The sequence below is a fragment of the Mesorhizobium sp. ZC-5 genome, from assembly GCF_025753855.1.
In the GTDB taxonomy this organism is placed as follows: domain Bacteria; phylum Pseudomonadota; class Alphaproteobacteria; order Rhizobiales; family Rhizobiaceae; genus Neomesorhizobium.
In genome coordinates this window covers 1-105,297 of record NZ_JAOWPT010000017.1, presented here as the reverse complement: position 1 = coordinate 105,297, position 105,297 = coordinate 1, and the positions used below count along the sequence as shown (strand labels likewise).

At 60.1% G+C, this 105,297-nt stretch carries 79 protein-coding genes, 1 tRNA gene and 4 pseudogenes; 59 read left to right on the top strand and 25 right to left on the bottom strand.

Annotation, left to right across the window (positions count from 1 at the left end; all coding sequences use genetic code 11):
- From OHD58_RS27955 to OHD58_RS27905, 11 genes are all read left to right on the top strand, one after another.
- A partial coding sequence (locus OHD58_RS27955; protein ID WP_263806890.1) for a formylglycine-generating enzyme family protein occupies positions 1 to 159 on the top strand: 159 nt, incomplete at its 5' end.
- Positions 156 to 653 carry a hypothetical protein gene (locus tag OHD58_RS27950; protein WP_263806885.1) on the top strand — a complete coding sequence of 166 codons (498 nt, stop codon included), beginning with the start codon at positions 156 to 158 and terminating at the stop codon, positions 651 to 653. The genes OHD58_RS27955 and OHD58_RS27950, both read left to right, overlap by 4 nt.
- A 12-nt stretch (positions 654 to 665) precedes the next feature.
- Entirely contained in the window at positions 666 to 1,322 is a 657-nt protein-coding gene (locus OHD58_RS27945; protein ID WP_263806884.1) for a YidH family protein, read from the top strand.
- Between the two features lie 115 nt (positions 1,323 to 1,437).
- On the top strand, positions 1,438 to 2,631 hold the full coding sequence (locus OHD58_RS27940; RefSeq protein WP_263806883.1) for a hypothetical protein: 1,194 nt from the start codon (positions 1,438 to 1,440) through the stop codon (positions 2,629 to 2,631).
- 118 nt (positions 2,632 to 2,749) lie between these two features.
- A complete protein-coding gene (locus OHD58_RS27935; protein WP_263806882.1) occupies positions 2,750 to 4,027 on the top strand; it encodes a class I SAM-dependent methyltransferase in 1,278 nt (425 codons plus the stop codon).
- 80 nt (positions 4,028 to 4,107) lie between these two features.
- Positions 4,108 to 5,661: an arylsulfatase gene (locus tag OHD58_RS27930; protein ID WP_263806881.1), complete on the top strand. Its 1,554-nt coding sequence runs from the start codon at positions 4,108 to 4,110 to the stop codon at positions 5,659 to 5,661.
- A gap of 86 nt (positions 5,662 to 5,747) precedes the next feature.
- Entirely contained in the window at positions 5,748 to 7,142 is a 1,395-nt protein-coding gene (locus OHD58_RS27925; protein WP_263806889.1) for a DUF1254 domain-containing protein, read from the top strand.
- A gap of 49 nt (positions 7,143 to 7,191) precedes the next feature.
- Positions 7,192 to 8,184: a DUF1254 domain-containing protein gene (locus OHD58_RS27920; protein WP_263806888.1), complete on the top strand. Its 993-nt coding sequence runs from the start codon at positions 7,192 to 7,194 to the stop codon at positions 8,182 to 8,184.
- On the top strand, positions 8,184 to 9,116 hold the full coding sequence (locus OHD58_RS27915; protein ID WP_263806880.1) for an HAD family hydrolase: 933 nt from the start codon (positions 8,184 to 8,186) through the stop codon (positions 9,114 to 9,116). The genes OHD58_RS27920 and OHD58_RS27915 overlap by 1 nt, the downstream gene beginning before the upstream one ends.
- On the top strand, positions 9,113 to 9,475 hold the full coding sequence (locus OHD58_RS27910; RefSeq protein WP_263806879.1) for a DUF1622 domain-containing protein: 363 nt from the start codon (positions 9,113 to 9,115) through the stop codon (positions 9,473 to 9,475). Before OHD58_RS27915 ends, OHD58_RS27910 begins: the two co-directional genes overlap by 4 nt.
- A gap of 1 nt (position 9,476) precedes the next feature.
- Positions 9,477 to 10,472, top strand: a complete 996-nt coding sequence (locus tag OHD58_RS27905) for an HAD family hydrolase (RefSeq protein WP_263806878.1) — start codon at positions 9,477 to 9,479, stop codon at positions 10,470 to 10,472.
- Positions 10,473 to 10,617: 145 nt separating this feature from the next.
- Here the strand turns inward: OHD58_RS27905 and OHD58_RS27900 are convergent, their stop codons facing one another.
- The 5 genes and pseudogenes from OHD58_RS27900 to OHD58_RS27880 form a co-directional block, all read right to left on the bottom strand.
- Positions 10,618 to 12,603 (bottom strand): adenylate/guanylate cyclase domain-containing protein, encoded by a 1,986-nt coding sequence (locus OHD58_RS27900; RefSeq protein WP_263806877.1) that lies wholly within the window; start codon positions 12,601 to 12,603, stop codon positions 10,618 to 10,620.
- 687 nt (positions 12,604 to 13,290) lie between these two features.
- Positions 13,291 to 14,839 (bottom strand): annotated as a pseudogene (gene tnpC, locus OHD58_RS27895) (IS66 family transposase); the annotation flags it as partial.
- A gap of 93 nt (positions 14,840 to 14,932) precedes the next feature.
- On the bottom strand, positions 14,933 to 15,280 hold the full coding sequence (gene tnpB / locus OHD58_RS27890) for an IS66 family insertion sequence element accessory protein TnpB (protein ID WP_263806876.1): 348 nt from the start codon (positions 15,278 to 15,280) through the stop codon (positions 14,933 to 14,935).
- A 143-nt stretch (positions 15,281 to 15,423) separates the two neighbouring features.
- Positions 15,424 to 15,600, bottom strand: a complete 177-nt coding sequence (locus OHD58_RS30840) for a transposase (RefSeq protein ID WP_412177305.1) — start codon at positions 15,598 to 15,600, stop codon at positions 15,424 to 15,426.
- 1,712 nt (positions 15,601 to 17,312) lie between these two features.
- Positions 17,313 to 17,519 (bottom strand): helix-turn-helix domain-containing protein, encoded by a 207-nt coding sequence (locus OHD58_RS27880; protein ID WP_263806875.1) that lies wholly within the window; start codon positions 17,517 to 17,519, stop codon positions 17,313 to 17,315.
- A gap of 351 nt (positions 17,520 to 17,870) precedes the next feature.
- On the opposite strand from OHD58_RS27880, the gene OHD58_RS27875 reads away from it, so the two are divergent.
- Both OHD58_RS27875 and OHD58_RS27870 read left to right on the top strand, forming a co-directional pair.
- On the top strand, positions 17,871 to 18,077 hold the full coding sequence (locus OHD58_RS27875) for a hypothetical protein (protein ID WP_263806874.1): 207 nt from the start codon (positions 17,871 to 17,873) through the stop codon (positions 18,075 to 18,077).
- A gap of 198 nt (positions 18,078 to 18,275) precedes the next feature.
- A complete protein-coding gene (locus tag OHD58_RS27870; protein WP_263806873.1) occupies positions 18,276 to 18,476 on the top strand; it encodes a hypothetical protein in 201 nt (66 codons plus the stop codon).
- A 510-nt stretch (positions 18,477 to 18,986) separates the two neighbouring features.
- On the opposite strand, the gene OHD58_RS27865 is transcribed toward OHD58_RS27870, so the two are convergent.
- Positions 18,987 to 19,061 (bottom strand) — tRNA-Gln (locus OHD58_RS27865).
- Positions 19,062 to 19,238: 177 nt separating this feature from the next.
- Positions 19,239 to 21,902, bottom strand: a complete 2,664-nt coding sequence (gene ppdK, locus OHD58_RS27860) for a pyruvate, phosphate dikinase (protein WP_263806872.1) — start codon at positions 21,900 to 21,902, stop codon at positions 19,239 to 19,241.
- 201 nt (positions 21,903 to 22,103) lie between these two features.
- Between ppdK and OHD58_RS27855 the strand changes: the two genes are divergently transcribed.
- A complete protein-coding gene (locus OHD58_RS27855) occupies positions 22,104 to 22,448 on the top strand; it encodes a VOC family protein (RefSeq protein ID WP_263806871.1) in 345 nt (114 codons plus the stop codon).
- Between the two features lie 5 nt (positions 22,449 to 22,453).
- Here OHD58_RS27855 and OHD58_RS27850 read toward each other — a convergent pair whose 3' ends face one another.
- A complete protein-coding gene (locus OHD58_RS27850; RefSeq protein WP_263806870.1) occupies positions 22,454 to 22,948 on the bottom strand; it encodes a hypothetical protein in 495 nt (164 codons plus the stop codon).
- A 117-nt stretch (positions 22,949 to 23,065) separates the two neighbouring features.
- A complete protein-coding gene (locus OHD58_RS27845) occupies positions 23,066 to 23,767 on the bottom strand; it encodes a cation transporter (protein ID WP_263806869.1) in 702 nt (233 codons plus the stop codon).
- Positions 23,768 to 23,838: 71 nt separating this feature from the next.
- Here OHD58_RS27845 and OHD58_RS27840 point away from each other — a divergent pair, with 71 nt between their 5' ends.
- The gene (locus OHD58_RS27840; protein WP_263806868.1) at positions 23,839 to 24,264 is read left to right on the top strand and encodes a MerR family transcriptional regulator; all 426 of its coding nucleotides are present in this window, start codon (positions 23,839 to 23,841) and stop codon (positions 24,262 to 24,264) included.
- Here OHD58_RS27840 and OHD58_RS27835 read toward each other — a convergent pair.
- The 3 genes from OHD58_RS27835 to OHD58_RS27825 form a co-directional block, all read right to left on the bottom strand.
- Positions 24,261 to 24,674: a DUF427 domain-containing protein gene (locus OHD58_RS27835; RefSeq protein ID WP_263806867.1), complete on the bottom strand. Its 414-nt coding sequence runs from the start codon at positions 24,672 to 24,674 to the stop codon at positions 24,261 to 24,263. The genes OHD58_RS27840 and OHD58_RS27835 overlap by 4 nt on opposite strands.
- Before the next feature lie 52 nt (positions 24,675 to 24,726).
- Positions 24,727 to 26,124, bottom strand: coding sequence for an aminotransferase (locus OHD58_RS27830; RefSeq protein WP_263806866.1), 1,398 nt, complete (start codon positions 26,122 to 26,124; stop codon positions 24,727 to 24,729).
- Between the two features lie 114 nt (positions 26,125 to 26,238).
- Positions 26,239 to 26,598: a hypothetical protein gene (locus OHD58_RS27825; protein WP_263806865.1), complete on the bottom strand. Its 360-nt coding sequence runs from the start codon at positions 26,596 to 26,598 to the stop codon at positions 26,239 to 26,241.
- Positions 26,599 to 26,779: 181 nt separating this feature from the next.
- Between OHD58_RS27825 and OHD58_RS27820 the strand changes: the two genes are divergently transcribed.
- Positions 26,780 to 28,408, top strand: coding sequence for a fatty-acid--CoA ligase (locus tag OHD58_RS27820; protein ID WP_263806864.1), 1,629 nt, complete (start codon positions 26,780 to 26,782; stop codon positions 28,406 to 28,408).
- A gap of 51 nt (positions 28,409 to 28,459) precedes the next feature.
- On the opposite strand, the gene OHD58_RS27815 is transcribed toward OHD58_RS27820, so the two are convergent.
- Positions 28,460 to 30,241: a hypothetical protein gene (locus OHD58_RS27815; protein ID WP_263806863.1), complete on the bottom strand. Its 1,782-nt coding sequence runs from the start codon at positions 30,239 to 30,241 to the stop codon at positions 28,460 to 28,462.
- Between the two features lie 320 nt (positions 30,242 to 30,561).
- Between OHD58_RS27815 and rfbF the strand changes: the two genes are divergently transcribed.
- The 6 genes from rfbF to OHD58_RS27785 all read left to right on the top strand — a co-directional run bounded on the left by rfbF (position 30,562) and on the right by OHD58_RS27785 (position 36,043).
- Positions 30,562 to 31,332 (top strand): glucose-1-phosphate cytidylyltransferase, encoded by a 771-nt coding sequence (rfbF, locus tag OHD58_RS27810; RefSeq protein ID WP_263806862.1) that lies wholly within the window; start codon positions 30,562 to 30,564, stop codon positions 31,330 to 31,332.
- On the top strand, positions 31,301 to 31,807 hold the full coding sequence (locus OHD58_RS27805; protein ID WP_263806861.1) for a GtrA family protein: 507 nt from the start codon (positions 31,301 to 31,303) through the stop codon (positions 31,805 to 31,807). The genes rfbF and OHD58_RS27805 overlap by 32 nt, the downstream gene beginning before the upstream one ends.
- 9 nt (positions 31,808 to 31,816) lie before the next feature.
- Entirely contained in the window at positions 31,817 to 32,557 is a 741-nt protein-coding gene (locus OHD58_RS27800; protein WP_263806860.1) for a class I SAM-dependent methyltransferase, read from the top strand.
- A gap of 19 nt (positions 32,558 to 32,576) precedes the next feature.
- A complete protein-coding gene (locus OHD58_RS27795) occupies positions 32,577 to 33,578 on the top strand; it encodes a Gfo/Idh/MocA family protein (protein ID WP_263806859.1) in 1,002 nt (333 codons plus the stop codon).
- Between the two features lie 154 nt (positions 33,579 to 33,732).
- Positions 33,733 to 34,974, top strand: a complete 1,242-nt coding sequence (locus tag OHD58_RS27790; protein ID WP_263806858.1) for a class I SAM-dependent methyltransferase — start codon at positions 33,733 to 33,735, stop codon at positions 34,972 to 34,974.
- A gap of 94 nt (positions 34,975 to 35,068) precedes the next feature.
- A complete protein-coding gene (locus tag OHD58_RS27785) occupies positions 35,069 to 36,043 on the top strand; it encodes a glycosyltransferase family 2 protein (protein ID WP_263806857.1) in 975 nt (324 codons plus the stop codon).
- 13 nt (positions 36,044 to 36,056) lie between these two features.
- Here OHD58_RS27785 and OHD58_RS27780 read toward each other — a convergent pair whose 3' ends face one another.
- From OHD58_RS27780 to OHD58_RS27765, 4 genes and pseudogenes are all read right to left on the bottom strand, one after another.
- Positions 36,057 to 37,982 (bottom strand): acyltransferase family protein, encoded by a 1,926-nt coding sequence (locus tag OHD58_RS27780; RefSeq protein WP_263806856.1) that lies wholly within the window; start codon positions 37,980 to 37,982, stop codon positions 36,057 to 36,059.
- Positions 37,983 to 38,025: 43 nt separating this feature from the next.
- Positions 38,026 to 39,078, bottom strand: coding sequence for a CDP-glucose 4,6-dehydratase (gene rfbG / locus OHD58_RS27775; RefSeq protein ID WP_263806855.1), 1,053 nt, complete (start codon positions 39,076 to 39,078; stop codon positions 38,026 to 38,028).
- Between the two features lie 894 nt (positions 39,079 to 39,972).
- Positions 39,973 to 40,846, bottom strand: a pseudogene (locus OHD58_RS27770) (IS110 family transposase).
- 130 nt (positions 40,847 to 40,976) lie between these two features.
- Positions 40,977 to 42,875, bottom strand: coding sequence for a hypothetical protein (locus OHD58_RS27765; protein ID WP_263806854.1), 1,899 nt, complete (start codon positions 42,873 to 42,875; stop codon positions 40,977 to 40,979).
- 388 nt (positions 42,876 to 43,263) lie between these two features.
- On the opposite strand from OHD58_RS27765, the gene OHD58_RS27760 reads away from it, so the two are divergent.
- On the top strand, positions 43,264 to 44,055 hold the full coding sequence (locus tag OHD58_RS27760) for a DUF1499 domain-containing protein (RefSeq protein ID WP_263806853.1): 792 nt from the start codon (positions 43,264 to 43,266) through the stop codon (positions 44,053 to 44,055).
- Here the strand turns inward: OHD58_RS27760 and OHD58_RS27755 are convergent, their stop codons facing one another.
- Entirely contained in the window at positions 44,056 to 44,961 is a 906-nt protein-coding gene (locus tag OHD58_RS27755; RefSeq protein WP_263806852.1) for an MBL fold metallo-hydrolase, read from the bottom strand. It abuts the gene before it with no gap.
- A gap of 115 nt (positions 44,962 to 45,076) precedes the next feature.
- Here OHD58_RS27755 and OHD58_RS27750 point away from each other — a divergent pair, with 115 nt between their 5' ends.
- The gene (locus tag OHD58_RS27750; protein WP_263806851.1) at positions 45,077 to 45,658 is read left to right on the top strand and encodes a biotin transporter BioY; all 582 of its coding nucleotides are present in this window, start codon (positions 45,077 to 45,079) and stop codon (positions 45,656 to 45,658) included.
- A gap of 66 nt (positions 45,659 to 45,724) precedes the next feature.
- On the opposite strand, the gene OHD58_RS27745 is transcribed toward OHD58_RS27750, so the two are convergent.
- The gene (locus OHD58_RS27745) at positions 45,725 to 47,629 is read right to left on the bottom strand and encodes a polysaccharide biosynthesis protein (RefSeq protein WP_263806850.1); all 1,905 of its coding nucleotides are present in this window, start codon (positions 47,627 to 47,629) and stop codon (positions 45,725 to 45,727) included.
- 279 nt (positions 47,630 to 47,908) lie between these two features.
- On the opposite strand from OHD58_RS27745, the pseudogene OHD58_RS27740 reads away from it, so the two are divergent.
- The 18 genes and pseudogenes from OHD58_RS27740 to OHD58_RS27655 form a co-directional block, all read left to right on the top strand.
- Positions 47,909 to 48,110 (top strand): annotated as a pseudogene (locus tag OHD58_RS27740) (transposase); the annotation flags it as partial.
- A gap of 430 nt (positions 48,111 to 48,540) precedes the next feature.
- Positions 48,541 to 49,482, top strand: a complete 942-nt coding sequence (locus tag OHD58_RS27735; RefSeq protein WP_263806849.1) for an NAD-dependent epimerase/dehydratase family protein — start codon at positions 48,541 to 48,543, stop codon at positions 49,480 to 49,482.
- Between the two features lie 45 nt (positions 49,483 to 49,527).
- Positions 49,528 to 50,085, top strand: a complete 558-nt coding sequence (locus OHD58_RS27730; RefSeq protein ID WP_263806848.1) for a sugar transferase — start codon at positions 49,528 to 49,530, stop codon at positions 50,083 to 50,085.
- Between the two features lie 223 nt (positions 50,086 to 50,308).
- Entirely contained in the window at positions 50,309 to 51,430 is a 1,122-nt protein-coding gene (gene wecB / locus OHD58_RS27725; RefSeq protein ID WP_263806847.1) for a non-hydrolyzing UDP-N-acetylglucosamine 2-epimerase, read from the top strand.
- The gene (gene wecC, locus OHD58_RS27720; RefSeq protein WP_263806846.1) at positions 51,427 to 52,689 is read left to right on the top strand and encodes a UDP-N-acetyl-D-mannosamine dehydrogenase; all 1,263 of its coding nucleotides are present in this window, start codon (positions 51,427 to 51,429) and stop codon (positions 52,687 to 52,689) included. The genes wecB and wecC overlap by 4 nt, the downstream gene beginning before the upstream one ends.
- Positions 52,686 to 54,812 (top strand): bi-domain-containing oxidoreductase, encoded by a 2,127-nt coding sequence (locus OHD58_RS27715; protein ID WP_263806845.1) that lies wholly within the window; start codon positions 52,686 to 52,688, stop codon positions 54,810 to 54,812. Before wecC ends, OHD58_RS27715 begins: the two co-directional genes overlap by 4 nt.
- Positions 54,813 to 54,875: 63 nt before the next feature.
- Positions 54,876 to 56,903, top strand: coding sequence for an asparagine synthase (glutamine-hydrolyzing) (asnB, locus tag OHD58_RS27710; RefSeq protein WP_263806844.1), 2,028 nt, complete (start codon positions 54,876 to 54,878; stop codon positions 56,901 to 56,903).
- 3 nt (positions 56,904 to 56,906) lie between these two features.
- Entirely contained in the window at positions 56,907 to 58,928 is a 2,022-nt protein-coding gene (locus tag OHD58_RS27705) for an alginate lyase family protein (RefSeq protein ID WP_263806843.1), read from the top strand.
- A gap of 2 nt (positions 58,929 to 58,930) precedes the next feature.
- Complete coding sequence (locus tag OHD58_RS27700; protein ID WP_263806842.1) at positions 58,931 to 60,199, top strand: oligosaccharide flippase family protein; 1,269 nt, start codon at positions 58,931 to 58,933, stop codon at positions 60,197 to 60,199.
- A 3-nt stretch (positions 60,200 to 60,202) separates the two neighbouring features.
- Positions 60,203 to 61,870 carry a glycosyltransferase gene (locus OHD58_RS27695; RefSeq protein WP_263806841.1) on the top strand — a complete coding sequence of 556 codons (1,668 nt, stop codon included), beginning with the start codon at positions 60,203 to 60,205 and terminating at the stop codon, positions 61,868 to 61,870.
- Positions 61,871 to 61,926: 56 nt separating this feature from the next.
- Positions 61,927 to 62,778: a class I SAM-dependent methyltransferase gene (locus OHD58_RS27690; RefSeq protein ID WP_263806840.1), complete on the top strand. Its 852-nt coding sequence runs from the start codon at positions 61,927 to 61,929 to the stop codon at positions 62,776 to 62,778.
- A gap of 123 nt (positions 62,779 to 62,901) precedes the next feature.
- Positions 62,902 to 63,702, top strand: coding sequence for a hypothetical protein (locus OHD58_RS27685; protein WP_263806839.1), 801 nt, complete (start codon positions 62,902 to 62,904; stop codon positions 63,700 to 63,702).
- Entirely contained in the window at positions 63,668 to 65,263 is a 1,596-nt protein-coding gene (locus tag OHD58_RS27680; RefSeq protein ID WP_263806838.1) for an O-antigen ligase family protein, read from the top strand. The genes OHD58_RS27685 and OHD58_RS27680 overlap by 35 nt, the downstream gene beginning before the upstream one ends.
- A 174-nt stretch (positions 65,264 to 65,437) precedes the next feature.
- Entirely contained in the window at positions 65,438 to 66,172 is a 735-nt protein-coding gene (locus OHD58_RS27675; protein WP_263806837.1) for a class I SAM-dependent methyltransferase, read from the top strand.
- Positions 66,173 to 66,890: 718 nt separating this feature from the next.
- The gene (locus tag OHD58_RS27670; protein ID WP_263806836.1) at positions 66,891 to 68,648 is read left to right on the top strand and encodes a heparinase II/III family protein; all 1,758 of its coding nucleotides are present in this window, start codon (positions 66,891 to 66,893) and stop codon (positions 68,646 to 68,648) included.
- Positions 68,648 to 69,883, top strand: coding sequence for a glycosyltransferase family 4 protein (locus OHD58_RS27665; RefSeq protein ID WP_263806835.1), 1,236 nt, complete (start codon positions 68,648 to 68,650; stop codon positions 69,881 to 69,883). The genes OHD58_RS27670 and OHD58_RS27665 overlap by 1 nt, the downstream gene beginning before the upstream one ends.
- A 189-nt stretch (positions 69,884 to 70,072) precedes the next feature.
- On the top strand, positions 70,073 to 71,329 hold the full coding sequence (locus OHD58_RS27660; RefSeq protein ID WP_263806834.1) for an O-antigen ligase family protein: 1,257 nt from the start codon (positions 70,073 to 70,075) through the stop codon (positions 71,327 to 71,329).
- A 71-nt stretch (positions 71,330 to 71,400) separates the two neighbouring features.
- Positions 71,401 to 72,798: an O-antigen ligase family protein gene (locus OHD58_RS27655; protein WP_263806887.1), complete on the top strand. Its 1,398-nt coding sequence runs from the start codon at positions 71,401 to 71,403 to the stop codon at positions 72,796 to 72,798.
- Here OHD58_RS27655 and OHD58_RS27650 read toward each other — a convergent pair.
- Positions 72,788 to 74,131: a nucleotide sugar dehydrogenase gene (locus tag OHD58_RS27650; RefSeq protein ID WP_263806833.1), complete on the bottom strand. Its 1,344-nt coding sequence runs from the start codon at positions 74,129 to 74,131 to the stop codon at positions 72,788 to 72,790. The two genes, OHD58_RS27655 and OHD58_RS27650, sit on opposite strands and share 11 nt — an antisense overlap.
- A 386-nt stretch (positions 74,132 to 74,517) precedes the next feature.
- Here OHD58_RS27650 and cysD point away from each other — a divergent pair, with 386 nt between their 5' ends.
- Genes cysD through cysQ form a run of 3 tightly spaced genes read left to right on the top strand, consistent with a single transcriptional unit; the run spans position 74,518 to position 78,171 of the window.
- Entirely contained in the window at positions 74,518 to 75,423 is a 906-nt protein-coding gene (cysD, locus tag OHD58_RS27645; protein WP_263806832.1) for a sulfate adenylyltransferase subunit CysD, read from the top strand.
- 2 nt (positions 75,424 to 75,425) lie between these two features.
- Entirely contained in the window at positions 75,426 to 77,363 is a 1,938-nt protein-coding gene (gene cysN, locus OHD58_RS27640) for a sulfate adenylyltransferase subunit CysN (RefSeq protein ID WP_263806831.1), read from the top strand.
- Entirely contained in the window at positions 77,326 to 78,171 is an 846-nt protein-coding gene (gene cysQ / locus OHD58_RS27635) for a 3'(2'),5'-bisphosphate nucleotidase CysQ (RefSeq protein ID WP_263806830.1), read from the top strand. Before cysN ends, cysQ begins: the two co-directional genes overlap by 38 nt.
- 4 nt (positions 78,172 to 78,175) lie before the next feature.
- Here the strand turns inward: cysQ and OHD58_RS27630 are convergent, their stop codons facing one another.
- The 4 genes from OHD58_RS27630 to OHD58_RS27615 form a co-directional block, all read right to left on the bottom strand.
- Entirely contained in the window at positions 78,176 to 79,318 is a 1,143-nt protein-coding gene (locus OHD58_RS27630) for a DegT/DnrJ/EryC1/StrS family aminotransferase (protein ID WP_263806829.1), read from the bottom strand.
- A gap of 226 nt (positions 79,319 to 79,544) precedes the next feature.
- The gene (locus OHD58_RS27625) at positions 79,545 to 79,898 is read right to left on the bottom strand and encodes a nuclear transport factor 2 family protein (protein WP_263806828.1); all 354 of its coding nucleotides are present in this window, start codon (positions 79,896 to 79,898) and stop codon (positions 79,545 to 79,547) included.
- Positions 79,899 to 80,022: 124 nt separating this feature from the next.
- Positions 80,023 to 80,946, bottom strand: a complete 924-nt coding sequence (locus OHD58_RS27620; protein ID WP_263806827.1) for a carbohydrate kinase family protein — start codon at positions 80,944 to 80,946, stop codon at positions 80,023 to 80,025.
- Between the two features lie 73 nt (positions 80,947 to 81,019).
- Positions 81,020 to 82,168 (bottom strand): ROK family transcriptional regulator, encoded by a 1,149-nt coding sequence (locus tag OHD58_RS27615; protein ID WP_263806886.1) that lies wholly within the window; start codon positions 82,166 to 82,168, stop codon positions 81,020 to 81,022.
- Positions 82,169 to 82,450: 282 nt separating this feature from the next.
- Here OHD58_RS27615 and OHD58_RS27610 point away from each other — a divergent pair, with 282 nt between their 5' ends.
- From OHD58_RS27610 to OHD58_RS27545, 14 genes are all read left to right on the top strand, one after another.
- Positions 82,451 to 83,485 carry a sugar ABC transporter substrate-binding protein gene (locus OHD58_RS27610; protein WP_263806826.1) on the top strand — a complete coding sequence of 345 codons (1,035 nt, stop codon included), beginning with the start codon at positions 82,451 to 82,453 and terminating at the stop codon, positions 83,483 to 83,485.
- 159 nt (positions 83,486 to 83,644) lie between these two features.
- Positions 83,645 to 84,709 carry an ABC transporter permease gene (locus OHD58_RS27605; RefSeq protein WP_263806825.1) on the top strand — a complete coding sequence of 355 codons (1,065 nt, stop codon included), beginning with the start codon at positions 83,645 to 83,647 and terminating at the stop codon, positions 84,707 to 84,709.
- Positions 84,706 to 85,488: an ATP-binding cassette domain-containing protein gene (locus OHD58_RS27600; RefSeq protein WP_263806824.1), complete on the top strand. Its 783-nt coding sequence runs from the start codon at positions 84,706 to 84,708 to the stop codon at positions 85,486 to 85,488. The genes OHD58_RS27605 and OHD58_RS27600 overlap by 4 nt, the downstream gene beginning before the upstream one ends.
- Before the next feature lie 118 nt (positions 85,489 to 85,606).
- Positions 85,607 to 88,075, top strand: a complete 2,469-nt coding sequence (locus tag OHD58_RS27595) for a glycogen/starch/alpha-glucan phosphorylase (protein ID WP_263806823.1) — start codon at positions 85,607 to 85,609, stop codon at positions 88,073 to 88,075.
- 63 nt (positions 88,076 to 88,138) lie between these two features.
- Positions 88,139 to 90,358, top strand: a complete 2,220-nt coding sequence (gene glgB / locus OHD58_RS27590; RefSeq protein WP_263806822.1) for a 1,4-alpha-glucan branching protein GlgB — start codon at positions 88,139 to 88,141, stop codon at positions 90,356 to 90,358.
- An 18-nt stretch (positions 90,359 to 90,376) separates the two neighbouring features.
- Entirely contained in the window at positions 90,377 to 91,639 is a 1,263-nt protein-coding gene (gene glgC / locus OHD58_RS27585; protein WP_263806821.1) for a glucose-1-phosphate adenylyltransferase, read from the top strand.
- Between the two features lie 2 nt (positions 91,640 to 91,641).
- A complete protein-coding gene (gene glgA, locus OHD58_RS27580) occupies positions 91,642 to 93,093 on the top strand; it encodes a glycogen synthase GlgA (protein WP_263806820.1) in 1,452 nt (483 codons plus the stop codon).
- Entirely contained in the window at positions 93,090 to 94,718 is a 1,629-nt protein-coding gene (locus OHD58_RS27575; RefSeq protein WP_263806819.1) for an alpha-D-glucose phosphate-specific phosphoglucomutase, read from the top strand. The genes glgA and OHD58_RS27575 overlap by 4 nt, the downstream gene beginning before the upstream one ends.
- Before the next feature lie 220 nt (positions 94,719 to 94,938).
- Positions 94,939 to 96,954 carry a glycogen debranching protein GlgX gene (gene glgX / locus OHD58_RS27570; protein ID WP_412177306.1) on the top strand — a complete coding sequence of 672 codons (2,016 nt, stop codon included), beginning with the start codon at positions 94,939 to 94,941 and terminating at the stop codon, positions 96,952 to 96,954.
- 11 nt (positions 96,955 to 96,965) lie between these two features.
- Complete coding sequence (locus tag OHD58_RS27565; protein ID WP_263806817.1) at positions 96,966 to 98,600, top strand: alpha-glucosidase family protein; 1,635 nt, start codon at positions 96,966 to 96,968, stop codon at positions 98,598 to 98,600.
- Between the two features lie 598 nt (positions 98,601 to 99,198).
- Entirely contained in the window at positions 99,199 to 100,788 is a 1,590-nt protein-coding gene (locus OHD58_RS27560; RefSeq protein WP_263806816.1) for a peptide ABC transporter substrate-binding protein, read from the top strand.
- Positions 100,789 to 101,074: 286 nt separating this feature from the next.
- Positions 101,075 to 101,998: an ABC transporter permease subunit gene (locus OHD58_RS27555; RefSeq protein WP_263806815.1), complete on the top strand. Its 924-nt coding sequence runs from the start codon at positions 101,075 to 101,077 to the stop codon at positions 101,996 to 101,998.
- Positions 101,991 to 103,127 (top strand): ABC transporter permease, encoded by a 1,137-nt coding sequence (locus OHD58_RS27550; protein WP_263806814.1) that lies wholly within the window; start codon positions 101,991 to 101,993, stop codon positions 103,125 to 103,127. The genes OHD58_RS27555 and OHD58_RS27550 overlap by 8 nt, the downstream gene beginning before the upstream one ends.
- A 2-nt stretch (positions 103,128 to 103,129) precedes the next feature.
- On the top strand, positions 103,130 to 104,749 hold the full coding sequence (locus tag OHD58_RS27545; protein WP_263806813.1) for an ABC transporter ATP-binding protein: 1,620 nt from the start codon (positions 103,130 to 103,132) through the stop codon (positions 104,747 to 104,749).
- A 251-nt stretch (positions 104,750 to 105,000) separates the two neighbouring features.
- On the opposite strand, the pseudogene OHD58_RS27540 reads toward OHD58_RS27545, so the two are convergent.
- Positions 105,001 to 105,297, bottom strand: a pseudogene (locus OHD58_RS27540) (calcium-binding protein); the annotation flags it as partial.

Genomic DNA, 105,297 nt, shown 5'->3' with positions numbered 1-105,297 from the left:
CTCATCCCCAGGCGGGTGGTCAAGGGCGGCTCGCACCTATGCGCGCCCAACTACTGCCGCCGCTACCGCCCCGCCGCACGCCACGCGCAACCCGTCGACACCTCAATGAGCCATGTCGGCTTCCGATGCGTGGTCAGGGACAGGGGGGTGCACCGATGACCGAGGCCGCGCCCCGTTCGCAAGTTCTGACGGCGCGTGTCGCCATCGTAGCGGTCGCGATACTGCTCGCGCTGGCTTTGTTGATCTATGGGTTTTCGGCCGAGGTCCATCGGCGACTCTGGCACGACATCGTCGAGCGGCCCGGCGGACCCATGTCGTTCCGTTTCGTGCTGCAGCCGGTCATGGCCGCGATTGCCGCTTTCCACGACGGGGTCAAGGATGCCAGCCAGGGCCGTGCACCCTACCTGAAGCGCCTGCTGTCGGGAAGCGGCGACCGCTCCGACTTGCTCAACGAGGCGGTGCTGTCGACCGGCCGCATCATCCTGCTCGGCCTCGCGATGGACGGCATCTATCAGTACACGGTGCTGAAAACCTTCTACCCCGGCGAGATGGTGGTCATCACGCTCGCCCTCGCATTTGTCCCCTATCTGCTGCTGCGCGGCCCGTTTTCGCGCCTCGCGAGCTGGTGGCGGGGCCGCAAAGAGCATGGTTGAGGAGAAGGCTGCATGGCAACTGGACTAGCAAAGGAGCGGCCCGATCTGAAGCGGCCCGCGCACCTGCCGGAATCTCCGGTTCCACCGATTCCCAAGGTCGATGAATCGAAGTCGGACATCGCATCGGTTCAATATTCCGCCTACCGTACTGGCCTTTCCAATCACAGAACGGGTCTCTCCGAGCACCGGACGTCGCTTTCGGAGTTTCGTACCGACCTGTCGATGTTCCGCACCGATCTCTCGACCGAGCGGACGGAGATGTCGAAGCGGCGCACGGGAATGTCGTTCCAGCGCACGCGCATGAGCGCCGACCGCACGCTGATGTCGGTGATCCGCACCTCGCTGTCGCTGATCAGCTTCGGATTTACGATCTTTCAGTTCTTCGAGAAGATGCGTGATGCGGGCACGATCACGCATGCTGCCTCGCCGCGTAACTTCGGCATTACGTTGGTCCTGCTCGGCATCGTCATGCTGGTCGTCGGCATCGCCTATCACCTGCAATTTATGATCGGGCTGCGTCACGAGCGCGATGCGATGCGGGTTGAAGGGTTGATCCACGCGGAGAGCCGCTTCCCGCCCTCGATGACGCTGATCGCGGCCGTGCTGCTGCTGCTGCTCGGCATATTCGCGGTCATCAGCATGATGTTCCAGGTGGGACCCTTCGGATGAGCGGACTTTCCCGCCAACTCTGCAGCGGCATCGGTCCGCGCCGACACAAGGCGGAGCCAGGATGAGCCATGCGGCCGTCATCAGATCGCTGCCATCAGGGCCAAGCAGGCCGGCGATGACGCGGAATGTGTCACACCGCCCGGCGGATTACGTGGCGGTCGACGCCGCGGCCGAAGACCTCGCTCCTTTGTTCGAACGCGCGCCTCCCATCACAATGCAGGCAGGACTCGCGATCGACGTGTGGTGGCGGGCGATTGCGCTTGGAGTGCTCGCCTGGTTGCCGCTCGTCTTGCTGGCTGCATTGCAGGAACTCTGGAATCCCGCTGGCCGTCTGGGTTCCGTACTGGCGGAAGTTGGGCTGCATGCGCGCTACCTGGTCGCGGTGCCGCTGTTTGTGTTGGCCGAGAGGTTCTGTGCACCACAACTGGGCACCATCCTTGCGAACTTCGTCCACGGCGGCCTTGTCGCGGACGCGGATCGCGCTGCCTTCGACCAGGCGATAGCGTCGGCGCAGGCGCGCCTGCGGAGCACCGTCGCCGAGGTCGTCGTTGTCATCCTCGCCTATTGCGTCAGCATGGCGACAGTCCTCACGTACACCTACGAACAACTGCCGGCATGGGCTCTATCCGCCGATCGGACGATGCTGTCGCTGGCGGGCTGGTGGCATGCGTTGGTCAGCCTGCCGCTGCTTCTTGCGCTCTGTCTGGGCTGGCTGTGGCGGGTGGTGCTTTGGGCGCAACTGCTGCGATCGGTTGCCAGGCTGAAACTCCGGCTGATCGCGTCCCATCCCGACCGGTGCGCCGGTCTCGCCTTTCTCGGGCAATCGGTGCGCGCTTTTTCAATCGTGGGTATGGCCGTGATGATGGTGGCGGCGGGCCGTTCGGCGCAACTCGTTCTTGGCGGAGACGCGACCCCGACACAGAATTTCTACTTCAACATCGGACTGGCGGCGGTGCTGCTCGTCGTTTTCGTTGCGCCGCTGCTGGCCTTCACGTCCTCGCTGATGGGGGCCTGGCGTCACGGCATGCTCGAATACGGAGCACTCGCCGCCCGGGCCGGACATGCATTCGAGGCCAAATGGCTGAAGGCTGATCATGCCGACGGGGAAATACTGGAACAGCCGGACTCGTCCGCGCTGACCGATCTCTACCAGGTCGTAGCCAATGTCGGGTCGCTGCACTTCGTGCCGGTGAGCCTGAAGGACCTCGCGATGCTGGTGGTCGCGATGCTCATTCCATTCGTGCCGGTGGTGCTGCTCGCCATTCCCGTGAGCGTGATCATGGCCAACCTGCGGGGCCTTCTGTTCTGAACCAAGTGAAGGAAGGGAACGTAACATGGCGAAGTCATTCGCGGTTATCAGCATGATGCTCCCGGAGGGGGGCGGTTCCCACGGCACGATTTGAGGTCAGGGAGATGGGTGACCGATCATGAAACCCGAGGACGTCCAGTCTTTCTACGAACGAATGCCTTATCCAGCACCGCTCACCAGCCTGGATAAACATCGTGAGGTTTTAGGGAGCCCAGAAGGGCAGCGAGCACGCTCCCTGCTTATGTTTCCTGGCGGAAAGCTGGGTGGGCATCAGAGGATTCTTGTCGCGGGATGCGGAACATCCCAGGCGGCGAAGGTCGCCATGCGCGAGCCCAACGCAAGAGTGACCGCGATCGACATCAGCCGTACAAGTCTCGGGCACCTGCGTGGGCTTCAGCAGAAGTATGCACTGGAGAACCTCGAACTCAGGCAACTGTCGATTCTCGATGTCTCGTCGCTTGAGCAGACTTTCGATCAGATCATCTGCACTGGCGTGCTGCACCACCTTCCAGACCCTGACCAGGGGCTCCGATCGTTGCGCGACGTACTTAGCCCCGATGGCGCGATGCACATCATGGTTTATGCAAGCTATGGGCGCGCTGGCATCTACATGATGCAGGAGTATTGCCGTCTGCTCGAAATCAAGCCGACGGATCGGGAATTAAGCTCACTGAGCAGCGCGATAGAGTATCTGCCCGACGATCATCCGATGGCTCCGCTTCTGCACAGGGTCAAGGATTTCTCACAGCCCGACGCGCTAGCCGATGCGCTGCTCCATCCTCAGGATCGTGCCTATACGGTTGCGCAGATCCATGAGTGGCTTGACCGCTGCGGCATGTCATTCGGCCGGTGGTTCGAACAGGCCCCCTATCTTCCGCAATGTGGCGTCGTTGCCTGCACGCCGCATGCCACGCGGATCGCCGAGTTGCCTGAGCCCGAACAACATTCAGCCGTTGAGCTTTTCCGCGGCACCATCACACAACACAGCTTCGTCGCCTATCGCAACGATCGTGCAGAGGCGGCGCAACCTATTCGTTTCTCGGGCGAGCGGTGGCGGAACTATGTGCCGGTCCGCTTGCCGTGGACCAGGACCGTTCGGGAACGGTTACCCGCCGACGCCGCTGCCGTACTTTTGAATCCGGGTCACAAGCACTCCGACCTGTATCTACCCATCACTTCCAGCGAGGCGTTGCTGCTCGCTCAGATCGACGGAAAGCGGACGCTCGGTGAGATCGAACGGAATGCCTCCGAGGAAAACATCGCTGATCTGACGCCGGTGTTCTTCAGGAAGCTGTGGGAGCACGACCTTATTGTCATCGATGCGTCGATGGCCTCTCGCCTCGATTCGTCCGGAAACGAAAGCTCGACAATGCCCATCGAGGGAGAACTCGTATGAGCCTTCCGAATGGGCGGCAACAGTAGACCACGGAAAGCGGTCCGGACTGGATCGGTCCGCTACAACAAGGAGGCAGTGGAATGGCTAAATCACCGAAGACAAAGCAACCCAATATCCTCGTCATATGGGGCGACGATATCGGACAATCGAACCTGAGTTGCTACACCCACGGTTTGATGGGCTATCGCACGCCCAATATCGACCGACTTGCCAAGGAAGGCATGCTGTTCACCGACAGCTATGGCGAGCAGTCCTGCACCGCGGGCCGCTCGTCCTTCATCACCGGGCAGAGCGTTTTTCGGACCGGCCTGTCGAAGGTCGGCATTCCGGCCGCGCCCATCGGGATGACCGACAAGGCCATCACAATCGCTGCCGCGCTCAAGAATCAGGGCTATGCGACGGCACAGTTCGGCAAGAACCATCTCGGCGACCTGAACCACATGCTGCCGACCAATCACGGCTTCGATGAATTCTACGGCAACCTCTACCACCTGAACGCCGAGGAAGAGCCGGAGATGTATGACTACCCGCCGGAAAAGGACTTCCCGAACTTCAAGAAAAACTTCGGTCCGCGCGGCGTCATGAAGTCATGGGCGACCGACAAGGACGACCCGACGGTGGAGGAGCGCTGGGGCAAGGTCGGCAAGCAGAAGATCGAGGACACCGGTCCGCTGACCAAGAAGCGCATGGAAACCTGCGACGACGATTTCGCCGCGGCCGCCAAGGACTATATCAAGCGCCAGAATGATGCGGGCAAGCCGTTCTTCGTCTGGCTCAACTTCACCCACATGCACCTGTTCACGCATACCAAGCCCGGGAGCAAGGGGCAGGCCGGACGGTGGCAGTCGCAGTATCACGACACGATGATCGACCACGACAAGAACGTTGGCGATGTTCTCGATTATCTCGACAAGCTTGGGATCGCCGATGACACCTTCGTCATGTACTCGACCGACAACGGCCCGCATCGGAACACTTGGCCGGACGGCGGCATGACGCCGTTCCGCTCGGAAAAGAATACAAACTGGGAAGGCGCGTTCCGCATTCCGCTGCTGGTGCGCTGGCCGGGCCATATCAAGCCGGGTTCTGTCGCGAACGGCATCGTTCAGCACCACGATTGGTTCCCGACCTTCCTTGCGTTGGCCGGCGATCCGGACGTGTCGGACAAGCTGAAGAAGGGCTACAAGGCGATCGGCCGTACCTACAAGAACCACATCGACGGCTACAATCTCCTTCCCTACCTGACCGGCGAGGAAAAAGAGTGCCCGCGCCAGCTGTTCGTCTATGTCAGCGACGACGGTGATGTGCTGGCGATCCGGTATGACAACTGGAAGATCGTCTTTATGGAGCAGCGTTGTAAGGGCACGCTGCAAGTGTGGGCGGAGCCATTCACAAAGCTTCGCGTGCCAAAACTCTACAATCTGAGGACCGATCCTTACGAATTCGCGGATATTACCTCGAACTCGTATTACGACTGGTTCCTCTATCACGACTACCTCATCTTTGCCGCCCAGACGATCGCGGCGAGATGGGCGGACACGTTCAAAGAATTCCCGCCCATCCAGAAACCCAACACTTTCACGATCGACGACGCGCTGCAGACCATGCGCGATTCGGTTGGCAGCGGTCGTTGACAATTCGCGGGGCGGCGGGAGCGATCCCGCCGCCCAGCCAAGTGTCGTAACCGTGAGATCGGGAGCGTGCCGTGAACCGCAGAGAGATGATGCTGCTTCTGTCGTCGGCGCCGCTGGCGACGATGGCTCTTCAATCGACCGCGCGGGCGGCCGACATTACGCCGGATGAGGCGCGGGCCATCGCAAAAGAGGCCTACATCTACGGCTTCCCGATGGTGGACAGCTACCGCGTTCAGCACTCGTATTTCGTCGATAAGGGCAGCCCTGAATACAAGGCCCCCTGGAACGAGATTTTCAACAACGCCCGCGTCTACACACCCGACGACAAGGCGATCCAGACTCCCAATTCCGATACGCCCTATTCCTATGTGGGCGCCGACCTCAGGGCCGAGCCGCTCGTCTTCACGGTGCCGGAAGTCGACCAGGGAAGATATTACTCGCTGCAGTTCATCGACATGTACACCTTCAACTTCGCTTATGTCGGCAGCCGGGCGACCGGCAACGGCGCGGGCAGCTTCTTGCTCGCAGGGCCGAACTGGCAAGGGGAGAAGCCGGAGGGCATCAAGGACATCATTCGTTCGGAAACCGAGTTGGTTTTCGTGCTCTATCGCACGCAGCTCTTCGGTCCCGACGACATCGAGAATGTGAAGTCGATACAGGCCGGCTACAAGGTCGAGCCGCTTTCGGCATTTCTCGGAAAGCCCGCGCCCGCGGCCGCACCCGCCATCGACTTCAGGAAGCCGCTGACCCCCGACGAGCAGAAAACCTCGCCGGAATTTTTCAACGTCCTGAACTTCCTGCTGCAGTTCACCCCGGTCAATCCGGTCGAGACCGACATTAGGGCGCGCTTCGCCAAACTCGGCATCGAGGGCGGCAAGACATTCGACCCGAATGCGCTGTCGCCTGAGACACGCGCCGCGGTTGAAGGCGGCATGGCTGACGCCTGGGCGGCGTTCAAGACCTTCAAGGAAACCGAACTCGATACGGGCAAGAAGACAAGCGGCGACGGTTTTGGAACACGCGAACATCTGAACGGCGACTATCTCAGCCGCATGTCGAGCGCGGTGCTCGGTATCTATGGCAACTCCAAACAAGAGGCGATGTATCCCGCCTACTTCACCGACGCCGGGCACCAGCCGACGTCGGGCGCGAACCGCTACACCATGCGTTTCGCGCCGGACGGGCTGCCGCCGGTCAACGCTTTCTGGTCGCTGACGATGTACAAGATGCCGGAGAGCCTGCTGTCGGCCAACAAGCTGAACCGCTATCTCATCAATTCGGACATGCTGCCCGACCTAAAGAAGGACGCTGACGGCGGGCTGACGCTCTACATCCAAAATGAGAGCCCGGGAGCGGACAAGGAAGCCAACTGGCTACCGGCGCCGGAAGGCCCGTTCTTCATGGCTATGCGGCTCTACTGGCCGAAAGAGGAAGCGCTGGATGGCAAATGGAAAGCCCCGTCGCTTGAGCGTGTTAACTGAGCGGGAGGATATCGATATGCGAACGAGCTTTGCTGCGCTCTCCCTAGGAATGCTGGTCGCTGCGACCGGATGCCCTGCGATCTTGCTTGCTGCCGAACCGGTCACCGTCGACAACTTCCAGGTCGCGGAATCCGACCTCTATTTCGGCAACGCGATCAAGGACGCCGGCGGGCCGGGCAAATTCCATCACCGCCGCGAGCCGATGCAGATCGATCATCAGGCTGTAATCCGCGCAAATCGCGATACGCTTTATTCCGCCGCAGTTTTTGACCTCGATGCCGGTCCTGTGACGATCACGCTGCCCGACGCAGGCGACCGCTTCATGTCGATGCAGGTGATCAGCGAAAACCACTACGTGCCAGAGGTGGTTTACGGCGCCGGCAGCTACATGCTCGACAAGGACAAGGTTGGCACACGCTATGCGATGGCCGGAGTTCGCACATTGGTCGATCCGGCCGATCCCGAAGATGCAAAGAGGGTTCACGCATTGCAGGATGCGATAAAGGTTGAGCAGGCGAGTGCGGGCAGCTTCGATGTGCCCGACTGGGATCCGGCCAGCCAGAAGAAAGTGCGCGACGCGCTGCTGGTGCTCGGCTCGACAATGCCGGACTTCAAGAATGCGTTCGGCAAGAAGGACGAGGTCGATCCGATCCGCCATTTAATCGGGACAGCGCTTGGCTGGGGCGGCAATCCCGACAAGGATGCCTTCTATCTCAACATCACGCCACCCAACAATGACGGCACGACCGTCTATAAGCTCAATGTCAGGGACGTTCCCGTCGACGGCTTCTGGTCGGTCAGCCTCTACAATGCCGAGGGCTACTACGAGAAGAACGAGCACAACGCCTATTCGCTCAACGACATAACAGCCAAGAAGAACGAGGATGGCTCGATCGACATCCAGTTCGGCGGCTGCGACGGCAAGGTGGCGAACTGCCTGCCGATCATGCAGGGGTGGAACTATACCGTCAGGCTTTACCGGCCGCAGGCTGCGATCCTCGATGGCAGCTGGACGTTCCCGGAACCGAAAGCGGCCAATTGATGTCAAATCAGGCTCTCCCCTCATGGAACAACGGAGCGGCAAAGTCCGCAATCCTCGATTTCGTTGCGCGCGTCACGAAGGAGGGCGGGCCGGATTTCGTGCCGCCCGCCGAGCGCATAGCTACCTTCGACAATGACGGCACGCTGTGGTGCGAACAGCCGATGCAGCCGCAGGTCTTCTTCCTGATCGACAGGGTGAAGCAGCTTGCCGCGAAGGACCCGTCGCTGAAGGACCGCCAGCCTTACAAGGCGCTGCTCGAGCACAGCCTCAAGGCGCTGCATGAACAGGGCAAGCAGGGGCTGATGGAACTTGCCTTCGCCACCCATTCCGGCATGAGCGAGGAGGCGTTCGACGAGATCGCGAAAGCATGGTTCGCGTCGGCGAAGCATCCGAAATTCGGGCGGCCGTTCCAGAATCTCACCTACCGGCCGCAGGTCGAACTGCTCGAATATCTGCGCGCCAACGGCTTCAAGACCTATATCGTCTCGGGCGGCGGCATCGACCTTATCCGGGCTTTCGCGGAAGACGCCTACGGCATCCCACGCGAGCAGGTGATCGGTTCGTCCGCCAGGCTGCGCTACGAGCTTCAGGATGGTCGCGCCGTGGTGATGAAGGTTTCCGAACTCAACAGCTTCGACGACCGTGAAGTGAAGCCGGCCAATATCGGCTTGCATATCGGCCGGCGTCCCATTCTGGCCTTCGGCAATTCCGACGGCGATCTCGCCATGCTGCGCTATGTAAAAACCGGTGTCGGCGCGCGGCTTGCGCTGCTCATCCACCACGATGATGACGTGCGGGAGGTAGCCTACGACCGCGACTTCCGGCTGAGCCCCTTGGCCGAGGCGCTCGACAATGCCGGGGAGTACGGCATCACCGTCGTCAGCATGAAGAACGACTGGAAGACGGTGTTTGCGCCGGGGAGAGCACCGTGAAGGAATGGCTGGTCATCATCACCGAAAACGCGATCGTCCTGATCGATATACTGGCGCTGATCATAGTGCTTGTCGGCACGATCGAGGCCTTCTTCGGCGGAATGCGGGCAATGCTGTCATCGCCGACCGGTCACGAGCGGCGCGATATCTGGCTGCGCTATGCCCGCTGGCTGGTGGCGGGACTGACGTTCCAACTCGCCGCCGACATCATCGAGACCTCCATCACGACGGAATGGGAGGCGGTTGGCCGCATAGCTGTGATCGCGGTGATCCGCACCTTCCTCAATTACTTCCTCGACCGCGATCTGGAGGAGGTCCGCAAGCGCCAGCACGAGCCGGCGGAGCCCAAAGGAGCCTGACATGAGCCGCAAGTTCCTTCCACTCTTCCTGTTGCTGGCGCTGCTCGCCGCACCCGGCCTGGTGTTCGCGCAGGTCGATCCGTTGCCCTCCTGGAACGACGGCGCGGCGAAGGCCGCCATCACCGATTTCGTCAACCGCACCACCATGGAAGGTGGTGCCGACTATGTGGCGCCGGCCGAGCGCATCGCCGTCTTCGACAATGACGGCACGCTCTGGTCCGAGCAACCGATGTACTTCCAACTGGCTTTTGCCATCGACCGTGTAAAAGCCATGGCGCCCGGGCACCCCGAGTGGAAGGACACCGAACCGTTCAAGTCGCTCCTCGCTGGCGACATCAAAGGAGTCCTCACGTCTGGAGAAAAGGGCCTTGGCGAGATCATTGCGGTGACCCATGCCGGCATGACAACGCAGGAGTTCGCCGACACGGTCAGGGAATGGATGGCGACGGCACGTCATCCGAAGTTCGGGCGCCCCTACAACGAACTGATCTACCGGCCAATGGTGGAACTGCTCTCCTATATGCGCGCCAATGGCTTCAAGACCTTCATCGTCTCCGGCGGCGGCGTCGAGTTCATGCGGCCGTGGGTGGAGGCAGCCTACGGCATTCCGCCAGAACAGGTCGTCGGTTCGTCGGGTGTCGTCACCTACAAACTGGAAGGTGATAAGCCCTCGCTCACGAAGGAAGCGAAGATCGAGTTCGTCGACGACGGTCCGGGCAAGCCGGTCGGCATCAACCGCTTCATCGGCCGGCGCCCGCTGTTTGCCGCCGGGAATTCGGACGGTGATCTTCAGATGCTGCAGTGGACGACGCTGAATGAAGGCTTGCGTTTTGGACTGATCGTCCACCATACCGATGCCGAACGCGAATGGGCCTACGACCGCCAATCCCATGTCGGCAAGCTCGACAAGGCGCTGGACGAGGCCGGGAGCCGTGGCTGGATCGTGGTGGATATGAAATCGGACTGGAACACGATCTATCCGCCGGAGAAAAAATGAGATGGCGATCTCGTTACACCGGAACAGTGCGGGAGCAACGTTTACGGCCAGCGCCAGCGCAGCCGCGCTTTCCAGTTCCGATCTTCACCGTTCGATGTGAATCGGGTTGGTGAACGCAGGTGCCAGCCGTTTTGACGCAAGTTGGCTATGTCGGAACGGCCAGTTTTTCGTGGCTGGCCGTCCTTGCGTCAGAGCGGGCGCCCACGACCTCATAGACCTCCAGCGTTTCGGCACGGCCTTTCGCCTGAGCGACCCCCAGCGGCCTGAACTCGATAACATGCCGGCATGCCTGCTCCACGGCAGCGCTGGAGAGGATGGTCGTGCCATAGACCTTGTTGATGCCTTCCAGCCGTGACGCGACGTTGATGGTGTCGCCCATCGCCGTGTACTGCAGCCGTTCCTGCGCGCCGACGCTGCCGACGACCGCCTGACCCGTGTGGATGCCGAAACGGGTGCGAAATTCCGGCAGGCCTTTGGCTACCTGTGCATCGTTGAAAAGCCGGAGACTTTGCGCGGCGGCGAGCGCTGCCTTGCAGGCGTGTTTGGCGTGGTTCGAATCCGGGATCGGTGCGTTCCACATCGCGAAGATCGAATCGCCGAGAAATTGGATGATGGACCCTTCGTGCGTCTTCACGGCCTCGTCGAGGATGTCGAAATATTCCGACAGCATGGCGACCACCTCTTCCGGAGAATGGCCTTCGCTGATCGTGGTGAAGTCGTAGATATCCGTGAAAAGCGCCGTGACTTCCTGCCGTTTGGCCGACCTGCCGGTAAAATATCCGGCCTGCACGCTTTTGCGGACGAATTCCTTGGGGACATAGAGAGCGAAGGTGAAAATCGCGTCGCGCGCCCTGTTCATCGCTCCGCCGAGGGTCGATATCTCCTGTACATGCGAGGCGACTTCGATCGGCGTGGCAAAATCGAGGTTCTGCAGGCGGTTGGCGCTTTCGGTGAGGCGCTCGAGCGATTTTGTGATCACATGCGAAAGCAGCAGGGCAAGCGCGATTGCCGCCGCCACGACGCCGGCCGAGATGACCAGCCCCTGTAGAAGCGCGCGGTTGGCCGGGGCCGTCAACTCGTCGAGCGGCGCAGCCACCGCCATCCTATGCCGTTCCAGGAGCACTCCGGATTTTATCGGAGTAAGCAGGACCATGAAGGTTCGACCGTTCACATCGATGAAGCGGGGTTCGCTCGTCCAAGAATCGTCGGACCGGATGCTGTCGATCAGCGGATCCGGCTCGGCCGGAGGCAGGGATTTGGCTTCTCCGGGAGTGAGCATCAATCGGCTCATGACCTTCCGGTCGGAGTGAATGACCGGATTGCCCGATGTGTCGACGATGAAGGCGATCGTGTCGGCGGACATGCGTTCGGCCGCAAGAAAGTCCGTTATCGTGTCGAGGATGATATCGGCGCCGACTACGATCTGCCGGTTTCCCCGATGCGATTGGGCGAGCGTCATTCCGAGGTTGCCGGTGGTCGCCATCTGGTAAGGGCCGATGGAGACGGCGCTGTCGATGTTTGCGGCCGCCTTGTACCAGGGGCGCGTGCGGGGATCGAAGTCGGTAGGCGTCGCCGGGGATTCCCTGATCGTCGCTCCGGCGGCATTAAGAAAGAGCCAGCGCTGGGTTCTCTTATCGCCTTCCACCGCGACAACCCGGACAGCCAGCGCCGCATCGTCGGGCGCGCGGAGTGCCTTGCGCCAGCCTTCTTCCTTCAGGTTCACGACCTGGAAAAAGGAACCGTCGGGATAGCCGGCATACGCTCCGTCGACCTGTGCGGACCGGCCGATGAATTCCCGTAGCAATGCGATCTTGTCGTCGAGGCGCTCCGGCGGCGGCACGAGGAACGCGTTGGCGATGGAGGAGATCACGCCGACGAACGTGACGGTCTGGCCTGAAAGAACGCCGAAACGGTCAGCAAGCCGATCGGAGAAGATCCGCATTTCGGCCTTGGCATCCTCGATGGCCGAATTCCGCGCTCGGTAGTAGTCGAAGCCGACCAGGGCCGCCGAAACCAGGACGATCAGCGAGACCATCGTCGCGCCGAGCAGGAACTGCAGCGAGCGGCTCCAGGTGGAGCCATCCCCCTTTATCGGGATTTCTTTCTTTCCAGCACGGCCCGGCAACTTCAACGTACGGTCTCGGCTCCCCCAGATCCTTTCTCTACATTACACGCGCAGGCGTTGGCTGGCGATCATGTGAACCCGCATATCCACGCTGGAAAGGCCGGATACGCAGCGTTTCAAAATCTTTCTTAATGTGATGGACTGGTTCGCCGTCCCCCCTGCGCGAGGATCGCTTCTGCGCTCAAAGATAGGCGATGGACAGCGCGGGAACGAAACCGATGGCACAAAATGGCATGCTCGCGCAGGGGTCTATTTCGATGCTGCCGTCGTTGGGGAACAAGCTAAACTCAAAAGCCAGGACAATTCAGGGAGCATGTCAATTGCAACACGTTGCAATTTCCCTAGGTACGCCGTCCCCCTGCGGGAGGATCGCTTCTGCGCTCAAAGAATGGCATGCTCGCGCAGGGGTCTATTTCGATGCTGCCGTCGGTGGGGAACAAGCTAAACTCAAAAGCCAGAACAATTCAGGGAGCATGTCAGTTGCAACGCGTTGCAATTTCCCTAGGTACGCCGTCCGTGAATTCGCCCGTTGCAACCCGTTGCAATTTTGGTCACCCGCTCGCCGCATGGCGGGTCGGGCTATGCAAACCACAAGCCACTCACGCCGCTCCTGGGCGCTAGATCCACGTGCGCCACGTCAGGTGCAACGTAGGCGTCCGGTGAGGGCCGCGGCCAGGCTGCTCTCGCCGTGACGGTGGATCGGCGCCCGTTCCACGGCAGGAGATCGCTCAGCCGGCTTTGCGGCGTATCGGCGATGTGGGCGAGCACGTCGGCGAGCCAGGCCTGCGGGTCGACGTCGTTGAGGCGGGCGGTTGCGATCAGCGTATACATGACGGCGGCGCGATTGGCGCCGCGCTGGGAGCCGGCAAAGAGCCAGGACTTCTGCCGAAAGCCAGGCCACGCAGCGCCCGTTCGGCCGCGTTGTTCGTGATGCAGACGCGCCCTCTGCGAGGAAGCGTGTGAAGCCATTCCAGCGCTTGAGCATGTAGTCGATCGCCTGTGCGGCGGGCGCATGGCGCGAGAGTTGGGCCCCTTCGCCGCCAGTTCGGCGACGAGCGACGCGCTCCGCTCCTGACGCACGGCAAGGCGTTCGGCTGCGCCAATACCATTGATGTCGCGCTCCATGTCGAACAGGAGATCAATGCGTTTGACGGCTTCGAAGGCGATTGGCGAGATCGCCGGCGCGGTCTTTCCCCGGCGGGTATTGGCGGCGATGTCGGCCAGCACGAAGAACTTGCGCCTGGCATGACTCCAGCAGAGCGCTTCCGTCACTGGTGCGGGCTTCCGGGCGGAGAGGTAGAGCCGGTTGTAACCGGCATAGGCATCGGCCTGCAGAATGCCGATGAACTGCTTCAGGTGCCGCTCGGGATGCTCGCCCGACCGGTCGCGTGAGGCGTAGAACAGAGCTGCCGGTGGTGATGCCCCACCGAAAGGGCGATCATCGCGGACATAAACTCAGGCTCGGCCGGTATCGGTCTTGCCCTTCGCCAGGATCGGCACCGTGGTGTCGTCGCCGTGAAGGCGCTCTGCCTTCAGCACATGCTCCTCGATCAGAGAATGCAGCGGACGCAGCGCCGCCGCGCAGTCGCCGACCTTATCGGCTAGCGTCGACAGGCTGAGATCGACGCCCTCCCGGGCATAACGTTCGCTCTGCCGGTTCAGCGGCTGATGCTGGCCGAACTTCTCGAACAGCATCATGGTAAGCAGGTTCGTCCCGGCAAAGCCGCGCGGCGTGACGTGGAACGGCGCCGGTGGCTGGCTGATCGCCTCGCACTGCCGGCACGAACTTCTCGCGCACCGTCTGGATCACCTTCCATTGGCGCGGGATCACCTCCAGCGTCTCGGTAACGTCCTCGCCTAGCTTCGACAGCTTGGTCGACCCGCAGCAGGGGCAGCTCTCGGGCGCGGCGATGATGACGCGTTCACGCGGCAGATGCTCCGGGAACGGTTTGCGCGAGGGGCGCCGGCGCTCAAACGTGCGAACAGTCTGTGACTGGAGGGCTGCCTGCTCCGCCGCCAACTCGTCCTCGGTTGCATCCGCCTCCAGAACTTCGAGCTGTAGTTCCATCTGCTCGAGCAGCCTGGCCTTGCGTTCCGAGCAGCTGCCGTAGAGCTCGCGCCTGAGCTTCTCGATCTCCAGCTTCAGTTGTGCAATCAGCGCCTCCGTCCCGGAACTGACCGCCGCCGCGCGGGCGGCAAGCGCTTCGGCCTCGACGCGTGCGGCGCGCTCCGCGAGGATCATCGCGTGCGCGGCGGCGAGGTCGGAAGGGAGCGATTCAGCAGCGGACACAGGGCGATAGATTCACCTCCACCACCATGTGCAAGGCCAAAATCGTCAGCCGGTCGCCGTCGGCCGCCAGGTCTTCTGCGGCATGCGCCAGTCGATGCCTTCGAGCTGATAGCTGAGCTGCGCCGGCGTGATCGTGACCCCGCCGTCGGCCGGCGACGGCCAGATGAAGCGGCCGCGCTCAAGCTTCTTCGAGAACAGGCAGGCGCCCTGGCCGTCGTGCCACAGAACCTTGATCAGATCACCGCGGCAACCGCGGAAGACAAACAGGTGACCATTGTGCGGATCATGCTTCAGCGTCTCCTGCACCACCAGCGCCAAGCCCGGAAAGCCCTTCCTCATGTCGGTGTGGCCTGTCGCAAGCCACACCCGCACACCGCTCGGAACCTGGATCATCGCGAGCCGATTGCGTCCAGAACGCGCCGCAGCGCCTCGGCATCCACGTCTCGATCGACGCGGACGCAGCGCCCGCCGCCAAGTTCGATCTGATGCCGCTCTTGCGGCGACGTCGGCCGGGAGAGGCCGATGGCACCGGCGCATCAACGCGGGTGACACGGTAGCAGCCGGAACGATCTCCACGGCACCAATTGCGATGAACTGGCATCGACCCGATCGCACAGGTCCTTACGCCATCGAAAGAGCTGGCTGACGTGAATGCCCGCTGATCGCGCAACTTCCGACACCGACACGCCGGGCTCGAACGACAACGCTACCAAGCCTTCCTTCTCTCAACCGACGTGATCACCTCCACTCGCGGTATCGTCATAGGGCTACTCCTAGGATTACCTCTGGGACTTCCAACGTTCGCCCTCAGCTACAGGGCGGCTCTCACCGGAGGCATACGTTGCAAAGCGTTGCAGTTTCCCTAGGTAGGCGTCCGTGAATTCGCCCGTTGCAACCCGTTGCATTTTTGGGTCACCGGCTTCTCCGCCATGCGGGCAGGAGCTATGCAAACCACAGGTCATTCAGGCCGCATTGGGGGATAAGCCAGTACATCACGTCAATTGCAATGCGTTGCAATTTTCCCAGGTACGCTGTCCGCGAATTCGCCCGTTGCAACGCGTTGCAATTTTTGGTCGCCGGCTCTCCGCCTGGCGGGCAGCCACAAGCCGCTCACGCAGCACCTGGGGAATGATCCAGTGCGTCGCGTCAGCTGTAACGCGTTACAAATTCCCCCAGGAAGTTGTCCGCGAATTCGTTGCAACGCGTTGCAATTTTTGGTCGCCGGCTCTCCGCCTGGCGGGCAGCCACAAGTCGCTCACGCAGCACCTGGGGAATGATCCAGTGCGTCGCGTCAGCTGTAACGCGTTACAAATTCCCCCAGGAAGTTGTCCGCGAATTCGTTGCAACCCGTTGCAATTTTTGGTCACCGCTCTCCGCCTGGCAGGCCGGAATTATGCAAACCACAAGCCACTCACGTCGCACCTGAGAATGATCCAGTGGGTCAAGGAGTACGCCAAGATGTTCACTGCCCGCCACCGGCGCCCAATCGTCCTGATGCCCGATGTCTTGCCAGATGCCGGAAGAGCTCCAGGACCACATCGTCATCCCTGACTGCGTCCGCACTTCCACGCAGAACTGCGCCACGTCTGCGACCGGCTGATCGGCGACGTGCTGGAACCGCCTCGGCCCAAATGCAATCTGGTCGCCGACGCGCGCATGAGGCTACTTATGGTTGATTTATGGCGCTTTATTTAAATCTATGATTGATTGAATTGAGAAGGGGGCGACCGAAATTGTAGGCGCTGAGATGGGCTGTTTCGGTTACGTCGTAGGGCGGGTGAGCAACCCGCGGGGACGTGAAGCCGTCCTTGAGCAGAACGTTGAACCGGTTGCGATGAGGACTCTCGGCAAATCAGACCGCACGGCTAAGCGAGCATTCGTTGCCGGACGCCGACGCGAACCGCCGTCGAACTGGTCGGTGTCAACAAGAACTCCGTTGCCCTGTTCTATCATCGGTTGGGGAGATCGTCGCCAAGCAGATCGAGAATGAGTCGTCGATCGTGGGCGACACCGAAGGGAGAGCTACTTCGGTCACCGAAAGGGCAATCGCGGCCGCGGCGCAGCGGGAAAGGTAGCTGTTTTTGACATCCTCAAGCACGGCGGGCCGGGTCTATACAACGATGGCTCGGATTGCCGGCGCACCACACTCATTCCCATCATCAAGGCCAAAATCGAGCCCCATCCCATCGTCTTTTTAGACTCTTTCCCCATCTATGACGTGCTCGACATCGCCGTCTTCCGCCGCCATCGGATCCACCAGGAGACCTTTGTCATCGCACCCGGAAATAAAACTCAGGAAGGCGGCAGAGCTACCAGCTTCACCGTCGCCTTCTTCAACACAATCGGAAAGCTGCCATCGGGCATCGTATTCTACACTCGACACTGCATAGGATAGGAGCATATCGGGCGGCGTGACGTTGTGTATCTACTCGTCCAACAACGTCCCGGGCGTTACATCTAGGAACCGTGCCAGTTTATCGATGATGGTTACGGTCGGATTCCGGGCGCCACGTTCAAGGTCGGATATGTACGTGCGATGGATCCCTACGTCGTGTGCGAAAGCCTCCTGCGACAGGTTTTTCTGCTGCCGCAGCCTGCGCAAATTTCGGGCTAGGCGTTCACGAATGTCCACATCGACAGCGTTGAGCGTAGCCGACGATCAGTCTACAGACGATAAGTGACATTATCGCTTGACTTCATGGATGGCTAAGTGGATATGTCACTTATTGTCTACAGGAATATCAAGAAACGTGAGATGATTGTTTCTCGGCGCCCCGCGCCTTGCACACAGAATTCTCAGCAAGCCATCTAGAATGCTGTCTGCATCCCAATATGTCATCGACATTTAGCGAAGAAACTCATGCCTGCCCATCATGACTACGCGTATGATGACCAAGGCAACTTGGTCCTCATACAATATGCCCAACCGCCGAAGCAGAGTCACCGGCACAGCAGCTCGATATCTACGGTTTCGAGTACGGAAATGCCGCTGATCAGGCAACAGCACGCAGAAGAAGCCGAACTGGAGCGGCAGAAAGTACGAGCGAGGGCGGAAGAGAATCAGAAGCAAGAAAAGGAACGTGCCGCGTCCCTTAAATCTAGTTTGCCTACTAGACCGCAAAAGCGAGCTATGCAGTTGGATATTCAATCAGAGGATAAAGGAAATGCACATGAAGCCGACTATGACTGACTTCGCAATCCTTGCACTTATGATGCGCTTGTTTCCGAACCTGCGCTTGAAGCGCAAGGTGCTTACAGATCAGGAGCGGGATAGAGCGCGGATGCAAGTTCACTTGCTCTCGAATTTGTATCGCAAAATTGCCATGCTACAGTAGGCTTATGCCGTTTACGCGGCCTGTTCGACGCAAATTTCGCCAGGAGGACGACAATGGCCGTGGTCTACGGAGAGCTCTACAGTGTCTTGCGCTCGCTCGATGTCTCCCATGAGTTGGCGCAGGAGGCTGCACGCGTTGACAATTTCTCTCCGAAAAACACCACCTGTGCCGGATCCAGTTTACACCTCCGCTGCTTCCAAGTTTCACTGGCGCTGAACATAGCTCTTCTATTGATTTTGCTCGTCGTCAGGTGACGGCGGGTGGCAGCCTCGAAGAATTCGACGCCTCGGTAGTCGAATTCGGCACTACAGCCCTCTCGTGCATTTTGATCTCTCGGCTTGCAGGTGTAATCGCTCTAGTCTTCAGCAGCACTCTGAACCGCGTCAGGTTGGTCGGAGGCTCCATGTGGATACCCCGTTTTTCATGCAAGTACCATTCGCGTCTTTGAGCATATGATCGGATGCGGTGATGTGTCAGGCCTATGACGCGACGTCGAAGGTGCCGCTGGCAGTCATGGGGATACGCGGATCTGGCGCAAATCAACTCGACGAGCTTTTCGCTCTTGGAGCCTCGGTGCATTTCCTGATCCCGATTGGAAAAGTCTCGGGACGTTCCGCAATTCTTTGTGGATGCGGTTCTACATCGCGCCAAAGCACGAAAAGCCGGCTCCCTCCAGGAGCGAAGCAAATAGGGTCGACAGCCGAAGTCCCCTAAAAAAATCCCTAGAATGCCATGCACCGGAGAATGGAACAGAAAAATTGGAATGGCTGGGGCGCCAGGATTCGAACCTGGGAATGTCGGTACCAAAAACCGATGCCTTACCACTTGGCGACGCCCCAATGGCCGACGGGTCGAGTCGACGGCCCGTCTTATATTGAGAGTGAGGGAAAAGCACAATCGCTCCCGGGCGCACTTGGCCGGCGAAGTTGCCGCAGCCGAAAAGGCGCCTGCGGCACAGATCCGATTCCCGCTGGACATGAGTAGGCGTGACGCCACTAGCACTTCGAACGACGTTGCTATCCTTTCTTCACCGCTGCCTGCGCGGCGGCCAACCGGGCGATCGGCACGCGGAAGGGCGAGCACGATACATAGTCCAGGCCCACCTCCTCGCAGAAGTGGATAGAGGCGGGATCGCCGCCATGCTCGCCGCAGATGCCGAGCTTGATGTCGGGCCTCGCTATCCTGCCTCGTTCGCACCCCATACGGACCAGTTCGCCGACACCGTCGATATCAAGTGTCACGAACGGATCCTGCTCGATGATACCCTTCTGGCGGTAGCTCTCCAGAAACGAAGAAGCATCGTCACGTGAGATGCCGAAAGCCGTCTGGGTGAGGTCGTTGGTGCCAAAGGAGAAAAACTCGGCGGTTTTTGCGATACCCTCGGCACGGATGGCGGCGCGCGGCAGTTCGATCATCGTGCCGACGAGATAGTCGATCTTGGCGCCCGTTTCCTGCATCACGCTTTTCGCCACCTGGTCGATGCGCGCCTTGACGAAATCCAGTTCCTCGACGAGCCCGACCAGCGGCACCATCACCTCAGGCATCACTGCGGCACCGGTCTTGTTCGCTGCCTCTACCGCCGCCTCGAAAATGGCGCGCGCCTGCATCTCCGCGATTTCCGGATAGGAGATCGCCAGCCGGCAGCCGCGATGGCCGAGCATCGGGTTGGATTCGTGCAACGCCTCGGTGCGCTGGCGCAGCTTTTCGGCCGAGACATTCATCGCGGCCGCGACTTCGGCGATCTCGGCTTCCGTCTTCGGCAGGAATTCGTGCAGCGGCGGGTCGAGCAGGCGGATGGTGACCGGAAGTCCGGCCATGATTTCGAAGAGTTCGGAAAAATCCGAGCGCTGCATCGGCAAAAGCTTGTCGAGAGCGGTACGGCGTTCCTTTTCGTTGTCGGCGAGGATCATCTCGCGCACAGCGACGATACGATCTTCATCGAAAAACATGTGTTCGGTGCGGCAAAGCCCGATGCCCTCGGCGCCAAATGAGCGCGCCATGCGTGCGTCGGCCGGCGTTTCGGCATTGGTGCGCACCTTCATGCGGCGCGCCTTGTCGGCCCACTCCATGATCGCGGCGAAATCACCGGAAAGTTCGGGCTGAAGCATTGCCACGGCGCCCTTGAGCACCTGTCCGTTGGAGCCGTCGATGGTGATGATGTCACCCTTCTTGAGCGTCGTTCCCATCGCCATCAATGTGCCGGTTTTGTAGTCGACGCGCAGCGAACCGGCGCCGGAAACACAAGGCTTGCCCATGCCGCGGGCGACCACGGCCGCATGGCTGGTCATGCCGCCGCGCGTCGTCAGGATGCCTTCCGAGGCATGCATGCCGTGGATGTCTTCCGGGCTTGTCTCGATGCGGACGAGGATCGCCTTGCGGCCTTGCGCCTTCAAATCCTCGGCGTCGTCGGACGAAAACACGATCTCGCCGGTGGCCGCACCGGGCGAGGCCGGCAGGCCCACGCCGATGATGTTGCGCTCGGCCTTCGGGTCGATGGTCGGATGCAGGAGCTGGTCAAGCGATGCCGGATCGATGCGGGTGATCGCTTCTTCGCTGGTGATCAGCTTTTCGGCGGCCATTTCGACGGCGATCTTGAGTGCCGCCTTCGCCGTCCGCTTGCCGGATCGCGTCTGCAGCATCCACAGCTTGCCGCGCTCGATGGTGAACTCGAGATCCTGCATGTCGCGGTAGTGCTTTTCCAGCCGCTCGGAGATGTCGACGAACGAGGCGAATGCCTCCGGCATCAGCTTCTGCAGCGACGGCTTGTCGGAACCAGCGGCGATGCGCGCCGCTTCCGTGATGTTCTGCGGCGTGCGGATACCCGCGACGACGTCTTCGCCTTGCGCGTTGACCAGGAATTCGCCGTAAAGTTTCTTTTCGCCGGTGGAGGGGTTGCGCGTGAAGGCTACCCCGGTGGCCGAGGTGTCTCCCATGTTGCCGAAAACCATGGCCTGCACATTGACGGCGGTGCCCCAGCTTTCGGGAATGTCGTGCAGCTTGCGGTAGGTGATCGCGCGATGGTTCATCCAGCTAGAGAAGACAGCGCCGATGGCGCCCCACAACTGCTCCTGGGGATCCTGCGGAAAGGGCTTGCCGAGTTCTTCCTCGACCTTCGCCTTGTATAGCGCGATCACCTCCTGCCATTCGGCGGCGGAGAGTTCGGTATCGAGTTCGTGCCCGAGCCTGGCCTTTTCCTCCTCGAGGATTTCCTCGAACACCTCGTGGTCGAGGTTCATGACGACATCGGAATACATCTGGATGAAGCGCCGGTAGCTGTCATAGGCGAAGCGCTCGTCGCCGGAATCGCGTGCCAGCGCCTCGACGGTCACGTCATTGAGGCCGAGGTTGAGCACCGTGTCCATCATACCGGGCATCGATGCCCGCGCTCCGGAGCGCACCGAGACGAGAAGCAGTTTTTCCGGATCGCCAAATCGCCGACCGGTCAGCTTGCCGACCTGCTCGAGCGCGACGCCGACATCGGCTTTCAGCGTCCCCGGATACGTCTTGCCGTTGGCATAATACCAGTTGCAGGCTTCGGTGGGGATGGTGAAACCGGGCGGCACCGGCAGCCCCAGGCTGCACATCTCGGCGAGGTTGGCGCCCTTGCCACCAAGCAGGTTCCTGTCGCCCGCGCGGCCCTCCGCGGCACCGTCTCCGAAGGTATAGACCCACTTCGTCATGCATGCTCCTCACGACCGCAAGCTGGATTTCATGTCACGGACGAAGCCCGGACGGGCGAGCGATAGGATGCTGCGCTGCGAAAGGCAACCCGGCGAAAAGATCAAAGCGGGTTCGAATCGATTAGCAAGGCTGGCGCCATGCACAACTTGCGTTTCGATTCGAAATTTCGTAGAACATAAAGAGAACAAATGGGTGTATCGATGAAACAGACTGGAAAGCTCGATTATCTGGAAATGCCTGCCGCCCACGGTACGCTGGATCGCGTCAAAGCCTTCTACAGTGCTGCCTTTTCATGGTCGTTCACCGATTATGGCCCGACCTATTCGGCCTTCGATGAAGGGTTGGAGGGGGGGTTCCAGGCGGATAGTGGCGAGGTATCGGCAAAACCCCTGCCGGTGCTTTTTTCGGAAGACCTCGAGGACACGCTGGCGGCTGTCGAGGCGGCAGGCGGCACAATAGCCAAGCCGATCTTCGAATTCCCAGGTGGCCGCCGCTTCCATTTCATCGATCCCGCTGGCAACGAACTTGCCGTCTGGGGCGAATAGGTTGGCTAGTTGCTGGGGTGCTGTCTGCCCGCCCGCCAGTCGGAGAAAAGCAATTTGGCCAGCACGGCGACCAGCCCCCAGAAAATCGTGAACGCAAGGACGGCGGCAGCGGTAACGGCGGTTTTTTCTGGATCGGCGAGAGAAATGACGCCGAACGTTCTGAGATATCCAAACCCCGCCGGAAGCATGGCGACCAGCCAAATTGCCAAGCAGAGGCCAGCAATCAGCGGAAAAATCCGGTCGAATGTGATCGTGAGGCCGCATTGCTTTCTGGCTGCCAGCCAATCCGAAATCAGAAGTTTCACCAATACGGCCATCAGGCACCAGAAAATGGCAAATCCGGCTATCGTGACAAGCGTGACTGCCGTCTTCTGGGGAGCGTCGAAGGAAAAGCTGCCAAACAGCGTCGCATAGCTGAGGGAAACCGGCACGACGGCGATCAGCCAAGCCGCAAGGCAAATGCCTGCTATCGCTGAAAAGATCCGGTCGAATGCGCTCATGACGATGCTTCTAGGCCGAAATCCACCAGCCGGGTAGCCTGAAATCGCGCCTCGACTGGAACTGCTGTTGCTCGATCCAGATTTCCTGCCGATGGATTTCGGGGTTCGTCGGCGCAGTCAGTGGGCGTGGCGGCGTTCATGGGCGTGATCATGCCCGCAACAGCCCGCGTCGAAGCCATGCTGCTGTTCATGTATGTGCGCATGCACGGGTTTCGCGCGATATTCGTTCAATCCCTGCCGTAGGATCTGGAAGGACGACGACAGGAATAGCGCAGCCATCAGGCTTGCCACGATAATGTCCGGCCAACCGGTGGTCGTTCCCCACACCCCGAGGGCAGCAAGCATCACGGCGACGTTGCCGATGGCATCATTGCGCGAACAGAGCCAGACGGAGCGCACATTGGCGTCGCCATCCTTGTAGCTCATGAGGATAAGCACGCTGGCGACGTTGGCGGCAAGCGCCATGAAGCCGATCGCGCCCATCACGCCAGCCTCTGGCACGCCGAGATAGAAGACACGGTAGGCCGTCGATCCGAAAACCCACAGTCCCATCAGGAAAAGGCTGGCGCCTTTGGCGAGTGCCGCGCTGGCGCGGGTTCTCAGCGACGCACCGATGACGGCCAGTGAAATGCCGTAGGTCATGGCGTCGGCGAAGAAATCCAGGGCGTCGGCCTGCAAGGCCTGCGACCGGGCGAGTTGGCCGGCGGTCATCTCGACTACGAACATGGCTGCGTTGATGGCGATGACCAGCCAAAGCCGGCGTTTGTAATCCGCGGAAATACCGTCGAAAACAGCGCCGTGGCCGCAACTTGCACTCATGATCCGCTCCTTGATCTTGATTTTCAAAAAGCCTACAATCTCTAGCGACTAGAGGTTCAAGAGGTTTTTTCATGTTTTCGATCGGAGACATGTCGCGCCGTTCGAGGGTCAAGGTGCCGACCATCCGCTACTATGAACAGATGGGCCTGATCGGCGCGCCGGAACGCTCCGAGGGCAACCAGCGGCGTTATGAACAAGCCGATCTGGAGCGGCTGATGTTCATCAGGCACGGCCGCGACCTCGGCCTGACAATCGACGCCATCCGCGAGTTGCTGGATTTGAGCGGGCATCCCGACCGGCCTTGCGAAAATGCCGACCGGATAGCCGCCGCGCATCTGTCATCAGTGCGCGAAAAGATTGCCAGCCTGCGCAAACTGGAAGCCGAACTGGAGCGTATCGCGACGCACTGCCAAGGCTCGACGGTCAGCGACTGTTACGTGATCCGCGCGCTCGCCCGTCACGAACTCTGCGCCGACGAACACGAGCGGATCGATTAAAGATCGGCGCCGGCCGCGCCCGAGTTCGGATTGGCCTCGATCCTGACCTTGTTCGGATAAAAAGCCCCGTGGTCCTTGATGCGGATCATTTCGTCATATGGGTTTTCATAAGCCCACATGACGTCCTTTTCGGCTTCACCCGAGGCCGTCGCATTCCAGTAGGAGGCGTCACCCTTGTAGGGACAATGCGTGCTGGTATCGGTGGGCTGCAGGAAGTCGAAATAGATGTCGTCGAACGGGATGTAGAAGACCGGCGGGTAGTCTTGTTCGCGCAGAACCAGCGCCTTGTCCGACGAGGCGACGATGGCGTCCGCGAAAGTGACGGTAACCACGCCGTCGAACGGATCAACCGTGATGCGGCGTCCGGGATTGCGCTGAAAGCCGGGGGAGGGGTTCGATGCCGTATCCATGCGTGATCTCCTTTGCTGCCGGTACAAACGCGGCAGCTAGCGACCTGTTCCGTCAGGCCGCGGCCCGCAGCCCCTCCTTGGATACCAGGGCCTCGGTATCGGCGAGCGCCTTTTCGAAACGGTCGAAGAGTTCGTTCAATTCGGCTTCGGTAATGACCATCGGCGGACAGAAGGCGATGGTATCGCCGAGTGCACGCAATATCGCCCCATGGCCCTCGAGAAATTTGACCAGCTGCGCGCCGACGGCCTGTTTGGGATCGAACGGCCGCCTTGTTTTCTTGTCGGCGACGAGTTCCACACCGCCGACAAGGCCGCAATAGCGGGTCTCGCCAACCAGCGGATGGTCGTTCAGTTTTTTCATGCGCGCCTCGAAATGCGGTGAAAGCGTCCGTACGTGGCCGACGATGTCGCGCTTCTGGTAGATTTCGATCGCCTTGACGCCGAGCGCGCAGCCGAGCGGATGGCCCCCGTAGGTAAAGCCGTGGCCGAAAGTGCCGATCTCAGCCGAATGGTCGACATAGGCCTGGTAGACGTCCTCCGGTACCATCACGGCGCCGAGCGGGGCGTAAGCGGCGGTGAGCTGTTTCGCCGCGGAAATGGTCTTCGGCGTCATGCCGAGCGTCTGGCTGCCCCACCAGTTGCCGGTGCGGCCGAACCCGTTGATGACCTCGTCGTCGATCATCATGATGTCGTGCTCGTCGAGAACTTCCTGAATTGCCTTGTAGTAGCCTCGCGGCGGCACGATCACGCCGCCGGCGCCCATCACCGGCTCGGCGATCATCGCGGCGATCGTGTCGGGACCTTCGCGTTCGATCAGGTCGCGCAACGACTGTGCCATGCGACGCACGAAATCTGCCTCGCTCTCGCCATCCTGGCCGAAGCGGTAATAATGCGGGCAATCGGTGTGGAGCACGCGGTCGACCGGCAGATCCCAGCCGATGTGGTTGTAGGGCAGGCCGGTCAGCGACGCCGACATGATCGTCACGCCATGGTATGCCTTCATGCGTGAAATGATCTTTTTCTTGTTCGGCCGGCCAAGCGCATTGTTCATGTACCAGGCAAGCTTTACCTGGGTGTCGTTCGCCTCTGAGCCCGACGAGGTGAAGAACACCTTGGAGATGGGCACCGGCGCGATCTCCTTCAGCTTTTCAGCCAGTTCGATGGCCGACTCGGTGCCCTTGGCGCCGAACAGATGGTAATAGGGCAGGGAGCGAAGCTGCTCGGTCGCCGCGTCGATCAACTCCTCGTCGCCGAAGCCGAGGCCGGCACACCAGAGGCCCGACATGCCCTCGATATAACCGCGCCCCTGCGTGTCGTAGACATGCACGCCCTTGCCGTGGCTGATCACTAGCGTTCCGGTGGTATTCAGCTTGTGGAGCGGCGTGTAGGGATGCAGCACCGACTCGATGTCGCGTGTCTGCAGGTTGGAAAGCGGCGGGGTGTTCAGCATTGTTGCCTCCGAAGATCGCAACGACCCTAGCCGTTTGCACTCTCCGGCGCAAAACCCTTCGTGCGCTGGTTCAAGAGCGCTCGTAAAGTGGCTCTATCTGGCTATCCCTGCGGATCAGGCAGCGATGTCGAATACGTCGACCAGCCCGGCATAAGCCGGCGTGATCTTGGCCAGCGGGTTGTCGCTGCTTTCGACCGGTTCGAGCTTGAGCTTGCCGCCATCGGCCGGCAGGACAACCAGGAAAAGCCGCCTTTCCCCGGCGTCGCCGATACTGATTGCCGCGACGTGTTCGTGGCCTTCATCCTTGTCGATCTGCATCTGGAAGAGCAGCGTTCCGCCGGTCGTGGCAAGAGCAGTCTGCAACGAACGCTCGAAATCCTGCCCAACGATATCCTGATCCTGAAGGGCTGCCTCGATCTCCGCCGTGTCGGAAGAACTGGTTTTTCCGGTACTCTGGGTGGTTTGCGCGGTCATGCGAAACCTCATCTTACTGCACACACCCACCAGCCCTGAGGGGATTTATAACGACAACAGCCGCTTTGTGGCAACGTTATTTCGTTAATCGGTTCTCTTCTGCGGCATCACCTACCAACCGCCTACTGGACAAGCCCGCTGTTCCCCACAATAAAACACAACGAATAACGGGAGGAACCGAATGCTGGGACTGATGCAGGAGTGGCCGCTCCTTTGCCACAAGATCCTCGACAACGCGGCGCGACAGCACGGCCACAGGGAAATAGTCTCGCGCTCGATCGAAGGGCCGATCGTCAGGACGAACTATGCCGAGGTTCGGACGCGCGCGCTGAAGGTCGCGCAGAGCCTTGAACGCGACGGTTACCGCCTTGGCGACAGGATCGCCACGCTGGCCTGGAACACGGCGCGCCATATCGAGGCCTGGTACGGCATCATGGGCATTGGCGCAGTTTATCACACGCTCAACCCGCGCCTGTTTCCGGAGCAGATTGCCTGGATCATGAACCATGCGGAGGACAAGCTTCTCTTCACCGACCTGACGTTTCTGCCTCTGGTCGAGAAGATCGCTGCGAGCGTCAAGTCGCTGGGGAAAGTGGTGGTGTTCACCGATGCTGCCCGTATGCCGGCGACGTCGCTGCCGAATGCCGTCGCCTACGAGGAGTGGCTTGCCGAGGCGGACGGCGATTTCCAGTGGAAGAGTTTCGACGAAAATACCGCCGCCGGCATGTGCTACACGTCCGGCACGACCGGTGAGCCCAAAGGGGTACTCTACAGCCATCGCTCCAACGTGCTGCATGCGATGATAGCCGCGATGCCGGATGCAATGGGGATCTCGTCGCGGGACACCATCCTGCCCGTCGTGCCGATGTTCCATGCCAATGCCTGGGGGCTTGGGCAAAGCGGGCCGATGATCGGTGCCAAACTGGTGATGCCAGGCGGCAAGATGGATGGTCCGTCCATCTACGAATTGCTCGATACCGAGAAGGTGACCTTCACGGCTGCCGTGCCGACAGTCTGGCTGATGCTGCTGCAGTTTCTGGAGGAATCCGGCAAGAAACTGCCTTACCTTAAGAAGGTGGTGATCGGCGGTTCGGCTTGTCCCCGTGCGATGACCAAGAAATTCCAGGAAAACTACGATGTCGAAGTCATCCACGCATGGGGCATGACCGAGATGTCTCCGCTTGGCACCCTGGGCACGATGAAGCCGGAATATGCCGGGCTGGTGGGTGATGATCGTCTCACGGTTCAGGAAAAGCAGGGCTACTCGCCGTTCGGCGTCGAGATGAAGGTCACCGACGACGCCAATGTGGAGCATTCCTGGGACGGCAAGACCTTCGGCCGGCTGAAGGTGCGAGGACCCGCGGTCGCCAGAGCCTATTACGGCGGGGCCGGCGCCGAGCAGTTCGATGAAGAAGGTTGGTTCGATACCGGCGACGTCGCTCATATCGACCCGAGCGGCTACATGCAGATCACCGATCGCGCCAAGGATGTCATCAAATCGGGTGGCGAGTGGATTTCGACCATCGATCTTGAAAACCTTGCTGTCGGTCACCCGGATATCGCCGAGGCGGCCGTCATCGGAGTTCGCCACAGCAAATGGGATGAGCGTCCGCTGCTGGTGGTGGTCAGGAAACCCGGCAAGGAACCGAGCAAGTCGGAGATCCTCGGCTATATGGACGGCAAGGTCGCGAAGTGGTGGATGCCGGATGACGTCGCCTTCGTCGACGAGATTCCGCACACGGCGACCGGAAAGATCCAGAAGACCAAGTTGCGCGAGCAGTTCAGCGGATACAGGCTGCCAACCGAATAGAAGGCCGACCAAGCGGAGGACGGGGCGCCGGTGCCGCCATGGCCGGATGTTTTAGGTTCCTCGTTTCTGCAGATGGATGCTAACCGTCTCTCCGTCGATCATGACGCGCGAAACGGGGGCTGGATCGAAAATTTCTTCATTCAGCCGCGTGGCCGTCGTTCCGGTGGCGACGAAGGCATAGCGACGGCCTTCAAATCTTTCGGACGGCTGCGCTCTATATCGTTCATAAGAAGCGATTACCTCGGGAAGCAGTGCGGTTATCTCCTCTGTCCGTACTGCGCGATTGTCCGTGCAGGGGTACCAGTAGTCGCAAATATTGAAAAAGAACGCCGAATAATAGCCGCCCCGTGCGGCTACCTCGGTCTGGAGAATCTTGGCGGCCTCAGCTTTGGAGAGTCCCAGCAACCGCCAATATTCGAACAACGCTTCTCCGTGGCGTGTCAGCCCGAATTCGGCATGCTCCGACGAGGGGATCCAGTCGATCACGACGTCGGTGTAGTCGATCAGAGCATCGCGCTTGCCACCCCGCCTTACGGCCAGAGCAGGGGCAAGGCCCGGTTCCTCGAGCACAAGTGTCCAGCCCTCGAGTTCGTTTGGCGCCACTTCGATGGCCTTAGCCATGGCGAATGCCCGCGCATTCGGTGAATGCCAGAGCGATGTCGACCGATTCAGGCTTAAGATGGCGAACAGTGAAAGAGCAATGACGGCCACCGGGACCCATCGACGAAAGTGTTTGAACACCCCATCGTCCCAGTCAAGCCTCGAAAACACGATACCAAGAGCGATCATCAGAGCGGGATGATTGATGTAGCGCTCCCAGTCGCGTGTGCTGATCATCACCCCGGTCAGTAGTTGCTGGTTGAGCAGGGCTATCGGAAGACCTGCTAAAGCCAGCGCCAGCCAAAGCATGCGATCGGCAAAGCGCCGTCTCCACAGAAGCACCATAGTCACACAAAGGAGAGCGCAGGCGCCCAGCACGGCAACCGATATCGATGGGAGCCGGCTGCCGAAGAAACGTGAACCTTCCGCTTCGACGCCGGCGTAGGCGGAGGCCACAGCCGCGATCGAGGCAGCGCATAGCACCGCCAGCCATGCCGCCGCACGAAAGGATCCGCAGGCCGCCAGGATAAAGACCGCGAAGGCCTCCACCGCAAGCAGAGGCAAGCTCACGAACGAATAGGAAAGCGTCAGCAGGAGTTGTGCACCGGTGAACATCAGCCAAAAAGCCGGCCCGATCCCGCGGCCGCCGCGGCGCACGATTTCGATGAGCAGCCCGGCGAAAAGAAATCCCACCACATAAACCACCTGCGGTTCCGGAGATCGCACGATGGCCAGATAGGAGGTTTCGATCGGCGGTACGAGATTCTGCCCGAACAGACCGATCAGCGCATTGAAATGCTGCAGCGAAACGACACTGCTCAGCACCGATGCGCTGTTGCCCAGGGAGAACAGATCCGTTCCGAACATCAACAGCAGCGAGAGAAGGAGACGGGGACCGAAGCCTTTGAAAAGTCGCGACGCAAGGAAATATGCGGCCAGGAAAATAAGCGGCGGAAAGACAACATCGAAGGTTACGAGGGTTGCGGCCGGCGTGTCGCCCAGGACCGACTGAAACAAACGGGCGACAGCGTCCGACATCATGCGGTCGAGGCGTGGAGCACTCAATCCGCCCGACAGCAGGATGTAAGTGTCTTCGTCGTAAGCATTCTTGAACCATGCCGGTTCGCCGACGCGGAATGAAAACTGGATATGTTGCCATGCCCCGAACAAGAGCATCGCAAAGGCAACGGCGGCGACGGAAATGGAATGTCGGCTCTTGAGCGCCTTGTTCATTTCTCGGCTTTCCGGTTCCGCATAATCCGCCTCCCAAGGAATGTCACTGTCACAAGTCGACGCGCATGCTGATACCGGACAGCACCAGCCGGCGAAACCGGCGGGCGCAATAGCGTCCGGCAGCGACCGCATTGGGCCATATGACCTTCCATGCCGGCCGACACAAGTATGTTGTTCTACGACTACCTGGGACCGGGCTCGTCGTGCAGATCGAGCGAGCGTCGGGGGCGGGGGAGGCTACGAGCCTATGGTAACGCTCGGTTGCCTCGGATCGGCCCATGCGATACTAGGGCCGCGAGCGACAACAAGGAAAAATTGCCGTGAAGGCTGTGATATTGGCGGGAGGGCTGGGGACCCGGCTTTCGGAGGAAACTGGAACAAAACCCAAGCCTCTTGTCGAAATCGGAGGTCGGCCGATCCTTTGGCATGTAATGAAAGTCTATGCTGCGGCGGGGTTTTCTGACTTTGTGATCTGTTGCGGCTACAAAGGCCACCTGATCAAATCCTATTTCGTCAATTACTTCACCGAAAACTATGACATCACCGTTCACCTCGGTGAGAACAAGATCGATTTTCACGGCAATGCGAGCGAGCGCTGGAGCGTGACGCTCGTCGACACGGGCCTCCACACGATGACCGGCGGGCGCATCAGGCGCATTGCGCCGTTCGTGAAGGACGAGGCTTTCTGTCTCACCTACGGCGATGGCGTCACAGACCTGGACATCGCCAAGGTCGTGGAACATCATCGAAAGCATGGCCGCAAGGCGACCGTGACGGCTGTCCCTTCGCCCGGCCGTTTCGGTATCCTCGACCTTGACGATCGCGGCTCTGTCAGCCGCTTCCATGAGAAGCCGGACAACGAGATGGGCTGGATCAACGGCGGCTTTTTCGTGCTTGAGCCCTCCGTTCTCGATTATATCGAGGGCGACGAAACCGTGTGGGAGCGGAGCCCATTGGAGCGATTGGCGGCAGATGGGGAACTTACGGCCTTCCGCCATACCGGGTTCTGGCGGCCGATGGATACGTTGCGCGACCAAAGGGAACTCGAAACGATGTGGAATGGCGGAAACGCGCCTTGGAAAATTTGGTAACGGCGTGAGACGGATCTGGGAGAGTCTCGACAAGCAGCGATCCGGGTCGGCTCTGCTGACAAGTCGGTTCAGCCGCATTCTCCGCTTCGGGTTTGCCGGTATTCTGGCGACGATCCTCTATTTTATACTCGTCAGCGCGATCGTCAGTGGCCTCGGTATTGACCCTGTCGTGGCGTCCGTCTACGCCTATCTGATCGCGCTCGTATTCTCCTATGTCATGCAGAGCCGTTTCACTTTCAGGGTGCGGGAGGACACGTTTGGTCAGGGCCTGCGTTTCGTCATTACCTCGCTCTGTGGGTTAGCCATTTCCTTCTGGGCTATGTCGTTCTCCGTCAATGTGCTGGAACTCCCCTATGCGGCCGGGGCCGCGGCGGTTTGTGTCCTCATACCGCTCACCAATTATTTCGTCTTCCAGCACTGGGTTTTCGTCCGCAGGCATCCAGCCGGAAAATCGGCTGAGTCAGACCGAAGATAGAAGGGGCCGATGAATCCGAAAACTCGAATGGTGGATGGTGGCTCGGTCACACAGGAACAGGTGGCCGACGATTTCGATCGGCTGACAGCAAGCTACGAGAGCGAGATCAACGAGGCGATCGCCTTCGCGGGCATGGAGCACACCTTCTTCATCGACGTGAAGCGCGACCATCTGGTGCGGCTCGCGAGCGCACGGTTTGGCGATGTGAAGCGCCTCGACGTACTCGACCTCGGGTGTGGGCTCGGTGCATATCATGCCGGCCTGGAGAACGTCTTTCACGAACTGCATGGTTTGGACGTTTCCGCCAGAAGCGTGGAGTTGGCCGCCGAGAAACACCCGTTCGTGCATTATGCAAGCTTCGACGGTGTCCGGATGCCATATCCGGACAACCGGTTCGATCTGGTCTTCACGATCTGCGTGATGCATCACGTTCCGCCGGTGCAGTGGGAAAGCTTCGTCTCCGAGATGAAACGCGTGCTCAAGCCTTCCGGTCTTGCTCTCGTCTTTGAACATAATCCCTATAACCCTGCGACGCAGTACATTGTTCGATCCTGCGCCATCGACAAAGACGCGGTCCTGTTGACGCCGGGAAAACTGCGCCGGCTTTTCAGTGGCGCAGGATTCCGGGATGTCGGCACGCGCAGCATTCTGACCGTGCCGCCGAAGGGCGTGTTCCTCGCCAAGCTTGATTCCTTCCTCGGCAACCTGCCGTTTGGCGCGCAATATCATCTCAGCGCGACCAAAACCTGAGAGCTGCGCCGGGCGAACGATGCGGCTCAGTCCGAGCGATTTCGAAGTCTTTTGGCGGGAGGCGGCCCGACCGGTTCCGGTTGTGATCGTGGGCGGCGGGCGCTGGGGGCGTGTGTGGGCCTCCGTCATCTCGGGCGCCAGAAAAACAGGCTCAGGCATCACGATCGTTGCCCGCCAGAATCATTCCGAAACCCGCGAATGGGCTATTACGGCCGGCATTCGGGGATTGGCGATAAGCGGAAGCATCGCTTCGGCCCTTGATTTAGAACCTCGACCGGAAATCGCGATCATTGCGAGCCGGCCACGCGATCATGTGCGCGATGCCCTCGATATGCTCTCCGCAGGTCTTCATGTTCTTGTCGAAAAACCGATTGCAAGCACTGCGTTGGACGCCCTCACGCTGCTGAAGGCGCCCGCACGTACCGGCCGAATCCTCGGCGTCGGCACGGAGTTCGCCTTGCTGCCGGCGTTTCATCAGGCGGCATCAACGATGAAGACTGAGGCATTGAGCGACCTCTCCGTTTTGCTCGAATGGGAAGATCCGAGGGGCGAGATCCGGCACGGGGTCAAAAAGACAACCCACGAAGAAGTCGACGTTCTGGGCGACCTCCTGCCGCATGCGCTGTCCATCTTCCGCGTCCTGAAACCGTACGCGCATTTCACCTTGGTGGAAAAATGGCTTGCGGCGGACCAGCGTGCCTGCCTCGTGTTGCGGGATCAAGATGGATGCTCTTTTCGCCTTTCCTGCAACGCCGGAAGCGATTTGCGTCGCCGACTCCTCCATATCGAAACGGGTAACTTCCGCGGCAGCGTCGATTTCTCCAGCCATCCCGCCGAGCTCGTCGTCGCGGGGAAAGCGGCTGAACTACCGCCTGGAATTCTCGCAATGGACAGCACGCTGAGGCTCGAATTCGGAGCTTTCCTGGCGGAGGCCGCCGGATCGCTTCCCTCAAGTCCGCTTACGTCCGGACTCGATGAAATGGTCGCCTTGCACGCCGCGTTAGAGAGTTTTTCTGGGTAATGGCAGTAGCGGCATCGAGACATATCCCATCAATCTCTCCGGTCGTAAAATAGTCCCGCAATTCTAAAGTGCGTGATTGCAACACATCTCAAGCGTCGTGTAAGGGGAGCACCGGACGCCTCGGCGATCATTGCGAAACGGGATGGAAGCACGAATGCAACGCACCGATACTATTTCCATTACCCGATGCGAAGTATGCGGCAGCTCCGAGCTCAGGGACGTTCTGGATCTGGGAAATCATCCCCTTTGCGACGACCTTGTCCCTGTCGGTGACGAGCGGGTTCCAGTTGAGTACCCGATTTCCATAGCCTATTGCCCAACTTGCAAAACGGCGCACCAGAATTATCAGGTTCCCAAGCGCACACTATTCCCGGAAAGCTACCACTATCGCGCGCGTCATACGGCGGACGTGCTGAATGGGATGCGCCAACTTGTCGAGGCGTGCCAAAATCAACTGGGCGATTTGAAGGGACTAAAAGTTCTCGACGTGGGTTGCAACGACGGAAGCCTGCTGTCGATCTTCGCCGAAAAAGGCGCCGTCACCTTCGGCATCGAGCCTACAGGCGCGGCTGCGGATGCAAAGGGCGCGGCGCATACAGTCTATAACGACTATCTGACCCCATCATTGGCCGCTCGCTTCGTCGAAGAACATGGTCAGCCGGATATTGTCACCTTCACCAACGTCTTCGCGCATATTGAGGACCTTTCCAGCGTGCTTGCCTCGGTCAAGACGCTGATGTCCGATAAGACGCTGCTGGTGATCGAAAACCACTATCTTGGCGCGGTGCTGGAGCGGCACCAGTTTGACACGTTCTATCATGAGCACCCGCGGACCTACAGCCTGACCTCTTTCAAGTTCATCGCCGATACGCTCGGCGCCAAGATCGACTTGTGCGAGTTTCCGGCGCGCTACGGCGGCAACATCCGTATCATGATGCAGGCAGGTTCAGGTTCCGCGACATGTGACTTGACGCAGCATCTGGCGCGCGAAGAAACCTTCGAGCAGGAACTGGTGGAATTGGCGCGTCGCATCCCGCTATGGAAGAAAGCGAAGCGGAACGAACTCGACAAGATGATCGCCGAACATGGACCCTTGCCGGGCAAGGCATTTCCGGGTCGCGCCGCGATCCTGGTCAAGTTGCTCGACCTGGATGAGAAGGCGGTGTCCGCGGTCTACGAGAAGCCGACCTCAATGAAGGTCGGCCATTATCTTCCCGGCACGCGCATCCCGATCCTTTCGGACGACGAGTTTGCCGATCGTTCCGCCAAGGATGCCCCTCTCCTCAATCTGGCCTGGCACATCTCGACTGAGATCCACGGCTATATGCGAAAGCAGGGATTCGATGGGACCATCGTCGATATTCTGACGCAGGAAGAGATGGACCGGTTGGAATGATCCCGCAAAGCTCGCTCGGGTCGAAAAGGCATCTTGCTCTCGACGTCATTGCGGAGAGTCAAACTCGTCGGCGATCGCCTCGGGTGAGCCTGCGATGAAACCGCTCATCTCGATCGTTGTCCCGGTCTTCAACGAAGAAGACAATGTCGGGCGAACCTATCGGGAATTGAAGCGGGTCACCGCGGAACTCGACGAGTACGAATTCGAGTTCGTGTTCACCGACAACCACTCGACCGATTCCACCTTCCAAAAACTTTATGAGATCGCCATGACGGACACCACGGTCCGTCTGGTTCGTTTTGCCCGCAATTTCGGCTTCCAGAAATCCGTCCTGACCGGTTATCGCCTGGCAAGGGGCGCCGCGGCGATCCAAATCGACGCCGATCTCCAAGATCCGCCCGCGCTTTTCGGCACTTTCCTGCAGAAGTGGCGGGAAGGCCATGACGTCGTCGTTGGCGTGCGCCGGCAGCGACGTGAAGGCCGGATGCTGCATCAGGGGCGCAAATCCTATTACCGGCTGATGGCGCGGCTGGACGGGCCGCACCTCATCCCCGACGCAGGTGACTTCCGGCTGATCGATCGATCGGTGATCGAAAAACTGCGCCGTATTCATGAGCCACATCTGTACCTGCGTGGGCTGATCTCCTCCCTGGCAAGGCGCCAGATCGGTGTTCCGTTCGATCGCGCCGAACGCCTGCACAACCAGAGCAAGTTCCGCTTCGGCGCCTTGCTGAAACTGGCGGCGCAAGGCGTGCTGGCGCATTCAAGCCTTCCCTTGCGGATCGCCTTCTATGTCGGATTGGCGACGGCTGGCGCTGCCGCAGTTCTCGCGGCATTTTACCTTTTGCTCGCGATACTCAACCCCGGATCCATTCCACGCGGCTTCACCACCACGCAGATCCTCATCCTGTTCGGCATCGGTCTCAACAGCCTCTTCCTTGGCGTGATCGGAGTTTATGTGGGACGCATCTACGATCAGGTCCGGCTGCGGCCGGCGACCGTCATTTCCGATGCCGTGAACTTCGACGATCCCATCGACGAGATCGAACAGGAACTAATAAGGATGTAGGATTCCGGACAGGCTATTGTCGATTACCTTCCATTTCAGAATGCTCACGGGAAGCGAGAACCTCCATCAATCGATCAGAAATACGCGCGACATATTCTGTGGATCCCTCGGTAGTGAGATGTCCCCTGTCCCAGTGATACGGATTTTTGGCTTCGGACACAAATTCGCAACGTCGGCTGATGCAGACCCTATCGATGACTGAAACGTAAGTTAGGTCAGCGTTCTCAAACAATGACATCATGTTTTTGTCGATGCGAAAGACGTTGCTGGATACTTCTTCCGCAGATGAGAATTTGGAGCGGTTGCCACTCATCCAATGTTCGGCAATTAATGTTGGTACGACATCACGATAAATTGGGCTCTGGCCTAAAACGACCACTTTCGATCCTGCTTTTGCTATAGAAGCAACATTTGCGTATAGCTGATTTGGCAAGGCATCATCGACTACCCAAGCTGCCGCTAGTATTACGACATCAGGCTTGTGCTCGGTAATCCAGGATAGGACATAGTCATTAAAGGGCTTGCAGTTAGGCCTGCTAGGTACTGAGCGACCGACAACCGGTGGACAAGCAGATGCCGTCAATTGTCCAAATCCATATCCTTCTTTCTCAAAAAGCAACTGTAGTCCGGGAACATAGTGGGCAGCATAGCTGTCCCCCCACAATAGTACGACCGGACCCTTCTTGGTCGGTACGCAAGCGTCCATGTCAATTTCTTGGTAGGTTTGTTCAGGCCTTAGGAAGCAGGAACCTTCTCGATAGGCTCGCGAGTAGTCATATTTATAAGCAAGCATTTCTCGTACGTCCGGCGGAAGACGCTGAGGAAAACCGGCGCTGCCTACTATAATCAAGGCCAAGACAAGCAGTGCGCTGGTCCCGAAAAATGAAAATTTTGCTATGAAACTGGTCGTCCAAAACCCATCCCGACGGCGGGTAGGGCTCTCTACACAATGATACGAAACCATTGCAAGGGCTAGCGATACGGAAATGACGAGGGCTGTTTCTGACCAAAACTCCACACCGGGAATTGCGTGACGGGTGAAAACTATCACTGGCCAATGCACAAGGTAGAGACTGTATGAAATGCGGCCCACGTATACGAGTGGAGAAATGCTGAGGCATCGAGTTATAAAGCTGAAGCTTTGACCTCCCCAAATAACTAGGGCCGCGCCCATCACGGGTGGTAACGCTGCCACGCCAGGAAAGGCAGTCGCCCCTGAGTACTGGATTGCCGAAAAGCCGATCAATGCCAGTCCGGTGACAACGGCCGTATCCCCAAAATATTGACCTTTGGGTTTCGGCACAAACGGTAGCGCTAGAAGGCTGCCAGCCAGCAGTTCCCAAGCGCGAAAGGGCAGCATGTAAAAAACAGTTGTCGGCGAAACAGGCAACAATGCCTGCGAAAGCAATAAAGAGCTAAAAAATAGAAACGCGGCAGAAGCAGTGAATAATTTTAGACCGAATCTCAGCAGGAAAATTGCAAATACAGGAAATATAATATAGAAATGTTCTTCAACTCCGAGAGACCAGTAATGTAGAAGCGGTTGAGTTTCCGCTGCTGGACCGAAATAATCCCCATTCATCCAGAAGTATAAATTTGCTGAGAATAAACTTGAAAATATAAGCGATGATCCAAATTCAGAAAATCTATCCGGCATAAATAACAAGTATGAGGCTATCAATGCAATTAAGGATACGAACAGATAAGCTGGGATTATCCTTCTTGCGCGGCGTTCATAGAAATCCTTAAGCAAACTAGAAATTTTATCTTTATGTACGGAAGAGCGATAAAGGTTAGCGCTTATAAGATATCCTGATATTACAAAGAAAATATCTACGCCAACAAAACCTCCGGATACGAATTCAAAGCCAATGTGGTAAAATAATACTGCCAGCACGGCAATGGCGCGCAAGCCGTCAATTTCTGCACGATATTGCAACAACGGCCTCCGATGTGAACGCGCCCAATCGCAAGCTTTCCCGTTAGCGTTTGTCCGCATAGCGGGCAATCTGTTCTTCCATCAAGGTCGCGGCGTCTTCGCCGTTGCGATAACGGCGATACCACTCTGCGGTCCATGCCACGGTGGTCGGAAAGTCCAACACCGGGTTCCACCGCAATTGCTGCCGCGCCTTGGAAATGTCCAGGCGCAAGAAATTCGCCTCCTTCAATTCGGAGGCATGCACTTCGACCGTGCGGTCGGATTCGCCCATATCCGCGAGTAAGGCACGCACCAGGGTCTCGACTGTGACCTCATTTCCCTGCTCCGGGCCGACATTCCAGGCCCCTTCGTCGCCGCCGTCTGCAAGCAGTCGCTCTCCAATATGGAGATACGCGTGCACCAGTTCGAGCACATGCTGCCAGGGCCGTATTGAACCGGGGTTCCGCAGCACGATAGTTTGGTTGGCATAGCCGGCGCGGATGATATCCGGCACCAGCCGGTCTTCCGACCAATCGCCGCCTCCAATGACATTTCCGCCGCGAACCGTCGCCATTCTGGCGGAGCCGGCCAACGGCAGCATGGTCTCGGCGTAACAGGTGGCAACCAACTCGGCGCAGGCCTTGCTGGCGCTGTAGGGGTCTTTGCCACCGAGTTGATCGGTCTCCCGATAACCCCAGGCCCACTCATTGTTCCGGTAAACTTTGTCCGTGGTTATGCATACGACCGCACGCACCGATGGGCACTGGCGCGCCGCCTCCAGCACATGCACGGTGCCCATGACGTTCGATGCAAAAGTCTCAATGGGATCGCGGTAGGATCGACGCACCAGCGGTTGCGCCGCTAGGTGAAACACCACGTCCGGTGATGCTGCCTCCAGATGCTTCTTGACGACGTTGAAGTCCCGGATATCGCCCATCACGGAATTCATGCCATTCGCAACGCCGGCGGTTTCAAAGAGGTTGGGGGAGCCCTCCGGCGGTAGGGCGAGGCCGCTTACAGCAGCGCCTTCCCTTTTTAGCCAGGAGCAAAGCCAACTGCCTTTGAATCCGGTATGGCCTGTCACGAATACACGTACATTGCGGTAGGCGTTCGGCATCATCGCTTTGTCATCTCTCTCGGACGTCCGCCGATACCGTGGAACGCAACCGCCGCCAAGATGAAATCGATTCTGTACACCGGTTGCTTCAGCGGCGAATTCGAGGCGCTCGCGCGAAATAATGCCAGCGACCCAGTGGTGTCCCGCAGGGCAGCGTGCGACCTTCCAACGTTGGTCGATGACGAGCGTATCAGTGCCGTTAGCGGCGCAAGCCGACGCGGATTCAGGCCAAATAGGCTGGAGCATTTCAGTTTAGATGGAAAACTGTCCTGCGACTGGACCTGCACCTATGCCATCTGAAGAGGGGTAAGGATAGGCGGGGCCTGTCTACCGCACCAGGGGCAGTCCAAACACCTTATCTCGATGTCCACGAAACCGGCACCAGGCCAGGAAGCGAAAAGCAACACGACGGTTCCAGCAGCCAGGATGGCTATCCATCAAGCGAGCAACGTCGTTATAAAATCGATGTCACTTGGTGCGTGGTGGATGCGCTGCGCTTGGATTTTACGAACGGAAGCAGATGAGGCGGATGCCTCCCGCTCCCGGCATCTGAGTGTCAAAAGTGTGGCTCCGAACGTCGCCCCTCAGCACCTCGCGCCGAAAGGGTGCCCTCAGAACACCGCTCTGATGTCCGCTGTCAAAACTATGGGCGCACAAACCCACCCAACCCGAGAAGCGGCTGTTTTGCCGATGATCGCGCATGGGCAGAGGCGGGACGTCGGTCATCAAGCTCTGATGCGCGGGTTGGCTACCGCATTCCCGATTGTGCGTCCGGGGCTGTTCCTATTTTATTGCGGGCGTCGGTCGATTTGCCGGCCACAAAGCGTCCGACGGGCATTCCCTGCTGTTGTCCCGCCTCCGCCCATGCGCGAGGTGTAAGTCGTCTTAGCGGGTCTACGATTTGATCGCCTGCGCCTCCCTTGCAACGGCCCACATGAAGCCGACCATTCACGGGGGATCGCGGTGCAGACCACGTTGTCCTTTTGCCTCGTCCGCTCAACATCCGATATCGGATGTCAGCCGGGCCTGCGCCTTTCCGAGGCTGAGATATCCCATGAGCTGGCGCGGGCTCTCAAACCGCTGCACGTCGCCACCTGGTGGCGAACGTCATGACGAAGATCAGGTCCGCGTCGCGCAATGGCGCCCGCACGATCGGCGCCAGCGACCAGGCTGGAACGAACTCCTCGATCATCTGATGCGTGGGGTGATCGAACTGCTGCTCCTGCAGCCGGCGCAGATAGCGCATCGTCTAGCCCTTCTTGCGAGGATAGATACGTCCGTGCTTGAGCATGAAGGCGCTCACATGTTTGCCGGTGGACGCGAAGTGTCTCGACTCCGCCGCCCGGACGCGGACGAGATCCCGCATGGTCTCGTGACCTTCATCGCGAACCCATACCGCCGTCAACTCACCGGCGCGCAGCAATCTGGTCAACGCAAAGCCATCCCGGCGATTTGTCTTCACCCAATCGCCGGACTTCCTCGAGATCAGCGAGGGGCGATCACGATGCATTCATGGCCGAGCGATCGGGTCAGCCGATAGAGACCATAGCCGATCGGGCCGGCCTCGTAGCAGAAATACACCTGATCGAACATGGTGGCGATCCTGGATAACTCGATGCATGTTCGAATCCGATGCGTCGACCTCGCCGAAGAAGCGAACCTCTCCCTCCCGGCTAGCGTCCGCAATCGCGAGGGCATTCCTCAGCTTCGGGACATCGATTCCGACAAATGCTTCAGTATAATCTGCAACGGCTCGTCTTTCTGTGATGAGGATCGGCTCGGCCGCCTGAGCAACACTCGGACGCGCAGTGTAGCGCGAGCCACCGCATCGACAGAGGCATACATGCGGTCTCATTTGGCGCTCGGCATCAGACACCTCGACTGCAATCTCGGAGATCTCAGCGCCCCATCAAACCAAAGAGGTCCATCACGCGAGCGCCGACTGCCGTCGCCGAATAACGATGCGTTTCGCCCGGTGCTTCGCGGGTCCAATAAAATCCGGGATAAATATCCGCAGGAAGTGTGATCTCCTCAAGGGAACGGAAACAGGCCCTGGTATTTTCGTCCATTCGAAGCGCGGCAAACGTGTTGCCTTCCCCCTGCAAGACCGGAAAGTACAGCACTGCCGTTTGGGCGGGCAAAACGACGGTCTGGTCCCAGTCAAACGGTGCCTTGGCCTGGCCATAGTCAAAGGTGAGCGTCAATGGCTTGGCACACCCAGCCAGTCTCAATCTAGCGTACCGGAGATTTTCCCCATAGGGAAGATCAAGCGACAATCGAAACGGCGTCTTCGCATTTGTCGGATCCACGCTGGGTTGCCCCCAAATGTGGTTCTTCGGCATCGAGTCGAGCTTGGCAAGCAATTCATCGAAATTTGATTGCTGCCAAACCCTCAACGGCAGAAGGGTTGCAGCGCACAGCACTACGGCGGCAGCCGGAAGCATCCCGAAATAGAGACTTTTAGTGGGGCGAGCGCGACCTCGCACCACCAGACCAGCGGCAAGCGACCACAAAGCTCCTGCCATCAACAGCATGCCGATGGAACCGTAGACGAAAAAGTGCCGCGGGTGATACTGGATGAAGGTTATCGAAGCAAAGAAGGCGATAGGGACCAGGAAAACGAGCGCGCGTTGGCGCAGAAAATACAGAAGGGCGGTGAACGACCCTAGCGCCGCCAACACTTGAATCACGGCATCGGCGCTTAGCCATCCGAATAATGTTCGGTGAAATGCGGTGATCGCCTTGGCAGCAGCATCGGCTGGAAATTGCCATATCGTCAGTAAGAAAGCCTGCTTTCCCGTTTCGTCATATCCCGGAGTGCCATACATCGGGGCATCTGCACCCTGTGCGGTCGCAAATATTTTCGTGGCTGTATAAGCGTAAAGATCCTTATAGCTGAGTGTATAAAACATATCCGAATCAACACTCAGTGCAGAAAGGTACATCCGGTTTTGCCCAAGAAAGTAAAAATGAAAGACGTTTCTGTCCAATGTGGACCAGAAATTGAAGACTTGATTGTTGAATAAAGTTATAACCGCGATGAAAGCCAAGGCAGAGATCATGGCATTTCTGAATTTTCGCTGCATCATCGCGCTCGCGAGGATGGCCATCAGGAAAAAATAGATAAATAACTGGAAGTCTTGCCGGAATCCCAAGGTTATGCACAACACAAGAGCGGACGCTATCGAAAGCACAATCTGCCGGCGGTCGGCACTCTCGAAAACCTTCACCAGCAGATAAAGTAGCAGAGCGAAGAACGCGGCTTTCGAGAAATCGCGAAGATGCGGGAGAATCTGCGAGGCCGTTGTATCTACAGCCACGATCACGAGCGCCACCCCGATAGCGACAATGCGTGGCATCATGAGACTGCCCAGCAGTGTCAGCCCCAGCAAGAACAATGCCTTCAAGGCACCTGCCACGGCGGCGGTGACAGACCATGAAAGCCCTGCGAACTTCCAGATCCCGCCAAAGGTGTAGAGCGATCCGATAATCTGGTGATGAAATTGTTTGATATCGCTCAATGACGCGCCAGTTGGGAGTGGGAAAATCGAGTTGCAATCGACCCGATTTTTGCGGCGGCTCAGGAACTCGCTTAATTCTGGAGGTCGCTTTCCGACGATATCCGCCATTTGACCCGTACAGGCGAACGCAACTGCTGGAGCATATTGCTCCTGGTAGAAATGGCCGAAATCCGGACGGCTGTTCCAGTCGTTATACCCGGAAGAAAAAACGAAAATGATCGCCGCGATTGCGGCCAGCCACCAAAAGTTTTCTGTTCGCGCAAAAATGCGTTGCATCCAAATCCCCTCAGACTGACCAGTCTCTAGACCAACAGGTAATCGGGAGACAAGCGCGGCGACTAGCAATACCTTTATCGCCGACAATCTGCTGAGGGCGAGATCGGGGCCCTGAAGAAGCTCAGAAGACTGTCATCGTCGAAATCGGCTTCATACGCTCGAGGACGTTTCCCGGCGAGCCCGTCGGGATCATCGCGGCCGACCAGGGCGTTCTCTACGGCCACACCGAGACCGGGGCGGCAAGCGAAGTCCCAGGCGTGGCCGAGATGATTCGTCGTGTCTGGCTTGACAGGGCGATCTTGCTTAGTGCCGCGCGGCAGCTTTGACCCGTCAGCGCCGAGCGAATATGTAAACGGCGTCCGAACACAGGCGAAGCGACGCGGCGGAAATGGCAGTCTATATCGAGCAGCAGACATCGCGTGCCGCCGGCTGGTCGCGCGCGACGGCATATTTTTCCGCAGTGCTGTTCGTTACGGCCGCACTGAGCCATCGCTTCAACCTGCTTGAGACACCCGGTTTTATCATCGTGCTTGGGCTGGTCGGGACGCTGGCGGTGCTTGCGCTGCTGCTGGCGGCAATCGCTTTCCGCCGGGTCTGGAGCTATGGCGATCTCGGTGGACGCGATATTGCAAAGGGCGTGGCCGTGGCCGTGGCCGTTCTCACACCGTTCGCCGTTTCGGGTTATCGCGCCTACGTCCATCCGGGACTTAGTGATATTTCCACCGATACGCTCGACCCGCCACGATTCGCGCGTGCAGCGCTTGGGCGCGGGCAGGGGATGAATCCGATTGTGCCGATTGGCAGGGAAGAGGCGAAAATTCAGGCGGAAAATTATCCGGAGGTCACCGGCAGGCGCTATGACGTCCCCGCTGATCGGGCCTTGAGCACGGTCCTCACGCTGGTCCAAAGTCGCGGCTGGCGGGTTTACGAGGCGCCGAGAGAGACATTGAGCAACCCCGAGGTGACGATTGAGGCGCTGGCGACGACCGCGCTGCTGGCGTTTCCATGCGATATCGCCATCAGGGTGACCGACGAAGGCAACTCCACCTATGTCGATATGCGCTCGGCATCACGTTTCGGGCGGCATGATCTTGGCGACAATGCCGCCCGAATCGTGGCCTTTCTCGACGAGCTCGATGCGGGCATAGCGGCTCAGGCCGGCACGATTCCGGCCGAATAGCTACTTCAGCGCATATTCTCCGTCGATCGACGGATCGCCGTCGGTAACCGCGATTCCGCGGCTGACCAGATCCTCGATATGGGCGAGTACGGACAGCCCCGCCGCCCCATGCAGCCGTGGATCGGTGTCGCGGTAGATCGCGCGAACCATTTCCGGGATGGTTCTGTCGCCACCGGCAAGGCGCTCGATGATGGCGCGCTCGCGCACTTTCCGATGCGTCTTCAGTCCACGCATGAACGGACGCGGCTTGCTTACTGGGCCGCCGTGGCCCGGCAGCAAGATTTTGTCGTCGCGCTCGATGAGCCGATCGAGTGAGGCCATGTAATCCGTCATGGCGCCATCGGGCGGGGCGACGATGGATGTGGCCCACGCCATCACATGGTCGGCCGAAAACAGTACACCGGTGCCCTCCAGCGCGAATGCCGCATGGTTGGCCGTATGGCCTGGCGTCAGGACCATCCTTACAGCCCAGCCGTCACCCCGCGTCACGCTGTCGTCGGCGAGCGTTAAATCGGGCACGAAATCAGTGTCCGCGCTGGCATCGAGCGGATTGACCTCGCCGATTCGCAGAGGCCTGGCGGGGCGGTGTGGGCCTTCGGCGCAAACGACCGCTCCGGTCAGTTGTCGCAATTCTTTCGCCAGGGGAGAATGGTCGCGATGCGTATGGCTGACAAAGATATGACTAACCGGCCGGTCGCCGATGGCACGCAGAATCGCCTGCAGGTGCTCGGGATCTTCCGGTCCCGGATCGATCACCGCCAGCGTCTGTTCGCCGACGATGTAGGTGTTGGTGCCGTGGAACGTGAATGGCCCGGGATTGTTCACTGTCAGCCGTCTGATTCCCGGAGCGACCTCTATCGCTTCGCCGTAATGGGGTTCGAACCGGGTATCGAAATCAAGAGTCATGGAAATCCCTGCTTAACATTCACCGAACGTGATAGCGTCATTGCCCGGTAGCACGGAAGCGGCTATGTCGGAACCGGCGACGCCGCCACCGATGTGTCACTGGAAGAGGTTCTTTATGTCTGCTGCAGCCATCACAGGTCCGCTCGTAACGCTTGCCTTGCCGCAAGACCGCAATGCCAGGCTTGTTGTTCAAGTTCTGCTGGTGCTCGCAGGGACCGCGCTGCTGGCGCTCGCCTCGAAAATCACAGTGCCCTTCTGGCCGGTGCCGATGACGCTGCAGACGCTCGCCGTCTTCTTGATCGCGGCGACCTACGGCCGCAATCTCGCGGTTGCTACCGTGATAGCCTACTTGGTAGAGGGCACGATCGGCCTGCCGGTATTCGCGACTGGCGGCGGTCTCGCCTATATGACCGGGCCGACCGGCGGCTATCTTGCCGGCTTTGTCGTCGCTGCGGCGATTGTCGGCCACGCAGCCGACAGGGGTCTCGACCGCAATCTATTCACCCTGTTCGGCGCTATGATGCTGGGCGAAGTGGCCATCCTCGCGTTGGGCGCCGCTTGGCTCGCGGTGTTGATGGGGGCCGAAAAGGCGCTCTCCTTCGGTGTCGGCCCGTTCATCGTCACCGATGTCGTGAAGATCGCGCTGGCGACGGCAACCGTTCGGGCCGTCGGCTCGCTGCTGACCACACGCAAGTAGGCTTCCAGTCGATTGGCGCGGCGCGGCCACGGGTCGCGCCGCAGCAGGTTTCTCCTGCCAATGAAATCAGGCTTGATCGACGACGACGCCTCCAGCGTCCTGAACTTCGTTCGGCTGCATGGGCCGATATTCGGGCACGATGTGCAACAAAAGCTCGATCGCGCGCACGGAATTTTCTTTTCCGACGGCCGTTTCGATCCCGGATAAAGTGCGGTGCAAAAGCGCGCTATCGATGATCCGCGGCGAGGCGATCACATAACCTTCTTCAGTTAGGCCGTCCTGTGCTTCCGAAGTGTCGAAAAGCTCTTCATAGAGCTTCTCGCCCGGCCGGAGACCGGTGAAGGCGATCTCGATGTCGGTATGTGGCCGAAATCCCGCCAGTTGGATCATGCGCTCTGCGAGGTCGGCGATCCGCACGGGCTCGCCCATGTCCAGCACCATGATCTTGCCGCGATCCGACTGCTGCCGCAGCGCGCGGGCGGAAGCGTGGAGGACAAGTCGGACCGCCTCCGGGATAGTCATGAAAAAGCGAACCATGTTCGGGTGCGTGACCGTGACCGGCCCGCCATTGGCGATCTGCTCCTGAAAGCGCGGGACGACCGAGCCATTCGATCCCAGCACGTTGCCGAAGCGGACGGTCTTGAACCTTGTCTTCTTGGTGACGACGTCCAGCGCCTGGCAGTAGGCTTCGGCGGCGCGCTTTGTGGCGCCCATAATGTTCGTGGGGTTGACCGCCTTGTCGGTGGAAATCATTACGAACGTGGAGGCGCCGTTTTCCATCGCAGCGTTCGCAACGTTGCGCGTGCCAAGGAGATTAGTCTTGATGCCCTCGAGGGGATTGCTCTCGACCAGCGGGACGTGCTTCAGCGCGGCGGCGTGAAAGACGACCTCAGGCTTCACGTCCTCGAAGAGGTGGGACACGCGCCTGCCGTCGCGAACATCGACGATGCGAGTGACGATCCTGAGGTTGGGATGGCGTTCCCGCAATTCCAGATCAAGCAGATAAAGGTGGAATTCGGAGCTGTCAGTGATCGCGAGTTCGCTAGGGCCGAACATCGCGATCTGGCGGCAAAGCTCGGAGCCGATGGAACCGCCTGCCCCCGTGGCAAGCACGACCTTGCCGTTGATGAGACCGGCGACCCCTTCGAGATCGGTCTTTACTTCCGGGCGTCCCAGCAGATCGCCCAGATCGATCGGCTTCGGCTCCAGGCGGCCGGTTATGAGCGCGGTTTCGGTCACGCTCGGAATGCGAGAAGCCTTGATGCCGAGGCGTGTCGCCAGTTCGACGATCTCGCCGAGCTGCTCTCGGCTGGGAGCAGCTTCCGTGACGATCAGTTCGGAAACTTTTGTGCCGTTACGCTGAAGCTTGGCGACGATCGGTTCAAGCTCGGACAGCGAGCCCAGTACCTTCACACCTTGCACCATCCGCGTGCTGTTAGCACCGTCATCGAGAATGCCGATCACCGCGGTTTCGCGGTTCACGTCGCGTCGGGTCGACCGAATGAAGCTCTCGGCTGCATCGGTAAGTCCGTAGAGAAGAACGTACCGCTTCTTCTTCAACCTCTGCTGGGAGAGGATTGGAAATCCCAAACTGCGTTCAAGGAGCAGCCGATAGGCCAGCCGCGAGGCCGAAAGGCCTGCTATCATGTACAAGGTCGTCAGCACCGGGACCGAACGCGGCACGTTGGAACCGCGCGTCATCAAAAAAGCCCCGACCGTGTAGACGAGGACCGAGAAGGCCGTCGCCTTGATGATCGTTGTCAGGTCCGGGATGGAGACGTAGCGCCAGGAACCGCGATGCATCGAAAAGAAAAAGAAGAAAAAAGCGCAAACCGCGATGAATGCCCCGGTTTTTTCAGCGATGCCTGGAGTCTCGAGCGCGAGATCGATACCAAGAACAGTCACATATGAGAGCAAAAATGCCGATCCGGCTACTATCAAATCATGGGCAATGCTCAAGTATCGCTTCAAAGCGAACTCTCCCCGCAGAAATTCATTGTTTGTCTACCCGCTTGCCTGTTAGTTACCCGAATCGAGCTGTCCTTACAACATTCCAGCGCTCGTTCGTGGTGGAATTGCTGAGGCGCGTCGCCGCGCTCTCGCAACCAAAAATTGAGAGATGCCTTCATCCTTCAGTTATATCGGGAATCGTTGAAGGATATCTGACATGCTCTGACTCCTGAAAACTCGATCGTTTTTGGTTAGAGTTTTTCGCTGTATTCTCGCGGCTGGGAGAAGGAGCGGAGAGCGATGAAGGCATCGAAGTTCTCAGACGCACAGAAGGCGTTCATTCTGAAGCAAGGATCGGGCGGAATTCCCATGGCGGAGATCTGTAGTCGGGCGGGCATCAGCTACGCGACCTACTTCAACTGGAAGAAGAAATACGACGGCTTGCTGCCCGAAGCGGTTGAAGCAACTCGAGGACGAGAACGGCAAGCTGGGCGAGTTGCTTCGTTCCGAAGCATAAATACGGGGTGGGGTTCTTCTCGGCCTTTTCTTCAATGTGTGCGACTACTGGTATCCCTGTACGGACGGCCGCGGTGTAAAAGACGGCCGCGGTGTAAAAGGGTGAGATGATTGCTGCCTCGATCCCCGTCGTCGTTGACGCTTAATCCTTCCTATCTTACGACCGGGGCTAGTCAGTTTCGGGCAAACACTGCGCGCTTATCGAAACGGCAGTCGATCAAAAGGGCACATGGACACTTCAGCGCCGATCCTATTGCAGGTGAAACGGTGGCCGGCGTGGCGGCTTCGGTGTACCTGCAGAATTGACTATACGGGCCAGTGCCTTTCGGGACGCGTCGCCGCGATTCCGCAACCGAAAAACAATGGGCGATGTCTTCATTCTCTGGTTATATCGGGAATCGTGAGGGAAATGTGACATGAAAAGAATCCTTGTCACGGGTGCCAGCGGCTTTGTCGGCGGCCTGCTTGTGCAGCGGTTGCGCGACGCCGGATTCGCTCTCAACCTTGCCGGCAGAGCTGCAAGGACGGCGGCACCCCACGGCAAGGTGCAGTATTTCGCGGTAGGTGAGGTAGGGTCGCAAACCGACTGGCGCCCTGTACTGCAAGGTTGCGACGCGGTCGTCCATCTCGCGGCACAGGTACCGCTGCGAGGAGTCCCGAATGAGGCGTTCGACGAGGTCAACGATCGGGGCACCGCGCGGTTGGTGGAGCAGGCCGCAGCCTCCGATGCCAAAGTGCTTATTCTGTTGTCAAGCGTGTTCGCGGTGGCCGATAACTCAGCGGAAACGCCTGTCAGCGAGCAGACCACGCCCACTCCGACAACTCCTTATGGACGCTCGAAACTGGCGGCGGAAAGCCACATGGGCCAATTCGACGGGCCGGGCCGTATCGGGATCGTCCTCAGGCCTCCGATCGTCTATGGGGCAGGCGCACAAGGGAACTGGCGCCTGCTCCAGCGCCTCGCCGCGACGGGAGTGCCGCTACCATTCGGCGCCATCGGTAACAGCCGTACGCTGATCGCGGCGGAAAATCTCGCCGATGCCATCTTCGGGTTGGTTTCGCTGCCGGATGCAGACCTGAAGCCGGGAACCTACATGGTCTCCGATGAGGAATCCGTCAGTCTGAAGGAAATCCTCACTTGGTTGCGTTCCGGCATGGGAATGTCGCCGCGGCTCGTGCCCGTGCCCGCGGCATTGCTCAGGGTGTTGCTCAGGACGCTTGGCAAGGAGAAGATCGCGAAGAGCCTTCTCGGCAATCTGCAGGTCGATTCAAGGCTGTTTCGCGAAACCTTCGGCTGGTCGCCGGAAATCCGGCCCCGGCAGGGGATCACACGTTCGGGTGCCGGCTTCCAACGGTGAAAAATCTGGCTATGGTCGCGCATTCTTGAACAGGCGGTTCGGAATTTGACGAAGCGTGCATTTGATTTCCTTGTCTCCCTTGTCGCGATAATCCTTCTGCTGCCAGTTATGGCGATCGTCGCCATCGTGGTGAGGCGCTCGTCGCCAGGTCCGGCACTGTTCGTGCAGGCCCGCGTCGGGAGGCATGAGCAGCCCTTTCAGTGCTACAAGTTCCGCACCATGGCGACGGGAGCGCCGCTGGCCGGTTCTCACGACGTGTCCGCAAGCTGGATTACACCCACCGGCCGCCGGCTGCGATCCACGAAGCTCGATGAACTCCCTCAACTTTTCAACGTTCTGCGCGGCGACATGAGTCTGGTCGGCCCGCGCCCTTGTCTTCCGAATCAGGAACATGTCATCCGGGCACGGCGGGCAAAGGATGTCTTCAGTATTCGGCCGGGAATAACAGGCCCCGCACAATTGGCCGCCATAGATATGTCCACTCCGGAGGCGCTGGCTGAAGCAGATCGCCGATACATCGATACGAAAAACTTCTTTTCAGATCTCGGCATACTTTTCGCGACCGTAGCGGGGAAAGGATCAGGAGATGCCGCGCGCTACTAGCGCTCGTGCCGGGATGTGCCGTGACACACTTTCGGATGGACATTAATTTCTTGATCTACTAAACGCTGCCTACCTGCAGGGGTCTCGTGGGATTCCGGTCGATGTGGCGCCCTGAATCAAGAGCGCAGACAATCATATTTGGCACTCGGACAGTTAGCTGGCCTTGCCGCGAGGTAACGGTAACGGGAATGGATCACTGCTTATCCGAGGTTCGCGGCGGCCGATGAAAAAGGTCCTGACGATTTTTGGCACGCGCCCTGAAGCGATCAAAATGGCGCCGGTCGTGTCGGAACTTCGCAAGAGCGAAAAGCTCGATGCGACGGTTTGCGTGACGGCTCAGCACCGCCAGATGCTTGATCAGGTTCTCGAACTTTTCGAGATCAGACCGGATCATGATCTCGATCTCATGCAGCCGAACCAAACGCTGGATCAACTGACGGCGCGGGTCTTGACCGGCATAGGGAGCGTCCTCGACAAGGTGCGGCCGGACATTGTTCTCGTGCACGGCGACACGACGACGACGCTCGCCGCCTCGCTTGCCGCGTTCTATCGCAAATTGCCCGTCGGCCATGTCGAAGCGGGTTTAAGGTCCGGATCCCTGCTTGCGCCATGGCCGGAGGAAATGAATCGCCGCGTCGCCACGCTCGCAACGCGATATCATTTCGCACCGACTGAAAAATCGCGGCAAAATCTGCTCGACGAAGGTATTCCTTCGGCCAACATCCACGTAACCGGCAACACCGTCATCGATGCGCTGCTCGAGACTGTTGCGAAGATCCGCTCGTCGCCGGAGAGGCTCAGCCAGTTCGAGCACAAATTCTCGTTCCTGGAACCGGAGCGGCCGGTCGTGCTGGTTACCGGACATCGCCGTGAGAATTTTGGAGCGGGCTTCGAGGAAATCTGCCGGGCGCTTCTCGATATTTCCGAACGACATAGGGTGCAAATCGTCTATCCGGTCCACCCCAATCCCAGCGTACGGGAACCGGTCGAACGTTTCCTCAAAGGCGTGCCGTTCGTCCATCTGATCGATCCCCTCGACTACGAACCGTTCGTGTTTCTGATGCAGAAATCGCATCTGATCATCACCGATTCGGGAGGTGTCCAGGAGGAAGCGCCGTCGCTCGGCAAACCCATCCTTGTCATGCGCGAGACGACGGAACGTCCCGAAGCCGTGGATGCCGGGACCGTTATCCTGGTCGGCACGTCACGGGCCAAAATCGTCGACGAAGCCCGGCGGCTTCTCAACGACGACGAACATTATCAGCGTATGGCTCAGACCATAAACCCTTACGGCGACGGCATGGCGGCCAAGCGAATTAGAACCGTGATCGAGGAGCAGGAATGAGTTCTGCCAATATAAAAAGCGTCTGTGTGCTTGGCCTGGGCTATATCGGCCTGCCGACGGCTTCCGTCATCGCATCGCGCGGCGTTCAGGTGATAGGCATCGACGTCAAGGAAGAGGTCGTCGCCAAGATCAACAAGGGCGAAATTCATATCGTGGAGCCGGACCTCGAGGCCGTCACCGCGCATGCCGTCCAACAAGGCCACCTGCGCGCCGCGACCAAGCCGGAAGTTGCCGACGCCTTCATGATCGCCGTGCCGACGCCGTTTCACGATGGCAAGGCAGACCTGGCCTATGTGGAGGCGGCCGGCCGGTCGATCGCGCCACTGCTTCGGAAAGGAAATCTCGTCGTCCTCGAATCGACGTCTCCTCCGGGCACGACCGACAGGCTTGTCGAGCAGATGGCCGCCATGAGGCCAGACCTGAAGTTTCCGAGTGCTGGTGATGAGGACTGCGACGTGCATGTCGCCTATTGCCCCGAGCGGGTCCTCCCGGGTCGGGTCTTGACCGAACTCGTCGAAAACAGCCGCGTCATCGGCGGCATCACCGCCGGTTGCTCGGCCAAGGCCGAGGAACTGTATCGCATCTTTTGCAAGGGCGAGTTGAACGTCACCAACGCGCGCACCGCCGAAATGTGCAAGCTGACCGAGAATGCGTTTCGCGACGTCAACATCGCATTCGCAAACGAGCTTTCGATCGTCTGCGAGAAGCTCGGCATCAATGTCTGGGAGCTGATCAAGCTCGCTAACTATCATCCACGCGTCAACATCCTGCAGCCGGGTCCGGGTGTCGGCGGCCACTGCATTGCGGTCGATCCCTGGTTCATCGTCGCGGCAGCACCCGACGAAGCGCGGCTTATCCGTACTTCTCGCGAGGTCAACGACAGCAAGCCTCAACTGGTGCTCGGAAAGATCAGGACGGCGATCGACAAAAGAGGCGCTGCCGGGCGCCCGACGGTGGCGCTCCTGGGCCTAGCATTCAAGGCGGACGTGGACGATCTCAGGGAAAGCCCCGCCCTGGCCATAGCCGAGACGGTGGCCGGATGGGGGAACTGCGAAATCATCGTGTCGGAACCGAATATCGACAAGCTGCCCGAATCGCTTGCCGGCAAGCCGCACGTCCGGATGCTGGAAGACATTCAGGAAGTGGTTGGACGGGCCGAAATCCTGGTGATGCTGGTCAATCACCGGCCTTACACTGAAATTCAACGGGGAAAGCTCGACGGCAAGACCCTCATCGATACACGGGGAGTCTGGTCGTGAAGCAGCTTTTGGTCAAATCGGGCAAGGTTTTCCTGAAGGATGTGCCGGCTCCGACCGTCAGCCCGAAAAATGTCCTGGTCAGCGTCAAGCAGTCCTGCGTCAGCGTCGGCACCGAGATGGCCGGCGTCAAAATGTCGGGCCTGCCGCTTTACAGGCGCGCGTTGAAACAGCCGCATCACGTCAAGAAAGCCCTGCAGTTGATGAAGGACCAGGGCTTTGCCCGGGTCTACAAGCAGATCAAGGGCAAGCTCGACGCAGGCCTGCCGACCGGATATTCGGCCGCGGGGACGGTGATCGCGGTCGGCTCCGAAGTCGAGGGATTGAAGATTGGCGACCGCGTCGCGTGCGCCGGGGCGGGCATCGCCAATCACGCCGAAATCATCGACGTGCCGGTCAACTTGACGGTTTCCATTCCGGACAGCCTCGAATTCGGCCCGGCCGCGACGGTGACGCTTGGCGCGATCGCCATGCAGGGCGTACGGCGCACGAACCCGACTCTGGGTGAGACGGTTGTCGTGATCGGTCTCGGTATCCTCGGGCAGATCACCGCGCAGCTTCTGACCGCCAGCGGCTGCCGCGTGATTGGAACCGACGTCGACGAGAAGCGTATCCAGACCGCGCTCGACAACGGAATGGATATCGGCATCAAGGCCGGCGATGGCGATCTCGTCGAAAAGATCACCAAGCTTACCGATGGATATGGCGCCGATGCGGTCATAATCACCGCTGCCTCGTCGAGCAGCGAGATTCTTGCCCAGGCTTTCCAGGCATGTCGGCGCAAGGCGCGCGTCGTTGTTGTCGGCGATGTCGGGCTGAACATCGCCCGCTCGGACATCTACACCAAGGAACTCGATTTCTTTATTTCCACCTCATACGGGCCGGGCCGCTACGACCCGCTCTACGAGGAAGAGGGCGCGGACTATCCGATCGCCTATGTGCGCTGGACCGAAAACCGCAACATGAGCGAATATCTTCGCCAGCTCGCGGCCGGAAAGATCAGCCTCGCCAACATGCTGCAGGACCCGTTCGATATCGACCGGGCTGAAGAGGCCTACGGCTTGCTCAGCGCTCCTGGTGCGAAGCCGTTGCTGGTGCTCCTGAAATACCCGGAGCGCGAGGAAGCGCGCAAGGCCACGCTTCAGGTGGCCGCGCCAGCCGCGAAGAGCGGCAAGATCAAGCTGGCTCTGATCGGTGCCGGAGGGTTCGCCCAGGGAATGCACTTGCCGAACCTGCAGAAGCTGAAGGATTCATATGAACTTCACACGATTGTCAGCCGCACCGGGCTTTCGGCGCGCGGCGCGGCGGAGCGGTTCGGTGCCGCCAACGCATCGACCGATTTTGAGGCAGTGCTCGCAGATCCGGCTATCGATTTGGTGCTGATCGCGACGCGCCACGATCTGCACGCCGATATGACGTTGAGGGCACTGAAGGCCGGAAAGCACGTCTTTGTCGAGAAACCGCTCGCGATGACGGAAGAGGAACTGCAGCAGATCGAAAGCTTCTACAGCGAGAACCCGAAGGGACCGGTACTGATGACCGGTTTCAACCGCCGCTTCTCTCCTGCCATCGCGGCCGCAAAAAAGGCACTGGCCGGCCGCACGTCCCCAATGATCGTCAACTATCGCATGAATGCGGGTTATATTCCGTCGGATCATTGGGTTCATGGTCCGCAAGGCGGTGGCCGCAACATCGGCGAGGCCTGCCATATCTACGATCTCTTCAACGCACTGACCGAAAGCCAGCCGGTGGGCATCCAGGCGGCGTCGATTGTTTCCGATACCAAATATTGGCGACCGGACGACAATTTCGTCGCGACGCTACGTTACGCCGACGGCTCGGTGTGCACGCTCACCTATACCGCTATGGGCTCGAAGAGCTATCCGAAGGAGCGCGCCGAGATATTTGTCGACGGCAAGGTGCTTACGCTGGATGACTACAAGCAGCTTAGCGTGGCAGGTGGCAGCGGCGGCTGGAAGGCGTTGACGATCGAGAAGGGCCAGCTGGAAGAGTTGACGGCGTTGGCGGCGACCCTGAAGTCAGGATCAGCGTGGCCGATTTCGCTGGAAGATCAGCTGGCGACGACACGCGCCAGTTTCGAAGTCGACCGTCAAATTGCCTTATAAGGTCAATACCCGGTTGCATTGCATCGACATGTCGATGCCCTGGGGCCAGAAGGGACAGCTTTCATGTGCGGAATAGTCGGTGTCTTTGCCTACGGAAAGCCGGGCAGGGTGACCGCGCCGCTGATCGAGCGGATGCGCGATACAATGGCCCACAGAGGTCCCGACGGCAGCGACCTTTGGGTCTCGCCCAGTGGCCAAGTCGGCTTCGGCCACCGCCGTCTTTCCTTCATCGATCTCAGTGACCTGGCCGGTCAGCCGATGAGTAACGAGGACGGCCGCATCTGGCTCGTGTTCAACGGCGAGATCTATAATCACGCCAAGTTTCGTGGCGAGTTGGAGGCCGCGGGGCACCAGTTCAAGACCGACCACTCCGACACCGAGATCCTCGTGCATGGCTACGAGGAATGGGGGCTGGATGGTCTTTTGGAGCGCGTATCGGGTGATTTCGCCATCGGCATCCATGACGCACGCGAGGATGCCCTCTATCTCGTCCGCGACCGGATCGGCGTGAAGCCCCTCTATTTCGCCGTGTTCGACGGCGAACTGGTGTTCGGCTCCGAGATCAAGGCGCTGCTTGCCCATCCGAAGGCCGAGCGCGACATCGATCCTCAGGCGATGGTCCATTACCTGAGCTTTCTGACCACGCCGGCGCCGATGACGATGTTCAAGGGCATCTACAAGGTGCCGCCGGGCTGCTGGCTTCGGATCGGACCGGACGGCGATATCAAGATGGTCCGATACTACGATGCGGTGCCCGGCAAGGGTATCGACCCGTCGGAGACGCGCAATCTGTCCGAGGCGGCGCTGGAGGACTTCTATACCGACGGTATCCGCACACGGCTGCACGATGCGGTCGAGCGGCGGATGGTCTCCGACGTGCCCATCGGCGTATTCCTCTCGGGTGGCATCGATTCTTCCGCAAATGTCGCCTTGATGTCGAAGTTTTCGGACAAGCCGATCGACACCTTCACGGTTGGCTTCAAGGACTTTACCGGTCTCAATGAGCTCGATTACGCCAACATCGCCGCCAAGCGGTTCAATACGAACCATCACGAGGTGCTGATCGACGAAGCCGACATGATCGGCTACCTCGACAGCCTTATTCATCACCAGGACGAGCCGCTCGCAGACTGGGTTTGCATTCCGCTTTATTTCGTTTCGAAACTCGCCAAGGACCAAGGCGTTAAGGGCGTCCAGGTCGGCGAAGGCTCCGACGAGCAGTTCTGCGGCTACAAGTCCTACATGGGCTATCTGCGGCTCTATCACCGCTATTTCCAGCCGTTCCGCTCCTATGTGCCGCAGCCGTTGAGGAAGGTCGCAGCGATGGCCGCCGTGGGTGCTTCCGGGCTCAATCCGCGGTTTCCGATGTACGCCGACATTATCGACCGGGCTGCGCGCGATCGCGAGCATTTCTGGGCAGGCGCGATGGTGTTCTGGAACACCAGCAAGGATCGCCTGGTGCGCTACGACGCGCTGGGCAGTTCCAGCCATCATGATCCGATGATCCGCGCTGGCGTGCTCGATGCAAGCTATGTCAGGCCCGACAGCTATAATGTGATCAAGTCGTTCCTCGAGCCGTTCGACAGGGCACATAAGGGCCAGGACGCGCTGACGCGCATGATTCACAACGAGTTCCGCCTGCGGCTGCCTGAGCTTTTGCTGATGCGGGTCGACAAGATTTCGATGTCGGTTTCACTGGAAGCTCGCGTCCCTTTCCTCGACCACGAACTCGTCGACTTCAGCTTCGACATCCCGGAAAACTGGAAAACGAAGAACGGCACTGCGAAATATCTGCTTAAGAAGGCCGTCGAAGGTCTGATCCCGGACGAACTGATCTACCGCAAGAAGATGGGTTTCGGAGCGCCAATGGCCGACTGGCTGCGCGGTTCGTTCGGCGAGCGGGTCGAGCGCGGGATCAGGAATTCCAACCTCTTGAAACGCGGTTTCTTCAACACGGGCTATATCGACGAACTTTTTGCGCATCATCGGAGCAAGCGTGCGGACACGAGCTTGCAGATATGGACGCTCTACAACCTGACTGCCTGGTACGACTACTGGATCGACGGTAAGGGCGAAAAGAGCGTGCACTGAGCCATGGCCGTCTCTTCAATCCTGCGCCGGGCCGCGCGGCTCGTCCGCAAGCCGCCCGGCTATCTGGTCCGCCGGCTGGCGCGCGAAGCGGCGATGGAAGCGGACCGTGTGCTGGCTCCGGTATCGGCTCGCCGCATGGCGGGAGAGCGCCTCGCCAGGATGGCGGGATCGGCCGACATCGGCGAATTGTGGGAAAAACTGGCTTCTAGACCCTATCCGACCGTGACGCGGGACTTCGACGCCCACGCGTTTTCCAGTCGATTTCCCGAGGCCCGGCAATTGATTACTGCGGCGGCTGAACGCGCCATAGCGCATCGAGTCGATCTTCTCGGCACCGGACCGGTGGATCTCGGTGTGCCGATCGACTGGCTTCAGGACTTCAAGACAGGTGATCGCTGGGCGCCGGCCTTCTGCCGCGCCATCGACTATATGAACAAGGGCCGGCCGAGCGATGTAAAGGTGCCGTGGGAAATCTCGCGCCTGCAGTGGCTGCTGCCTGCCGGGCAGGCATTCCTGCTGACCGGCGAAGAGCGTTATGCCGAAGCCGCACGCGACGTACTCGAACAATGGATCGAGGCAAATCCCTATGCATGGACCGTAAACTGGTCATGCACGATGGAGCCGGCGCTCAGGATACTGGCTTGGACATGGCTGTTCCACGTTTTCGCCCGCTCCAGCGCCTGGAACGACGAATCATTCAGGGGACGCTTTCTTTCAGCACTTTATCTGCACGGACAATTCACCGAACGGCATATCGAGCGGTCGACCATCAACGGAAATCACCTGACGGCCGATGCCTCGGGACTGGTTTTCGCGGGGCTTTTTTTCCAGGGCATCGGCAATGCCGACCGCTGGGCGGCGGAGGGCTGGCGCACGCTCGAGCAGGAAATTCTCGTGCAGGTTCATCCCGACGGTGTCGATTTCGAGGCTTCGGTTCCCTATCATCGCCTGGTCGCGGAACTTTTTCTGCTGCCAGCGCGCTACAAGTTGGCAGCAGGCCAGGCAATATCCGCAAGTTACCGCGAGCGGCTGATAGCCATGGCGCGCTTCGCCGACGCCTATTGCCGGCCGGACGGGACATCGCCGCATTGGGGAGATGCCGACGACGGCCGCGCGCTGCCATTCGGTACGCAGCCACTGGATGACCATCGTTACCTAGTGGGGCTGATCGGGCTTACCTTTGGTGATGAGCAACTGATGGCAAAGGCGTGGGGTGAGGGTGACGAAATCGCTTGGCACTGCGGCATGCAGGTCTTGGATAGGCCGCCGGTGTGGCACGAGCCGGACTCGGTCGCTTTCCCGGACGGCGGTGTCTACATTCTGCGCGATGCCCGCAACCATGTCTTCATCGACTGCGGCCCGGTCGGTCTTGCCGGCCTTGGCGGCCATGGTCACAACGATCCCCTCTCTTTCGAGGCCTGGCTCGAAGGGGCGCCGCTGATCGTCGATCCGGGTTCTTTCGTCTATACGGCTTCCTTCGAGGACCGCAACGCGTTCCGATCGACGGATGTCCACAACACGCCCCGCGTTGATGGCAAAGAGGTCAACCGGCTGTATGCGCCGGACAACCTCTGGAACCTGCACGACGATGCGAAGGCAGAAGCCTTGTCCTTCGAGGTCACGGAGCTGGGGGGAAGCTTCCGCGGCAGGCATTCGGGTTACGGGCGGCTTGCCGAGCCGGTAAGCGTGCAGCGCGAGATCGCTCTTTCGGTCCGCCCGGCTTCATTGACTGTGATCGATACGATCGAGGGCAAAGGCACTCATGCGGTATCGGTGCCCCTCCATTTCGCACCCGGGATTTCGCTCAGGGAGCAGAGTGTGGGCCGCTGGGTCGCGGAACGCGACGACTGTTCTTTCCTGATCGAATGGAGCGGGGGCGGATGGGCGGTCGTCGAAGAGGATACGCGCATATCGCCGAGCTACGGCGTCGTGCTGCCCGCGAAGCGGCTGGTCTGGCGGATCGAAGCGGAACTGTCGCTGCGGCTTTCGGTGACGATTGCTGCCATGCCGAAATCAGACACCTGAGCATGCTTCCCGGCGCCCGCGATATCGTCACCACGGTCCTGGCTCGCGCTGTCGCGATGATCGGGCCGTTCGGTGTAAGCATCATCACGGCACGAGTGCTGGGACCGGAGGATCGCGGCCAGTACTTCCTGATCGTCTCCTATGCGCAGATAGCGGCGCAAATGGCCAATCTGGGGCTTCAGACCTCCAATACATATCTCGTCGCGAACAAATCGGATCTCGTTGGCCGGCTCCTCGTCAATAGCTTCTATGTGGCAGCGATCGTCACGCCCATCGTAGCACTGGCGATCGTGATTTTCGTCGGCCGGCCGGAATTGCTCGGCCTGGGCGCTCCGTCCGGCGCCTCGCTTGGCCCGGAGGCGTTCATGGCGGTCCTGCTTGCGCCGCTGATCGTTCTATTTCTCTACATCGTCAACATGGCTGTCGGCATCGGGAAGATACAGCTTTTCAATGGGTTGACGATACTCTCGGGCGTTGCCGCTGTGGGCACTGCCGCGGCCGTGGGGCTGTACCACGGGGGAACGACGGATTTTCTGTTCGCAGCCGCAGGAGCGGTGGCGGTCAGTTGCGTGGTTGGCGGAGTGCTTGTCCTTTCGGGCACCAGCGTTCCACTCTCCTTCGACATTCCACTTTTCCGCAAGGGCGCGCTGTTCGGGCTGAAAGTCTATGTTTCGGGGTTCCTGAGCTTCCTGATGATGCGTGTCGGCGTGATTGCACTCCAGCAGCGGTCGGATCTCCTGGAGATCGGTCAGTTTTCGATTGCCACGCAGATCGCGGATGCGCTCATCCTGCTCCCCGGTACGGTCGGGCTGCTCCTCTTCCCCAGCCTTCTGCGCATGGAGGGAGAGGATCGCCGGACAGCGATGTGGCGCGTATTCCGGCGATTGGGCGCCTTGATGATCGCCCTGCTTATCGTCGGCGCCTTACTCATTCCCTGGATTCTGCCGGTGATCTTCGGTGTCGCCTACCAGAAAGCCGTTTTGTTGACCCTGGCGATGCTGCCCTCAGTGCTGATCGTTTCAATGATCACTGTCCTTTCCCAATATCTCGCCGCCGAAGGCTATCCCTGGCGACAGGTGACGGCGTGGCTGGCCGGATTTGCTGTTCAGGCGGGGTTGAGCTATTGGCTGGCCGGGGAGTTCGGTGGTTTCGGCGTCGCGATCGCGCTGGCCGTGTCGGCTGCGCTGGTGTTTGTCATTTTGCTGCAAGCAGCATCTGCGATGCGATCGAAGATTTCCCACGAGCATTCATCGTCAGAAGGCAGCGAGTGAATCGTGCAAAGAGTCATAAGTTATTATGCGCTGACTGATCGCTTCCGCCACTCGATCGAGTTGCAAAGCTCGGGCAAGGTGGAGTTTTCCGCGGTTGGTAGCTTGCGCAACCTTTCCATGGGAGCAATGCTCAGGGAGATTCGCAGATTAAAAGCGTCGCGAATGTCCGTGGCCATCGAGAGCGACAGTGCCCGTCCTCTTGCTGGCCCGCTTATGTTGCTTGCGGCATTGACGGGAACCCCCCGCATAGGTCTGATCTGGCCGGATGGACATTCGGAAGAGGTCCCGCGTTGGAAAGTCGCACGCTATCTGTTCGAGATCATGAAGGATCAGATCTCCAGCCGCATTGCCTATAGGATAGCGGCACGTGAAGCGAGCAAGCTGGATCGCTTTCGGCCATTGAACACAGCACAACCCGTTGCGGATTCGAAAGCTGTTCTTTTCCTGGATGCCAATCTTTCTTTCGGCGTTGTAGCAGGCGGCTCTGTCGGGCACACGAAAGGCGTGATCGACGGTTTCATAGGCAAGGGGTTTGCTGTCGACTATGCAAGCGTCAAGCAGATACCGACCGACCGCCCGCGGTCACGCGGGCTACAAGTCCCTGCGCCAAGCCTCTACAGCTTTCCTGTGGAACTGAACTACTATTCGTTTGGGCGTATTTACGAGCGATATGTGGAAGGTTGGGCGAGGAAGCGAAGCTACGCATTCCTCTACCAGCGCATGTCGATGCACAATTATTCCGGCGCCAGGTTGAGGAATCGTCTGAATATTCCCCTGATTCTTGAATATAATGGTTCGGAGGCATGGGCGTCCGCGAACTGGGCTGAAAAGCTTGTGTTTAACGACATGGCCGTCGCAATGGAGCGGATAGCCTTGCGCAATGCCGACCTTGTCATAACAGTCTCGAAAATTCTCGGAGAGGAGGTCGCGGCGGCAGGCGTGCCGCAGGAGCGCATTGTCGTCTATCCCAACTGCATCGACCCCGAAATCTTCAATCCTTCCCGGTTCAGCAAAACCGACAATGCTATGCTTCGGAAGCGCTGGAACATTCCGGCAGACGCGATGGTTGCCACATTCGTAGGGACATTCGGAACCTGGCATGGTGTGGATTTTCTCGCTAATGCGGTGTGCCGCCTCATCAATGAAGACCGGGATTGGGTAGAGCGGAACAGACTGCATTTCCTCCTCGTTGGCGATGGTCTTAAAATGCCTGCCGTTAGGGCAGCGCTGGACGATCTGAAGTACCGGTCTTTTGTCACGCTGACGGGTTTGGTATCGCAGAACCAAGCTCCTGGATATTTGGCCACATCTGACATTTTTCTGTCGCCTCATATGCCGAATCCTGATGGCACCGCGTTCTTCGGTTCACCCACCAAGCTTTTTGAATACATGGCGATGGCGCGGCCGATCATCGCCTCCGATCTCGACCAGATCGGGAAGGTGTTGCGGGGAACATACCTGTCCGAAAGCGAATCGGAGATTCCGCTGGCGGAGCTTTTCACGCCCGGCGACGAGGACGGTTTCCTGGTGTCCCTTCGCCGGATCGTCGAAAATCCCCTAGTGGCTGCAGATATGGCAAAGCGGGCGCGTCGTGCCGCGCTGAATTCGTACACATGGGACCATCACGTCGGCGCGATCCTTGACAGAATGCAGAAACTGGGGCTGCGTTGATTGGTGCGGCCATCTTTGAATTCGTCGGACGACCGTAGTCACACCAAGGGAAGCACATGAAAAGCGAAGCCCGACTTGAGGCACAGAAGCAGTGGAACGCAACTGCGTGCGGAGAACTGGAGGGCGACAAGGAAACGCCGGATTATTTCCTTGCAGTCGAGAAAGACAGGTTCGCTCAGCAAGCTTGGGCGCTTGAGTATTTCGACTATTCTCGATTTGCCGGAAAGCGGGTTTTGGAAATCGGCATCGGGCAGGGCACGGACCTCATGCAATTCGCCAAGGCCGGCGCCGAATGCTTCGGAGTCGACATTACCGACAATCATCTGGAACTCACCGCCCGCAATTTCAGGTTACGCGGGAAGAAAGTCGATTTGCGAAAGGCCGATGCCACCCAATTGCCGTTTCCCGACGGATATTTCGATTGTGTCTATTCTTTCGGCGTCATGCACCATATTCCGGAGATCGATCGCGTCGTCGCCGAGGTGCACAGGGTCCTGAAACCAGATGGCGTTATCATGGTCGCTCTCTATTACAAATGGTCGGCATTCCACCTGATCAAGTGGCTGTTATTGAAAGGACTTCTCAAAGGGGACATGTTCAAGCTTGGTTATTCCGGTTTGCTCGCGACTATCGAGACGGGGGCGGATGGCAAAGTTGTCAAGCCGTATGTGAAGCTTTACGGCAAAGCGGAGACACGCCGATTGCTACAGAACTTTGAGGTCGACGACGTTTCGGTTCACCAGTTGTTTGCGGAACATATCTTGCCTTCGTCCGCGGTCGGGCGATTGCGGAACAAGGAACTGCCTCTCTCGTCTGTGTTTGGATGGTACGTGGCTTGCAAGGCTAGGAAGGCCGCGAGCAGTGGCGCGAATTCCATCAGTACCCGAACCGTCAACATTGATGAATAACGTCGTGAGCCGACGGTCCGTGATGGATCCAGTCTCTTGGTCCGCGCTCTGGACCGGCCTGAGCATGCGAGCACTGAAGTGTTCCCTTCCCGGCCCCAGGTTGTTTCTCTACGGTGCAACAGCATGAGAACTCGCCTGCTCATTGCCGCCTTGGTCGGTGTTTCACTCTTCGCAATTGCTGTGTCGACATATGCGCTTCGAGCTCGCGACAGCGCCATTCGGGGCTGGGCCTTCGCGACGCGGCTGAAAGTGGAAATTGCAGAGCTGAATACACAACAAAAAGTTCGCGATAACCGCCTCAACTCCTATGAAAAAACGTTCAAATGGCTGATATCCAAGAATGCTGACATACAACCCACAGATAGCAAACTGGAGATTGCCGAGAAGCTGACCAACCATCTCTACCAGACAACTCTGTTTTCCGGTCCTTGGATAAATTCGAGCATAGAGCCGCAGCGATATCTGATGACGATTGGCCAGGAGAGCTTCAATTATTGCTCGTCGTTGAGCACCACATTGGACTGGATGCTCGGCCTGTTCGGCATCGAGGCGCGGTCAACCCACTTTGCGGCACAGTCCTTCTTCACCGGTTCACTAGGTGATACTCACACATTGGTCGAGGCACTGATCGACGGACGAGTCATCGCGATCGACCCGACCTTCAACACGACCTACTCCTGCGGCGATAGAGACCTCCTAGACGCGAAAGCTATGATCGAATGTGCGTCAACCGGACAGTTCAACCATCACTATATTGCGAAACCTCGACCAGGAAGAAGCTTGGCGGAATATTACATTCCCATCACAAAGATTTTGTATGCTATAGACGCGACTCAAAGCCCAGATCATTTCTATACTTACGAATACCCTTCTAAAGGTTGGCTTCAAGATGTCCGTTCTAAATATACCGGGCAATCAAACTAGCGGTTTGCGGAGCCGTTTCGCTCTCGCCATCGCAGTTTTGCTCCTCCTTGCCAGCGCGCCGTTTGTTGCGCAGCGCTTCCCCGACTATCTGCCCGGGTATCTCATTCAAATTCCGGCGGTCCTCTTCGCCTACGGCTACGCCGTGCGCTATGATCTTGCGGCCTATAACTGGCCGGAGCGCGCAACGCTGTTACTTTGCTATCTGGTCCCGCTCGAAAACACCTTTATCATCAAGGCTGTACGAAAGGCTTTGCTCGACAGCCACATAGTATTGGAAGTCTTCAGGCCTTCGATCCTGCTGCTCACCGGCATCGCAGTCTATCTGGCATGGTCGGGGCGACGTGCCGCGATACCGGCGACGTTGCGGTGGTCATTCGTGACGGGCTTGATGGGGTGGCTGATCGCTACGATGTTCGCCGCTGAACCACTCTTATCCGTCGGCGTCGGTATTTTCGAGTTCCTAGCCCCATGGCTCGCGATGTATGTCATTCTCGCCGTCGCCGATAGACCTTTGGCCGGCCATGCGCTGAGGTTGTTCTGCGCCGCGTTCGTACTGGTCGCCATCGCGCAAACCGCCGCAATATTGCCAGCGCTTCCGAGTGTCCCTCTGTTTGCCAGCGAGTTTCTCGAGGTCAAAAAGAACGTACCGCTGATGGTTGCGGCAGGCGGGAATGGTTACGGTAACACTGACAATCTCATCTCGCTTTCAGTAATGGCGATCCCTGTTATGGCTGGTAGTTTGTACCTCTGCCGTCTTAACCATAAATTGCCAATCTTGGCAGCGATCCTGTTGCTGCTCTTCGCCGGAATGCTAACCTATTCACGAGCCGGTACTGTTTCTCTCATCGTTGGCTTGCTGGCTCTGTGGTTGCTCAGGGTCTTCATTTTTAGGCAAGCCAGCCTCGCAATCCTGTCGCTTCTAGTAATCGTCGGAGCTTCGCACACAGACCCGACGTCGATCGCGTACTTCACAAATGGTGTTGCTTCGTTCCTGGCGCCCAGCCACACGGCGGGCGATCAGCCCCAAACTCGAATAACAACACGATCTCCTTCGCCGGCGGCAACGGACGAAAACAGAACCGCTCGGCGCGAACCTCCCCCGGTGAGAACCGACGAAAGCGGAACCGTTCGGCGTGAAACATCATTTCCGCCGGCGGCAACTGCAGACGAAAGCGGAATCGCTCGGCTCGAAGCATGGAAAACGGGAGCGAAAATCGCTGCGGCCCATCCATTGATCGGCATCGGATATGGGCACTACGTGCTTGCCGACAAGTTGCTGACTGCACCCCATAGCATGATCCTGCTGCGCTTGGCCGAAGGCGGCATTCTCAGTGCTGTCTCATTCCTTCTTTTGGCTCTTTATGCGCCATTAGGGTTACTCAGAATGCTCTGGCGCCGCGAGCGGGACATGTTCGCGATTACTTGCTTGGTTGCCGTTTCGGCCTTCTTTCTCAAGGCGGCAATTTTTGGCGCTGCCTTCTCCATCGCTGGCATGATCCCTTGGGGCTTTTGTGTTGCCTTGCTAATTGCCACCAGCAATATAAAGGAGGAAGATGTTTGATGCTTTGTTGCGTCGCTGGTCTTCCTCTGAGACGTAGACTTATTGTCGACGTACACGCTGCTCGATAGGTGCACTGGTGCTCCTGTGCGCCTTTCGGGCGACAAAGCGATTCAATGCCTTTCCAGTGACATAGCGATTTAATATGGTGCGCTGCATCTTTCAAACGGAATCCTCATGAATCTGCCTCCAGAAAATATCTTCGGTCATACCAAGAAGCTGGCCTACATCCTGGACCACCTGCGTCAGGTCGCAGAAAAGAATCCTTCTGCCACGGTACTCGACTTCGGGTGTGGAAACGGCTCCGCTGTATCACAGTACATCGTGGGCGCCCTTCGTGAAGCCGCCACCTATGTCGGGGTCGACATCCATACGGAGTCGATTGCGTATGCGAATAAACATTTCGGCAAACCAAACGCGCGCTTTACCAACGTTTTGCCAGAGGCCGGTACCTGCGACATGATCGTCTATGCGGATGTTCTCGAGCATTTGGATCAACCGCTCGAAATGCTGAGGGAGCATCAAAGGCTGCTCAAACCCGGCGGGGTGATTGTGGGCTCGATTCCCAATGGCGTTGGGCCGTTTGAGATAGAGAGTGCGATCGACCGCCGATTCCAGATCAGCAGGCGGATTGCGCGCGCCAGATCGAAAGCGGCGGGAAATACGTCAGCAATTCCTTACAACAGCGACTCCGGCCATCTGCAATTCTATCGCAAGAAACCATTCCTGCGAATGATCGAGGACGCGGGCTTTCACGTTACCGAATTCAAGAACGGCACCTTCTTCGGCGCGATGGTGACCGAGCGTGTGCTGAGGCTTGGCGGCACGCCCTTGATGCGGGCAAATACGGCTGTTGCGGAAGTGCTTCCCTATTGGGCCGTTTCCACCTGGTTATTTGCGGCCAGGCGGTAGATATAAAATGCGTGCGGGTCGAAAATCCCGATAAAGGTGCAATTTCTCACTTAAGGCTTCGTTCTCGCTTGGGTGATGAGATACCATCCCGCGATACGTCCGGCGGCGCGATACGAACCCCAGAATCCGACGATAAATCTTGCCGAACCTCAATCCCACTTGGTTAATATAGCTGCAAGTTCACGTCTGCCGTTGACATCGACGATCGGGTTGGCATCCGCCGTCGTGAATCGATGCGCAATCGGCGTGCGGCGGGACTTCGATCGGGCTGGCAATCTCCGCCTCGGCCGCTATCCGGGTGCTCCAGGCCTCGATCAATGGTATTCCGATCGCTACCGGTCAGGGCGCTTCGCCTGTCGCGCCGACCGACGCCGACGGATGGAAACACGTTAATCTGGAGTGCACGGCGAACCAGTACAACGACGACACACGGCGTTCCAGCTTCTCGCCTCGGCCGGCTCCGGACTTTATTTCGCTATGCCGAAAATCGACTTTGGCATGTCGGCCTCGATCCAAATCTCGGCGTGCTGATGAACGCGGATGTTCGGATAGGCCGTCACCGTCACACTCCCGAAAGCGACGGCAATACATCGGGCCGGGAGGCTTGATCGGTCCACCCGGCCGCCCGCGCTGTTACTCGCTTGCAATCGGCCCCCGGCTGTGGTTGGGGATGGCCTCCTGGCGCATCATCCCCTGAAAGTGTAACCACTTTCAGGGGATGATGCGCAGATTCAACGTGTTAGAGCGCCCTTTGCGTGTCCGAACGAGCGCGAGGCGTTCCAGGCTGAAGGCAACGAGAACGGGTGATATTCACAGAATGCGGAAGATTTTACCCAATATCAGCCGTCTCCTGCGCACGGTGCGCCACCTGCGATCCCGCCAGATCACCAACCGCATCGTCAGGCGGTTGGCACCGGCGCCGCACGTCGGCGGGGGCATTCCGGCGCTCAGAAGCCCCTCGGCACGATGGCAGCCTTGCCGCGGGCGACCGCAGTCGCTTCTATCCGCCGAACGATTCAGGTTCCTAGCGTTAGAAGCCGAGCTCGCGGCGTCGCGGGGCTGGAACGACGCGACGCTACCGAAGCTCTGGCTCTATAATCTGCATTATTTCGACGACCTGCTCGCCGAGGGCGCCACGGAACGCGAGGGCTGGCACCGTGCTCTGATCGATCGCTGGATCGCGGAAAATCCACCGACTGAAGGAAATGGCTGGGAGCCGTACACGCTTTCGCGGCGCATCATGAACTGGGTTTGCTCGGCGCTTTCCGGCTTCCCATTGTCCGAGCAGGCGCGCGCTAGTTTGGCCGTCCAGGCAAGAGCGCTCAACGGCACGCTCGAATATCACCTTCTCGGCAATCATCTCTTCGCCAACGCAAAGGCGCTAATCTTTGTGGGCGCTTTCTTCGAGGGAGCGGAAGCCGAACGGTGGTTGCAACGTGGGCTGGCGATTCTCGAGCGGGAAATTCCCGAGCAGGTGCTGGCGGATGGCGGCCACTTCGAATTGAGCCCCATGTATCATGCGCTCATCCTGGAAGACATGATCGACCTGCTGCAACTCGAAGCGATCTATCCGAGCCTTTTGGCGGACGCCTCACAGCGGCAGCGCTGGCGCGAGTGCATTGGCATGATGCTGGACTGGCTTGCCGCCATGACCCATCCCGACGGCGAAATCGCGTTGTTCAATGATGCTGCGTTCGGGCAGGCCCGCCGGTTCGCCGACTTGGCTGTCTATGCGGCGAATTTCGGTATTGCCGGTACCAGGGAAGCTCCACGGTTTGCCGCCTTGAAAGACAGCGGATATATCCGAATCGGTGCGGGCCCTTGGGTTGCCTTTTTCGATGTTGCCAAGATCGGCCCGGATTACATTCCAGGCCATGCCCATGCCGACACGCTGTCCGTCGAAATGTCGTTCGATGGAATCCGCCTGGTGACCAACGGCGGCACCTCGACCTATGCGCTAGGCCCGTTGAGGGAGGAGGAGCGCGCTACTTTCAACCACGCAACTGTGGAAATCGACAGCGTCAGCTCATCGGAAGTCTGGGCAAGTTTCCGTGTCGGCCGCCGGGCCCGATCGAGTGGCCTCAAGGTCTCCGAGCTAACCGATGGCGGTGAGGCAGAAGCCTCGCATGACGGCTACCGTTTCCTACCTGGCAGACCAACCCATCGGCGCAGCCTCTCTATCCTTCCGGAACGGGTAACAATTCGCGACCGGGTTGACGGGCATGGTCGGCACGAGCTAGTCGGCCGGTTTCCGCTTCACCCGTCGGTCAGGCAAGCCAAGACCAGCGACACCGGCTGGCGGATCGAAACTGCGTCTGGCCGAACGATTGTCGCGACCGTCAAAGGCCCGGTTCAGCATCGGATAGAGGAGGGCCATTTCGCACCGGAGTTCGGCTCGAGGCAGATCCGGCCTGTCCTGACTTGGCGAGCGAGCGCCCCTTTGCCAATCGATGTGACTGTGGATTTCGAGCCCTGATGCGCATTCTCCTGATGACCGACAACTATCCGCCGGAGACGAATGCCTCCGCCTTGCGTTGCAGCGCCCATGCACGGCGCTGGATAGAGAGGGGGGAGAATGTCACGGTCATCACCAGTTTCCCGAACTTCCCGGACGGTCTTCTTTTCAAGGGCTACCGGCAATCGCTCTTCAAGCGGGCGACGATCGACACGGTCGACGTGCTGCGTGTCCCAACGCTCATATTTCCCAACGCTGGAACGGTGACGCGCATCATTGATTTCCTCAGTTACATGATGAGCGCGACCATCTCCGCGATGTTCGTTCGGCGTCCGGACGTCGTCATTGCCACGTCACCGCAATTCTTCGCCGCTGTCGCCGGCTGGTTGGCAGCGGCGGTGTGGCGTCGGCCGTTCGTTTTCGAACTGCGGGATCTCTGGCCGGACTCCGTCGTGGCGGTAGGAGCGCTGAAGGATGGTCCCGTGCTCAACGTGATCAGGCGGCTCGAGCATTTTCTCTATCGACGTGCCGATCTTATCGTGACAGTGACGAATGCCTTCAAGGATCATCTGATCAAGCACGGCATCAGCCCCGACAAGATCGCGGTTGTGCGCAACGGCGCCGACCTTTCGGTCTTTTCGCCCGGCAACGCGTCCGCTCTCCGTCGCGCGCTCGGATTGGAAGGTAAGACGATCGTCTCCTACATCGGCACCATCGGCATGGCTCACGGGCTGGACATTCTGCTCGACGTCGCGACCGCCCTTGGCGAGCGAGCGCCGCAGGTGGTCCTCCTGATCGTAGGTTCCGGTGCCGAGCGCGAGGAATTGCGCAGGACGGTCGAAGATCGCGGTTTGAAGAATTTGGTTTTCGTCGACCGTGTGTCGCACGCAGAAATCGTCGATTACTGGCGTGTCAGCGACATGACCCTGGTGCTGCTCAAGGACGATCCGCTTTTCCGCACCGTCATTCCATCCAAGGTTTTCGAGGCGATGGCGACCGGAACTCCTATCGTTACCAATGTCACGGGAGAACTCGATTCGCTGCTCGCCCCGCTTGGCGCGGCCGTGCATGTCCAGCCGGGCAACGCGCCGGCCCTGGCCGATGCAATCGAGCAATTATCCGCGGACAACGACCGCAGGCGTGCGCTCTCTCGTGCCGGCGTCGTAGCCTCCGGAAGCTTTCATCGTGCCAATCAGGCCGACCTGATGCTCGAAGCGTTGAAAAAACTGACCGATCGGCGGACGCGCAAACACTGATGCACGGTTCGTCGGGCGATATTCTTGCGTCAAACAGTGCCGAGAAGGGGACAGTCTCCTCTGGGATGAGGCATATGCTGCAGCCGGGGAAACTTGTGGCGAATGCCGTCGTGTCCGATACCGGCACGCAGTGGCGCCTGAATACCTGAACAGATTCGCCGAAAGAGGTACAGTTTTGGCAAGACAGAAATGACAGCGATTTATAGCTACGCGCGTCGTCGCGGGCATATCCTTGTGTTGCTGACGCTTGCGCTGAGCCTCGTTGTCGATTTCGGCGGCGTCGGACTGATGGGAGCGCTGCTGGCGATCTGTGTCCTGGCGTCGGGCGGACAATCGATCTTCGACTCGATTAGACGCTTCGATCGTTCGTATCGCATGTCCGATGCCGGAAAAACCTACATCCTGATCGTACTTTACGTGGCGGTGATACTTTTCCTCACCTTCTATCATCAGGACGAGATGGGTGTTGCGGAAACGGCCACAAAGCTCATCATCATCGCCTATGCCATATTCTTTCATCTGAATAGATACGACGCCGCCATTGTATTTGTTGGGGCGGCAATGGGAGCGCTGCTCGCCAGTGGCGCAGCCGTATACGACTACTATTTCCTGAGCATGGATCGGGCGGAAGGCGTGACAAACCCCATCAGGTTCGGGTTTATCGCAGCGCTGTTCGGGGCGCTTTCGCTTGTCGGTTTTCTTTTCGATCGTCGAAGCCGCGCATTCACGATTTTGACCGCGGCCGGTTCCCTTGCAGGACTGCTGGCTGCTTATCTTTCCGCTTCGATGGGCACGGCGCTTGCCATTCCGCCGATGCTGCTCATGATCTTCATTCGGCTTTGGAGCAAATCCAGAACCCACGCCGTGTCGATCACATTGATGGTCTTGGCTGTGCTCGGCGGTCTCGTGGCGACGGACATCGGGTCGATGGGGTCGCGCGTCACCCTTGCACTGGACAGTATTCAGATAGCCTACCAGGGCGACACCACGCTGGACGACGAGTCTGTCAGATTGCGGGTCAAGATGTTACAAATTTCGGGACAGTTGTTCAGCGAAAACCCGCTTCTCGGCGTCGGAACCAACGGCTGGAATGCGGCGGTCGATGCGAGCGCGAAGACCGATGGCTTTGTGGGTTCGGAACTGCAAACACTGAATCAGGCACACAATCAGTTCGCCAACGACCTTTCCAAGGGCGGAATTGTCCGTGGTCTCGCGGGGCTGGCGCTGATGTTTTTGCCGTTGTACTTTTTCATCCGGGCCGGCGCGTTCTCGAACGATCCGAAGACGGTACCGGCGCTGGCAGGTGTGGTCACATGTGTCGGTTTTGCTGCGGTTGGCATGACCGAATCGGTGCTGGTTCTGAGCCTGCCTGCCTGCATCTACACCGTTCTCTTGTGCTTCCTGATGGCGCCCCAAGGGCCAGCGACCAAGAGCGGCTTGCCCTAGCGCCAAAATTAAGGCATGCCCCCTTTTTTGCGCGACCGGATTGCTGCGATTCGGCGGCAAGGGCCTTGGAAATGTTTATCTCGTCGTTGCGCAGGGGGAACGGCTTTTCCCTGAGTGCGAACATGGCGATCGTATTGACGCTCGCGCTCAGTCTGACAGTCGGTTTCGGCGGTGTCGGCTTCGTGCTCGCCGTGCTGACGGTGCATATTCTCGCAACCAGGTTGGAGGTGATTTCCCGGTCCCTTGGGAATTTCAATCGGGATTTCCTCCTGTCCGATGAGGGCATCGTCTCCGTCACGATAATCGCCTACGTGCTGGCGATCATTTTGATTGCGGCCTATCACGTTGATAATACGAGAGAAATTGAAACAAGCCTCAAGCTGTTCCTGATCGGCTATTTTGTCGTCAACTGTGTCGAGGATTACTCCCTACGAGCGATCTTCATCGGTTCGGCAATGGGCGCGGTCCTGGCATGCGGGTACGCCCTCTATGAGGTCGGCTTTCTTGGACTGGAGCGGGCCGACGGTCCGACCAATGCAATCCGGTTCGGCATGATGGCTACGCTCTTCAGCGGTTTGTCGCTTGTCGCCCTTTTGTTCGCGCCGGGGCCGCGCCGGTTCTCGATGCTGATGACGCTGGGCGCATTTGGCGGTCTACTGGCAAGCTTTCTGTCCGGCTCCCGCGGCGCCATCATTGCAATCCCGGTGCTGGTTTTGCTTCTTTTGCCGCGCATCTGGAGACGCCCCCGCAAGTCCGCAATATCGTTTCTGGCCCTCTACGTTGCCACGGCGATGTCGCTCATGATGCTCGATGTAGGCTCGTTGAGGTTGCGTGCGATCGCTGCTTTGGATGAATTGCAGTTCGAGCAGGAGGCTGAGGTTGACGTCGCCGCTTCGGAGGGGACTGCTGCGGTTGCCGGCTCGGAGCCGGTCGCTTTGGCCCAGCCTGTTTCGATGGAAGAATCGGTCCGCGCGCGCCAACAATTGTTGGCGCTGTCGTTTCACATGTTTCGCGAAAATCCCATATTCGGCGGCGGCGGTTACGGCTGGGAAAGGGAAGCGGTAAGGCGGATGCAGCCAAACGAGACGGGAATGGTTCTGCCGACCCATTTCAACCAGGCGCACAATCAATATGCCAATGACTTCGCGAGGGGTGGCCTTATCCGTGGATTCGCCGGTCTCGCTCTGCTTGGTGTTCCGATGTTCCTGTTCTTCAGGTCGAAACCGTTTTCGGATCGGGAGGGATCCGTGGCGGCGCTGGCCGGACTGATGACATGTGTCGCATTTTCGGTATTTAGCCTGACCGAATCGGTGATGTCGTTGAGCTTGCCGGTCTCCGTCTACGCGGTGCTGGTGTGCTATCTGATGGCAGCCAAATCCGCGCGCCAGGGATCGCGGCGCACGAGCGAAGGAAGCGGGTATGTGCAGTCCGCGGCGGTGAATGGTGTTCCGGGCGGCGCTACGCCTTGACGACCGTTTCGCTGAGCAGCCCCAGGCGGCCCAAAACGTTGCGTGTGTCCACCGTCAGCGACGACCATTTCACGATCGATTCGTAGTCGATGCCGTCGTGATCTGTCGCGATGACCAAAGCGTCGAAACTCTTGAGTGTCGCTTCGGTCAGTTCGACCGAGCGCCGGCCCTTTAGCGCCATGTGTTCGCGTGTCGCCGGGATTTCGCCTACATGCGGATCGTGGAATTCCGCCGTGCCGCCCCTTTCCTCGATGAGTTCGATGAGCCGCAGCGACGGGCTTTCCCGTATGTCCGGCACGTTCTTCTTGTAGGCGAGGCCGATGATGAGGATGCGTGATCGGCTGAGCGCCTTCCCATGCCGCTGGTCGAGCGCCTCGGCGAGCCTGGCGACGACATGGCGTGGCATTGCGGAGTTGATCTCGCCCGCAAGCTCGATGAAGCGTGTCGGCAACTCGTATTCGCGTGCTTTCCAGGACAGGTAGAACGGGTCGATGGGAACGCAATGTCCGCCCAGGCCCGGGCCGGGATAAAACGGCATGTAGCCGAACGGCTTGCTTTTGGCGGCCTCGATGACCTCCCAGATATCGATGCCCATCGCGCCATAGATGATCTTGAGTTCGTTGACGAGCGCGATGTTGACCGAGCGAAAGATGTTTTCCGTCAGCTTGACCGCTTCGGCCGTCTCAGTAGTGGAAACAGGCACGACGGTTTTCACCACGCGGCCGTAGAAAGCTTTCATCAGCGCGGCCGCTTCGGGCCCGTTGCCCGCGACGATCTTGGGAATCGTGGTGACCTCGAAGTTGCGGTTTCCGGGGTCCTCCCGTTCGGGGGAAAACCCGACAAAGAAGTCGCTTCCCGATTGCAACCCGTCCCCTTCGAGGATGACCTTCACGACGTCATTCGTGGTTCCCGGATAAGTGGTCGACTCGAGCACGACAAGTTGGCCACGCCGCAGGTTGCGCGCGATGACTTTGGTGGTTTCCCTGATGAAGGAGAGGTCCGGTTCCCGGTGTTTCGTCAAGGGCGTCGGAACGCAGATGATGATCACGTCACAGTCGGAAAGCTCGCTGAAATCGGCTGTGGCTCGAAGCCTGCCGCTGGCGAGTTCGGCAGCGAGGGCGGCGGCCGGAACGGATTCGATGTAGGACGTGCCGGCATTCAGCATCTGGACCTTTTGAGGATCGATGTCGAAACCGGTCGTCGGAAATCCATTGCGCGCGATCGCCGTGGCCAGCGGCAACCCGACGTAGCCGAGGCCGATCACGCCTGCTCGCGCGGTGCGTGCCGAGATTCTTTCAAGGAGGCGCTCATAATTGGATTGGGAAGCGTCCATTGTCTGCTTTCTCGTCGCTCGTCGCCTCGTTGGCGTGTCGATCCGCTCGTTCGGCCGATCGGTGACGTGGCATATTGCCGAACGGCATTTTCCGCAAGGCAGCGCGCGCCAGATGCCGAAACCATGACGTTGCCGAAAGCCTGCGCTGCACAGAAGCCCTGGCAAGTCGGCCGGTGAAAACGGCGGTTTCCGGCCTTCGGATGGGCCTGCTGAAATGGCTTTCCCCGATTCCGCCGTTCGGCGCAAAACTGCTTCTGCGCTGGTGGCCATATTGGTCGCAGCCGCCTTGAGAATGCACGCCTCGCCGTGACATTGCTCTTCTCAAACGTCCGGCATTTCCGCTGGACGGGCGCGGTGGATTCCTGCCCGCGCAAGAAGGCGTCTCGATGCTTGCAAGGCTCACCCATCTCGATCGGCTGGAAGCCGAGGCGATTCACATTTTCCGTGAGGTCGCCGCGACGTTCTCGAAGCCCGTCATGCTGTATTCCGTAGGAAAGGATTCGTCGGTCCTGCTGCATCTGGCGATGAAGGCTTTCTATCCGGCCAAGCCGCCGTTTCCGTTCCTCCACGTCGACACGACCTGGAAGTTCCGCGAAATGATCGAATTTCGCGATGCCATGGCGGTAAAGCACGGCTTTGACCTTCTGGTGCATATCAACGAGGACGGTGTTCGCCAGGGCATCAACCCGTTCGATCATGGCTCCAACACCCATACGCACGTCATGAAGACGGTCGCGCTCAGACAGGCGCTCGACAAATACGGTTTCGATGCCGCATTCGGCGGGGCCCGCCGCGACGAAGAGAAGTCCCGCGCCAAGGAGCGGATTTTCTCCTTCCGCAACGCCAGCCATACCTGGGACCCCAAGAACCAGCGCCCCGAAATGTGGAAAATCTACAACACGCGAGTGGCCCCGGGTGAATCGATCCGTGTCTTCCCGCTGTCGAATTGGACCGAGCTCGATATCTGGCAATACATCCTGCAGGAAGAGATCCCGATCGTTCCGCTCTATTTCGCCAGGCAGCGCTCGATCGTCGAACGCGACGACATGCTGATCATGGTCGACGACGAGCGCATGAAGCTGCGCGACGGCGAAGTCATCGAAAATCGCCTCGTCCGCTTTCGCACGCTGGGCTGCTACCCGCTCACCGGCGCCATTGAATCGGATGCCGAAGACCTCGAATCCGTTGTGAGCGAAATGCTGACCGCCCGGACCTCGGAACGCCAGGGCCGCCTCATCGACAAGGATGAAGCCGGCTCCATGGAAAAGAAGAAGCGCGAGGGCTATTTCTGATCATGCAGCATGTGATGACCAAGGAAATTGCCGTCGCCGACGACATCAGGAACTATCTGGCGGTGCAGGAGCAGAAATCGCTGATGCGGTTTCTGACTTGCGGCTCGGTGGATGACGGCAAGTCGACGCTCATCGGTCGTCTGCTCTATGACACCAAGCTGATCTTCGAGGATCAGCTCGCGGCGCTTGAAAAGGATTCCAGGAAGCACGGCACCAATGGTGCCGACATCGATTTCGCGTTGCTGGTCGACGGCCTGGAAGCCGAACGGGAGCAGGGCATCACCATCGATGTCGCTTATCGCTTCTTCGCGACGCCGAAGCGCAAATTCATCGTCGCCGATACGCCGGGACACGAGCAGTACACCCGCAACATGGCAACCGGCGCCTCGACGGCGGATCTGGCAGTCGTTCTCGTCGACGCCCGCCAGGGCATATTGCGTCAGACGCGCCGCCATTCGATCATCGCGTCGTTGCTCGGCATCCGCCACATCGCGCTTGCCGTGAACAAGTTCGATCTGGTTGGCTTCGATCGCAATGTCTTCGAGCGCATTTCGGCCGAATACCGCGAATTCGCGTCGGAGCTGGGCTTCGCGACGATCGAGCCTATCCCGATGTCGGCGCGCTACGGCGACAACGTCACGCGCCGGTCGAGCGAAATGCCTTGGTATGCGGGACCGACCCTGCTCGAACACCTGGAGAACGTGTCGATCAATGCGGTTGCAGTCGACCGGCCGTTCCGGTTTCCGGTCCAGTATGTGAACCGCCCGAACCTGGATTTTCGCGGTTTCGCGGGGACCGTCGCTTCAGGCTCCGTCGGCAAGGGCGACGACATCGTTGTCGCAAAGTCCGGCAAGCTGTCGCGGGTCAAGCGCATCGTGGCACAAGGCGGCGATCTGCAAAGGGCCGTTGAGGGACAGGCCGTCACCATCGTGCTCGAAGACGAGGTCGAGGTGTCGCGCGGCAACATGCTGGTCTCGCCATACACACGCCCACAGGTCACCGACCAGTTCGCTGCTAACCTTGTCTGGTTTGACGAAAGCGCGCTGCTGCCCGGCCGCTCCTACATCCTGAGGACCGAGACGGATCAGGCCAGCGCCACGGTCAGCGAGCTGCAATATCGAATCAATGTCAACGACTTCGCGCACGAAGCTGCCAAAACGCTTGAGATGAACGAGGTGGGTGTTGTCAGCGTCTCTCTGCAGTCGCCGATCGCCTTCGACAATTTCGCTGAAAACCGCACCACTGGCGCTTTCATCCTGATCGACCGGATGACCAACGCGACCGTGGGCGCCGGCATGATCCTCAATCCGCTGCGCCGCGCCGCCAACATCCACTGGCAGTCGCTCGATGTCGACAAGAAGGCGAGGGCGCTGTCGAAGCACCAGAAGCCCACGGTCCTCTGGTTCACCGGGCTTTCGGGCTCGGGCAAGTCGACGATTGCCAATCTTCTGGAGAAGAAGCTGCATTCCGCCGGCCATCACACATACCTGCTTGATGGCGACAACATCCGTCACGGCTTGAATCGCGATCTCGGGTTCTCCGACGAGGACCGTGTAGAAAACATCCGGCGTGTCGCTGAGGTTGCCCGCCTTATGGCCGATGCCGGCCTGATCGTGCTGGTATCCTTCATCTCGCCGTTCCGCGCCGAACGGCAGATGGCGCGCGAATTGTTGGAAGAGGGCGAATTCATTGAAGTCTTCGTCGATACGCCCTTCGACGAATGCGCGCGGCGCGACCCGAAGGGCCTTTACGCCAAGGCGCTCGGCGGCGAGATCAAGAATTTCACCGGTATCGATTCGCCCTACGAAGCTCCGGAAAAACCGGAAATCCATCTCGAAACATTCGGCAGGTCGCCCGAAGAGATGGTAGAGGTTTTGGACGAATGGCTTCACGAGCGCGAGAATGGCGATCAGCAATACGATAGCGGCGGCGGCATCTGACGACATCGCGGTTCTGGCGCTGTTCGAACGCCTGGCACTTGCGGCCGGGCGTGTGGTGCTCGATATTTTTCACTCCGACATCACGGTGAGCCGGAAGGACGATTCCTCGCCGGTCACCGAAGCGGACCGACGTGCGGAAAAGATCATCCTGGAGGGTCTGCGCGACGCGTTGCCCGGCATTGCATGTGTTGCCGAGGAAGAGTGCTCGGAGGGCATTGTCCCTCGCCAACTCGGCGACACGTTCCTGCTGATCGACCCGCTCGACGGCACCAAGGAATTCATCAACCGCTGCACGGATTTCACCGTCAACATCGCCCTGATCCGCGGGGGTGCACCGGAAATCGGCGTGGTCTTCGCGCCGGTGAGCCGCAAGCTCTATCTCGGGCGGCCGGGATTTGCGGAAGTGGTCGATGTCTCGGAAGATTTTCAGGTGGTGGGCCGCCGGCGGATCATCGTCAGGGAAGGGTTCGAACCTTTGACGATCGTTGCGAGCCGCTCGCACCGGACGCCGGAAACCGATGCCTACATCCTGAAATTCCGTACCGCCGAGATCGTCTCAGTGGGCTCGTCGCTGAAATTCTGCCTGATCGCCGCGGCCGAGGCCGATCTCTATCCGCGTTTCGGCCGAACCATGGAATGGGACACGGCGGCAGGTGACGCTGTGCTCCGGGCCGCCGGCGGCACTACCGAGATGGTCGACGGTACCCCGCTTGTCTACGGGAAGCGGGGCCGCCCGGACGAGCCGGACTTCGCCAATCCGACTTTCATCGCCAGCGGGCGCGTCGAAGGACTGCCGCGCGAAACCTAGCGGTCTACTCTGCGGCAGCCTGCGACGACTGGCCTTCGAGGAAGGAGCGAATCGTCTCGATGATGCGGTCCTGATCGGTCTTCGCCAGATAGGGATGCATCGGCAGGCACAATATGTGCTTCGGCAGGGTTTCGGAAACCTCCAACCCACCCGGTGCCTGCGGGAAGTCCCGGTAGGCGACCTGCTGATGCAGGGGTTTCACATAGTAGATGACCGACGGGATTTCTTTGCCCTGAAGATGCGTCTTCAGGGCATCCCGATGTGAGGTCTCGATCGCATATTGAGCCCAGGCCGACCGGCTTCCGTCCGCCACCACCGGCACTTTCGCGATATCGCCGAGGCCCTCGTTGTAGCGCTTGGCCACCGTCTGCCTGGCAATCATCTCGTCTTCGAGGATGGCCAGCTTTTCGATCAGGATCGCCGCCTGCAGCGTGTCGAGGCGCGAGTTCAACCCGACATGGATGTTGTCGTACTGGGTCTCGCCCTTGCCGTGGAAGGCGAAGGAACGCAGCCGCTCCGCCAGCGCGTCGTCATTGGTGAACATGGCGCCGCCGTCGCCGTAGCAGCCGAGCGGTTTTGCCGGATAGAAGCTGGTCCCGGCGACGTCGCCGAAAGCGCCGCACATCTTGCCGCCTACCGATCCGCCGATCGCCTGCGCCGCGTCCTCAATCACCAGCAGCCCTTCGCGCGCGGCGATCTTCTCAAGAGCGGCGTAGTCGGCGCCGAGTCCGAACAGGTCGACCGGGATGATCGCGCGGGGCTTCAGCCGGCCTTCCGCCTTCACCATGGCAATCGCCGCCTCAAGGCTGGCGATGTCGATGTTGTAGGTGTCGGCGTCCACATCCACGAAAACCGGCTCGGCCTTGGCGAGCGCCACCACCTCGGCCGTCGCCGCGAAGGTGAAGCTCGGCACGAACACCGCATCGCCCGGCCCGATGCCGGATGCATAGAGCGGCAGCAGAAGCGCGTCGGTGCCGTTGGCGCAGGCAACGGCATGCTTGACGCCGACATAGTCGGCGAGTTTGCGCTCGAATTCGCCGACTTCCGGCCCAAGGATATATTTGCCGCCGTCGACGACGCGGTTGATGGCTGCGGCGAGACGGTCGCGGATGCGTTCACGCTGCGCGCCGAGATCGATGAATTGCATATTCCGTTCCTGAGTATTCGACTTTCGGCGCTGATATCAGACCACGGGCTGCCTAGAAAGCACCGCTAGCATGCGTCCGTTTGGCACAAAGCAGCGCCGGCGTTACCGGCGGCTGCGATTTTAACCACAGGAATCGGCGCAAAAGACGGCAACGGATACTGTCGGCTCGCGTACGGCCGAGAACGCGAGCCGCCCCGAAATATAATGTGATCGAGGAATACGTGGCTCAGTAGAAGAAGCGCTCTTCGATGATCTTGTCGTCCTTGACGGTATAGAGCCCGACTTCATCCATCACGACACGTTCACCGGTCGCCTTGGGCGTCACGTCCAGCTTGAAACGAACGGTGAACTGATCCCCATTGAAGAAGGGGCCTTCGACCGAAGCGCCGTGAACCTCATGGTTTTCTGCCCACCAATCGCCCTTCTGCTTGACGGCGTCCCTGCCTTTGCAGACCGCCATCGGACCTTCCATGGCTTCGTAGCTCACTATGTCGTCGGCGTTGTACTTCCTGGCGGCCCCTTCGTGGTCGCCCTGCTGGAGCAGGGCAGTAAAGGCCTTGGCGAGTTCCACGGTAGTCATGAGCGTTTCCTCCTTGGTGGAATGGCTACGTCGATCTAACTCCCAGTGTCCCGATTATACCACCGACCCCACGACGGTATGCTGACAACCTGATGTCAGGATGTCTTCGCCGGCCGGTACCGGTCTAACCAAGCTCGTCGCGCCAGGGCGGATTGGCGCCTGGGCGGGAAACCGTAACGGCGGCAGCTTTTATCCCGAGCGCCAGGGCGGCATGGATCGTCTCTTCGGAGAGTTCCGCAAGCGCTGCCTTGGTCAAAACGCCGTGTTCGTGCAGCGAGGCGAGCACGCCGGCGTTGAAGGTGTCGCCGGCTCCGACCGTGTCGACGACGGTTACCTGCTTGGCCTCTACGGCCACTGTGTGGTGTCGCGAATAGGCAATGGCGCCGCGGCTGCCGCGCGTCATGACGATCAGCTTCGGTCCGCCTTCCAGCCATCTGGCGATGATGTCCTCATGCGTGCCCGGTTCGCCGAACCACCCGAGATCCTCGTCTGAAAGCTTGACGATGTCGGCCATCGCCATCATGCGGCGGATGCGGTCGAGATGTTTTTGCCGGTCGGGGATGAAGCCCGGCCTGATGTTCGGATCGAGCATCGTGACCCTCTGGCCGTGCTCGCGCTGCATGAGCGTTTCGTAGGTCGAGCCGCAGGGCTCGGGGATCAGGCTGATCGCCCCGAACAGCATGGCGTTGACGTCGTCGGCGAGCGCCGGCAGGTCGTCTTGCGAAAGCATCCGGCCCGCGGTGTTTTCATCGTAGAAAGCGTAACTGGCATGGCCGTCGACCAGCCGCACGAATGCCAAGGTCGTCGGCCGGTCCGAAATCGCCGCGTAATCGGCGCCGACGTGGCTCGCGGCGAGCACCTCGCGCAGTTGCTGCCCGAACAGATCAGACGAAAGCCCGGAGAAGAAACCGACCGGAACACGCAACCGTCCCAGCGCCACGGCGGTGTTGAACACCGCGCCGCCCGCATATGGGGCAAATGCCGGCTCGCCGGCGGTGCTCTCGCGCGGCAGCATGTCGATCAGCGCTTCGCCGCAACACAGGATCATGCTTTGCCCTCGGTGACAGTCTCGATGATGGAACTGGCGTAGTGACACGCCGCATGTGTTGCAACCGCTGCCATCAGAGCCCCTTCGACAGGGCGTTGGCACTGATCAGGAATCGCTCCGAAAGCGGCAGGCTGGCACCGCCCAGCGCCCGGGCATGAATGCCGACCGTCCCTTCGCGCACCGAAGGTATCCGCAGGCCCTCGACGTCGACCTTGCTGATCGCTGCCTGCGTGGCGGCGACAAGCCGCTGCCGCACCGAAGCCGGCATCCAGCCGTCGATGATGGCTGCCTCGAAGTCGATGACCGAAGAGGCCGCGACAATTCCATAGGCGAGGGCGGAAGACGCCGCCTCGATCCAGTTGTCGAGTTCGGCCCCGAGATCGCCCCAATCTTCGGGCGATGTCCAGAGTTGGGAGGCGTCGCGCCCCCTCGCGTTGAGCGCCTGTTCGAGAATGGCGATCGAGGCGACATCGATGAGCTGGATCGGCTTGCCGGCCGCTCCCGGAACGGGCATCGAGCCCAGTGCCCCGGCATTGCCGGTAGGCCCGCTGTAGAGGCTCCCGTTGAGCACGATACCGCCACCGGCGAAGGCGCCGATATAGAAATAGATGAAATCCCTGAGGCCCCCGGTCTGGCCGAACACCAGTTCGGCCCCGCAGGCCGACGTGGCGTCGTTCTGCAGGTAGACGGGGAAGCTGCATTGGGCCTGGATCTCGGCGCGGATATCGCGATGACGCCACTGGTCCATGACATCGCGCGGCGCGCCGGCGGTGTCGGCCCAGTTCCAGAGCTCGAACGGCATCGCGATGCCCAGCCCGGCGATCCGCTTGTCCTGAACAGCGCTCAGCCCGGCGCGGATCTCGCCGAGCCCTTCGGTGACGAATTCGACGGTCTCGCGCGGCGCCGGATAGCGGTATGACATCTGCTTCGTCGCGCGCACCTGGCCGAGGAAATCGATGAGCACCAGTTCCGCGCTCCGGCGTCCGATCTTGAGGCCGAGGAAATAAGCGCCGTCCGGATTGAGCGCCATCGGGATCGACGGCTGGCCGATCTTGCCGCGGATCGGCTCCTGGCGCAGGAAAAGCCCTTCGTTCTCCAGTTCGCGCATGATGACCGACACGGTCTGCGCGGAGAGGCCGGTCATGCGAGCGATATCGGTCTTGGCCAGACTGCCGTGGCGGCGCACCAGCGACAGCACCACGCGCTCGTTGGCGTCGCGCATGCCGCTCTGGTTTGTGCCGCGATGAAAGCGGCTTTCGCCGGTTTCCGTGGGCCGTATCGTTGGGTTGCCGGTTTCCACCGGACGCCTCCGTTCCCGTCCATGCTTTTGCCAACAATGCGGTGCGCCGGGAACGCTGTCAATAATAAATAAGAGTGATTTATTAATTGACACCACCCCTAAATTGATGTTTCGTTGCTGCGAACATCCAGGCGACGGGAGTGCCCGGATGCTTGTCCGGCGTCGGCCAACCGGCGTCAGTTTTGTTTTACTGGGAGGTTTATCGTGACCAAGACCGCATTCTTGAAATCGACCGTTTTCGGCGCCGCTGCGGCGGCTTTGCTGGGCTTTGCCGCGCCCGCTTCGGCACAGGAGGTCGGCGCCTGCCTGATCACCAAGACCGACACCAACCCCTTCTTCGTCAAGATGAAGGAAGGCGCCACCGCAAAGGCCAAGGAACTCGGCATCAATCTCAAATCCTATGCCGGCAAGATCGACGGCGACAGTGAAAGCCAGGTCGCGGCGATCGAGAGCTGCATTGCCGATGGCGCCAAGGGCATCCTGCTCACCGCTTCGGACACCAAGGGCATCGTCTCGACCGTCAAGAAGGCGCGCGACGCGGGCATCCTGGTGATCGCTCTCGATACGCCGCTCGATCCGGCCGACTCCGCCGACGCCACCTTCGCCACCGACAACTTCCTCGCCGGCAAGCTGATCGGCCAATGGGCCGCGGCGACCCTCGGCGATGCCGCCAAGGATGCGAAGATCGGCTTCCTCGACCTGACCCCGGATCAGCCGACAGTCGACGTGCTGCGTGACCAGGGCTTCATGGCTGGCTTCGGCATCGACACCAAGGACGTCAACAAGATCGGCGACGAGGACGATCCGCGCATCGTCGGCCACGACGTCACCAATGGCAACGAGGAGGGCGGCCGCAAGGCGATGGAGAACCTCCTGCAGAAGGACAATACCATCAACGTCATCCACACCATCAACGAGCCGGCCGCGGTCGGCGCCTACCAGGCGCTCAAGGCAGTAGGCCTGGAAAGCCAGGTGCTGATCGTTTCGGTCGACGGCGGCTGCCCGGGCGTGAAATCAGTGGCGGAAGGCGTCATCGGCGCCACCTCGCAGCAATATCCGCTGCTGATGGCATCGCTCGGCATCGAGGCGATCGCCGCCTTCGCCAAGGACGGCACCAAGCCGAAGCCGACCGAGGGCAAGGAGTTCTTCGACACCGGTGTCAACCTCGTCACCGACAAGCCGGCAAACGGGGTGCCTTCGATCGACACCGAGGAAGGCACGGACAAGTGCTGGGGCTAAGCGCTCCGATCATTCGCAACATGTGACCACGATGGCCGGGGCTTGATCCCCGGCCGGTTTGGGCGGACGATGACGAAAGCCGTCCGCCCGACACACGCGGCGCCAGATCGATGACGCGGCGGCAGTGATCCGCACGCCAGGCGCAGGTTGGAGGGAACGATGGCTCAGGCCCAGGAATTCGAGAAGGTGCTCTCGGAAAGCGACAAGTCCGTCGCTTCTTTCGATGAGCATGGTGTCTCGCCGCTCAGGCGCATACAGCATTTCCTGCACGGAAATCCGGCGGCCGTGCCGCTTATCGTGCTGGTCATGGCGGTCCTCATCTTCGGCCTGACCATCGGCGGGCGTTTCTTCTCGTCCTACACGCTGACGCTGATCCTCCAGCAGATCGCCGTGGTGGGTATTCTCGGCGCGGCGCAGACATTGGTCATCCTGACGGCGGGCATCGACCTGTCGATCGGCGTCGTGATGGTGATCTCCGCGGTCGTCATGGGCAATTTCGCCGTTGGCTACGGCTGGCCCGCTTTCATCGCCATCCCGATCGGCCTCGTGGTCGGCGCGCTGTGCGGGCTGCTGAACGGGGTCTTGGTCGCTTATGTGAAGCTGCCGCCCTTCATCGTGACGCTCGGCACGTGGAACGTCATCATGGCGACGAATTTCATCTATTCCGCCAATGAGACGATCCGCGAGGCGGATGTTTCCAGTCAGGCGCCGCTGCTGCATCTGTTCGGCACCAGCTTCAAGGTCGGCAATGCCGTGCTGACCCTCGGCGTCATCGCCATGGTCATCCTGGTCCTTGTCCTCTGGTACGTCCTCAACCACACGGCCTGGGGAAGGCACGTTTATGCGGTCGGCGACGACGCCGAGGCCGCGAAGCTTTCGGGCATCCAGACCAAAAAGGTTCTGCTGGCGGTTTATTCGCTGGCCGGTCTGATCGCGGCGTTCGCTGCCTGGGTGGCGATCGGCCGCAACGGGTCGGTTTCCCCTTCATGGGCGGTGACCGACTACAATCTCCAGGCCATCACCGCGACGGTGATCGGCGGCATTTCGCTCTTCGGCGGACGCGGTTCGATCCTCGGCACTCTGTTCGGCGCCATGATCGTCGGCGTCGTGTCGATGGGGCTCAACATGCTCGGCGCCGACCCGCAGTGGAAAGTGTTCCTGACGGGTGTCCTCATCATCGGCGCCGTCGCCATCGACCAGTGGATCAGGAAGGTCTCGGCATGAGTGTGCAACCCCTTCTCACCGCGCGCGGACTGGTCAAGCGTTATGGCCGCGTCATTGCGCTGAACAATGCCGACTTCGACCTCTATCCCGGCGAAATCCTCGCCGTGATCGGCGACAACGGTGCCGGAAAGTCCTCGCTGATCAAGGCGATCTCCGGCGCCGTGGTCCCTGATGAGGGCGAAATCCAGCTCGAAGGCAAGACGATACAATTCCGCTCGCCAATGGAAGCGCGCGACGCCGGCATCGAGACCGTCTACCAGAACCTGGCGCTGTCGCCGGCCTTGTCGATCGCCGACAACATGTTTCTCGGCCGCGAGATACGCAAACCCGGCATTGCCGGATCGGTGTTTCGCATGCTCGACCGCTCGGCGATGGAAAAGCGGGCGCGCGACAAGCTCACCGAGCTCGGCCTGATGACCATCCAGAACATAAGCCAGGCGGTGGAAACCCTGTCCGGAGGCCAGCGTCAGGGCGTGGCGGTGGCACGCGCCGCCGCCTTCGGCTCGAAGGTGGTGATCATGGACGAGCCGACGGCGGCACTCGGGGTCAAGGAATCGCGCCGCGTCCTGGAACTCATCCTCGACGTCAAGAAGCGGGGTATGCCGATCGTTCTCATCTCGCACAACATGCCGCATGTCTTCGAGGTGGCAGACCGCATCCACATTCACCGGCTCGGCCGTCGCCTCACCGTCATTGATCCGAAGCAGTATACGATGTCGGATGCCGTCGCCTTCATGACCGGAGCCAAGAAGCCGCCGGAAGAAGCGCTCGCCGCCTGACTCGAAATGCATGGGAGGCGCGGCAATTTCGCGTTTCCAAATCGATTGAATCCCCGCTAGGCTTGAGCCGGGAGGAATGATGGCGGTCCGAGGATCGCCGGCAGAACGGAAGAACTGAATGACCTTGGCGCCGAACTCCGAACTTCTGAGGCCGATCCTGCACAATTCCGATCCCAAGACGCTCGCAACCGAAATCCTGAAGAGCCTGACCTACAGGTTAGGCAAGGACGCCAGTGTCGCGACGCCGCACGATTGGCTGACCGCGTCCATCAAGGTGGTGCGCGACCGTATCATCGAGCGCTGGATCGCGTCCACCAAGGAAGCCTACGAGCAGCAGGAAAAGCGGGTTTACTACCTCTCGCTGGAATTCCTCATCGGCCGGCTGATGCGCGATGCCTTCTCCAATATCGGCCTGCTCGACAACATGCGCGAGGCGCTTTCCTCGCTCGGCGTCGACATCGACGTGATCGCCAAACTGGAGCCGGACGCCGCCCTCGGCAATGGCGGCCTCGGGCGTCTCGCTGCCTGCTTCATGGAATCGATGGCCACCGTGAACGTGCCGGCGCATGGCTACGGCATCCGTTATGTCCACGGCCTGTTCCGCCAGGAATTTTCCGATGGCTGGCAGGTCGAATTGCCGGAAACCTGGCTCGACCACGGCAATCCCTGGGAATTCGAACGGCGCGAACGCTCCTTCGAGGTCGGTTTCGGCGGCACCGTCGAATCCGTCACGTCGAAGGACGGGCGGCTGGAGCGGCATATCTGGAAGCCGACCGAGCGGGTGCTGGCAGTCGCCTATGATACTCCGGTGGTCGGCTGGCGCGGCGAGCGCGTCAACACACTACGGCTATGGTCGGCGATGCCGGTCGATCCGATCCTGCTCGAAGCCTTCAACGCCGGCGACCACATCGGCGCGCTGCGCGAAAGCAACAAGGCGGAAGTTCTCACGCAGGTTCTTTACCCGGCGGATTCGCATCTTGCCGGCCAGGAATTGCGGCTGCGGCAGGAATACTTCTTCTCCGCCGCTTCGCTGGAAGATATCGTCCAGCGGCATCTCAGCCAGTATGGCGAACTGCTGTCGCTTCCAGACAAGGCTGCGATCCATCTCAACGACACGCACCCGGCCGTCGCCGTCGCCGAACTGATGCGCCTGCTGATGGATGTCCACGCCATCGACTTCGATACCGCCTGGGATCTTACCAAGCGCACCTTCGCCTACACCAACCACACGCTGCTGCCGGAGGCGCTGGAAAGCTGGCCGGTGCCGCTATTCGAGCGGCTTCTGCCGCGCCACATGCAGATTGTCTACGCAATCAATGCGCAGATCCTGCTGGAGGCGCGCGCCACCCAGAAATTCGACGACCCGCAGATCGGCAGCATCTCCCTGATCCACGAAGGAACCGACCGGCGCGTGCGCATGGGCAACCTGGCCTTCGTCGGCTCGCATTCGATCAACGGTGTTTCGGCCCTGCATACCGAACTCATGAAGGAGACGGTATTCGCCGACCTGCATCGGCTTTATCCCGGCCGCATCAACAACAAGACCAACGGCATCACGCCGCGCCGCTGGCTGATCCAGTGCAATCCCGGCCTCACCACCCTCGCACGGGAAGCCATCGGCGACGGCTTCCTCGACGACATCAATCTCCTGTCGGGCCTGGACCCGCTGGCTGAGGATGCGGCGTTCCGCGAAAAGTTCGCCGCCGTGAAGCGGGCCAACAAGCAGCGTCTGTCCGATCTTGTCGCCGAACGTCTCGGCATCAAGCTCGACCCGTCGGCGCTGTTCGACATCCAGATCAAGCGCATCCACGAATACAAGCGCCAATTGCTCAACATCATCGAGGCGGTGGCGCTCTACGACCAGATCCGCTCGCACCCCGAAAAGGACTGGATGCCGCGGGTGAAATTCTTCGGCGGCAAGGCGGCGCCCAGCTACCACAACGCCAAGCTGATCATAAAGCTCGCCAACGATGTCGCCCGCGTCATCAACCGCGATCCGGCGGTGCGCGGCCTCTTGAAGATCGTCTTCATTCCCAACTATCGCGTCAGCCTGGCTGAAATCATGGTGCCGGCCGCCGATCTGTCGGAGCAGATTTCCACCGCCGGCATGGAAGCGTCGGGCACCGGCAACATGAAGTTCGCGCTGAACGGCGCCATCACCATCGGCACGCTCGACGGCGCCAATGTCGAGATCAAGGAGTGCGTCGGCGACGACAACATCGTCATCTTCGGCCTGACGGCGGCCGAAGTCGCCGAACGTCGTGCCAACGGCTACCGGCCGCGCGAGATCATTGAAGGCTCGCCGGAACTCGCGCAGGCGCTGTCGGCCATCGCTTCCGGTGTATTTTCGCCCGACGATCCCAACCGTTTCCGCGACCTGATCAACGGTATCTACGACAGCGACTGGTTCATGGTGGCCGCCGACTTCGACGCCTACGCCGAGGCGCAGCGCAGGGTCGATGCGATCTGGAAGAACAGCCCTGAATGGCAGGCCAAGGCGATCCGCAACGTGGCGCGGGTCGGCTGGTTCTCGTCCGACCGAACGATCCGCCAATACGCCAGCGAAATCTGGAACGTGCCGGTGTGATGGAATTGTCCAGGCAGCGAAGAAGAGCTTAGTGTTGAAGTTCCGGGGGAGGACACGGACTGCATGAAGAAAGCCCGCGTTAGCGCCGCGACCAGGGAAACGCCGGAACTGACGGCTGTTTCCGACATCGAGGCGATTATTGCGGGCAACCATGGCGATCCGTTTTCCCTGCTCGGCGTCCAATCCGCCGGCAAGGGGTTTGTCGCCCGCTGCTTCATCCCGCATGCCGAATCCGTTAACGCCCTGACCTTGGCCGGCAAGCCGGTCGGCCAACTCACCTGGCGCAATGATGCGGGTTTCTTCGACGGCAAGCTGTCGATCCGCAAGCGCCAGCCATTGCGCTATCTGGCCAGGAATGCCGGCGGCGAATGGACCGTGACCGACCCTTATTCGTTCGGGCCGGTGCTCGGGCCGATGGACGACTATTATATCGCCGAAGGCTCGCACCTCCGGCTCTTCGACAAGCTCGGCGCCCATCTGATCGACCATGAGGGCGCCTCGGGCGTGCATTTCGCGGTCTGGGCGCCCAATGCTCGGCGCGTCTCCGTGGTTGGCGACTTTAATGAATGGGACGGCCGCCGCCATTCCATGCGTCATCGCATCGACACCGGCATCTGGGAAATCTTCGTGCCCGACATCGGTGAGGGGCGTCCCTACAAGTTCGAGATCATCGGCGCCGACGGCAATCCGGTTCCGTTGAAGGCCGACCCGTTCGCTTTCCGCTCCGAACTGCGTCCGGCCACCGCTTCGGTCACCATGGCGCCCCTGCGCCACGAATGGAACGACCAGGCGCACCGCGCCTACTGGAAGACCGCGGACCCGCGCCGCGAACCGATCTCGATCTACGAAGTCCATGCGGGTTCCTGGCAGCGCGCCGAAGACGGAGGGTTCCTGTCGTGGGATGAACTCGGCAACCGCCTGATCCCCTACGTGTCCGAAATGGGCTTCACCCATATCGAATTCCTGCCGATCACCGAGCATCCCTACGATCCGTCCTGGGGCTATCAGACCACCGGTCTCTATGCACCGACCGCGCGCTTCGGCGATCCGGAAGGCTTCGCCCGCTTCGTCGACGGCGCCCACCAGGCCGGCATCGGCATCATCCTCGACTGGGTGCCGGCGCATTTTCCCGTCGACGAGCATGGCCTCGTACAGTTCGACGGCACCGCTCTCTATGAGCATGCTGATCCGCGCAAGGGATTCCATCCCGACTGGAACACCGCGATCTACAATTTTGGTCGCCGCGAGGTGATTGCCTACCTCGTCAACAACGCCGTGTTCTGGGCCGAAAAGTACCATCTCGACGGATTGCGCGTCGATGCGGTCGCCTCGATGCTCTACCTCGATTATTCGCGCAAGCAGGGCGAGTGGATCCCCAACGAGAAGGGTGGCCGCGAGAATCTGGAGGCGGTCGCTTTCCTGCAGCGCATGAACAAGGAAGTCTACGGCGCCCATCCCGGCGTCATGACCATCGCCGAGGAATCGACGTCATGGCCGAAAGTATCACAGCCGGTGCATGAAGGCGGGCTGGGCTTCGGCTTCAAGTGGAACATGGGCTTCATGCACGACACGCTCGATTACCTCGCCCGCGAGCCGGTTTTTCGCAAGCACCACCACAACGAGATCACGTTCGGGCTTCTTTACGCGTTCAGCGAGAATTTCGTGCTGCCGATTTCGCATGACGAGGTTGTGCACGGCAAAGGCACGCTGATTTCCAAGATCGCCGGCGATGACTGGCAGAAGTTCGCCACGCTGCGCGCCTATTACGCCTTCATGTGGGGCTATCCCGGCAAAAAGCTGCTTTTCATGGGCCAGGAGTTCGCCCAGCGCGCCGAGTGGAACGAGGCGAAATCGCTCGACTGGCATTTGCTTGAATACGCCCCGCATCGCGGCATGGGCCAGTTGGTGCGCGACCTGAACTACCTCTACCGTTCAAGACCGGCGTTGCATGCCCGCGATTGCGAGCCTGAAGGCTTTTCCTGGCTGATCGTCGACGACCACCAGAATTCGGTGTTCGCCTGGCTGCGCACCGCGCCCGGCGGCAATCCCATCGCGGTGATTTCCAATTTCACGCCGGTGCCGCGGGAAAACTATCGCGTGCCGCTGCCGCACGCGGGAAGCTGGCGCGAGATCGTCAATACCGATGCTGACGAATATGGTGGTGCCGGCCAGGGCAATGGCGGCCGCGTGGAAGCGACGGCGGACGGCAAAGGCGGCGCCGCGCACGCGCTGATGCTGTTGCCGCCGCTGGCGACCATCATGCTGGAATTTGTTCTGGAGTAGCAGACCTGGGAGGGTTTCATGGAGGCAAAGAAGAACCAGCCACTGGCGCGCGACGCCATGGCCTATGTTCTGGCCGGCGGGCGGGGCAGCCGGCTGAAGGAACTCACGGACCGGCGCGCCAAGCCTGCCGTCTATTTCGGCGGCAAGACGCGCATTATCGACTTCGCGCTTTCCAACGCGCTGAACTCCGGCATCCGCCGCATGGGCGTCGCCACCCAGTACAAGGCGCATTCGCTGATCCGCCACCTGCAGCGCGGCTGGAACTTCCTGCGCCCCGAGCGAAACGAGAGCTTCGACATCCTGCCGGCCAGCCAGCGCGTTTCGGAGACGCAATGGTATGAAGGCACCGCCGACGCGGTGTTCCAGAATATCGACATCATCGAGGCCTACGGCCCGGAATACATGGTCATCCTGGCCGGCGACCATATCTACAAGATGGATTACGAACTGATGCTGCGCCAGCACGTCGACGCCAAGGCAGATGTCACGGTTGGCTGCCTCGAAGTGCCGCGCATGGAAGCCACCGGCTTCGGAGTCATGCATGTCGACGAGAAGGACAACATTATCGCCTTCGTCGAAAAACCCGCGGACCCGCCCGGCATTCCCGACAAGCCCGAGTTCGCGCTGGCCTCGATGGGTATCTACGTCTTCAAGACCAAGTTCCTGATGGACCAGTTGCGCCGCGACGCGACCGAACCCGATTCCAGCCGCGACTTCGGCAAGGACATCATCCCCTACATCGTCCAGCACGGTAAGGCGGTCGCGCATCGTTTCGCCAAGTCCTGCGTGCGCTCGACATCGGAGGCCCAGGCCTACTGGCGCGACGTCGGCACCATCGATGCCTATTGGGAAGCCAATATCGACCTGACCGACGTGACGCCCGAGCTCGACCTCTACGATCGCGACTGGCCGATCTGGACCTATGCCGAGTTGAAGCCGCCAGCAAAGTTCGTGCATGACGAGGAGGATCGCCGCGGTTCGGCGGTCTCGTCGCTGGTCTCGGGCGACTGCATCATCTCCGGCGCTGCATTGAAGCGCAGCCTGATCTTCACAGGCGCGCGCATCAACTCCTACGCCAAGCTGGAAGACGTCGTCATGCTGCCGGACTGCCATGTCGGCCGCAACGCGTCGCTGAAGCGGGTCGTCATCGACCACGGGGTGCGAATTCCCGAAGGCCTCGTGGTCGGCGAGGATCAGGAACTCGACGCCAAACGTTTCCGCTTGTCCGAGAAGGGTATCTGCCTCATCACCCAGGACATGATCAACAGGCTGGAGGCCTGATCGTGGACGTGCTTTCGGTGGCATCGGAGGTCTATCCGCTGGTCAAGACCGGCGGCCTGGCCGATGTCGCCGGCGCCTTGCCGATCGCTCTGGCCGGGCAGGGCATCCATGTCCGCACGCTGCTTCCCGGCTATCCCGTAGTGCGAAGCCAGTTGAAGAAGAAAAAGCCGGTCTATCAATATGATGACATGCAGGGCGGCAAGGCTTCGGTCGTCTCGGTGAAGGTCGGCGGGCTCGACCTTCTTGTTCTCGACGCGCCGCATCTCTTCGATCGCGTCGGCGGCCCTTACGGCGATCCGACCGGCGCCGACTGGGCCGACAATGCGCGGCGCTTCGCGGCGTTGGGCAGGGCAGGGGCCGACATTGCCGCCGGCGCCATCGCGGGCTACGCGCCGGGCCTCGTCCACGCGCATGACTGGCAGGCCGCGATGACGCTTGCCTATATGCGCTATGGCGCCGCCGCGTCCTTGCCGACCGTCATGACGGTGCACAACCTGGCCTTTCAGGGGCAATTTCCCGCATCGGTCTTTCCCTCGCTAGGCTTGCCCCCGCAGGCCATGGCGCTCGACGGTGTCGAATATTACGGCGGCGTCGGTTTCCTGAAGGCGGGGCTGCAGGCGGCTTCCGCCATCACCACCGTCAGCCCGACCTATGCGCAGGAAATCCGTACGCCCGAATTCGGCATGGGCCTCGACGGGTTGGTCAATTTGCGCGCCGGCGACCTCTCCGGCATCGTCAACGGCATCGACACGGAAATCTGGAACCCGGCGACGGACACGCATCTCGCCGAAACCTATTCGGTGAAATCGTTGAAGGGGCGCAAAGCCAACAAGCGCGCCATCGAGGATCGTTTCAATCTTGATCGCGACGATAGCCCGATCCTGTGCGTGGTCAGCCGGCTGACCTGGCAGAAGGGGATGGACATCCTGGTTGGCGCCATCGATGCGCTGGCCGGCATGGGTGTGCGGCTGGCGGTTCTCGGTTCCGGCGACAGTGCGCTGGAAGGCGCTCTGCTGGCAGGTGCTGCCCGCCACCGTGGGCGCATCGGCGTCGTCATCGGTTACGACGAGGGCCTGTCGCATCTGATGCAGGGCGGCTGTGACGCGATCATCATCCCGTCGCGTTTCGAACCCTGCGGCCTGACCCAGCTTTATGGGCTGCGCTATGGCTGCGTGCCGATTGTTGCGCGCACCGGCGGCCTTGCCGACACCATCGTCGACGCCAACGAGGCCGCCGTTTCGGCGGGGTCGGCGACCGGTTTCCAGTTCGCGCCGGCCAACATCGACGCCTTTCTTCACGCCGTGCATCGCGCGGTGACCATTTATGAAACGCCGGCCGCTTGGAAATCGCTTCAGCTTCAGGGCATGAAGTCCGACGTTTCCTGGGAGAAGAGTGCCGCCCGCTATGCGGCTCTCTTCCACCGACTCGCCTCGAAGGGACTTGGCACCATATGATCAGAACCGTCGAAACTAAGCCGTATGACGACCAGAAGCCGGGCACGTCCGGGCTGCGCAAGAAGGTGCCGGTCTTCCAGCAGCCGAACTATGCGGAAAACTTCATCCAGTCGGTTTTCGATTCCCTCGAAGGCTTCGAAGGCAAGGAACTGGTGATCGGCGGCGATGGCCGTTATTTCAACCGCGAGGTGATCCAGATCGCCATAGCCATGGCGGCGGCGAATGGCTTCGGGTCGGTCATCGTCGGTCGCGGCGGCATCCTCTCGACGCCAGCGGCTTCGCACATCATCCGCAAATACAAGGCGTTCGGCGGCATCATCCTTTCGGCAAGCCACAATCCCGGCGGCCCGCACGAGGATTTCGGCATCAAGTACAACATCGGCAACGGCGGCCCGGCGCCCGAAAAGATCACCGACGCGATCTTTGCGCGCACCAAAGCGATCTCCAGCTACAAGATCGCGGATATTCCCCAGATCGACATCGACAGGATCGGTGAGTTCGACGCTGGCGGCATGAAGGTGAAGATCATCGATCCGGTCACCGATTATGCCGAACTGATGGAAAGCCTGTTCGATTTCGATGCCATCCGCGCCAACTTCAAATACGGCTTCCGCATGGCTTTCGATGCCATGCACGCGGTGACCGGGCCCTATGCCCGCGAAATCCTCGAACTGCGCCTCGGCGCGCCGAAAGGCACGGCGCGCAACTTCAAGCCGCTGCCGGATTTCGGCGGCCACCACCCTGATCCCAACCTCGTCCACGCCAAGCATCTCTACGACGAGATGATGGGGCCGGACGCACCGGACTTCGGCGCTGCCTCCGATGGCGACGGCGACCGCAACCTGATCATCGGCAAGGGCATCTTTGTCACGCCGTCCGACTCGCTGGCCATCCTCGCAGCCAACGCCCACCTCGCGCCGGGTTACAAGGACGGCCTGAAAGGCATCGCGCGCTCAATGCCGACCAGCGGCGCGGCCGACCGTGTCGCCGAGAAGATGGGCGTCGGCATGTACGAAACGCCGACCGGTTGGAAATTTTTCGGCAATCTGCTCGACGCCGGCATGGCGACGATCTGCGGCGAGGAAAGTGCTGGCACCGGCTCCGACCATGTGCGCGAAAAGGACGGCCTGTGGGCGGTGCTCTTGTGGCTGAATATCCTCGCCCTGCGCGGCGAAAGCGCCAAGCAGATCGTCGAGAAGCACTGGGCCGAATACGGCCGCAATTATTATTCCCGCCACGACTACGAAGAGGTCGAAACCGAACGCGCCAATGCCCTGATTGACGGCCTGCGCGGCAAGCTGGCGTCCTTGCCGGGAACAAGCATCGGCGATCTGAAGATCGTGGCCGCCGACGATTTCCAGTACGACGACCCGGTCGACGGCTCGGTCAGCAAGCACCAGGGCATCCGGGTGATGTTCGAGGGTGGGTCGCGGGTCGTCTTCCGGCTTTCCGGCACCGGCACGTCGGGTGCCACGCTGCGCGTCTACATCGAGCGCTACGAACCCAAGGACGGCAGGCTCGACCTCGAAACGCAGGCCGCACTCGCCGACCTGATCGCCGCCGCCGAAACGCTCGCCGGCATCAAAAAACACACCGGCCGCGACAAGCCGACGGTGATCACGTGAGGGTAGTCATGAAGGTCAATCTCCCCCCTTGTGGGGGAGATGTCCGGCAGGACAGAGGGGGGCAACGTAGGGCGCGAGCCTGTGGGCTTCGCGTTGCCATCATCTTGTCTGGTCCCGCTGCTTCAACACAACGGATGGGTCGCGTTTCTTCGCGCCCCCCTCTGTCCTGCCGGACATCTCCCCCACAAGGGGGGAGATTGGCCGTCATCTGCACTTTCGGCTGATGCGCTCGGAGCGTCCGCGTTTCGGCGCCACCGTCACCCACAACGGCGTCCGCTTCTCCGTCTGGTCCGGTTCCGCAACACGCATCTGGCTCTCTCTCTTCGACGCAAGCGGCGATCGTGAAACTGACCGTCTGGAACTCGAAACGACAGACAAGGGCATGCATTCCCTTGTCGTGCCCGGCCTCTCCGCCCGCGCCCGCTACGGCTTCCGCGCCGACGGCGACTACGATCCCGCGCGCGGCCTCTGGTTCGATCCGGACAAGCTGCTTGTCGATCCTTATGCGACCGCCATCGACCGGCCTTACCTCTACGATCCACGGCTTGTCGCGCGGCGGGGCGAGGGCGGCGATACCGCGCCGCTGATGCCGAAAGCCATCGTGCAGGCGCCGCTCGACTCCGTCGCCGCAAATGAGCCCGTCTTCAAGCCTGGCGGACTGATCTACGAACTCAACGTCCGCGCCTTCACGAAACTGCACCCGGAAATCCCGCAAGCGCAGCGCGGCACCGTCGCCGCGTTGGCGCACCCCGCAATCATCGCGCATCTGCAAAAGCTCGGCGCCTCGGCAATCGAGCTGATGCCGGTCACAGCGTGGATCGACGAGCGGCACCTGCCGCCGCTCGGGCTGAGCAATGCCTGGGGTTACAACCCGGTGACGTTCATGGCGCTCGATCCGCGCCTTGCGCCCGGCGGCCTCACGGAACTCCGCGACGCGGTGGCGACGTTGAGGTCGGCCGGCATCGGCGTCATCCTCGACCTTGTCTTCAACCACACCGGCGAAAGCGACTGGTTCGGCCCGACGTTGTCGCTGCGCGGCCTCGACAATCTTGCTTACTATCGCCACGCGCCGGACGGGTCCCTGGTCAACGACACCGGCACCGGTAATACGATCGCCACGCAGCGTCCCGTCATGCGCGAAATGATCCTCGATACGCTTCGCCATTTTGTCCAGAATGCCGGCGTTGACGGCTTCCGCTTCGACCTCGCCACCGTTCTCGGCCGCGGCGACAGCGGCTTTTCCCCGGACGCGCCGCTGCTGTGCGAAATCCGCGCCGATCCGCTGCTTGCTGACCGTGTGCTGATCGCCGAGCCGTGGGACATCGGCCCCGACGGGTACCAGCTCGGCAATTTTGGAAAACCCTTTCTCGAATGGAATGACCGCTACCGCGACGATATCCGCCGCTTCTGGCGTGGCGACCGCGGCATGGCCGGCGCCCTGGCGACACGGTTCGCCGGATCGTCGGATGTGTTTGGCAACAACGCTGGAGAAACCCGCACCGTCAACTTCATCGCCGCCCACGACGGCATGACGCTCGCCGACACGGTCGCCTACGAGCGCAAACACAATGACGCCAATGGCGAGGAAAACCGCGACGGCCATAATGAGAACCTGTCGTGGAACAACGGCGTCGAGGGGGAAACCAGCGACCCGAACGTCGGCGAAGCCCGCCGCGGCGATTTGAAGGCGCAGCTTGCGACGCTGTTCGCCTCGCGCGGCTCCATCATGCTGACGGCCGGCGACGAATTCGGCCGCACCCAGAAGGGTAACAACAACGCCTATGCGCAGGACAATGAAATCACCTGGCTCGACTGGACAAATCCTGATCTCGGGCTGGAACAGCACGTCTATGCTCTGGCGGCCCTGCGCAAGTCGATGCCAGCCTTGACCAACATCGCTTTTCTGACCGGAAAGCCGGCTGCCAGCGGGGAGATACCCGATGTCGAATGGCTGTCGGAAACCGGCGTCCCCTTGACCGAAGCCGAATGGAACGACCCAAACCGCCACAGACTGACGATGCAACTCGCCACGACTGAAGGTCGCATCGCCGTTCTGGTCAACGGCGACCGGCGAGCGACCGTCTTTTCGCTGTCGCAGCGGAACGGTTATGTATGGGTGCTGGTCGTGCCGGACGAAGGCGGCGCCGAACTGCTGGCCGGCGAAAGCGCCTGGCGCGTGCCGGGGCGAACGGTTGCCTTCCTTGCCGAACGCAAGGCAGCCGCCGGCGTGGATTGAAGGGGAGGGGCATGGCAACGGGCGATCCGAACAACAACTGGTGGCGCGGCGCCGCAATCTATCAGGTCTATCCGCGCTCCTTCCAGGATTCGACCGGCGATGGCAGCGGTGATCTCGCCGGCATCACGGCGCGGCTGCCGCACATCGCTTCCCTGGGCGTCGATGCGGTGTGGCTGTCGCCGTTCTTCAAGTCGCCGATGGCCGACATGGGTTACGACGTCTCGGACTATTGCGCCGTCGACCCGATGTTCGGCTCCCTCGAGGATTTCGACCGGCTGGTCGCCGAGGCGCACCGGCTCGGCCTGAAGGTCATCATCGACCAGGTGCTGTCGCACACCTCGGACCAGCACCCCTGGTTCGTCGAAAGCAGGGCGAGCCGCGACAACGCCAAGGCCGACTGGTTCGTCTGGGCCGATCCGAGGCCGGACGGGACGGCGCCCAACAATTGGCTGGCGATCTTCGGCGGGCCCGCCTGGGAATGGGATTCGACCCGTAAGCAATATTACATGCACAATTTCCTCGCCTCGCAGCCGGATCTGAATTTCCACAATCCGCAAGTGCAGGATGCATTGCTGGAAACCGTGCGTTTCTGGCTGGAGCGCGGCGTCGACGGCTTCCGCCTCGATACCGTCAACTTCTATTTTCACGACCGTCTGCTGCGCGACAATCCGCCGATGCCGGTGAACAAGGCGAACGACATTCCCGACACCAATCCCTACGGCTACCAGGATCACCTGCACGACAAGACGCAGCCGGAAAATCTCGACTTCCTGAAGCGCTTCCGCGCGCTGCTCGATGCTTACGATGCCCGCGCTTCCGTTGGCGAGGTCGGCGACGGCGAGCGCTCCCTGCGCACGGTCGCGGCCTACACCGAAGGCGGCGAGCGCCTGCATATGTGCTACACCTTCGACCTGCTCGGTCCCGAATTCTCCGCCGCACATGTCCGAAAGTGTGTCGAGGCGTTCGAAACGGCGGTCGTCGGCGGCTGGATCTGCTGGGCTTTTTCCAACCACGACGTGATGCGTCATGTGTCGCGTTGGACTGCGCCGGGTGGCGATCCCGACGCCGTCGCCAAATTCTCGATCACGCTGCTCGCCGCCCTGCGCGGCTCGATCTGCCTCTACCAGGGCGAGGAGCTCGGCCTGCCGGAAGCCGAGCTTGCATTCGAGGATCTGCGCGACCCCTACGGCATCCGTTTCTGGCCGGCCTTCAAGGGAAGGGACGGCTGCCGCACACCGATGGTCTGGGAGGCGGCACAGCCGAATGGCGGGTTTTCGACGGCGAAGCCCTGGTTGCCGGTTCCGCAGGACCATCTTGCCCGCGCGGCCGATGAGCAGGACGCCGACGACAACTCCGTGCTCGCACACTATCGGCGCGTGCTGTCCTTCCGCAGGGAACACCCGGCCTTGGTCCATGGCTCGATCGAATTTCTGGATGCCGGCGACAATGTGCTCGCCTTCAAGCGCAAGGCGGACGGCGGCACCCTGCTTTGCGTCTTCAATTTTTCATCCGACCCGTCGACGTTCCACCTTCCCGCCGAAGCCGGTGCCGTCACCGTGCTGGTTTCCCGAGGCAGTGCTGAGATAGCGGGCGGCAATATAGTTCCCTTGCCCGGATTGGGCGTTTTCATCGCGCGGATGAGCTAAAATGGTCGTTGAAGGGTGAAAATACTGGTGCAGGCGCAATCTTCCACAAAAAAGCATGAAGAAAGCCGGGGCGGATGCAATCGCAAGCTCAGCCGCCGTTGGGAAGCATCACCGAAGAACACCATCCTCGCCACGTATCGCAGCGCGCCAGTTGACGAATGCCGGAAATGCAGCGGTCATTTCATCTTCGGATGAATTTGATGCAACCAGGACGTGCATGAAGCGCGTAACCTCATAAACTTCACTCCCGGTTGAGCGTCCCAAAAATATCGTCGGGATTACGATTTTCGCAAGTTTCTTTCACGGTGCGCGAAAGGCCTCGCGGTCTTCTACCGGAAATTGTAGTTGCTTCCACCTTTTATGGAAGTCCGTTTCTCTCGGAGACAATGGGTCCCCAACCTTGTTGAACGATCTCACGCCGGCGTCTTCGCAGGGCGCCGAATGGGCCAACTGCCGTATCGTGATGCCGTAGCGTCAGAAGGGCTTCGGGTTGCTAAATGTCCTTTTTGCGACGGAATCTGTGTTGCTTTGAATAATTCTGTGATGATAATCGCGCAGCGTCGGCTCAGGGCCGACCAAGAAAATGGGAGTGTGTAAAATGCATAAATTCCTCAGGGCGACCATGCTCGCGACGAGCCTGGTCGTGGCGGGCGGCGCATTCATGACGCCGGCTATCGCCGAAGTGATCTACAACCGCGGCAGCGCGGCAGAACCGGAAACGGTCGACCCGCACAAGACTTCCACCGTCTACGAAGCGCATGTTCTGCGCGATCTGTTCGAAGGCCTGGTGATGCAGGACGCCAAGGCGGAGCTGATCCCGGGCGTTGCCGAGAGCTGGACTGTTTCCGATGACGGCAAGACCTACACGTTCAAGCTGCGTGAGAATGCAACCTGGTCGGATGGCAGCCCGGTGACGGCAGAAGACTTCGTCTACTCGTTCCGCCGCCTGGAAGATCCGGCGACTGGTGCCGAATACGCCTCGATGCTTTATCCGATCGCAAACGCGGAAGAGGTAAACAGCGGCAAGGCGAAGCCTGAGGACCTCGGCGTGAAGGCCGTGGACGCCAGGACGCTGGAAGTCACGCTGAAGGCCCCGACGCCTTACTTCCTTGAAATGCTGACCCACCAGGCCGCCTATCCGGTCAACAAGGCCGCCATCGACAGCATGGGCGCCGACTGGATCAAGCCGGGCAAGCTGGTGTCGAACGGCGCCTTCACGCTGGCCGAGTGGGTGCCGAACGACCACATCAAGATGGTCAAGAACCCGAAGTTCCATGACGCCGCTAATGTGAAGATCGACGTCGTCAACTTCATTCCGACAGAAGACCGCTCGTCGGCGATGAAGCGCTTCGAGGCCGGCGAACTTGACAGCTATGACGATCTGCCGACCGAACAGCTCACCGACCTGAAGGCCAAGTTCGGCGATCAGATCCGTGTCGCGCCGTATCTCGGTACCTATTATTACGCGATCAAGACCGACAAGGCGCCGTGGGACAATGTCGAGCTGCGCAATGCGGTCTCCATGGCGATCGACCGTGACTTCCTGGCGGAGAAGGTCTGGAACAATTCGATGTTCCCGGGCTATTCGATGGTGCCTCCGGGCATCCAGGGCTACACCTCGGCGGCGGCAACCTTTGCCGACAAGTCGCAGATCGACCGTGAGGACGAGGCCAAGAAAATCCTCGAGAAGCTCGGCTACGGTCCCGACAAGCCGCTGAAGATGGAAATCCGCTACAACACGTCGGAGAACCACAAGAACACGGCCGTCGCGATCCAGGAGCAGCTGAAGCCCCTCGGCATCGAGATTAGCCTGCTCAACACCGACACCAAGACGCACTACGCTCACCTCGAGCAAAAGGGCGACTATGATGTGGCACGCGCCGGCTGGATCGCCGACTATCAGGATCCAGAAACCTTCCTCGGCATCTCGGTGAAGGCGAGCGGCAACAACTATTCGAGCTACAACAGCCCGAAATTCGAGGAAGCGATGGCCAAGGCTGCGGCTGCCGGCGGCAACCCCGAAGAGCGCTTCAAGCTCCTCGGCGAAGCCGAGCGCATCCTCGTCGACGAGGTTGGCAACATCCCGTTGCTGCACTACTCGTTCCATAACATCGTGTCGCCGAAGCTTGTCGGCTTCGAAGACAACGTCATGGACGTTCATCCGAGCCGCTTCATCAGCAAGAGCTAGGACTTCGCCGTGTTGCCGCTCCGTTAACGGAGCGGCGCACCCCGCGACGGCCTGAGGCCCGGAAGCTATGAGTGAATTGACGGCAGTTCGGCATCACAGGAACAGCGATCAGATCGGTTTCGCTGTTCCGAAGGTCGAACTGACCTCAATCCTCATCTCACCTCCAGCGGATTTGGCAGCAACAAGGCGATGCTTCGCGGCATTGCCTTGTTGCCGCGCCTTGCTGTTGTTGTGAGCAACTTCCCGATCCCGTCGCGCCGTACCCGAGACACAGCGGAGTAGGGATATGTTTTTCTATCTGCTTCGAAGATTGCTGACGGCCATCCCCACGATGTTCGTCATCGTCACGATCGCATTCTTTCTTATCCGGGTCGCTCCCGGCGGACCTTTCAACCAGGAGCGGGGCCTTAGCCCGGAGATCAAGGCCAATCTGGAGGCCCAGTTCGGGCTCAACGATCCGCTTTGGCTGCAATACTGGAACTATCTGAAGAACCTTTTGCACGGTGACTTTGGCCCGAGCTACAACCTGCCGGATTTCACCGTCGCCGAGCTCTTTTCCGAAGGCTTGAAGGTGTCCATCCCACTCGGCCTGTCTGCGCTGATCGTGGCGCTGCTGCTCGGCGGTACGCTCGGCATCATCGCGGCGCTCAACCAGAACAAATCCGGCGATTATGCCGTCATTGCCGTGGCGACGGCGGGCAGCACGATTCCGACTTTCGTGATCGCGCCCATCATCCAGCTGCTTTTCGGCCTGACCTGGAAGCTGCTGCCGGTCGGCGGCTGGGGCGGCGGCGCCTTCATCAACATGGTTGGACCGGTACTGACGCTCGCCCTGCCGCAAATGGCCATCGTCGCCCGGCTTATGCGCGGGTCGATGATCGAATCCTTGCGGTCCCATCACATCCGCACCGCCCGCGCCATGGGTCTCTCCGACTGGTCGGTGGTGGTCAAGCATGCCTTGCGCGGCGCCGTATTGCCGATCGTTTCCTACGCCGGGCCGGCCGCCGCGGCGTTGCTCACCGGTTCGATCGTCGTCGAGACGATCTTCGCCATTCCCGGTGTCGGCCGTTACTTCGTCCAGGCTGCGCTCAATCGCGATTATACGCTGGTGATGGGCACGGTCGTGGTGATTGCGCTCTTCACCATTGTTTTCAATCTGATCGTCGACATCATGTATGCCGTCGTGGATCCGAGGGTGCGTTATGACTGACGCCACCGCTGCTTCGGCCACTGTCGCCGCCAAACCGGTCGTCGGGCGCTCGCTTTGGGGCGACGCCTGGGCGCGGCTGAAGGCAAACAAGGCCGCCATGATCAGCCTGTACTACCTGATCCTGATGGCGGTGGTCTGCATCGTCGGACCGTTTTTCGTTTCGCACCAATACACCACCATCTACCCCGATTACGTGCGCACCGCGCCGAGCTTTTCGTCCTATCCGCGGCCGGAGATGATCGAGACCGCCCTTAGCGATGCGGTGAAACGCATGCGCGTCGACATCAAGGAATGGCACCAGGAAGGAAGCCGTGTTTCCGTCACCGTCACCTCTTCCAAGAAGGTCGACGAACGCAATGTCCGCTACCTCGAGCGCTCCGATGCATTCGACAGCGTAACGGTTGACAGCACGTCGAGCGACGGCCTCGAAATGGTAATGAGCGCTTCGGTCAAGCAGCAGTATTTCCTGTTCGGCACCGACAATGTCGGCCGCGATCTGCTGTCGCGAACGCTGATGGCTGGCCGCATATCGCTGGCCATCGGCCTGCTCGCCGGCATCGTCGCCGTGGTCATCGGCGTCGTCTACGGTGCAACCGCCGGCTTCATGGGCGGCAAGACCGACGAGGTCATGATGCGCATCGTCGATGTCCTCTATTCGCTGCCCTTCATCTTCTTCGTCATCATGCTGGTGGTGTTTTTCGGGCGAAATTTCGTCTTGATGTTTCTTGCGGTCGGCGCGGTGCTGTGGCTCGACATGGCCCGCATCGTGCGCGGCCAGGCGCTCTCCATCCGGCGGCAGGAATATGTGCAGGCGGCCGAAGCCATGGGTGTCTCGTCGCGCGGCATCGTGCGCCGCCACGTCATCCCCAACCTGCTCGGCCCGGTCGTCATCTACATGACGCTGCTGGTGCCGCAGGTGATCCTGCTCGAAAGCTTCCTGTCGTTCCTCGGCCTTGGCGTACAGGAGCCGATGACCAGCTGGGGCGTGCTGATCTCGGCCGGTGCAGCCAACATCGGCTCCGCAAACTGGATGCTGCTTTTCCCGGCCTTCTTTCTTGTCTCGACGCTGTTTGCGCTGAATTTCATCGGCGACGGCCTGCGCGACGCGCTTGATCCGAAGGACCGGTAATCATGAGCACTCCAGAAACCGTCCTTGCCGTCAACGACCTCCGGGTTCGCTTCCGGACGCTTGATGGTGTTGTTGATGCGGTGAAGGGCATCAATTTGCGCGTCGGCGCCGGCGAAACCGTGGCCATCGTCGGCGAATCCGGCTCGGGCAAGAGCCAGACCATGATGGCGGCGATGCGGCTGCTTGCTTCCAATGGTGAGGCGACAGGCAGCGTCGACTATCGCGGCCGCAACCTGCTGACGCTCTCGAAATCGGGCCTCAACGAGGTTCGGGGCCGCAAGATCACTATGATCTTCCAAGAACCGATGACGTCGCTCGATCCGCTCTACACGATCGGCAACCAGTTGATCGAGCCGATCCAGCGCCACCGCAAGCTTGGCGCCTCCGCCGCCCGCGAAGAGGCGTTGAAGCTCTTGAGGCTGGTGAAGATCCCGGATCCCGAACGACGCATGAAGTCTTATCCCTACGAGATGTCGGGCGGTCAGCGTCAGCGCGTGATGATCGCCATGGCGCTCGCCAACGATCCTGACATCCTCATCGCCGACGAGCCGACAACGGCGCTCGATGTCACCATCCAGGCGCAGATTCTGACGCTGCTTGCCGAACTGCAGCGCAAGCTCGGAATGGCGATCGTTTTCATTACTCACGACCTTGGCATCGTCAGGCGCTTCGCCGACCGCGTCTATGTGATGCGGCAAGGCGAAGTTGTGGAGGAGGGCGCCACCGAAGCGGTCTTTTCAGCGCCGAACCATGCCTACACCAAGATGCTGCTGTCGGCCGAGCCAACCGGCCGCAAGGCGCCTCCGTCGCCGAATGCACCGGTTCTTCTGGAAGGCAGGAATGTCGAGGTCGTCTTCAAGATCGGCGGCGGTTTCCTTGCCGGTGACCCGATGCAGTTGCGCGCCGTCGACCGCATCAACATCGCGCTGAAGAAAGGCCAGACCATCGGCATTGTCGGCGAATCCGGCTCCGGCAAATCGACGCTTGGCCGCGCGCTCCTGCGCTTGCTCCCCAGCGAAGGCGGCGTACGCTTCGAGAACCGCGACATCTCCAAGGCCGATCGCGGCGAAATGCGGCCGCTACGGCGCGAACTGCAATTGGTTTTCCAGGATCCGTTCGGCTCGCTGTCGCCGCGCATGACGGTCGGCCAGATCATCACCGAGGGCCTGCTGGTCCACGAGCCTTCGCTGTCGCGCAAGCAGCGCGACGAGCGTGCCTGCCAGGCGCTGGAGGAAGTCGGTCTCGATCCCTTCGTGCGCAACCGTTACCCGCACGAATTCTCCGGCGGCCAGCGTCAGCGCATCGCCATCGCGCGTGCCATGATCCTGAAGCCGAAGGTCGTCGTGCTCGATGAGCCGACCTCGGCGCTCGACCGCTCGGTGCAGAAGCAGATCGTCGAATTGCTGCGCAAGCTGCAGAAAGACCATGACCTGTCGTATCTGTTCATCAGCCACGATCTCGCAGTCGTCCGCGCCATGGCCGATTATCTGATCGTCATGAAGCAGGGCAAGATTGTCGAGGAAGGCATGACCGATGCGATCTTCGACAATCCGCGCGAGGAATACACACAGACCCTGATGGCCGCCGCTATGGATCCGACCAAGTTCAGGCTGAGCGCGTAAGAATCGAGCTTGCCGCCGCCGTTGTCTGGTGCACCGGCCCGGAAATCGTTCCGATTTTCGTAAAGCACGATGTATGGATTCAAGTGTTGGAGCGTCCTTTGCGCGTCCAAACGGACACGCGCCGCTCTAACCCGCGGCATCAGCAATTACCCCCCGCCTTTCAATGCCGGTATCTCGAAGAGTTTTGCAACCTTGCGACGTGTTTCTTCAGCCGGGCAGGAGGGGTCCTGGCTGAAGTTTCCTACACGCTCTCACACGATGATGAAGTCGGCGTTTGTCATTGCGAGTCCTGCGTCGAGGGTTGCAAACTGGGTGGCGCCGCCGGCGGCACTGCCGTTGCTGTCGTAGATGAGGGCGCCGGTGACGTTGTTGTAGATGATGCGATCGAGCGCATCGGCGGCAGCGGCGCCGATGTGGAAGGCGGTCGCCGCCAGCACGCCGGCGGCCAGCGTGGAGAAGATGGTGTTCTCCAGCATGATGGTGTCGGCCGGCACCGAGAAGTCGAAGATGGCATCGACATTGGCGGCGGCGTTGAGGGCGGTGTTGAA

Coding starts and splice junctions, on each gene's coding strand:
- OHD58_RS27950 (WP_263806885.1), top strand. CDS start 156: ATGACCGAGGCCGCGCCCCGTTCGCAAGTTCTGACGGCGCGTGTCGCC.
- OHD58_RS27945 (WP_263806884.1), top strand. CDS start 666: ATGGCAACTGGACTAGCAAAGGAGCGGCCCGATCTGAAGCGGCCCGCG.
- OHD58_RS27940 (WP_263806883.1), top strand. CDS start 1,438: ATGACGCGGAATGTGTCACACCGCCCGGCGGATTACGTGGCGGTCGAC.
- OHD58_RS27935 (WP_263806882.1), top strand. CDS start 2,750: ATGAAACCCGAGGACGTCCAGTCTTTCTACGAACGAATGCCTTATCCA.
- OHD58_RS27930 (WP_263806881.1), top strand. CDS start 4,108: ATGGCTAAATCACCGAAGACAAAGCAACCCAATATCCTCGTCATATGG.
- OHD58_RS27925 (WP_263806889.1), top strand. CDS start 5,748: ATGATGCTGCTTCTGTCGTCGGCGCCGCTGGCGACGATGGCTCTTCAA.
- OHD58_RS27920 (WP_263806888.1), top strand. CDS start 7,192: ATGCTGGTCGCTGCGACCGGATGCCCTGCGATCTTGCTTGCTGCCGAA.
- OHD58_RS27915 (WP_263806880.1), top strand. CDS start 8,184: ATGTCAAATCAGGCTCTCCCCTCATGGAACAACGGAGCGGCAAAGTCC.
- OHD58_RS27905 (WP_263806878.1), top strand. CDS start 9,477: ATGAGCCGCAAGTTCCTTCCACTCTTCCTGTTGCTGGCGCTGCTCGCC.
- tnpB (WP_263806876.1), bottom strand. CDS start 15,280: ATGATCCAGGTTCCGAGCGGTGTGCGGGTGTGGCTTGCGACAGGCCAC.
- OHD58_RS27875 (WP_263806874.1), top strand. CDS start 17,871: ATGCCGCTGATCAGGCAACAGCACGCAGAAGAAGCCGAACTGGAGCGG.
- OHD58_RS27870 (WP_263806873.1), top strand. CDS start 18,276: ATGGCCGTGGTCTACGGAGAGCTCTACAGTGTCTTGCGCTCGCTCGAT.
- ppdK (WP_263806872.1), bottom strand. CDS start 21,902: ATGACGAAGTGGGTCTATACCTTCGGAGACGGTGCCGCGGAGGGCCGC.
- OHD58_RS27855 (WP_263806871.1), top strand. CDS start 22,104: ATGAAACAGACTGGAAAGCTCGATTATCTGGAAATGCCTGCCGCCCAC.
- OHD58_RS27850 (WP_263806870.1), bottom strand. CDS start 22,948: ATGAGCGCATTCGACCGGATCTTTTCAGCGATAGCAGGCATTTGCCTT.
- OHD58_RS27845 (WP_263806869.1), bottom strand. CDS start 23,767: ATGAGTGCAAGTTGCGGCCACGGCGCTGTTTTCGACGGTATTTCCGCG.
- OHD58_RS27840 (WP_263806868.1), top strand. CDS start 23,839: ATGTTTTCGATCGGAGACATGTCGCGCCGTTCGAGGGTCAAGGTGCCG.
- OHD58_RS27835 (WP_263806867.1), bottom strand. CDS start 24,674: ATGGATACGGCATCGAACCCCTCCCCCGGCTTTCAGCGCAATCCCGGA.
- OHD58_RS27830 (WP_263806866.1), bottom strand. CDS start 26,124: ATGCTGAACACCCCGCCGCTTTCCAACCTGCAGACACGCGACATCGAG.
- OHD58_RS27825 (WP_263806865.1), bottom strand. CDS start 26,598: ATGACCGCGCAAACCACCCAGAGTACCGGAAAAACCAGTTCTTCCGAC.
- OHD58_RS27820 (WP_263806864.1), top strand. CDS start 26,780: ATGCTGGGACTGATGCAGGAGTGGCCGCTCCTTTGCCACAAGATCCTC.
- OHD58_RS27815 (WP_263806863.1), bottom strand. CDS start 30,241: ATGAACAAGGCGCTCAAGAGCCGACATTCCATTTCCGTCGCCGCCGTT.
- OHD58_RS27805 (WP_263806861.1), top strand. CDS start 31,301: ATGGCGGAAACGCGCCTTGGAAAATTTGGTAACGGCGTGAGACGGATC.
- OHD58_RS27800 (WP_263806860.1), top strand. CDS start 31,817: ATGAATCCGAAAACTCGAATGGTGGATGGTGGCTCGGTCACACAGGAA.
- OHD58_RS27795 (WP_263806859.1), top strand. CDS start 32,577: ATGCGGCTCAGTCCGAGCGATTTCGAAGTCTTTTGGCGGGAGGCGGCC.
- OHD58_RS27790 (WP_263806858.1), top strand. CDS start 33,733: ATGCAACGCACCGATACTATTTCCATTACCCGATGCGAAGTATGCGGC.
- OHD58_RS27785 (WP_263806857.1), top strand. CDS start 35,069: ATGAAACCGCTCATCTCGATCGTTGTCCCGGTCTTCAACGAAGAAGAC.
- rfbG (WP_263806855.1), bottom strand. CDS start 39,078: ATGCCGAACGCCTACCGCAATGTACGTGTATTCGTGACAGGCCATACC.
- OHD58_RS27765 (WP_263806854.1), bottom strand. CDS start 42,875: ATGCAACGCATTTTTGCGCGAACAGAAAACTTTTGGTGGCTGGCCGCA.
- OHD58_RS27760 (WP_263806853.1), top strand. CDS start 43,264: ATGGCAGTCTATATCGAGCAGCAGACATCGCGTGCCGCCGGCTGGTCG.
- OHD58_RS27755 (WP_263806852.1), bottom strand. CDS start 44,961: ATGACTCTTGATTTCGATACCCGGTTCGAACCCCATTACGGCGAAGCG.
- OHD58_RS27750 (WP_263806851.1), top strand. CDS start 45,077: ATGTCTGCTGCAGCCATCACAGGTCCGCTCGTAACGCTTGCCTTGCCG.
- OHD58_RS27735 (WP_263806849.1), top strand. CDS start 48,541: ATGAAAAGAATCCTTGTCACGGGTGCCAGCGGCTTTGTCGGCGGCCTG.
- wecB (WP_263806847.1), top strand. CDS start 50,309: ATGAAAAAGGTCCTGACGATTTTTGGCACGCGCCCTGAAGCGATCAAA.
- wecC (WP_263806846.1), top strand. CDS start 51,427: ATGAGTTCTGCCAATATAAAAAGCGTCTGTGTGCTTGGCCTGGGCTAT.
- asnB (WP_263806844.1), top strand. CDS start 54,876: ATGTGCGGAATAGTCGGTGTCTTTGCCTACGGAAAGCCGGGCAGGGTG.
- OHD58_RS27705 (WP_263806843.1), top strand. CDS start 56,907: ATGGCCGTCTCTTCAATCCTGCGCCGGGCCGCGCGGCTCGTCCGCAAG.
- OHD58_RS27700 (WP_263806842.1), top strand. CDS start 58,931: ATGCTTCCCGGCGCCCGCGATATCGTCACCACGGTCCTGGCTCGCGCT.
- OHD58_RS27690 (WP_263806840.1), top strand. CDS start 61,927: ATGAAAAGCGAAGCCCGACTTGAGGCACAGAAGCAGTGGAACGCAACT.
- OHD58_RS27685 (WP_263806839.1), top strand. CDS start 62,902: ATGAGAACTCGCCTGCTCATTGCCGCCTTGGTCGGTGTTTCACTCTTC.
- OHD58_RS27680 (WP_263806838.1), top strand. CDS start 63,668: ATGTCCGTTCTAAATATACCGGGCAATCAAACTAGCGGTTTGCGGAGC.
- OHD58_RS27675 (WP_263806837.1), top strand. CDS start 65,438: ATGAATCTGCCTCCAGAAAATATCTTCGGTCATACCAAGAAGCTGGCC.
- OHD58_RS27670 (WP_263806836.1), top strand. CDS start 66,891: ATGATGCGCAGATTCAACGTGTTAGAGCGCCCTTTGCGTGTCCGAACG.
- OHD58_RS27665 (WP_263806835.1), top strand. CDS start 68,648: ATGCGCATTCTCCTGATGACCGACAACTATCCGCCGGAGACGAATGCC.
- OHD58_RS27660 (WP_263806834.1), top strand. CDS start 70,073: ATGACAGCGATTTATAGCTACGCGCGTCGTCGCGGGCATATCCTTGTG.
- OHD58_RS27655 (WP_263806887.1), top strand. CDS start 71,401: ATGTTTATCTCGTCGTTGCGCAGGGGGAACGGCTTTTCCCTGAGTGCG.
- OHD58_RS27650 (WP_263806833.1), bottom strand. CDS start 74,131: ATGGACGCTTCCCAATCCAATTATGAGCGCCTCCTTGAAAGAATCTCG.
- cysD (WP_263806832.1), top strand. CDS start 74,518: ATGCTTGCAAGGCTCACCCATCTCGATCGGCTGGAAGCCGAGGCGATT.
- cysN (WP_263806831.1), top strand. CDS start 75,426: ATGCAGCATGTGATGACCAAGGAAATTGCCGTCGCCGACGACATCAGG.
- cysQ (WP_263806830.1), top strand. CDS start 77,326: ATGGCGATCAGCAATACGATAGCGGCGGCGGCATCTGACGACATCGCG.
- OHD58_RS27630 (WP_263806829.1), bottom strand. CDS start 79,318: ATGCAATTCATCGATCTCGGCGCGCAGCGTGAACGCATCCGCGACCGT.
- OHD58_RS27625 (WP_263806828.1), bottom strand. CDS start 79,898: ATGACTACCGTGGAACTCGCCAAGGCCTTTACTGCCCTGCTCCAGCAG.
- OHD58_RS27620 (WP_263806827.1), bottom strand. CDS start 80,946: ATGATCCTGTGTTGCGGCGAAGCGCTGATCGACATGCTGCCGCGCGAG.
- OHD58_RS27615 (WP_263806886.1), bottom strand. CDS start 82,168: ATGCGCGACGCCAACGAGCGCGTGGTGCTGTCGCTGGTGCGCCGCCAC.
- OHD58_RS27605 (WP_263806825.1), top strand. CDS start 83,645: ATGGCTCAGGCCCAGGAATTCGAGAAGGTGCTCTCGGAAAGCGACAAG.
- OHD58_RS27600 (WP_263806824.1), top strand. CDS start 84,706: ATGAGTGTGCAACCCCTTCTCACCGCGCGCGGACTGGTCAAGCGTTAT.
- OHD58_RS27595 (WP_263806823.1), top strand. CDS start 85,607: ATGACCTTGGCGCCGAACTCCGAACTTCTGAGGCCGATCCTGCACAAT.
- glgB (WP_263806822.1), top strand. CDS start 88,139: ATGAAGAAAGCCCGCGTTAGCGCCGCGACCAGGGAAACGCCGGAACTG.
- glgC (WP_263806821.1), top strand. CDS start 90,377: ATGGAGGCAAAGAAGAACCAGCCACTGGCGCGCGACGCCATGGCCTAT.
- OHD58_RS27575 (WP_263806819.1), top strand. CDS start 93,090: ATGATCAGAACCGTCGAAACTAAGCCGTATGACGACCAGAAGCCGGGC.
- OHD58_RS27565 (WP_263806817.1), top strand. CDS start 96,966: ATGGCAACGGGCGATCCGAACAACAACTGGTGGCGCGGCGCCGCAATC.
- OHD58_RS27560 (WP_263806816.1), top strand. CDS start 99,199: ATGCATAAATTCCTCAGGGCGACCATGCTCGCGACGAGCCTGGTCGTG.
- OHD58_RS27555 (WP_263806815.1), top strand. CDS start 101,075: ATGTTTTTCTATCTGCTTCGAAGATTGCTGACGGCCATCCCCACGATG.
- OHD58_RS27550 (WP_263806814.1), top strand. CDS start 101,991: ATGACTGACGCCACCGCTGCTTCGGCCACTGTCGCCGCCAAACCGGTC.
- OHD58_RS27545 (WP_263806813.1), top strand. CDS start 103,130: ATGAGCACTCCAGAAACCGTCCTTGCCGTCAACGACCTCCGGGTTCGC.